Source organism: Streptomyces sp. Tu6071, assembly GCF_000213055.1.
Classification (GTDB): Bacteria; Actinomycetota; Actinomycetes; order Streptomycetales; family Streptomycetaceae; genus Streptomyces; species Streptomyces evansiae.
This window is the reverse complement of sequence record NZ_CM001166.1, coordinates 1-115,343: the sequence shown is the minus strand read 5'-3', so window position 1 is coordinate 115,343 and position 115,343 is coordinate 1. Positions and strand designations below refer to the sequence as shown.

Genomic DNA, 115,343 nt, shown 5'->3' with positions numbered 1-115,343 from the left:
TCTCCCCGAGCGGCTCCACGATCCACAACCGGACGGGCCAGGTGATGGGCCAGATACCGGTGTCCTCCAGCGCCTCGCCGACGCGCTTGACCATGCGGAAGTAGGAGAAGCCGCTCTCGTCGTACCACTTGTTGCGGCAGGGGTTGGGGTGGTCGATGGCCTTGCCGACGTTGACGGAAAGGTCCACCGGGGTTCCGGCCTCGCGGGACATCTCGATGGTGCCGTCGGTGGGGGTGGCGATGTACCAGGTGATGGGCTTGCGGGCCATGCGGGCCTCCGAGAAGGGGTGAGAGCGGCCGGGCCGCTCAGAACTGGATGTTGATCTGGCCGCGCGGGTCGTCCGCGCTGGTGTGGACGGTGCGGCGGTGCGCGGCGAGGCCGGCGCTTCCGCCTTGGATCGGGAGGTGGCAGTCCGGGCACCCGTGCGCCCGCTCACCCCGGCCGGGAGATCGGCCGGGGTGAGCGGGTGCGGGTGCGGACCGTCGGCGGCGCGGCTCACTCGCGGACCGCAGTCGCGAACTGCTCTTCTAGGTCGGCGCGGCCCTCGGGATCGTCCTCCTGGTCCTCGTCGGTGTTCGGGCCGTGGACGGTGCAGACGATGTCCTCGTCGTCGTCCAGGTCGCCGTTGAGCGCGCGGAACAGGCAGGTGACGCTGTAGGCGGGCACCCAGGCGTGGCCGGTGCATTCGTCGTCGTGCGGGCACGGCACCATCACGTCGAACCCGACGTCGCCCTCGCCGTCGACGTCGGTGCGCAGGGCGAGGGTGAGGTACTGCTGACCGAGGCGGATCTCCGCGACGCGGTCGCCGCCGGCGATGTTCGAGCCGGGCTTCCACTGCCACAGCGGCAGGATGTTCTCGCCGAACACCCGGGCCACGAGGTTCAGGTCACCGAGGCCGGCGCCACCGTCCAGCCCGAGGTCGGCCTGCCGCCTCTCGCTCAGGCGCTCCAGGTACGGCGCGAGTCGGCAGATGCTGTCGGAGTAGACGATCTCGGGGAAGCCCTCGGCCCGCAGGGTGCGGCGGGAGGCGAACATGTCGTCGTGCTGCTGGGCAACCACCTCTTCCGGCACCGTGCGGTTGGCCGGCCGCGGGCCCTGCCGCTCGATGCAGATGCTGCCGGGCGTGGTGAACACGACCGCGATCGGGAGCATGTCGTGGCGCTTGGCGGCGGCGATGAGCGGCTTCCTGGCGGCGGCCGTGACGTTGGTGGCGTCGACGACCGTGAACAACCGGCGGCGCATCCTCGCCTCCAGGAGCAGGTGCAGGGCGGCGACGGCGTCGCCGGTCGCGTCCTGGTCGCCCGCGTCGTCGGCCACGGCCTCCCGCAGTGCGTCCAGGGACAGGACCTGCGAGGCGGGCCAGGTGCGCGCGAGCGTCGACTTCCCGGCGCCGGACGCACCGATGAGGACCACGAGGCTGTGCTCGGGCATCGGCGGGTAGCAGATCAGCTCGGTCATGCGAGATCTCCTTGCGGGTCGAGGGAGCGGGCCGCCCAGTTCAGGCGGGGCCCGGCGTTGTCGGTGAGCAGGGCGGCGGCCTCGTGCAGGGGGCAGGAGGCGTCGCCGTCGCGGTCGGGCTCGATCTGCTCCGCCCGGCGTGCGGCGGCGGTGACCAGCTGCGCGAGGGCGGGGAAGAGGCCGCAGGGGACGTCGGCGTCCTCCTGGAGCTCGCGCAGGATCGCGGCGAGCTCCTGGCCGTCGACGTCGTCGGCGCTCATGTCGTCCTCGATCTGCTGGAGGGCGAGCTGGGCGATGCCGACGGAGGCGCGCACCCGGTTCAGGCGGGTGCGGGTGCGGCCGGTCACCGGGTGGTGGCCTTGGTGGTGGCGACCACGGCCGCGACCAGCACGGCGGTTCGGGCGCGGATGGTCAGGGCCGGGCGAAGGGGTGGACGAGCCACGGTGATTCTCCTTGATCAGGCGGCCAGCCGGTGGATGACCGGGGCCGTGGGGACGAAGTAGGTGTCGGGGCTGGGCTCGTAGCCCCATGCGCAGGGGTCGCAGCAGCCCTGGGTACGCAGCGGTGTTGGCGGAGTGCACTTGTTCCGTAGCTGCTGTATTCCGGCGCCAAGAGAGCCACACGCCATCGCCTGTCCTCGGGGGAACCAGCCGCGACTGAGCGTGGTAGTTGGCCGCGCAGAGCGGTGGCCGAGTAAGCCCCCTTCGGGTCTGGCCGGAGTCCGTCGCTAGGCTCCGGGCCCATGACCAGTGATTTGGGGTTCACCTGCGCATGCTGCGGGGACCACCACCCTGAGCTGCCGATGAACTACACGGCCGAGGCCCCCGCCGTGTGGGAGCCGGCCTTCGCCGACGCCGAGGACTGCTTGCTCTCCGCGGACCAGTGCGTGGTCCGCGGGCAGCACTACTTCGTGAAGGGCCTGATCGAGATACCGGTCATCGGCAGTGCCGAGGTGTTCTCCTGGGGCGTCTGGGTCTCGCTCAGCCGAGAGAGCTTCTCCCAAGCCTCGGATCTGTGGGACAGGCCCGGCCGCGAGGCTGAGAAGCCGTACTTCGGCTGGCTCACCACCGATCTTCCGGTATACCCGGCGACGACGCTCAACCTGAAGACGCGCGTCCATACCCGTCCGGTCGGTGAGCGCCCCTTCGTCGAGCTGGAGCCCACCGACCACCCCCTCGCCGTCGAGCAGCGCACAGGGATCAGCCCGGAGCGCGTGCGGGAGATTGCGTCGGCCGTGCTCCACGCCGGTGACGGCGAGCAGCGGTAATGGCTGACCAGCCCGTATCGTCCGTCCCGGTCGCGCCTGCCGGCCTGAGCCGTAGGGCCCAGCGGTTTGTCGAGACGGAGGGCATACGTGTTCGCCGGCCGGACATCCGGCGACACCGCGACGCGTGGATCGAGTACGGGGTCCCCGCTGCGGAGATCGAGCGGGCTGCTGCCTTCCAGGACCGCTGGGGCGGCCTCGCCTTGCCGCCGGCCCCGTTCTACGAGGGCGGTCCGCGCATCCTGGATGCCGACTGCCCCGAGGAGATGCCCGCAGAAGGCTGGTCGTTCCCGGCAGGGGGCTGCCGGGTTTCCATGGCCTACAGCTTCGCGATCGGCCCCGACGGTGCGTTCGGCATCGACGCCTACCAGTGGACGCCCCTGCATGCCAACACTGACGGATGGGTGGAATCCCTGGCGCTCGCCGCTCATGCCCGCCGCTGGGCCACGACCGTCACGAGGGTCAAGCGCAAGGCCGTCGACGCACTGGATCTCGGCGCATTCGAGCCGGTACCCGAAGTACAGGGTGTGACCGACTCGTGGTGGCGGGGCAAGGACTCCCTCATCGCCGTGTACCGGGGTGAGGCCGTGGGCCTTGACGCCCCGCAATGCCTCGAAGCGCACATCTACGGGGGCCTCGACGAGTGGGGCCTCTACGGCGGCTGACCTACGGGCCTTGGGTCTGAGCGCATACTTCAGCACAGGTGCCAACTGCCGTACTCATTCACATCGGGGCAAGGGAGGACTGGCTCTGTTCCGAGGCGGCAAGGCAAGATCGCCAGTGTGATACGCCATCCTCACGACGATGCTGAGTTGCTGGCATTGGTTCGTCGTTATGTCACGCCCGAGCGACGCTACCTGAAGTAGTACCGGCGCTTGCATTCCGGGCACGTGGACCTCGCGGCCATCGCTCTGTCCAGGGCCCATTCCTGGGCGAGCGTCGGCGTGCGCTTCGGTCGGGCGAGCGCCACGCTGTAGAGCCAGGCCCGGGTGGGGTGGTTGCACGCCTGGTCGGGCCGGTAGGCGCAGCCTTTGCAGCGCAGCACCGCGACCGGGCCGTGTCCGCCGGGGCTCAGTCCCAGGTCGCGTAACTGCCGTCGGGTGAGGAGGCCCTCGGGGCAGTCCCCGCGGTCGTACTCGGGCAGGTGCGCGTCGCTGCGCGGGACGCGGCGGGCCTCGCGACGGCGCTTCCGGCGGGCCCGGGGCATCACCTGCTCCATGGGCCGGGGAGCGGGCGGGGCGGCTTCGGGTAGCGGGGGCCGGGCCGCTGGGGGCGGGGGCGGCCGATCCGGCGGCGCGGGCGGGGGATCAGCACGAAGAAGACCTCCGAGGGGTATGCGAAGCGCCCGCTGACCAGGGGTCGGCGGGCGCAAGGAGCGGGGTCGGGGGAAGTGGTGGCGGGGATGTCGTACGGGTCACCGTGGGGCGGGGCGGTCGACGACGGGGCGGTGTAAGTCGCGGTCGACGACGGTGACGGTGTGGCCGCGGCGGCGCAGGCGTCGGCCGAGGACGTGGGCGGTGACACCGGCGCGGTGTCGGCCCCCCGAGCAGCCGACCGCGATGTGCAGGGTCCGCTCGCGGGCGGCGGGCGCGGCGGCATAGGCGCGGGCCTGCGCCACGGTCGCCGCGATCAGCTCGCGGATTCCGGGGGTCGTGAGGACCGTCTTGATGACGCGTCGGTCGCGGGCGGTCAGTTCGCGCAGGGCCGGGTCGAAGTGTGGGTCGCGGAACGGGCGCAGGTCCAGGGTGATGTCCGCGTCCTGGGGGCGGGGGCCGTGGAGGTGCCCGAAGGAGGTGATGTGTACGCGCACGAGACGCTCCTTGCTTGTTGACCGAACAGGGGAGGTGTGAGCGGGGTGCTTATCGGGGGTCTTCGTCGCTGGGGTCGGTGACCGCGCCGAACCAGTCGTCGAGGGCGCGGGTCGCAGCCACTCGGCGGCCGTGGGCGAGGACTTCGGCGTAGAGCACGCAGATGTCGCTCTGACTGCGCGGGGCGAGATCCTCGATTTCAGCGGCGAGCTCGTCTTCCGGCCAGGCGGCGATCGCAGTGATGTCGGCGGAGAGTTCGTCCTCGGGCCAGGCCGCGATCGCGGTGACCTCGGCGACGAGCTCGGGATGATCGGCGTGCAGCTGCTCGCGCTCAGCGCGGCGGCGCGCGCTGTCGTCGAGGAGGGTGGCGAGGTCGGTGAGCTCGGTGTCGGTCAGGCGGATCTCGTCGACTGTGCTGGTGCCGTCGTGGACGCGGAGCAGCGCTGTCCAGTCCCCGGTGAGGAGGGTGGGCGGGGCGGCGTCGTCGAGGGCGTCCCAGAGCAGGTCGGCGTCCGCGCTCTCCCCGGTGGTGTCGAGGCCGCAGTCCTCGGCGAGCTGGAGGATGTCGGGGGCGGCCAGGGGCAGGTAGGCGAGGTGGCTCCCGTCGGGCGCGAGGAGGACGACCCAGCCGCGTGGCGGGTTGGTGTCCGTGACAGTGCTGCGCTCGCGCAGCACTGTGATCAGGCGGTCGAGGGCGTTCATCAGAAGGTCGGGTCCTTCCTTGCGGTCTGCTCGGCGTGCAGGGTGACGACGTGGAGCCACTCGGCGCTCAGGCGCAGATCGCCGAGGACGAGTCGGGTGGCCTCGGTGAGCGCGAGCCGCTCGGCGGGGGTGAGCCGGTCCCACAGCGCGTGCGCGTGCTGGTGAGCCGCGACAACGGCGGTGTACTCGGGTTCCGTGGTCGCGGTGCGGCGGGCGCCGCACCGCCCGCACCGGAAGTCCGCCCGGTCCCAGCCCTGCCCGGTCCTGGCGTTCGGGGTGCCGCTCATCGGGGGCTCCAACGGGCTGCGGTGTCAAAGCCCTCGGCGAGGAGCTCGTCGAGGGACGGGAGCTGCGCGTGCTTCGCGCGGATCACGTGCTCCGGCACGCGGCGCTCGCGGGCCGCGTTGCGGGCGAGGCATTCCTCGAGCGGGGTGTCGAAGAGCACGGCGTGCACCAGACGCCCGTGGTGGCGGGCACGCTGCACGAGGAACGTGCGCGCGGTAGGGGCGGTGTTCGTGCTGTCGGCGACGGTGGTCAGCCCGCGTTCCAGGCGCGCGTCGAGGACGATCTCCTGCATCGCGACGACCTGCGCGTTGGCGCTCTGGTCGCCCTCGTCGCCGGTGAGCAGGCCGCGGTAGGTGTCGAGGCAGATCCTGGAGGCCTGCGGGAAATGGGCCGCGGCAGTCGATTTGCCTGCGGCGGGCGCCCCGACGAAGACGATGAGGCTGCCGGGCGGGAAGCCCGCGAGCAGGCCCGCGCGGACCTTCGATGCCTCGCGTGTGGCGCGCTCCTCGTCCTTGCGGGCGAACTCCTCGTCGATCCAGCCCTGTACGGGAAGGCCGAGGCCTTCGGCGGCCGCGTACGGGTCGGTCATCTCCGGCCACTCGCCCTCCTCTTCCAGGGCGGCGGCGAGGGCTGTGGCGCCGTCCGGGTCGGTCTGGGCCAGGGCGGCGAGGGTGCGGTGCAGGTTCCACGCGGCAGCGCTCCCGGAGGCGTACGCCCACATCGTCTGCGGGTCGGGGGCGGCCGGGATGCGCATGGACAGGCGGATGTGCGCGTGGAGCGCGAACTCGTGCAGCGCGCGGACGTGATCGGTGGGCAGCTGTGTGTCGGACACGTTTTCTCCTCGCGTGAGGCGGCTGAGGGACCACCGCACTGCCCCGGCCCTGGAGGAGGGCCGAGGCAACACGGAGGCCCCTCAGCTGTGCGGGCCGGGAAGGTCGGCGGCGGCGTGCTGGACACGCGGCGGCGTGGGGGTGGGGTCGGTGGTGCCGTGGGCGACGGCTGCGAGGGTCCGGCTGAGCCGGTGTCCCTGCGCGACGGCGGCCTCCATGAGCTCGGTGAGGCGCGGGTCCAGGTTGTGGTGGCGGGCGCCGACGAGAACGCCTTCGAGGCGGGCGAGGTCGAGGAGGAGTCGGTCTCGGACGTCGAGGACGGAGGGCTGGAGGGACAGCGCGGTCGGGTGCTTCGCGATGGCGAGCGCCGCGTGGTCGGCGAATTGTGCGTTCGCGGTCTCGGTCTGTTCGGCGAGCGCGCTGTCGATCGCGCGGGTGGTGGTGTGGGCGCGGTGCCGGCCGAACCGGGCGGCGAGCGTGTCGAGGCGATGACGAGTGAGGGGCATGAGGGCTCCGGTGTTCGGGGCGGGGTGGGGCTCCGGGACGGCCGGGCGCTGGGCCTGCGGCCGTCCCGCACCGGTCAGCGGCCCGCGCGGCGGCGGGCGTCGGCGAGGATGCTCTGCGCGTCGGGGTGGGCTTTGACGGCGTTGGACAGCGCGTCCCACCACCGGCGGGCGTAGCGGTCGGCGGCCTCGCGCTCGCGCTGCTTGTTCTCGAGGCGCAGGAGCCGGGCCTGGAGGGTGGGGCAGGTGCAGTCGGCGTCCGGGTCCTGGAGGCGGGCCATGCAGCCGGGCATCAGGCACAGGTCGCCGTCCGGGTCGGTCCACCAGTAGCAGCCGGACGGGACGGTGCCGGGCGTGGTCGCGGCGGGATGGTCGCGGTCACCGGGCGGCACCGTCAGGCCTCCGGGAGCTGGCGGGCGGAGTAGGCGACGGCGTCGCTGTACTGGCTGTGCGCGATCCAGAGGACGTCCGGCTGGTCCTCGGCCAGCTGATGAAGCACGGCCTCGATCCACTTGGTGGTGCGCTGGAGGGTGAGGCGCATCAGGTCCAGGTCACGGATCCAAATCTGGACGCCCTCGTCCTGGCGGCGGGCGCGGCGCACCCAGGAGTGCAGGCGTTCGCGGACGGTGTCGTCGTCGGGGCGGGCGGGGATGGTGCGGGGCAGTGCCCGGCAGCTGCTCGCGTGCGTGTTGGCGACCTTCGCGGCGGCGGTCAGGGTGTAGCGCGCGTACGTGGAGTCCTGGCGGGTGGCGTAGTGGCAGCCGAGGCAGGCGACCGCGTAGTAGGTGCCGGGGCTCGTCGAGGTGTCGGCGGTGTAGACGAGGACAACCGCGCCCGCGAGGTTGTAGTAGCGCTCGGCGACGGTGACGCCTTCGGGCGTCCAGGACTCACCGGTCTCGGGGCAGCGCGCGGGGTGGAGGACCTCCTCGGTGGGGGCGGGCTCGGGGCGGCGGGTGAAGAGGGTGAGGGCCATGGGGCTCCTTCGACGCTGGGGTGGGGTGGGCCGGGCGGCCTGTCCGGTCACCGCGGCCGGCGCTCGGGATGCGTGGGCGTCGGTGGCGGTGACCAGGCAGAGCGACCGGATCAGCGCAGGTGGCGGATGTTGTCGTTGTCAGCGGGGCCGGGCTGGACGGGGACGTGGATCTCGGGCTGGACGGTGATCTGCGGTGCGCCGATGTTGGTGAGCACGCGGGGGCGCAGGTTGAGGCCGCGCAGTGCGAAGGCGGAGGCGAGCGTCCAGGCCAGCAGGGCGACGGCGGTGGCGACGGTGCGGCTGGTGTCCGGGGTGGTCGTCCACACCATCGCGATGCCTGCCGCGCCCCAGGCCGTCCAGGTCAGACGGACGCCGTTGTTGCGGGTGAAGAACCCGGCGACCAGGCAGAACAGGCCGGTGAACCGCCACAGGGTGTAGACGGTGGCCCCGCTGATCGGCAGGTCCGCGCTGTGGGCGGCGATGTAGGAGCGGATCGGGTTGTCGATCGTGGCCCACACGCCGCTGGAGGTGTTGTCGCTGATCTGGACCGTGGGCACGGCGGTCAGGAGGTGGTCCACGGCGTCCATCAGGACGTCGACGGCGCCGGTGAAGAGGAACACGACGAACGAGAACGCGATCATGCCGAGGGCGGTCTTGATCCAGTTGGCCATGCCGTGCCATCCGGCGTCGGGTGCCTGGCGGACGTCGTCCCACAGCGAGTACAGGATGCCGCCTTCGTTCCACGCCTGGGTCCACCAGGCGCGGGCGGTCTTGAGGCGCGGGGGCGTCTTGGTCGTCGCGACCTTCGTGGTGAGGTCGTTCTCGGCGCGCGTGTTGGGGTCGTTGGTAGCCAAGGGGTGGCTGCTCCTTGTCGGGAGGCGGTGGTGCGGGCCGGGCGGCCTGTCCCGTCCCCGGCGCGGGGCGCGGGGGCGAGGCAGGCGGCCCGGCTCATCCCCGGAAGGTGTTGCGCCGGAAGACCGCTTTGCGGATGTTGAAGGTGTTGCCGCCGCGCCCGCCGCCGCCCCCGGTGCCGCGCAGGGCGAGCAGCAGGAGGACGACGACGACCAGGACGGTCCCGCTCATCAGGACCTGGCCGGTCGCGGTGAGGATGGCGGGGATCTGGGCGAGGGTCGGGGCGGCGGCTCCGATGCCGACGCCGGTGAGCGCGATGCAGCCGCCGGTGGACAGGGTGAGCGCGCTGTACTTCCACACGTACGCCGGCACCGCGCGCTGGGGCTCGGGGGCCGGGGCGGGCGGCAGGGCGGGAGCCGGGGTCTGGGCGACGATCTGGGGGTAGACCGGGGCCGGGGCGAGGGCGACGTGCGCGGCGGCCTGCTGGTACTGCGCGCGGATGTGGTTCAGTGCCTCTTCCCGGCGGACCAGGTCGTAGACCCGGGCCATGTACGCCTCGTCGGTGGGCAGGCCGACGGCGGTGTGCGGGGTGGGGGCGGGCAGGCCGCCGGCGCCGGGTCGGGCGTCGGGGAACAGCTCCCAGATCTTTTCCAGGCCCTCGTAGGGGAGTGCGACGGCGGGCGGGGCGGGGGTCTGGTCGGTGAGGGTGAGGTCGCGGGGTTCCACGGCGGGCTCCTTGCGGGGGACAGGTGGTGCGGGAACGCGAAGGACCCGCCCTGCCGGGTGGCGGGGCGGGTCCGTGGTGGCCCGGGCGGGCCGTGACGGTGCGGGGGTGCGTCAGCCGAGGCTGTAGAAGGCGAGGAAGGCAGCGAGCAGGACGCAGCCGGTCTTGGCCCACCAGGGGCCGACCTCCCAGGCGCCCCAGAGCAGGGCGAGGGAGGCGGCGCGCAGCCCCCAGCGGGCGAGGAACCCGAGCGGCTGGTGCTGCTGGAGTTCCTGGATCCGGTCGGTGCGCCGGTCCATCTCGGACTGGAGGTGCGCGCGCGTGACCGCGTCCGTGTCGGACGTGTTCTTGAAGGTCTCGCTGTAGGAGTGCCGTTCGGCCTCCAGGCGCTCGATCTCCTCGTCTGCGGTCTCAGCCATCTGGTCACTCCTTGGCATGCGAAGCGGCAGCCGCCGCGAGGCCCATCGCGCCCAAGTCGCGCGTGGTGTAGCCGAGTTCGTCGGCGATCCTCATCATGGTCGCGTCCAAGTCTGCCGTCGAGACCAGGATTTCGCGTGCCTTTGAGCCGTCGGACGGGCCGACGATGCCCAGCTGGTGGAGGAAGTCCATCAGGTTCTGGACGGGGGCGAAGCCGATGCGCAGCTTGCGTTGGAGCATCGACGCCGACCCGAACTGCGTGGAGACGACCAAGTCCACGGCCTGGAGGACCAGGGCCGCGTCCAGACCCTCGGGCAGGGGTGCCGTCTCCGACCCGGCCGGGGTGGCCGGGCCGGAGACGGCCGGGCCGACCGCGGCTTCGCGGGCGACGTAGCGGGTGTACTGCCCGGAGTCGTCCTTGATGGCCTTGCCGTCCTTCGCCCACGCCTGGAGCCAGCCGCCGACCGTGCGCTGTGCCGGGGCGTCGCCCACCTTCCGCCGGTCCATCTCCGCCGCGAGGGCTTCGTGCAGGAGCTTGGGCGTGTAGCCGGTCGCCCCGGCGGCGGCCAGGAGCTCCCAGCCCAGCTCGCGCGGATCGACCGGGCGGGCAGGGCGGGGGAGCGGGGCCGGTGCCGTCGGCGCGGCGGCCGGCGTGGGGGCCGGAGCCGTGGGGACGGCGAGGTGCGCGGCGTTCGGGTCCAGCTGTGCGGTGACGGCTGCGAACAGCTCCTCTGCACCGCCGAACCCCTCGAACCCGGCCGGCACCACCGGAGCGGGCGACGCCATGCTGCTGCCCTGCGGCACCGGGTCGGAGGCGAGCAGCGTCGCGGCGGCGATGATCTCACCGGCGTTGTCGACGGCGTACTGCGCGGACTCGGTGAGCTTCTGCCCCTTGTACAGGTCGGGCAGGGTGCGCGCCCACCGCTGCGGGTAGTGCTCGCCGCTGTCCACCGCGGCAGACAGCTCATCGAGCTTGGGCCGTCGCCCGGCCGTGGCCTGGCAGATGGTGTCCATCAGCTCGTCGACCAGGCGCCATACCTTCATCGCGGTCGGCTTCTTCGGTCCGAGGCGGGTGTGCATGTTCCACCCGGACCCTGCGACGGGCGCGTCCTTCGGGTCGATCTTGATGTAGCCGGGGAAGAGGTAGGCGAGCTCTTCGGCGTCGGAGACGGTCATGCCGACCCGCCACTTCGACATCAGCTTCATCATCGCGGTGATGGCGTCCTGCGTGGCGCGCAGGGCGGCCACGAGTGCGCGCACGCGCATCGCGCGGCCCTCCTGCTCGACCTTGTCGATCATCTCCTTGATGTCGTACGGCAGGGAGGCGGTCTCGTCGGTGATGATGACGATGCCGGGGATCTCCGCGCTGATCGGCAGCTTGTTGTCGGTCTTCCTCTCGCGCATCAGCTGCTGGTAGCCGGCCTTGCGCGCGGCGATGATCTCGGCGGCCATCTTGAGCATGAGGCGGGCTTCGTCCTCGGTGTGCGCGATCCAGTCGACGATCGGCGCGGACGCGATGCCCTCGGTGGCCCACGGAGTGATCCAGGGGAGGGCGACGCCGCCGCCGGTGGTGTCGATCGCCCAGATCAGCGCGTCGGGCATGCGGGCGAGCTGGGCGGTGACGACGCGCAGGGTGTTGGTCTTGCCCGCGTCGGTCTCGCCCACGAGGATCCCGCAGTCGTTGCAGAGGCTGCCGAGCGCGGGCTCGCCGTTGCGGTACACGCCGAACGGGAACCGCTCGGTGAGGCTGATCTCGGAGTAGTCCTCGGGGTAAGGGATGTCGGCGGTGATGACGTCCTTGAGGGTGACCTCGATCAGGATGGTGCCGCGGTTGGCACCGGGGAACAGCTCGACTCCGCAGCCGTCGGGCAGGCGCAGGTCGCTGGCGAACTTCGGGCCGTAGCCGTTGAGGTCGTCGACGTTGGTGCCGCCGGCGGGCAGGTCCATCTCCACGGTGTAGCCGACTTCGCCGGGCCAGTGCTGCACGTCCTTGCCGTGGCAGTCCTCGATGCGGGCGACGCGCTTCATGCGGTCTTCCCAGTCCAGGAGGATGCCGACCGACTTGCGGCGGAGCTTGAGGAGCTTCTTGCGCTCGGAGCGGGTGTTCTCGGTGCGGTTGGCGGAGGCGTTGGCGGCGAGGCCGACGGTGGCCAGGCCCAGGCCGCTCGCCCAGCCGGTGGTGGTCAGCGGCGCGGTCGCCAGCGCCCAGGACGCCCATGCGGACGCGGTCAGCCAGGAGACGGCACGGGTGGTGAGCGTGCCCAGGGTGGTGCTCACGCGCAGGTCGTGGACGGTGCCGGCGGCGGCCGCGCTGCCCAGGGTGAGGGCGGCAGCCTGCCAGGGCAGGCCGGTGAGCGGGGCGAGCGCGACGGTGGTCATGGCGGTCTCGGTGGCGTATCCGAGGAAGGTGGTGTGGCCGCTGGGCAGCGACCAGTCCCAGTGACGCATCGACATGGGGAGGTTCTCCGTCCTGGTCGGGAAGGCGGGGGTGGGGCGGCAGCAGGGGATAGGCAGCAGAGGAGCCGGTGGCCTGCCCCGCGTTGGCGGGGTCGGCCACCGGCTCCTGGTGGTGCGGGTCGTGCTCGGTCCGCTTGGGTCAGCGGGGGGTGTTCCACATGGACTCGGCAGCCGGGCCCTTGCGGGGGCTGGTGTTGTGGCTGATCTCGCGGCTGTGGTCCTCCACGAACAGCTTCGCGGCCATGTCCGCGTCGTCGGACGCGGCCCGGATCATCGAGACGAGCTTGCCGATCTCGTCGGTGACGCGGTCGTCGACCGGGTAGAGGGCAATGGTGCGCTCGTAGAGGGCCTGGACGCAGTCGGCCAGGGCGGTGAGCCCGTAGGCGATGCCCTGGAACTCGGAGCCGACCTGCATCATGTGGACCGGCTCGAAGGTGCGGTAGAGCACGGCCATCAGGACGCACCCGGACTCGATGCGGCCGGGCATGAACATCGCGCCCTCAGCGGCGTCGGAGCCGGTCGGGGTGACGTTCCACATCCACTCGTTCGTCCTCGGGGCGACGATCCGCTCGATGTCGAAGGCGTGGACCATGCGGAAGAAGGCGACCATGCCGTCCGCGCGAGCGGCGGCGGCGACCAGCTTGGCGCAGGCCTCGCTCAGCTTGGCGAGCGCCTTCTTGCTGCACGGGTACTTCTGGTCGGCGTTGACGGCCATCTGCTGGACCGCCAGGGCCGCGGCGCGGATGCCGTTGGGCAGGCCGGCGTACTCGGCAGCGACCTCCATCATGCTGCGCGGGCTGTAGCCGGTGTAGGAGGCGTGCGCGGCGCGCATGGCCATCGCGAACTTGGAGCTGTTGCCGTCCAGCACCGTGGTGCCAGCAGCGAGCGAGGGTCCGGTCACGGGATCGGTGTCCTTCCTGGGGTTGTTGACCTTGAGGTTGAGCGTGTCCGCCTTGGCGCTCTTGTCGTGGCGGGCCTTGGAGCGGCGGAAGAAGAACCGCCAGATCCGTCCGGCGACACGGACGGGCAGCGCGAACCCGTGGAGCGGGTCGCGGCGCTTGAACGGCAGCAGGGCCAGTCCCCACAGGAGTCCGAGGGGCAGCGTTGCCAGCCCTCCGAGTCCGGCGAGGAGTCCGGCGCCTGCGCAGCGCAGCCAGTGCCCGAGCTTGCGGGCGGCTAGGCGGCGCATCCGGTGGAAGCGGCCCGAGGTCGGGCCGCTTCCACCGGAGCTGGTGGAGCCGCTCTTCTTCTTGGAGCGGCGGAGCTTGCTCGCGAGGCCGCGCATCTTCTGCAGGGCGCGACCGAGGCGGGTCTTGGCGGGCGTGATGGTCTTCGTGCCGGAGCCGGAGGTGCCCGAGCTGGAGCCGCCGCCCGAACCGGAGGATCCGGAGCCGCCGGAGCTCGAGGTGCCGCCGTTGTTGCGGCGCATCTTGTTGCCCCAGCCCTTGAGGGTCTGCCAGGCCTTGCCGGTGCGAGACTGCTGGTGGGCGCCGGCCTTCCCGCCGGGACCGTTCTTGCCTCCCCCGTTGTTCTTGCCGTTCCCGGTGCCCTTCGGGGTGTTCGCGCCGGGCGAGTTGGGACCGCCGGGACCGCGCCGGTTCCTGCCACCTCCGAGCAGTCCGCCCAGGCCGCCGCCGCGGCCGTGCTTGCCGCCGCCCGTTCCTCCCGGGCCGCGCCCGCCGCCACCGGCGCCGTGCTTGCCGCCGCCGGGCCGGTTCTTCGTGCCGGTCCCACCGCCCCCTGACCCGGAGCCGTTCAGCCAGCCGCCGCCCTTGCCACCGCGCCCGGGCCCGCGGCCGCCGCCACCAGCAGCACCGCCGCCGCCCCGGCCGCGACCGCCGCCGCGTCCGAGCAGGCCGCCCTTGCCCGCGCCACCTCCGGAGCGGTGCGTCCCGCCGCCGGAGCGGTTGCTCGCGGCGTTCGTGCGGGCGGCGGAGACCTTCGAGCGCTTCTTGCGGCCCGCCAGCGCGGCGGCGCCGACCGCGGCTCCGGCCGCGCCGGCGGCGATGAGACCGGGCACTCCGGCGAGTCCGTAGGCGACGCCTGCGGCGATTCCGGTTGCGTTGCCGCCGTGGATCAGCAGCGGCATCGCCCTCGGCCGCGACCGGTTGGCTTTCGGCTTGTCCGAGGCCGTGTCGGTGGTGGTCTCGGGCTCGGTGACGACGGTGTATTCGGCGGTGTCCGTGGCCCCGTCGCCGGTGGTGTCGGCGGTGGTTTCAGGGGTCGCGGTCGCGGTGTCTGCCACGACGAATCTCCTCACAGTGCGTAGCGGAGAGGCGAGGCGAGGCGGCGCGAAGCGGGCGCGAACACCCCCGTGACCCCCCGATTGGAGGGCTCAGCGGGGGCGGGGAGGGGGGTGATCCCCTCGCCTCGCCTCGCTTCGCTTCGCCTCGCCGCTACTTTCCGTAAACGGCCAGGTCGGGGGTGCAAAAGGGAAATTTCCGGGCCCTTTTGAGGGTCGGATCATGCTTGGTGGAGCGGGTGACGCGGTCGGCCTGGCGGCCGCGGCCGGCCCCCGCAGCCGCCCCGTCCGGCGAAGGCCGGGCGGGACGGTGCGAGGGACGACCGTGGGGGCCAGGAGGACCCGGTGATCAGCTTCCGTTTCAGGCCGCAGCCCGCTCGAGATCGCCGGTGGACTCGCCCCTGAGCAGGGCGAGCGCCTTGGTCTTGCGGTCCTGCGCGGAGCCGGTGGAGATGCCCAGCTCGTCAGCGATGACGCGGACGGTGACCGCGCTATCGCCCCGGGCCTGGATCATCGCGGAGACCCGCTGCACATCCCAGTCGACCTGGGTCATGCGGGCGCGCGCCGCGGCTTCAACCGCCGCCGCCTCGTGTTCAGCCGCACGCGCCTTGCGGGCGGCGGCGTCCTCGATCGCGGCCTGCTCGCGGGCCTTCGACACGGCGATCGACTCGGCTCCGCGCTGCGCCTCCAAGATCGTGTTCACCGTCGCGGCGCGATGTTCAGCCTCCTTCCTCTCGCGTTCAGCGGCCTCTTCCAGGGCCGCCCTCTCCCCGGCGAGCGCCCGCGCGCGCCGCTCCGCCTGCTCCGCGATGCCGGCCTGCCGTGTGATCTCCTCGCGCTGGGCGCGGGCGGCGGCATCGGCCTGGATACGGCGCTCGCGCTCGGTGGCCTCGGTGGCCATCTGCTTCTGCTCCAGACCCCAACTGGCCTGCACCTTCTCCCGGTCGATCCGGGAGAGCGTGCGCCGCTTCTCGGTCTCGTCGGCGAGCTCCTGCGCTTCGGCCGCAGCCTGGTCCTCCGCGAGCTTGAGCGCGTGCTGACGCTGCGCCTCACGCAGTTGAGCATCGGCCTCGGCGGCCTGAATCTCCGCCTGAGCCTCGCGTTCCGCTTCAGCCCGGGCGATCTTCAGGCGACCCTCGCCACGGATCTTGTCGACCTCCGCCTGAATGCGGGCCTCGCCCAGTTGAACATCGGTGCGCACGCGCTGAATCTCAGCCTCAGCACGCTGAACAGCGGCCCGCGCCGCCCGCTGGAGGCGCTTGGTCTCTTCCTCCAGCGGGACCCCGAGAGCGCGCTCCACGCTGAACCCGAACGGGGCCAGCTTGAACGGCAGCAGCTCGTCCGGCGTCGCCGCCCGGCGCCAGCTCTGCTCGTGGTTCTCGTACTTCTGGCGCAGGCCCTCGCGGTAGATCCGCAACGCCTGGTGCTGGGCGGCGACCTCCTTGTAGGGGAGGTTGTACAACCGCATCCGACGGGCCAGGCGCGGCGTGGACAGCGGGGCGAGGATCCAGCGGGTCAGCGGGACCGACCCGAGCGGGGTCTCACCGGCGAGCAGGTCGGCCATCCGGCCGATGTAGTGGCGAGCGGCCTCCACGGCGATGATGAACAGCACCGGGATGACGCCGTGCATGGACGCAGCGAGCGGGTCCTCGGTCACCGGGCCGGCGGCGGCCGCGTTGAAAGCGACGGTCGCGACGGTCAGGCCGTGCGCGGTCCAGCGAAGGATCGGCCACGGCATCCGCTTGCGCATCATGTACAGATCGAGCGCGAGCAGCACGAGGATGCCGGCGTCGATACCGACGGGGAAGGCGTAGGAGAAAGTCCCGAAGCCCTTGCTCTCCGCGAGGTGGCGCAGCGTGTTGTAGGAGCCGGTGAAACCGATCCCGGCGAGGACCAGGCCGCCGACGCCAGCGACGACGGCGAGCAGCCGCATGGTGCGCGGGTCGTCGTCCCGGTCGTCCTGGTCGTGCTGCTGGGAGCCGGGCTGCTCCTGGTCGTGATCGGTGTGGTCGGCCGGGGCCGGGACGGGCCAGGAGTGCTGGTCGTCGTCGTCCGGGCGGACCGTTTCGGGCTTGCGGATATCGACGGCGGTCATGTACTGCTCTCCGGGTCATCAGCGGGGAAGAACGGGTCCAGGGCCAGGCCGACGCACAGCCGGACCGCGCCGAACACGGCGAGGCCGACGGCGAGATGCAGCAGGGTGGGCCACAGGCCGTTCACGAAGAGGTCGAACAGGGCGAGGACGGTGGAGATCACCGCGATGACCGTGGCCAGCAGAGCGGGCAGCGGGTTGCGCGGGACGAAGACGTCGTCCGTCATCTTGCTCGGGGTCGGGGTGGCCGTCGTGGTACTCATCGGGCACCCCCACTGGTAGCGTTGACCATGCGAAACGCTCCTTGTCAGCGGGTCGCGAGAACAAAGGAGAGGCCCCGGGCAACGGGGCCTCTTTCCTTTGCCGAGCCTGATTCGGCTCTCCGGCTCCGCCACGGCCTGCACGGCCCTGGCGGAGCGGGAGAACCGCCGGCCCCGGCGCGGAGGATGTCTCCGGCCGGGGCCGCGGCGTGCCGAGTGCGGGGCGCCCCGGATCACGTGTCGCGGTGCTCCTTGAGGTACTGGGCGACCTGGACCTTGGCTGTGGCGAGGTCGGTGAGGGCGCTCATCGCGGGCCACAGGCCGTGGTTCCGCTCCGCCTCCGCGATGTGCGTCCACGCCTCTTCCACGAGCTTGTCGGGGTCGGCGTTTATGCGGCGCAGCGGGCTGACGAGGCGCTGGAGAAAGGCCATGGGATTAACTCCCTTACTGAGTGGTCGTGGTTCGGGCTGTCCGACTCCCCTCACCCCGCCCGGCCCTCGCACGAGACGCGCGAGGTCGGGCGGGGAAAGGCAGCAGGCAGGCAGGCGGTCACGCGGCTTTCTCGGCCTCACACGGCAACAGCCGCGTGTCAGCGTCCCTGCGTGAGGTAGGCCTGGGCCGCTTCGAGCTGCTCGGTCGTGTAGGAGTTGGCGACCGTCTCGGTGAACGCCTGGTCCCCGCTGGTGGCGGCGTCGACGATGGCCTGGGCAACCTGCTCGGTGGTGGGCTGCGGCTGATCGGGCATGGCGGGTTCTCCTCGGGGGTTTCGTGGTCCGGGCTGTCCGGCTCCCCTCGCCCCGCCCGGCCACGGCTCGCACGAGACGAACCGGAGCCGCGCGGGGAAAGGCAGCGGACAGGCCGTCACGCGGCGGGGGTGTCCGTGGTCGCGGGCCATGCGCGGCGCCGGCGCATGCGGCGGCGTTCCTCGGCGGAGATGCCGCCCCACACGCCGTCCTGCTGGCGGGAGTCGAGCGCGAACTCCAGGCACAGGGCGCGGACGGGGCAGCCCGTGCAGATCTTCTTGGCCTCCTCGAGCTGCACGGCCCCCGGGCCGGTCTCGCCCACGGGGAAGAAAAGCTCGGGGTCCTCGTCACGGCACAGGGCCTGGTGACGCCAATCGGGGATGGTGGGCGTGGGCGCGGGCTGGCGCTTGAGGGCGGTGAGGGTGCGGGGACGGCCACCGGTGCGGGTGCGGGTCATCGGGTTCCCTTCGCGTGCGTCGTGAGGTCGGCGTGGGCGGCGTCCTGGCGGTGCAGCCAGCCCTCAATCTCCGAGGTGGTCCAGGTCGTCGGGTCGCCGTGCTCGCGCCGGTAGCGGCACAGCGTCGGCGCGGGCGCGGGGATCGGCTGGGAGGTGGGGGAGGTGGTCGGCATCGAGGCTCCCGGGAGAGATGCAGGGTGAACGTCCGTGACGTGGTGGCCCGCGTTGAAAGCGCGCGCCGCCGTCCGCCCGGCGAGGGCGAGCAAACGGCGCGCGCGGGGATGCGCGGGTCCGTGGGAGAGCGCCCGCGCCGCGAGGAGTTGCGCGGCGCGGGCGCGTCTTATGTGGGGCACGCCCACCGCTACTTCGCGGGAGCGGGCGGCGGCGGGGGCGGGGTCTGCCCGCACTCGCAGGGCGACATGGCGACGCTCTGGAACGGTTTGCCGTCCGCGCCGGTGTGGTTGTAGGTGATCATGCGGTCCGGGTGACCGCAGGGGGCGCTCACCGCGCACCCGTCCCACTGCACGTCAGGCACCGCGCCCAAGAGGTGCGCACGACATCGTCGGTGTGGGTGGTCGAGGTACGGCCGCCGTGGCCGTCGCAGTCCGAGCAGGCGATGCCCGCGGCGTGGTTCAGGCGGGCGCGCTGCTCGGCGGCGGTACGCGGCGCGCGACGACCGGCGGGGATACGGGTGTCGGCCTGGCGGGCCTCGGCGAGCATCCGGTCCTCGAACGTCGCGGCGGTGCGCTGAGGGTGGGGGCGGGCGGGCTCGGTCGGCGGCTGCGGCTGACGGCCCCCGGTCTCGTGCGGCTGCGGGCGGGTCGGGAGCGGGTCGCGCTGGACGCGCGGCGAGCGGGGCAGGGTAGCGTTCGGCATGCGAACTCCATCTCGTGACGGGTGATTCGCCGGGCTCCGGCCCACGTACGCCCCGGTGTCCAACCACCGGGGCGTTCGTCGTTGTGGGGGCCGGGCGTTGGCGTAGAGCGTGATCCGTCGCGCTCTCCGCTCGCTCACCGACCAGCCCCGTCTGGGCCGTGCGGTGAGCGACGGGGCGCGCGAGGATCAGGCCGCCAGCACCTCGGACTCCGCGAACGACACGACGACGGTGCGGTCGATCCGCAGCTGCCGCGCGGCGGGGATGAGGATGTCGACGAGGCGCTCGCGGACCCGCTCGGTGACGGTCGGATCGGCGGCGAGGATGTCCCGCGCCGCATCCCGCCGCGCCCCGGAGGCCGCAACAACCTCCTCGCGCGCCCGGGCCCGGCCTTTCTTCACCACGGAGACGGCGTCCCATCGGGCCAGCTCGTCTGCGGTCACCAGGTCGTACATCTCCAGCGGCGTGCCGAAGGCGACGTCCAGGTCCAGGTCGCCGAACGCGGGGAGCGGCACCTCGACCGCCTCCAGGAGCGCGAGCGTCTCCGTGTCGAACTCAGTCAGCGGGTCGGTAGCGGACATCGGTATCTCCATGGGGGTCTGGGGGGCTCCCGTGTGGGGGAGCGCGAGGGCCCCGGGCTGCGAGGTGCAGCTCCGGGGCCCGGAGGGTGTGGATGGTGGTGCGGGTCATGCGGCGGCGAGCGGGGACCTGCGGCAGCGGGTGATGTACGCGGCGACGGTCTCGCCCGGGACTGGCGCGGGCAGCGCGGCCCTGACCGCAGCGATGAGCGCGGTGTGTGCGGGCTGGTCGGCCGGGGTCAGGGGGCGGCGCCAGAGGGTGGCCAGGTGCAGGTACGCGGCGCGGGTGAGGTGCTCGGCGAGCCCGTCGCCCGCGAGCCGGTCCTGGCGGGCGTCGGCCAGAGCGCGCAGGGTGCCGGTGGCCAGGGCGCGGACGGAACGGCGGTCCCCGGCACTCTGGCGGCGCAGGGCCGGCGGGGCGCCGGCGGGGCCGTCGACGGCCCGGCCGCGAGTGGTGGGGAGCGCGTCGGCGGGGACCGCGCGGGCGGCGTCGGCCTGGCGGGCGGCGGGCACCGCGCGCTCCCACTGCGCGCGCCGGTCGGCAGGCCGCTGCTGGGGCCGGGCGACTTTGAGGGTCTGGACGGTGGCTCGGCGGTGGCGGGTGAGGTCGACGGCGAGACGCTCCTCGCGCGCCCACTCGTCGTACTGGCGGCGCCACATGGAGTCGGTGAGGTCCACGTCGACGAGGCGGTTGCTGGAGCGGCAGCGGATCGCGGCGTCGACGCCAGCACGACCGGTGTGGTGCGGGACGAGCTTGAGGAGGTAGGTACCCCGGTGCGGGGTCACGGCCACCCAGGTGCGGCAGTCCGGGCACACCAGCGAGATACGGCGGGCCTGCGTGGCCTCCACCCTGCGCATGTCGATGTGACCGGGCGACAGGGTCGAGACGACGATCGCGTCCAGGGGGCTGACGCGGGAGGTACGGGTGCGGCCCCGGCGCGTACGGGCCGTGGGCATGGCGAGCTCGGGCATGGCGACTCCTCGGCAGGAGAAGGGAGGGGGATTCGCGGGGCGGGTGCTCTCTCCGCCCACCAGGTCCACGAGCCAGCGGCCCACGTCCTGGCGGACAGACAGCGCATCAGCGCTGAGGTCATACAGCAGTCCTGCCAGCCAGGGGGTTTGGTGGTGCTACCGCCTCCGGCCACCTGCCCGACTCCGAAGAGACGAGCCGCAGAAACTGCGGTGGCGACACGACCGACGCTACGCACACTTTTCGTGCTAGTCAATACTTCAGTGCTAGGCAGTGTCTTCAAATGATCACCGCTGGTGGATCATGGTGTCGTGATACGTCGCCATGAACTGTCGGATGCCGAGTGGGAGTTCGTCCGGCCGCTGCTGCCCGAGTCGTTGCGGGGACGCAAGCGGTTGGACGATCGCAGGGTCCTGAACGGGATCGTGTGGAAGTTCCGGACCGGGACGGCCTGGCGGGACGTGCCCGAGCGCTATGGCCCGTGGGCCACGCTGCATACGCGTTTCCGCAGGTGGGCGGCGGACGGGACGTTCGACCGGATGCTCCGCGCCGCCCAGGCGAAAGCGGATGCGGCGGGCGACGTCGACTGGCTGGTGTCCGTCGACTCGACGATCGTCCGCGCTCACCAGCACGCGGCCGGGGCCCGAAAAGGGGGCTCCGCGACCCGGCCCTCGGCCGGTCAAGAGGCGGTCTGACCAGCAAAATCCACCTGGCCTGTGACGGGCGGGGCCGACCCCTGGCATTCGTGGTCACGGGTGGAAACACCAACGACTGCACCCGGTTCCCCGCCGTGATGGAAGCGATCCGCGTGCCCCGGATCGGACCCGGCCGTCCCCGGGTCCGGCCCGATCACGTCCTAGGCGACAAGGGCTACAGCTCGAAGGCGATCCGCGCCTGGCTCCGTCGCAAGGGCATCGCCCACACGATTCCCGAGCGGGCCGACCAGGCCCGCAACCGGGCCCGGCGGGGCAGCCGCGGAGGCCGCCCGCCGGCCTTCGACCGCGAGGTCTACAAGCACCGCAACGTCGTGGAGCGGTGCTTCAACCGTCTGAAGCAGTGGCGCGGGATCGCCACCCGGTACGACAAGACTGCCGAGTCCTACGAAGCAGCTGTCACGCTCGCGTCACTCCTGATGTGGGCGTGACATTTGACGACAGAACCTAGTCGTTGCATCCATAGCACTGAAGGTTTTAGTGTGAGACTGTATGCATGACCATCCCAGGAGGAGAAGTGAGCGGATACGCACTCGTCGTGCGGTTCACCACCCGTGACGCCGACTCAGCCAAGAAGTTCGACGCCCTCGTGAGTCGCACTTTGGAGGGCATCCGCTACGAACCCGGCACTCTCGCCTACGTCGTCCATGTCCCGGAGGGCGAACCACTGGTCCGCGTGTTCTATGAGCTCTACGCGAGCTACGACGCGTTTCAGATCCACGAGGCGCAGCCCCATACGCAGCGGATGCTCAGCGAGCGAGAGCAGTACCTCGACGGCAGCGAGGTCACGTTTCTCAACGAGCTGATGGGCAAGCGCCCGACGGAGACGACATGAACAAGCCCACGGGCAAGGAGGTAGACCCCCGCGACCGAGCTCTCGGCCAACGCGTCGCCAAGCTCCGCAAGGAGCGCGGCATGACGCAACAGGAGCTGGCAGCCCGGTTGAATGGACGGTCCGCTGGCTGGATGAGCCAGGTAGAACGCGGAATCCAGCCGGTACGTCGCGTCGATGTTCTCCAGGAGATTGCTGACGCGCTGGGTGTCTCCATCCAGATGCTCGACCCCAGCTCCCCGATTTTCACCCCTTCGGTTCCACCTGTCACCGAGGCCACCAACGACCTCGACGGTGCTCGAACCGTCATCTCAGGGCACCCCGCGATCGGCCTCATCACCGGGGTCGAGGAATCGGGAGCCATTGACCTTGGTGCGCTCGAAGAGTCCGTCGAGCAGATTTGGGAGTACACCCACCGCAATGCGTATCCGGAGATCAGCGAGACAATCGCCGCGCTGCTCCCTCAGCTGGAACGTGCCGTACGCACCGTCCCCGCCCCGGACCGGCCTGTCGCCTACCGGAACCTGGCGCGGGCGTACCAAGCACTCGCCGCCGCCTTCGCTCGGCAGGGCGATTCTCGCTCATCATGGGTGTCCGCTGACCGGGCAGTAGCCGCCGGCGAGAGATCCGGTGACATTTTCCTCGTGCACGCGGGGATCTTCCGCATGGTGCACGCCTTCGTCCGCCTGGGGCACAACCAGGAAGCCGAACACGCGGTCACCGAAGCGGTCGCAGCTCTCCAACGGCGCGCGGACCTCCCCCCGGAGGGCCTGTCCGTGCTCGGCTCGCTCCACCTCGCAAAAGCGCTGGTTCACGCCAGGTCTGGGCAACGCTCGGAGGCCCGCGCGGAACTGGAGAGCGCGAGACGGGTAGCGGAGCAGATCGGCGAGGACCGCAATGACTACAACCTCGAATTCGGCCCGACCAATGTCATGATCCAGACAGTCTCAACCGCCCTGGATCTCGGTGATGCCGGGGAGGCTCTCGACATAGGGCAATCCATCGATGCCGCCTCGTTGTCGCCCGAGCGCCAAGCTAGGTTGTTGATGGACTTGGGGCGAGCCCACGCGCAGCGGCGACACACGCCCGACGCAGTCGAATGCCTGCTGCGCGCGGAGGAAATGTCACCGGACCTAGTACGTCAGCACAGCGCGGCCCGGGCCGCGATCAGAGAGCTGTTGCTCGTGAGCGGGCCGAAGGCGTCCGCCGATCTGGTGGCTCTGGCCGCGCGGGCGTCCGCGGCGGAATGAGGTGATCGTGCCCAGTATCAATGTGCCATTCCAGTGTCCGCAGTCGACGATCATCGCGGATGTGCGCCGGAGTGAACGGTGCCCCTATGCGATTTGTGGTGCGGTGCCGTCTGTTCCTGTACGCGCAGTGGCGGATGGGGCACCGGAGCGCTATCGCCGGGGTAGGGTGATCCTCGCGCCAATGATCTCTATGGATCGTCGGGGCACGCAGAACTATAAGCGGCTCCGCTCCCCTGGGCTGGTAACCCAGGATCGACGCGGAGCCGGTGCCGGAGGCGGTATGCAACTACCCCTCGGGCTGGCCGCAACCTCCAAAGCCAGGACGCGACATGAAGCAGAGTACCCGGAGTTCACCCCGGTCAGACAGGTGGAGCCACGGTTCCGGCGTGAGGATCACACCGCCGACGGACGTTACCCCTGTCCCTCCTACCGCCGCACACGCGTGACCGCCCGGAGCGGGGCTGCCCCCGCTCTCGCCGTCATGCCCACACGCCTCATCCCCGAGCGCCGCGTTGTCGGCGTCTCGGGGCAGACCCCACCCGCTGCGGGGGGTCGGATGACGTAGAGATCTTGCACGCGGGAGGTTTTGGGCCCCTTGGCGGGGGCGCTCTTCCTCTACCGCCGGCCGCTGGTGTTGGCGCACCGTGCGGCCTACTTCCACGGACCGGAGTAACAGCTCCGATCTAAGGCCCGATCTTGAGGCACCGGTTTGGCGACCGGCACCCGTAGATCGAGCGAATTTCAGGTTCTAGGCGAACCGCACCCCATCGAGATGGGGCCCTTTCACGTGCGCGGCGCAAGCCGGGACGAGAACGGAGTTCATAGTGCCGTACGCGCCCATCCCCTGTCATCTCTCGCGCCCCCGTGTGGGCGATTCGCGTAAAAAGTCCTTTCATTGGACGGTCGGGGCATTTTCTCCCCTTCGTCCGCTCGTGCTGTCGGAGGCTGTCATGTGTCTCCGAGCGGGGTACCGGGTGAGTCTGTCAGCGGGGGCCGCTGCTGTGCTCGGGCGCCGTGTCCCGTCGGGCGGGAGACGGTTGCAGGTCCCAGCTCAGGAGTCGGGAAGGAGCAGGGGGTTCTCTGCTGCTCGGCCTCTGTCCACAGGCAGCTCGCGTGAGGCTGCCGGGATGATCTCTGGTTCGTGTGTGCGGGTGGGCCTGTGAGCGCCGTGACGGTACCGGCCGCGCTCCCGCGCCCCCGTACGTTCACCGGTAGGACTGCGCGCCGTCGGCTGCGGTCGGTCCCGGCCCCGGCCGGTCCGGTCGGTCAGCTGGAGGTGGGCAACCCGCTCCAGCTGACCGCGACGATGCGTACCCGGCTGCTCGCCGCGGTGCGCGCTCTGGTGTCCGATCCCGCCCTGGACGGGGCGGGCGACCCCGCGCGCCTGGCGGCGGTAGTGCTGATGGCGAAGGCCACGGTGGCAACCGACTACAGCACGCGGATCACCGCGACGGAGCTGGGTCGGTGGATCGGGCTGAAGAAGTCCCGGGTCGCGCACCACGTAGTACCGGAGCTGCGCGAGCGTGGCGTGCTGGGCTCGAACGGGACGACGAACGCTGCCGGGTGGATGACGGGCCTGGAGTGCTGGGTGATCCCGATGTACCGGGCGCAGCACGGCGGGGACCGTAGGCACGTCCTGGCGCTGTCGCGGGTGGAGCTGGTCGTGCTCCTAGCGCTGATCGAGGTGCTGTTCGCGCCGGGCTGGGAACACCGGGACGGCCGGGTAACCCCGGCCGGGATGCTCGCGGGGCGTACGGGGCGCGGGGCGGCGACGGACCGGCTCGGGCTGCTGCTGATGGTGCTGTCGTCGAACTCCAGAGGGTGGCTGCAGCTGTGCTCGGGCAGCGTGGACACCGGGCGGGGCCGTCCGGCGGCGACGGTGGCGCGGCTGATGGGCTGCACGGCGGCGGCCGGGGCGAAGAGCCTCAAGCGGCTCCAGGAGCAGGGCGTGCTGTCGGTGGACCGGCGGGAGACGGCGTCGGGTCTGCATGCGCGCAGTCGGGTCCGGCTGCTGCCGGTGGCCAGGGCGCACGGGATCGCTGTCCGGGAGGCCCGCGGGGCCGCCGGCGCGGTGTTTTCAGACCTCGCCGTTACTGCATCCGGCGATCTTGAGACGACGGTTGAGACTGTGTCCCCTGTGGTTACTGGGGTTCAGGGTACCGGGATGGGCCAGGAGCCTGATTCGGCAGACCGCGCCGATGCTGCACACCTTCACGCCTCTCACGCTTCTGGGGCTACTCCTGCTGATCAAGTTGAGGACTCCTCGGGTTTTTCCGGCGAAGGCCGTGGGGGGACCCCGCCGTCGCCGGACCGCGCGAGCGCGCGTGAGGAGGGCCCGCTGCGCGGGGAAAAGCGTGAGGAGTCCCCCTCGTCGAGCAGCAGTGAAAAGCGCGGGCCGGGCCCGGCGGTGACCCTGGTGCCGGAGCCTCAGGGCTGCGCTCAAGGCCGTCAGCAACCGAAGCAGGCTCCAGCGCCGCTGCCGCCGGAGGATCTGCGGGCGGTCCTGGAGCCGGTGGACTGGATGTGGGCGCAGCTGCCCAGGCCGGGGCTGCGCCGCGTCGTCGAGGCGGCCGCGCACGCCGAGCTCGCCGTCCTGCAGGGCCTCGTGGGCCGTACGGATGCGCCGCAGGTCCTCGGTGCCCGGCTGTTCCGGCGCCTGGGGGAGCAGATCCGTACGGGCGGCGTGATCCGGGATCCGGCGGGCTGGCTGCTCGCGCGGGGGTTGCCGCAGCGCCAGCAGTGCGGGGACGTGCGCTGCGACGACCGCATCCTGCTCGACTCCGGGCAGGCGTGCCCGCGGTGCGAGGACCGGCAGGTCGATCGCCGTGCGCAGCGTCGCCGGATCGCCGCCGAGGTCGAGGAGCGGCTCCCGTACGCGGGGGAGGAGGAGCGGCGCGCGGCGACTGTGCGGCAGCTGCACGAGGACGTAAGGGCCGCCGGGTGGGCGCGCGAGTGGGAGTGGGAGCGGGTCCGGGCGCGGCAGGCCGCGGCCCGCGCACGCGCCGATGCCGCCCGCCAGGACCAGCCGGAGCCCACCGCTCCCGCCCTGGGCGCGCTCCCGGCGCCGCGGGCTCGGGTGCTGGCGTCCCGTACGGCCGCCCCCGCTGTGGCGCCTGCCGGGCGACAGGTCCGCGAGGTCGTCGACGAGCTCGTGCTGGAGGAGCTGACTCGCGAGCAGATCCTCGACTGGCGCGCCCGCGCCACCTACGACCACCAGGTCGTTCTCGACCACATCGCCCGCTACGGCGAGCACTCCGCGCAGCGGCTGTTCACCCGCGCGCTCGTCGCCACCGTCCACCGCGTGACCGGCCGCGACCACCTCACCCTCACCACGAGCCCCTGGGGGATCGCATGAGCAGCACCGAGAACAAGACTTCCGGCGCGGACCTCGCCCGGGTCGCACTGCGGGCGGCGATGAAGGCCGCGCGGAAGAACGGCGGCGGCCGCCCCGCGAGCACGACGCCGCGCTCCACCCGCACCGGAGCCCGGCGGGCGCGAGCCGCTCGGGCTCGGCGCCGCCCTCCAAGCGCTGCTCGCCGAGCGCGCCTGGGAACTCCCCGCCGCCGGAGCCACGCTCCGCGACCGCTGGACGGCGATCGCACCCGACCTCGCCGGATCCGTCGCCGCCGTCGGCTACAACGCTGCCAGCGGGTGCCTGATCCTGCGGCCAAGCTCGGCTGTCTGGGCCACCGAGACCCGGTTGCGAAAGGCCCAGATCATTGAGGCCGCAAACACGGCGGCGGGGCGCACCGTGGTCCGGGCCGTACGGGTCCTCGCCCCCAGCACCGGCCCCGCGCCCACCCCGGCCCCGGCCACTGCCGACGGCGAAGGCACCGCCGCACCCACGCCCGTACGGACCCGGGAGAACGCCTCGCCCGGATACCGCCCTGCGCTCCGCGCCCACCAGCAGGCAGCCCCCGCCCAGCGCGTCGACCACGACGTCCTCAAGGCCGACCGCCGCGCCGGCGAGCGCCAGGCGGCCGCGATGCGCGCCCTGTCCCACCACGCCTTCCCCGACGAAGTGCCCCGTCTCTCGGCGCGCGAGGACGTCGACGCGGAGCGGCGCACCGGTGCCGAGATCGAGGCGGCCGCACGTCGCCGGGCCCGCGCGGACCGGGCCCCGCGTCGTGCGATCCCGTAAGGCGACACGGTGATGCGTGGAACAGGCCGAGTGACCGCTCCCCGAGCGCGGGGTCCACGTGTATACACGTGCCGTCACCCACCAGCAGCAGAGGATCCCCGCGCACGCGAGGCCGACCCCAAGTCCTGGTCGAAGAGGAGCGCGTAGCCCGGAGGATCCCCGCGCACGCGGGGACGACAGACGAGCCCGTACGGCTCGATGTTCGACAACCGGAGAATCCCCGCGTGCGCGGGGCCGACCTCGTTCGTCACGCCCGGCCCGTCGCCCCGGAGGGAGCATCCCCGCGCTCGCGGGGCCGACCCGTCGAACTCGCGGTCGGCGTAGCAGGTTCCCGGAGGATCCCCGCGCTCGCGGGGCCGACATCCGGTCTACGGGCCGGAAGTACCAGCCCGCCGGAGGATCCCCGCGCTCGCGGGGCCGACAAGGCCGATCGCACGCTGCATCCAGCGCACATCGGAGGATCCCCGCGCTCGCGGGGCCGACCGAGGCCGCGCACGCGAAGCTCGCCGACGAGCTGGAGGATCCCCGCGCTCGCGGGGCCGACACTTGCTGACCTGCAGTCATACCAGCGGGTCTGCCAGTTTTCCAGCAGTTGCTTTCCGGCCGGTCGCTAAGCCCAGATCAGAAACAACAGACCGCCCCCGCCAGCCCTCACTTTCCACGTCAACACCGTAACCCTCGACAGCCGCCCGGCGGCGCGACTGATCCCCACCAGCGCAGGACCGACAAGTTCGGCCGGCGCGCGCCGCCCCGAGCGGCCGGAAGATCCCCGCGCCCGCGGGCCAACTGCATGTGCTCCAGACCGGCCTGCACGCCCGTCGGAAGATCCCCGCGCACGCGGGGCAACGGGCCGCGCGAGGCCAGCGGGAAGTTAATCCGCGGAAAATCCCCGCAGGCGCGGGGGCAACGACCCGCTCCTGGTCCGCGTCGGCCTCTGGGCAGGAAGATCCCCGCACACGCGGGGACGAGGTGCTTTTCATGACGGATGCTGAGGCCAGGGAAGGAAGATACCCGCACACGCGGGGACGACACGCCGCGAGCTCGAAGAGCCTCAAGTTCGGCTGGAAGATCCCCGCGCATGCGGGGACGACCATCACGCACAGTCGGTCAGCTCCTAGTGCTGGGGAGGATCCCCGCGCATGCGGGGACGACGGCACGGGACTCCCGGCCCGCTCCCTGAAACCGGGAGGATCCCCGCGCATGCGGGGACGACGCCGTAGATCAGCCCGTCGGACTGGTCGGGCTCGGAGGATCCCCGCGCATGCGGGGACGACTTCCTCAGCGCATCCATGCGGTAGAAGTCGTACGGAGGATCCCCGCGCATGCGGGGACGACCTCAGGCTCGGGCGCGAGGGCCAGGGTCTCCCCGGAGGATCCCCGCGCATGCGGGGACGACACTTTCTGACCTGTGGTCATACCGGCTGGTCTGCCAGTTTTCCTTCGGTCGCTTTTCAAACGGCCGCGGAGCCCAGGACAGAAACGACCGCCCAACACCAGCCCCAGTAGCTCTCACCACCGCTCATACGAACACCGTAGCCCCGCCCAGCCACCCCCGTAACGCCACCGATCCCCCGAGCGCGGGGCTGTCCCTCCTCCCCGTCGCCGCATCCGTCTAAAGATCCCCGCGCGCGGGGCCGACGCGGAGGCGGGGCGCGCGGCGGACACGGGCCTCGGAGGATCCCCGCGAGCGCGGGGCCGATTCGGGGGTCTTGAGGATCTGGTCGGCGAGCCGCGGAGGATCCCCGCGCACGCGGGGCCAACCGCCTCACCCGGCCCGGCGGCGCCGCTCTCGTCGGAGGATCCCCGCGGGCGCGGGGCCAACCGTTCGTAGAGATTTGCGGTGATGTGCCGTCTGGGAGGATCCCCGCAGGCGCGGGGCCAGCACCCTCTCAGGTTTCGGTGTGCCGATCAATACCGGAGGATCCCCGCAGGCGCGGGGCCAACAACGCGGGCTCGCGCTCGGGGGTGGGGGTGGACGGAGGATCCCCGCAGGCGCGGGGCCAACCACCTGACGGCGCCCCGTGCGGACCATGAGGAGGGAGGATCCCCGCAGGCGCGGGGCCAACGATCGGGTCGATCTCGGACGCGTCCACGAAAGCGGAGGATCCCCGCAGGCGCGGGGCCAACCCAGCTCTCGGCGTGGGCGCGGGACGCGGGGGAGGAGGATCCCCGCAGGCGCGGGGCCAACTCAGCCTCTGCCCGCCAGCCGCTGCCGAGGACCGGAGGATCCCCGCAGGCGCGGGGCCAACTCCACGAAGCTGGACGAGTTCAGGCGCTGCCCCGGAGGATCCCCGCAGGCGCGGGGCCAACTGCTCCACCGACCACGCGAGCAGCCCCCCGGCCGGAGGATCCCCGCAGGCGCGGGGCCAACTGCTCCACCGACCACGCGAGCAGCCCCCCGGCCGGAGGATCCCCGCAGGCGCGGGGCCAACACTTGCTGACCTGCAGTCATACCAGCGGGTCTGCCAGTATCCCTTCGGTGGCTTTCCGGTCCGGCCGCTGAGCCCAGAACAGAAACAACCGCCCGAACCCACCAGCTCTCACCCCCACACGTACACCGTATCGCCGGCCAGCCACACCGAGAGCGCGGACGATCCCTGCGAGCGCGGGGTCGACGCTCGGTGTGCCTGCGGCCTCGCGCAAGAGTCCCGGAGGATCCCGCAAGCGCTGGGCCGATGGCCCTGAACACGTCGGCGAGGCAGCCGAGGGAGGAGGGCCCCTGCGAGCGCGGGGCCGGGACCCAGCGGGCCGAGGGCGGAGCACACGGGGCCGGAGGATCCCCCGCGAGCGCGAGTCGACCTCGCCAGGATGCGCGTGCTGCCGCTCTCCAGCGGAGGATCCCCGCGCACGCGGGGCCGACGGGGCGAAGCGGATTCCCGAAGTGCGCCGCACACCGGAGGACCCCCGCGAGCGCGGGGCCGACGCCTGGATCGCCTCGACCACCCAGTTCTCCGTCGGAGGATCCCCGCGCCTGCGGGGCCGACACCTCTGGCCAGGACCACCGCGCGGACAGGACCGCGGAGGATCCCCGCGCTCGCGGGGCCGACCGGCCTCCCGGGGTCGCCCTCACCGGCTCGGACGGAGGATCCCCGCGCTCGCGGGGCCGACTCCGGGCGGAGCAAGTTAGTGGCAAAGGTGACCGGAGGATCCCCGCGGCGCACGCGGGGACGACCGCCGTAACTGCACAGCACCACGCTCTCCACGCGAAGGATCCCCGCGCCCGCGGGGACGACGCGGCCTTGCGGCAGCGGTCCGAGCAGTACGTCGAAGGATCCCCGCGCCCGCGGGGACGACGCCTGGAAGCGAGCCCGCTTGGACGCCAGCACCGAAGGATCCCCGCGCCCGCGGGGACGACGATCCCTCCACCTCGGCGGCCAGACCGTAGCCCGAAGGATCCCCGCGCCCGCGGGGACGACGGGCGGTCAGCGTCTCGTACCCCCGCCCGGCCAGAAGGATCCCCGCGCCCGCGGGGACGACGACGTCCAGATCATCACGTTCAAGCGCATCTCCGAAGGATCCCCGCGCCCGCGGGGACGACTCGTCGCAGAAGCGGATGAGGAAGTCGAGGACCGAAGGATCCCCGCGCCCGCGGGGACGACCGCGCACGTGCCAGCGTCCCCGGCCGCGCAGGAGGAAGGATCCCCGCGCCCGCGGGGACGACCACCGTTCGGCGGAACGGCGAGGCGAGCGTGTCGAAGGATCCCCGCGCCCGCGGGGACGACTTCTGGGCGTCAGATGCCGAGGTCGAGGCCGAGGAAGGATCCCCGCGCCCGCGGGGACGACGACCCCGGACTGCCAGAACACGACGCCCCTCCCGAAGGATCCCCGCGCCCGCGGGGACGACCCGGGCGAGACGAGGGCTTCACCTTGATCAAGGTGAAGGATCCCCGCGCCCGCGGGGACGACTCGCGGGACTCGGCGGCATGAGTGCCGCTCAGAGAAGGATCCCCGCGCCCGCGGGGACGACGCTTGCCGACCTGCGGTCATACCGGCTGGTCTGCCAGTTTTCCTTCAGTTGCTTTCCGGCCGGTCGCTGAGCCCAGGACAGAAATGACCGCCCGACCCCAGCAGCTCTCACTCTCCACGTCAACACCGTAACTCCCGTAATCCGCTCGGCGGCGCGACTGATCCCCACGAGCGCGGTGCCGACAGGCTCAGCCAGCGCGCGCCGCCCCGAGCGGTCGGAAGATCCCCGCCAGCGCGAGGGCAACCCGGCGCCCGCCAGTTCGCCTGCAGCAGCCGGAGGATCCCCGCGCGCGCGGGGTCGACGGGGTACGAAACGTGATCGTCGGCCTGATCGTCGGAAGATCCCCGCGTGCGCGTGGTCGACCTGTTGGTCCGCCAGTAGCTCCGCTGACCGTGCGGAAGATCCCCGCGCCCGCAGGGCCAACAAGTTGACCGCCGTGGTGGTCGAGCTGGTGACCGGAGGATCCCCGCGCCCGCAGGGCCGACGCATGACCCCACCGACGAAGAGGGCCGCGATCTGGAGGATCCCTGCGCTCGCGGGGCCGACTTGCAAAGGTTCCCCGCGCTCGAGCGGGCCCACGGAGGATCCCCGCGGGCGCGGGGCCAACCCCAAGAGCCCTGACCGAGAGGGGAGCCCGCGAGGAGGATCCCCGCAGGCGCGGGGCCAACCACTCGGTGCGGACGCCGTCCGCCTGGTGCTCCGGAGGATCCCCGCAGGCGCGGGGCCAACTGGGTCGCCCGCGTCACCCTGACCGGCGAGACCGGAGGATCCCCGCAGGCGCGGGGCCAACCGCCTGACCGGCCTGGACCCCGCCGTACGAAACGGAGGATCCCCGCAGGCGCGGGGCCAACGCCAGCTCGCGCGAGGCGCCAGTGCTCACTGGCGGAGTATCCCCGCAGGCGCGGGGCCAACCCGCCCGTGCCTAACCCCATCACCGGCGAGGGAGGAGGATCCCCGCAGGCGCGGGGCCAACGTGGCCGGCGCTCACGGCGTCGTGCCGATCCTCGGAGGATCCCCGCAGGCGCGGGGCCAACCCGCAGGGCAACGCGTCCTCGATGCTGGGCTGGGGAGGATCCCCGCAGGCGCGGGGCCAACTGCGTGACCTGCTGCCGTGAGCCCCGGCCGGTCGGAGGATCCCCGCAGGCGCGGGGCCAACGCGCAGGGCGCGCTCGCGCAACAGCCGCTCCACGGAGGATCCCCGCAGGCGCGGGGCCAACGCGCCTGCCCGCGCGGAGTGCGCGGTGATTTTCGGAGGATCCCCGCAGGCGCGGGGCCAACCACTTGCTGACCTGCAGTCATACCAGCGGGTCTGCCAGTTTTCCTTCGGTGGCTTTCCGGCCGGCCGCTGAGCCCAGAACAGGAACAACAGCCTGCTCCCACCAGCTCTCATCCTCCACGTCACACCGTAACCCGCGAAAACCCCCGACAGCCGCTCAGCGGCGCGACTGATCCCCACGAGCGCGGTGCCGACAGGTTCGGCCAGCGCGCGCCGCCCCGAGCGGTCGGAAGTTCCCCGTGTATGCGGGGCCTACCATCTGCCTTGCCGAGGACGAGGGCTCCGCGGCGGAAGATTTCCGCGTGCGCGGGGTCGGCCTGGGGTCTGGGCGGGGTGGCGGTGGGTCCGGCAGTGGTTCAGGGCCCGGCGATGAGCCACAGGATTAAGACCGCGTCGAGGTTCTCGGCGTAGCGGTAGACGACGCTGATACCGCGGCCGCCGGTCTGCTCGGGGAGGAGCTCGTAGGCGTAGGTCGCGCTGCGCGTTCCTCGATCGGGCAGCGGACGGGCGCTGGGCTGGTCGGGCTGCTCCTCGAGACGGCGGCGTACCATTTCGACGGCTGCTTGCTCGGAGCGGGTGAGCTCTCGGAGGGTCTTTTCGGCGGCGTCGGAGTAGAACGCCAGGCTCACCGGTCGGCCTCGCTCATCTTGCGCCGCAGTTCCGCCTCGATGTCCTGGCTGGAGCGGGAGATGGCGGTGGCCGCGTCCGCGTCGCGGTGGAGGAGGACACGGTGCCGGTATGCCTGGGTGATCTCGCGGACGTGAGTGAGGTCGTCGAGGTCGGTGGCAGCGAGTTCCCTGTCGAACTGGTCGAGGTCGCTGGGGTAGCCGTGCCGGCGTAGTGCGGCGCGGAGGTCGGCGAAGGTCCGCATGGGCGGGGCGTCGTCGGTGGGCTGGTAGTGCTCGTGTGGGGCGGTCACGAGCTCCTCCTCAAGGGTTGGGTCTATGGCTGTTGAGTGTCCTACAAGAGCGGCCGTCAGGTGGCGCTGTTGCGCGGGGTGGGCGCCTTACCGGTTTCCTGCCGCCGTGTCGGCCGCCCCGGCCCAAGAGAGACCGGGGCGGAGAATCCCCGCGGACGCGGGGCCACTCCCCGCGACCTGCCTCGGCCCCGGCGCAGGCAGGCCATCCCCGCGGGCGCTGCGTCGACGGGGACATTGACGAGCCGCGCCGCGAGCACCGGGGAGGATTCCGCGCGCGCGGGTTCGACGCGCTTGCCGTGGCACGGGGAGAGGAACGCTGCTTTACGGTGCTTCAGGTTCGTTGCGGGCTCGCGCCTGTTCACGCTGCTTGATTTTGCTGAGCCTGTCGAATAGTTCCCGCCACGCCCGGTCGATCGCGGGACGGTCCGGTTTGGTGAGGCGCGGCCTTTTACCCTTTCTGCTTTTGCGGTCTCCGTGGTCGCCGCTCGTCAGCCGTACTCGTCTCGCGGACCCGTCGCGGCGTTGCCGGTCTCCTGTGGACATACCAGGACGGTAGGCCCTCCTCTTCGACCTGAAAAGCCTCGGACAGGGCCCCCGCACGCGGGGTCGACGCGGTCCATGGGCGCGTGGCAGCCCAAGCCCGGGGAGGGTCCCCGCGGGCGCAAGGTCGACGGCCTCATCGAGCAAATCACCACCATGTTCGGCGGAAGATCCCCGCGCATGCGGGGACGACCGGCCGGTGACGACCAGCGCCCTCGTGCCGGTCGGAGGATCCCCGCGCATGCGGGGACGACCCGGGGTGAGGGTGTCCGTCATGACGTGCTCTCGGAGGATCCCCGCGCATGCGGGGACGACGTCGCGCGGGCGCGCAGCCATTCCAGCGCCCGCGGAGGATCCCCGCGCATGCGGGGACGACGGCCAGCTGCGAGGCGCAGCTTCGCGCGCACAGGGAGGATCCCCGCGCATGCGGGGACGACAGCTCGACACGGGCGGTGATGGCGTTGACCAGCGGAGGATCCCCGCGCATGCGGGGACGACGTTCGTGCACGCCGAAGGCCCCGTACGCAGAACGGAGGATCCCCGCGCATGCGGGGACGACCGGATCAGGTTGACGTTCTTGATGCCGTTGGCCGGAGGATCCCCGCGCATGCGGGGACGACGTGACCTCCTCCAGGGCGGCCCGGGTCACGGCCGGAGGATCCCCGCGCATGCGGGGACGACCCACTCCGGCTCGCGCGGGTACCACCCCTCCTCGGAGGATCCCCGCGCATGCGGGGACGACCGCGTGTTGGTGCTCGCCTGCCGCATGTGCTCCGGAGGATCCCCGCGCATGCGGGGACGACCCGGACGTCGACAGCCCGTTGGCCGTCAGCGCCGGAGGATCCCCGCGCATGCGGGGACGACCACGCGTCCAGATACCGCTGGTACAACCGGTGCGGAGGATCCCCGCGCATGCGGGGACGACCCACGGCCCGGCTTCCACCCCGCACAAGACCGCGGAGGATCCCCGCGCATGCGGGGACGACCCCACCGTCCCGAGCGGCGGCAGGCTCATGGGCGGAGGATCCCCGCGCATGCGGGGACGACACTTTCTGACCTGCGGTCATACCGGCTGGTCCGCCAGTTTTCCTTCGGTCGCTTTTCAAACGGCCGCGGAGCCCAGGATAGAAACGACCGCCCGACCCCAGCCCCAGTAGCTCTCACCACCGCTCATACGAACACCGTAGCCCCGCCCAGCCACCCCCGTAACGCCACCGATCCCGGGAGCGCGGGGTCGTCCCTCCTCCCCGTCGCCCGCACCCCTCAGGAGATCCCCACACCCGTAGGGCCGACCCGAGGTCGTCGTCGTGGTCGCCGAGGACGACCGGAGGGTCCCCGCGCCCCCAGGGCCAACGCCAGGAACATCTCACGAGCCTGAAGGAAGTGCGGAGCATCCCCGCGCCCGCGAGGACAACTTGGATGAAGCCGGTAGAGCTCGGCGTCGTGGACGGAGGATCCCCGCGTGCGCGGGGCCGACCGTGGTCCGGCTGCCCGAGGAGCAGCGCGGGGAGGAGCATCCCCGCGTGCGCGGGGCCGACGGCCAGAGCAGCGCGTCGACAAGACCCCGCAGCGGAGCATCCCCGCGTGCGCGGGGCCGACCGTCGGGGCGGGACGATGTGGCCGCAGTCCGGCGGAGCATCCCCGCGTGCGCGGGGCCGACTGCGAGAGGCGGCTGGTGATGCGCTGGCCGAGCGGAGCATCCCCGCGTGCGCGGGGCCGACGGCCCATCGCGGGCCAACCCCAGTGGAACGGCCGGAGCATCCCCGCGTGCGCGGGGCCGACCTGCAGCGTCCGGTCATCGTGCGCGTAGGCCGCGGAGCATCCCCGCGTGCGCGGGGCCGACATCACGGAGGGTGCCCCAGTGCGCGTGGTCGGCCTGACGCTCCGCGTGCGAGAAATTGAGGGCCTGGCTGGCGAGGGCTTGGCTCCACCACCCGGAGCATCCCCGCGTGCGCGGGGCCGACGGGACGTAAGGGCTGCTCACGGAGCATCCCCGCGTGCGCGGGGCCGACGTGCGGGATGTGGATACTCATGCCGCCACCGCCGGAGCATCCCCGGGTGCGCGGGGCCGACGTATGCGGGAGCTGCGGGCGGACGGATGGCCCAGGAGCATCCCCGCGTGCGCGGGGCCGACCTCGCTCTCGTCCTCGACGACGGCGGGGAGACCGGAGCATCCCCGCGTGCGCGGGGCCGACCCCACGCCGGTCGAGAGCGGCGCTCCACCACCCGGAGCATCCCCGCGTGCGCGGGGCCGACGGGACGTAAGGGCTGCTCACGGAGCATCCCCGCGTGCGCGGGGCCGACGTGCGGGATGTGGATACTCATGCCGCCACCGCCGGAGCATCCCCGCGTGCGCGGGGCCGACCTCGCTCTCGTCCTCGACGACGGCGGGGAGACCGGAGCATCCCCGCGTGCGCGGGGCCGACCTCGGATCAGACTGGTCATCCGCTCCGGCATCAGGAGCATCCCCGCGCTCGCGGGGCCGACCGCGACGGCTGGGGACCCCTCGATGCCTGGTACGGAGCATCCCCGCGCTCGCGGGGCCGACGGCTCTCTCGGGGCCACGGCTCCAGCTCCTCTCGGAGCATCCCCGCGCTCGCGGGGCCGACGACCGCCACACCTATGCATCACGACCCGAAGGCGGAGCATCCCCGCGCTCGCGGGGCCGACGGCGCCGGGACCTCGCCGAACGACCCGGACGACGGAGCATCCCCGCGCTCGCGGGGCCGACCTCCTCTCCCTGGCCGAAGTCCTCTTCGCGGTCGGAGCATCCCCGCGCTCGCGGGGCCGACTGGTCGTTGCGCAGGATGGAGATGACCAGGCGCGGAGCATCCCCGCGCTCGCGGGGCCGACCGGGAAGGGCCGGAGGGCGCAATCCCCCGGCCCGGAGCATCCCCGCGCTCGCGGGGCCGACTGCGGACGCCTTGTAGTTGACGTGCGCGACGCCGGAGCATCCCCGCGCTCGCGGGGCCGACGCGCTTGGGCTCACGAGCAGCTTCGTCGTGGGCGGAGCATCCCCGCGCTCGCGGGGCCGACACTTGCTGACCTGCAGTCATACCAGCGAGTCTGCCGGTTTTCCTTCAGTTGCTTTCCGGCCGGTCGCTGAGCCCAGAACAAAAACAGCAGCCCGCCCCCGCCAGCCCTCACTTTCCACGTCAACACCGTAACCCCCGACAGCCGCACGGAGGCGCGACTGATCCCCACCAGCGCAGGGCCGACAGGATCGCTCGCCGCGCGCCGCACCGAGCGGCCGGAAGATCCCCGCGCCCGCCGGCCAACTGCATGTGCTCCAGACCGGCCTGCACGCCCGTCGGAAGGTCCCCGCGCACGCGGGGACGACATGTCGCGGTAGGAGACGGGCATCGGAGCCACCGGAGGATCCCCGCGTGCGCGGGGTCGACGGTCGGGCGTTGACCGGGCATGGAGGGAGGATCCCCGCAGGCGCGGGGGCAACAGGTCGAGGCATGCCTGGAACCACGGCGGGATCGGAAAATCCCCGCAGGCGCGGGGGCAACAGGTCGAGGCATGCCTGGAACCACGGCGGGATCGGAAAATCCCCGCAGGCGCGGGGGCAACCCGCTCTGAGCCAGCCAGCGCAGCGAAGCCGTCGCCCAGGCGCACGCCGACTTCGCCGATCTCCAGGACGCTGACGACATCCCCCGCCCCGCCGAGTTCGCATCCGGCAGCCGGACGACCCGCTCACCCCGACACCCAGCCGGACCATGATCAATCTCAACGGCACTTCCTGTACCGCAACTACTCACACCCGGGGAGCCCCATGGGTTCAGGGAAACTGAAGCCTGTTCGGCGGGAACTCGCGGTCGGTCCGTGAGCATCAGCTGGGCGTGTCCGTGGATTCGGCTGGAACGTGGGGGTGGGCTGCGAGGCGGCGCGCTTCGGCGGTGACCTCGACATCAACGTGGTCCACGGTTCCGTCGCCGTATTCGAGGACGTCGTACTCGTCATCGAGTTCGGCGAGCCGCTCAGTCAGTGGCAGCTCATGTCCGTAGCGCTGGTGAATGCGGACTGTGAACTCCCGAGGTGTCAGCTCACCCGCGAGCATGCGGCGTGCGAGCGCTCGGGCAGCGGCTTCTTGGCCGGCATCGCTGGCGATGGGATAAAAGGTGAGGCCGAGTTCGTTGAGTGCCTCAGGAAGCAACTCGTGGACGTCGTAGTCCGACTCGGCGCGTGTGCAGGCGGCGAGGACTCGAAGGCCGGGGGTGTCGAGTCCGGCGACGAGCGCCTCACAGGCGGCATTGACGACATCGCTCGCACGGATTTCCCCCATGCTCCAGAGGGCGGCATGGTCCTGTAGAGCGATTGCTGCTGCTTCGGTCGACGTCACTCGCCCATGATTCCCTCCACGGTGCGTCCTGGTCGAGCAGGTTTCATCGAAGTTGCTGTTCAGCGCCCTGTTTCAGCAGGGATCGTGCGGAGTCCGCGTAGCGCATCGCTGTCTTCTCGTCGAGACCGAACACCTCGGCGAGATGGAGTGGATCGGGCCCGTGGGTCAGGACCTCTTCGAGTTGCCGGTTCGACGCGGAGCCGCTCCAGTGTCGCGTCCTGCCCTCGCATTGAGGCGCTGATCCAGTGGTTACTGGCTCGGCTGGTCTTGGTGGCGGTCTCGTTGTTGATCAGCAGGTGGAGATTCGCGGTGTTCGGCCACCGACTTCGCCGGTGCTCCAGCCAGTCCGGTCGGGGGTCGGGCGTTGACCGGGCATGGAGGGAGAATCCCCGCAGCGCGGGGCCGACGGCCGGGCTCGGCGCGGCGGACCGGTTCATCTCGGGAGGATCCCCGCGGGCGCGGGGCCGACAGGACGTGCGCGGCGGTGTCCTCGTAGATGGACGGAGGATCCCCGCGAGCGCGGGGCCGACGAGCGAGAGCGCCTGGAGCGCGCCGTCGCCGCCGGAGGATCCCCGCGAGCGCGGGGCCGACTCCCGTCACGTCCTCACGACTTCCCGCCGACGAGGAGGATCCCCGCGAGCGCGGGGCCGACTGGATCGTCCCACCGCCCTCCACCATCAGCCGCGGAGGATCCCCGCGAGCGCGGGGTCGACGGCGCTCGGGGACGTGCAGGAGGCGTCTCGCAAGGAGGATCCCCGCGAGCGCGGGGTCGACCAGGTTGCCGGGCAGAAGAGCGGACAGGTGAACGGAGGATCCCCGCGAGCGCGGGGCCGACGTCCTCATCCTGGCCGCCGCCGAGGTCGTGGCCGGAGGATCCCCGCGAGCGCGGGGCCGACCCGAACGCGACGACCAACGACCTGACGTACCGCGGAGGATCCCCGCGGACGCGGGGCCGACTGCGCTACGGCCTCGGCGTCGGCGGTCTGCCGCGGAGGATCCCCGCGGACGCGGGGCCGGCCCCCTCCGGTCCGCAGACCAGAACGCCAACTCCGGAAGATCCCCGCGTGCGCGGGGGTCGGCGACGACGGCGTTGAGGAGTGACACCTCGCCACCCGGAGGATCCCGCGCAAGCGGGGCTGACGAACAGTCGCTCCACCTGTCTGACCGGGATGGAGCAGGATCCCCGCGTGCGCGGAGTCACGGAGTGCGTCCGAACATCAAGGGCCTGGGCAAACTCCGCTTACGTCGTTGAGTAGACCATCGCCCTGTTCCACCAGTTCAAACGCCTCGCCGTCCGCTGGGAACGCCGCACCGAACTCCACGACGCCTTCGTCTCCCTCGTCTGCAGCCTCATCTGCTACCGACGCCCTAACAAGACCCGCCCATGATCGTGTTGCGAGCCCCAAGGGATCACTTATGAAAGAACGCGTGTTGTATTGCGCCTCAAATATGAGCGCTTTTGATGAACGGCATCTTTCGCTGCACACGTACCTCTAGAGTCGACCTCGGCGTAGTCGTCTACAGACGAGTTGCTGTCCCACCCGGTCCGCGCGGCCGGATGGAATCGACCCCCGCCACGGCCGCACTGCGGAAAGCGGGGTCAAGGGAGCGGCGTTGATCTGCAATGACCGGCCTGACTACGAGCTATGGACCTTCATCGTCAGCCTGATGGAGTTGCAGCTCCAGCTGATGATCTGGGTCTGCTCGTAGTCGGCCAAACGCCACACACGAGGGGTCGTTGCCAACCAGGTAGCGGCCCCTCCCTCTTTTGCATGCACCACTGCGCTGGTGAGTGCTCACCACCACGGTGGTCCTCTGCTATACGTGACGTTAGCATCGCACGCCCGGTAACTGTTTGGGATTCATGAATTATGTCAGTGGAGAGCGGAATGTTGCGGGTCCGAGCGGCAGGTTCAGCCCGCTGAGAAGGCGGTAGAGAGCGGTAGATGGGCATCTGTGGGCCTTCCCGGGCTTGCTCTGCGCGGCAGCGTCGGCTGTGTCCGCGCCGAACACGACGGCAGCGGCACTACCAAGGCCATTGCCGAACGCCTATAGGCACTGCCCAAGGACTGGGCGGAAACCGAGCTGCTCCCGATGTCGATGCTCGGGCTGAACGCAGAGCTATGTATCTCCGCCATGGCGTGTATCTCCCGCAGGGACGCCGCCAAGCAGGCGCCCGCTACAAGGGGTACGACCCTCCGACGAAAAATCTCCGCGACCACGGGGGCTACGAAGTCTCAGCCGCCGGATACTGTCCGGCGGCTGAGAAAGGTTCCCTGCGCGGCGCAGGGGCAACGGCGAACCAGCTTCGCCCGGTAAGCGGAAGGGCGGAACATCCCCATCGACGCGATCTGGTCATAGGGGTCGATGCCTGCCATCACAGTCTAGCGATAGGTGGAGATCACCCGTTCTGGCATTTTTCCCCACTCACCCCTCTTGCGAATGTGAGGACCGATGCTCGCGGCGCGGCGATTACAGTGCGCATCAAACGTCCCGCAGAGGTTGTTCCCTACCAGCACTTTCAAAGACTCCCCTTGAAATTATTTTTCATCGAGACTCTGAATTTCTTTTTTCCCGGCAAGCGCAAGGGGTTGTGATGCCCTGGCCCCTTCCGGACGGTGAGGACCGGAGAATCCCCGCACGCGCGGGGGCACCCCTCAGATGCAGACCCATACTGTCCGACTCATGGGAGAATCCCCGCACGCGCGCGGGCACCAGCTCCTGGTCCCGACCGTGCCTATGCACGCCCGGAAAGCTCGCCTCGAGACAGGGACAACTGCAGGGCGCGGGTGCCGTCACGCACAGGACCGTAAGGCTCCCCGCCGACACGGGGCGACATGGACGTTGCAGGATCCCTGCGTGCGAGGCCGACCAGAGCGTCGAGGTCATAGACACCGTGGTGCCCAGAGCATCCCAGCGTGTGCGGGGTCGACTCCACCAGCGAGATGACCGCGAGGGGAGAGTCCCCGCGGGGACGGGGCCAACGAGGCGGTGCTCCTCGCCGTACGACGTACTCACGGAGGATCCCCGCACACGCGGGGCCAACTTCAACCGCGCCGACGAGCCCGGCCGGGGCGGCAGAGGATCCCCGCGCTCGCGGGGCCGACTTCGCACCACCATCCTGTCTCGTCTCGACGCCCGGAGGATCCCCGCGCTCGCGGGGCCGACTCGAGCACGGTCACGGTGTCGTGCTCGCTGAACGGAGGATCCCCGCGTGCGCGGGGCCGACCTGGCCGAGACCCTCGCGACCCTGTCCCTCAAGGGAGGATCCCCGCGAGCGCAGGGTCGACCCGCCCCTCGCCACCCGGCCTCGGGAAGACCGGGGAGGATCCCCGCGCACGCGGGGCCGACGCTCATCCGCGCGCCGGGCCAGACTCACGCGCGGGGAGGATCCCCGCGCTCGCGGGGCCGACCTAGGCGGCGGTGAGCGTGCGCTCGGTCAGGGCGGAGGATCCCCGCGCTCGCGGGGCCGACGCGAGCCGGAACTCGCCCGCCTCCGCACCGAGCGGAGGATCCCCGCGCTCGCGGGGCCGACAGGGCCCCCGCCAGAGTTCCTCGGAGAGCACCCGGAGGATCCCCGCGCTCGCGGGGCCGACCGCCTCGAAGTCCACGCCTCCCCGGACAGCGGCGGAGGATCCCCGCGCTCGCGGGGCCGACGTGGTCGAACACGATGTGCGCGGACAGGTCGAGGGAGGATCCCCGCGCTCGCGGGGCCGACGCGGGGCGGACCTGCATCCGGGTGCCGTCCGGAGGATCCCCGCGCTCGCGGGGCCGACCTCGTCGGTGACCGGGATGTGATCCCATCCCCAGGAGGATCCCCGCGCTCGCGGGGCCGACTGCATGGCCCGGTCGGCCGCGCGAAGGGAGAGCGGAGGATCCCCGCGCTCGCGGGGCCGACCGGCCGCCGTGGCGCCGCCATAGCCTCCTCCACGGAGGATCCCCGCGCTCGCGGGGCCGACGATACCCAGTCAGGAGACGTCATGGCTCTACACGGAGGATCCCCGCGCTCGCGGGGCCGACCGGGGTCCCGGTGGTGCTGTAGCCGCCAAGCTCGGAGGATCCCCGCGCTCGCGGGGCCGACGAGCTCTGGGAGGACAAGGACGCACTGGGCAAGGGAGGATCCCCGCGCTCGCGGGGCCGACGCCGTCGCGGCGTTCCTCACGGTGCAGGCGACCCGGAGGATCCCCGCGCTCGCGGGGCCGACGCATCGGGTCCCCTGTTCGGGGGCGACCACGGCGGAGGATCCCCGCGCTCGCGGGGCCGACTCCTGGGGAGATGAGGTGGTGCACGTCAAGGACGGAGGATCCCCGCGCTCGCGGGGCCGACGGGCGCTACCGCCTCGGGGAGACCTTGCAGAGCGGAGGATCCCCGCGCTCGCGGGGCCGACCACTCGCCCCTGGTGACCGGCGTCGGCTGGGGCGGAGGATCCCCGCGCTCGCGGGGCCGACCCGCGCTTCTTGCACGCCTCGGAGCAGTAGATCGGAGGATCCCCGCGCTCGCGAGGCCGACACGCGGCCTCCCGCCAACGCCCGCGTCTTCTGCGGAGGATCCCCGCGCTCGCGGGGCCGACGGGGCGGCGGCAGGATGCCGGGCATGGCTGCCCGGAGGATCCCCGCGCTCGCGGGGCCGACTACAGCTCCGTCCCCGAGATGTGGAGCTTGTACGGAGGATCCCCGCGCTCGCGGGGCCGACACTTGCTGACCTGCAGTCATACCAGCGGGTCTGCCGGTTTTCCTTCAGTTGCTTTCCGACCGGCCGCTGAGCCCAGAACAGAAACAACAGCCCGTCTCCACCAGCTCTCACCCTCCACATCAACACCGTAACCCCCGAAACCCACTCGGCGGCGCGACTGATCCCCACGAGCGCGGTGCCGACAGGTTCGGCCGGCGCGCCGCCCCGAGCGGTCGGAAGATCCCCGCGTGCGCGGGGCCGACCGGAAATGTCTGGCGATGACCTCAAGTCCGCACGGAGGATCCCTGCGCACGCGGGGACGACCAGGACCGGTCTGTCGTGAACGTCTACAACGGCGGAGGATCCCCGCGGGCGCGGGGCCGACTTCTGCGAGAAGGTCGCGCAGCGCTTCGCCCGCGGAGGATCCCCGCGCTCGCGGGGCCGACGCCGATGAGCGCGGTGGCGGTGGAGGCCGCCGTGGAGGATCCCCGCGTGTGCGGGGACCATCCCACGGTCGTCTTACCGACGGACCCAGCCCGGGGGCCATCCCCGCGCGTGCGGGGACCATAGGTGGGTGACGCACGGCTACGAGGACGAGTGGGGGCCATCCCCGCGCGTGCGGGGACCATTCGATGTGGCAGTGCTCGCTCTGCGGCACCTGGGGGCCATCCCCGCGCGTGCGGGGACCATCCGCATCCGTGAAACCCGAGAAGGCGACCTTCGGGGCCATCCCCGCGCGTGCGGGGACCATTTCGACTTCCGGCATGTCGCTGACCTGCTGTTTGGGCCATCCCCGCGCGTGCGGGGACCATACCGTCTGGAAGTCCTCGTCGGGGGTGTCCATGGGGCCATCCCCGCGCGTGCGGGGACCATCAGCACGGGCATCCCAGGCCACGACCGAGCGTGGGGCCATCCCCGCGCGTGCGGGGACCATACTTCGTGACCTGCAACGTTACTGACCCGGCAGCCGGTTTTCAGCAACTTCAGCGACCTTCCCCCGCCACGCGCGTGGAGGGCCGCCTCTACCGTTTCGGCTACCGCAACGCGTCGATCGCCCGCACGACCAGAGCGCGCGCGTCCGCGCCGTAGACGGCCATGCTCCGCAGCTCTTCGAACGCCCGCAAATACAGGGCGATCTCGGAGGGCTGGGTCAGCTTCACCTGCGCGGAGAGCAGTTCGACCGACACGAAGGCGTCGTCGTACATGTGGAACGTCTCGTGCGGCCACTGCCGACGCTGTGGGTGCGACGAGGGGACGATGCCCAGCGACACGGCGGGCAGGGCACCAGCCGTGAGGAGAAAGCCGAGTTGGGCGGCCATTGCCTCGTCGTCGCCGATCCGGTAGTAGAGGGCGGCCTCCTCGATCAGGAGGACGAAGCGGTGGCCGGGCTCGTAGATGACCCGAGACCGGGCCACCCGGGCGGCGCCCGCCTCCGCCCCGTCGTTCACCGGGATCTGGCGGAAGTCGGCGATGGCCGTGAGGAGGCCCGCGGCGTATCCCTCCGTCTGCAACAGCCCGGGGATGAGCGTGGAGGAGTAGACCCGGAACAGGCGCGTCTCCCGGTAGAAGTCCGTCAAGGACTCCTGGAGGCGCTTTATTCCGCCCCGCATCTGGTCGCGCCACTCGCTGTACATCGACTCGGCGTTGAGGGACTGCGCCACCAGGTCCCCGGTCAGCGCCTCAACTCCGCATGCACGGCACCAGGCGGTGATGTCCTTGGCCGAGGGCGCGGTACGGGCGTTCTCGATCCGGGACGTCTTTGCGTGGTGCCAGCCGCACGCCGCCCCCAGCTCTGTCACCGTGAGCCCTGCGGCTCGGCGGAGGTCGCGCAGCCGCTCGGCCACGGCCTGTCGGGCCGCTTGGGCGGACGACGACGGAGAGGTGGGCATGGGGGGCGGCACGCGGTCTTTCTGCTCAGCGGATCTTGTACTCGTCGTGCGGTGTAGCTCGTTCCCACACCTGCTCGAAGGCGTCACGGCACACAGCCGCCGCGCGGGGATCGTCGGTGATCTCCGCGCCGAGCGATGACCCGTCCCCGGCGAAGTGGTTCCAGTGCACCCACACGCCGTCGAAGAGCCAGAAGTCATTGCCCGGCAGGGGAATGTCGGATGCCTGGCGTCGGGGCAGCCAGCGGACCTGCTCCCCGGCGGCCACATTGGTGAAGGTGCCGTCGTAGAGGAAGCGGGTGTACTCGCTGACCGGCTCGGACACGATCCGCGCGCGCCGCACTTCCGCGCCGCGGTCGACCGTTTCGCTGATGAGGTCGAGCCACGGACGCCACCAGGTCTCGCGTTCCGCCGGGTTGAGCCGGTGTCCGGCGCGCCAGTCCGCGAAGGGACCCTTCTCGTAGTCCACGGCGTAGGCGTCGCGCATCTCCAGGTGGAGAGCGCTCCGGCACGTCGCGATCAGCTCATCGAACGTGGGCTTGCTCGATGGCATCGCACGCCTCCCTCACCATCTCCACCATCCGGGCCGGGATGCGGACGACCGCTTCCCCCTCGGGAATCCCCTTCGCGTGGCCCGGTACCTCCGTGGCCGTGCACTCCGCCTCCAGGGCCGGTGACGGCACCCAGCCCTGGAAGACCAGCTCGCTGTGCTCCTCGTCCACCCAGACGGTCGGGCTCTCCTTGTCTCCTGTGTTCGGGTCGATCCCGATGAACCGTAACGACATGGTGCCCTCCAGGTATGGGGGTGTGCAGCTGTGTGCGACACCGTCAGCGAACTGGCGGTCCCCGTCAAGGGCCCAGCTCGTTGACCACCCGTTCGAGGGGAGGCGGATGCACAGATCTGCACATGCCTGGCCGTGTCGCACGTCACATCCCTAGCGTCTGTGATCTGCGGCAGCCCCTATCGCAAGCCCGTGCACGCCGCGACCTACGGGGCCGGGCGCAGGAGGCGCAGCATGACCTCGACTCTCCTCCCGAGGGCCCACCCCGGGTGCGCATGGCTGACCGAAACCCTGCTCGACCCGTCCCCCGCCTACGCCGACTGGCAGCGGGAACGGCTCGCGCCGGTGCCCTCGACGGGAATCTGGCGGGTCGTCGAGGCCCCGCTCTACCCGTCGATCGACGCCTTGTGCGTGCTCCGGATGAGCGGCAACGCCGGTCCCGTCCAGGGGTCCTCCGACGCTCGCCGCGCCTGGTGGCTCGTGGCCGCCGGGACCGCGACCCTCCTCACCGACGTCCCGGGCACCCTCGCCCACCCCGCCGGGTGGGTGCTCGACTGCCCCGCACCCGGCATCGGCGCCGCCGGGCGCACTTGGCTGCACCCGCCCTACGGCACCGGTCTCCTCACTCCCGCACGCCTCCTCCGTGAAGCGCTCCTCGACGCGCGGGAGATGGAGGTGATGGAGCGGTGAGTACCCAACTGGACGCGGACCTCCTTCCCGCCGTCGAGACGCTCACGGCCGAGCAGCGGCGCGGCGCCGCCTGCGTGTGGTGCGAGACCACGCTCCAGCCCGGCATCGACGACATCGACCTCGGCGCCCGCCCCGCCACCCGCACCGGGCCAGCCTGGTTCCCCCGCGGCTGCCGCCGCTGCTGCTACGGCAGGGACGAACGATAAGCGGCGGCCTCGCCCGCACCATCGCCTGGTGCGCGTGGCACCGCGGCCTCGCCGAAGACGTCACCCTCATCGATGTCGTGGAACCCATGTCGGGCCCCGGCACGGCCGGCCGTCTCTTCGCCTGCCAGCCCTGGACGTGAGTCGTACCGCCTCACGTCCTACGCTGAGAAGGGGCCGTGCAGCCCAGAGTGACCTACGACTTCCGCCCCACTCGGGACGCAGAACACCTCATCCACCAAGAAGAGGAGAAGCCCATAGGCGATGACACCAACGAACACGGCGACAACCCGGCCCCGATCGAGCCGTGGCACTCCGCCCACCGAACCGGAGCATCTCCGCAGGTGCGGGGGCAACCACATGTCCGGGGCCGAGGCGGCGGGGGTGGACGGAAAATCCCCGCCGACGCGGGGGCGACCACGTTCCACACGTCGGTGGTCTGCGGCTGCTCGGAAAATCCCCGCAGGCGCGGGGGCAACGTTCCGGGCGGTGGGACGGTCGTAGCTGGTGAGGGAAAATCCCCGCAGGCGCGGGGGCAACCGGGCGAGGGCGGCGAACGACTCGAAGAGGTCCGGAAAATCCCCGCAGGCGCGGGGGCAACGATCGGTGGGAACACCGACGCACACGCCCAGTAGGAAAATCCCCGCAGGCGCGGGGGCAACATCCTCCCGAGCGCCTGTTCGCGCTCAGGCTCGGGAAAATCCCCGCAGGCGCGGGGGCAACACTTGCTGACCTGCGGTCATACCGGCAGGTCTGCCAGTTTCCCTTCGGTGGCTTTCCGGTCCGGCCGCTGAGCCCAGAACAGAAACAACCGCCCGAACCCACCAGCTCTCACCCCCACACGTACACCGTATCGCCGGCCAGCCACACCGAGAGCGCGGACGATCTCTACGAGCGTGGGGTCGACGCTCGGTGTGCCTGCGGCCTCGCGCAAGAGTCCCGGAGGATCCCCGCGAGCGCTGGGCCGATGGCCCTGAACACGTCGGCGAGCCAGCGGAGGAGGATCCCTGCGAGCGCGGGGTCGGGACCCAGCGGGCCGAGGGGGGAGCACAGGGCGCCGGAGGATCCCCCGCGAGCGCGAGTCGACCTTGCCAGGTGCGCGCGCCGCCGCTCTCCAGCGGAGGACCCCGCGTGCGCGGGGTCGACGCCCGCCGTGCCGAGCCGGAGGCACCCGGCCTGGGAAGATCCCCGCGGGCGCGGGGCCGACCACCTCCCTCGCTTCGGCCTCGCGGAGGCGATCGGAGGATCCCCGCGGGCGCGGGGCCGACCGGAGCCGACTCGGCGGACAGGTACGGCTTGTCCGGAGGATCCCCGCGCTCGCGGGGCCGACGCGCCGACGCGCCGCCGCGAGGCGTGCAGCCGCGGAGGATCCCCGCGTGCGCGGGGCCGACCGGTGGAGCCTGCGACGACTGCCCCTGATCCGCGGAAGATCCCCGCGTGCGCGGGGCCGACATGCCACTGGTCCTCATCCCGACCGACACCGTGGGAAGATCCCCGCGTGCGCGGGGCCGACAGTTCGAGCGCGGGCGAGCGGCCGTCCTGCGTCGGAAGATCCCCGCGTGCGCGGGGCCGACCCGTGCACCTGATCGGCGAACAGCTCACGACCAGGAAGATCCCCGCGTGCGCGGGGCCGACACCTTGCCCCTTGTTGTCACGCCGACGCTGGTTCGGAAGATCCCCGCGTGCGCGGGGCCGACGTGCCGTTCCAGATGCTCTACCGGCTGTGGGACGGAAGATCCCCGCGTGCGCGGGGCCGACGCCCGCTCGAGCGCGGCCTCGCTGAACGAGACCGGAAGATCCCCGCGTGCGCGGGGCCGACGCGCCGACGCGCCGCCAGGCGGCCCGCAGACGCGGAAGATCCCCGCGTGCGCGGGGCCGACCCGTTGAGGACGTCCGGCCCCCCGCCCGCGCCCGGAAGATCCCCGCGTGCGCGGGGCCGACCCTCGTTCTCCCGGCGACGCCCCCGGGTCAGCTGGAAGATCCCCGCGTGCGCGGGGCCGACGCTTGCTGACCTGCAGTCATACCAGCCGGTCTGCCGGTTTTCCTTCAGTTGCTTTCCGGCCGGCTACTGAGCCCAGAACAGAAACAACAGCTCGCCCCCACCAGCTCTCACCCTCCACGTCAACACCGTAACCCCCGAAAACCCCCGAAAGCCGCTCGGCGGCGCGACTGATCCCCACCAGCGCAGGGCCGACAGGATCGCTCGCCGCGCGCGCACCGAGCGGCCGGAAGATCCCCGCGAGCGTGGAGTCGACAGCGGACCGTCCGCTTCCAGGCGCGCGAGGATCGGAGGATCCCCCGCGAGCGCGAGGTCGACGCCGTCACGCTGATGTCGCCACCAGGACGGTCCGGGCGCCCCATCCCTACGAGCACGGGGCCGACCGAGGGCTTTCACGACCGGTGGATCGACGGGTAGGAGGGTACCCGCGACCTGAGCGAGTGGATGCCCGGCTGCGGCCTCAACGGAGGATCTCCGCGTGCGCGGGGTCGACGCCAGACGGGTCCTGCCATATGAGGTCCAGCTTGGAGGATCCCGCAGGCGCGGGGGCAACCGGGCGATGCTGCCTGTCTCCTCGAAGCGGCCCGGAACATCCCTGGCGGCGGGTGGCACGCGTGTCGCCGCGGCGGTGGGGGGGTGGGGGCCTGCGGGTGCGGGTCAGCCCATCTGGGTTCGGGCGGTGCCCTTGTATCACGGGGTCGGGGGTGGCGGGTGTCGTTTTGGTGATTCTCCTTATCGTTTGTGCAGTTCAGAGGGTGTTGTCGGTGGTGCCGTTTACGATCCGGTTCTCGAATTCGTGTGTGAGGTGGGGGTTTTCGGTGGATGTGAATGAGCTGGCGTTGAGGTACGGCGCGGCGGTGGTGCGGGGGCTGGAGACGTTGTGGGGGAAGTCGCGGGAGAGGGCTGCGGGGAGGACGAGTCTTCTGCTGGGGCATCTGCTGGATACGGCGGCGGTTGCGGAGCTGATGTGGGAGGAGTTCTTGGCGCCGGCGACGCGTTCGGCGCTGGATGAGGTGGCGGGTGGGGTGGGGTGTGGGCGTGGGTTGTTTGTGTGGTTGTGCGCGGTGCATGACTGCGGGAAGGCGACGCCTGCGCATCAGCGGTTGTGGGATGAGGGGGCTGAGGCGGTTCGTGCTGCTGGGTTGACGTGGCACGAGCCTTCGGCTGTAGCGGGGGCGAAGCAGCGTTGGCGGCACGACTGGGCCGGTGGGCTGATCGTTCGGGAGTTGCTGGGGGAGGTGGGGTGGAGTGGCGAGCAGGTGGACTGGGTGTGGCCGCTGGTCGCCGGTCACCACGGGGCTTTCCCGACGCTGAAGGACGTGCGTGAACCGGGGTCCGCGAAGCGGCAGTTGCGCGGGATCGGGGTGTGGCGGGAGGTTCAGCGCGCACTGCTCGATGTGGTCTCGCGCGAGGTGGGCTTTGCGGGGCCGGCGGAGGTGGAGCCTGTGGTTGTTCCGTCGAGGGCATTGCAGTTGCAGGTGAGTGGTCTGGTGGTGATGGCGGACTGGATCGCGAGCGACGAGCGGTACTTCGGTGGGGTCGATGACCTGCGAGAGGTGAGTGCGGAGGGTTCTCGTCGGCGGGCCGCGGGGGCGTGGAAGGCGCTGGGGCTGCGTGGTGGCTGGGGTGAGCGGGGTGTGCCGGGGCGGGAGGTTTTTGCGGGGCGGTTCGGGTGTGTGCCGCGGCCGGCGCAGCGGATGGTCGTCGACGCGATGGGGGATATGGGGGGTGCGGGGCTGGTGGTGGTGGAGGCTCCGACGGGGGAGGGGAAGACGGAGGCGGCGCTGTTCGCCGCGGAGGTTCTGGCGGCGCGGTTTGGTGCGGACGGTGTGTTCGTGGGGATGCCGACGCAGGCGACGAGTGACCCGATGTTCTCCCGGGTGCGTGGGTGGCTGGGGGCGGTTTCGGAGGAGTTCGCGTCGCGGGTGGTGCTGTTGCACGGCAAGCGGGCGTTCAACCGGGAGTGGAAGGGGCTGGTGGAGGAGGGGGCGGGGGCGAGGGAGGCCTTTGGTGGGGTGGATGAGTTCGGTTTGGCTGGTGATCCGTTCGGTGTGAGCGGGGAGGGGGGTGGGGAGCTGGAGTGTCAGGCTCTGGTGGAGTGGTTTTTGGGGTCGAAGCGGGGTCTGCTGGCTCCGTTCGTGGTGGGGACGGTTGATCAGCTGCTGTATGCGGCGACGCGGACGCGGCATGTGATGTTGCGGATGGCGGGGCTGGGCGGGAAGGTCGTGGTGCTGGACGAGGTGCACGCGTGCGACGTGTACATGAGTCAGTTCTTGCACGAGGCGTTGCGGTGGCTGGGGCAGGCGGGGGTCCCGGTGGTGGTGCTGTCGGCGACGCTGGCCCCGGCGCAGCGGCGGGGCTTGCTGGAGGCGTATCTGGCGGGTGCGGCGTCCGTGGAGGAGTTGCGGGTCGAGGTGCCGGCCGCTGAGGGGTATCCGAGTGTGACGACCGCGTGGTCGCCGGCTGGGGGCGAGCCGCAGATCCGGGTTCGGGCGACGGGTAGCTGGCGGGCGGATCTCGGGGTTGAGGTGCGGGTGGTTCCTGAGGCGGTTCCGGGGCGGGGGAGTTCGCGTGAGGAGCGGGAGCGGGCGCAGGCTTCTGCGGATGCGCGGGTGGGGGAGTTGCTGGCCGGTGAGCTTGCCGGGGGTGGTACGGCGCTGGTGATCCGTAATTCGGTGGCGCGGGCGCAGAGCCTTTTCGAGGAGTTGCGGGGGCGTTTTGGCGGGGATGAGGTGCGGTTGCTGCACGCGCGGTTCACGGTGGCGCGGCGTGCGGAGCTGACGGAGGAGTGTTTGCGGCTGCTGGGGCCGGGGGCGGGGCGTTCGCGTTCGGGGCGGTTGGTCGTGGTGGCGACGCAGCTTGCGGAGCAGTCTTTCGATGTGGATGCGGATGTGCTGGTCACGGATGTGGCGCCGGTGGATCTTTTGTTGCAGCGCGTGGGGCGCTTGCACCGGCACGAGGGCACGTGGAGGCCGGAGGGGCTGCGGGTTCCGCGTGTCTTCGTGACGGGTTTCAGTCCTCGTGAGGGGCGGGAGCCGGAGTTCGTGTCCGCGAGTGAGGGGATCTACGGGCGTCATCTGCTGTTGCGGACGGCGGCCGTACTGCCCGGTGCGGGTGTGGGGGCGAAGGCGGGTGCGGGCGGGGTGTGGCCGGTTCCGGGGCGGGTGCCCGCTCTGGTCGAGGAGGTGTACGGGGATGAGGAGTCGCTCTTGCCCGAGGGGTGGCGTACGGCGGGTGAGGCGGCCCGGAGCGAGCAGGAGACGCAGGACCGGGAGCGGGCGCAGAACGCGCGGCAGTTTTTGCTGACGGGGCCGGGTGAGCACGAGCGGCGGACGCTGGCCGGGTTGCATTACGGCGGGGGGACGGCGGGCGGCGGTGAGGACGCGTTGCGGGCGGCGGTACGGGACGGGGACGAGTCCGTGGAGGTCGTGCTCGTGCGCCGCGACGGGGACGACGGAGCGTTCCGGACGCTTGCGGGGCGGGCGCTGAGTGTCAACGGGGACGTGGCTCCAGAGGTGCTGGAGGAGGTACTCGGTTCCGTGGTGCGGCTGCCCGCGAAGTTCACCAAGGCGGCCGCAGGGCTGGCGCCGCTGCCGGGCTGGCACGGGCATCCGTGGCTCGGCCGCAGCCGTGCTCTGGTGCTGGACGCCTCGGGTAGGGCCCGGCTGGGCGATTTCGCGGTGGCGTACGACGGCGTGCTGGGGTTGCGGCAGGTATGAGGGCCGGGGTGCCGGGCGGTGGCCGGGCACCCCGGCTGGTCTCCCCGCGTGATGCGGGGTCGACGGCTTTCCCGATCCGCTGCGGAAACAGAGAAGGGGATCATCCCCGCGGACAGCGCCAGGGGTGGGGTCGGTTGTCGGTCAACGGATTCTCGCATCGGATTGCGGGAAACCTGCCCGCGCGCGTGGTGGGTGTGCGTAGGTTAAACAGAGAAGGTTTCAAGGGGGATTGATGGGGTTTGGGTTTTCCCTGCTCGAGGAGCGGTGGCTGCGTGTGCCGCCGGCGGTCGGCGGTCTGGCGCGGGAGCGTTCGCTGAGTACGGTGCTGCTGGACGCGCACGAGTTCGGGGACCTGGCGGTGGAGAGTGCCACCCAGCGGCCGGCGGTACTGCGGCAGCTGCTTCTTCCGGTGGTCGTCGATGCGCTGGGCCGTCCCGCTGACGAGCGGGAATGGACGCAATGGTTCGCCGCCGGGCGCTGGACGCCCGAGCAGCGCGCGCGGCTCACCGCGTATCTGGACGCGTACCGTGAGGCGTTCGGTCTCTTCGATCCGGTGCGGCCATTTGCGCAGGTGGCCGGGCTGCACACCCCGAGGGGGGAGACGAAGAATGCCGCCCTGATCGTGCCGCACGCGGCGACCGGGAACAACGTCCCGCTGTTCGCCTCGCGTACGGAAGGGGACGTGTTCGCTCTGACGCCGGCGCAGGCCGTGCTCTGGCTGCTGCACACCCACTGCTGGGATACGGCGGCGATCAAGACCGGGGCGGTCGGCGACCCGCAGGCGAAGGCGGGCAAGACCACAGGGAACCCGACGGGCCCGCTTGGCCAGATGGGCGTCACGCTCCTGGCGGGCAGGACCCTGTTCGAGACGCTGCTGCTGAACCTCCCCGTGGGCGCCGCTCCCGTGTCGGCGGATCTGCCGCAATGGCGGCGACGGGATGCCGAGCATCCGCTGTCGGCCGGGACGCCGCGCTGGCAGGAGCGTCTCCCGCAGGGGCTGCTGGATTTGTGGACCTGGCAGTCCCGCCGGGCCCTGCTCGTTCCCGAGGCCACCGAGGAGGGCGTGCGTGTGACGCGAGTCCTGGTCGCGGCCGGGGACCGGATGCCGTACACGCCGGAGATCGAGCCGCACACCATGTGGCGCACGGAACCCACGGGTGGCCGCAAGCCCGCCAAGAACAAGGGACGCATTGTGCCGCCGCGCCGGCCGTTGCGTCTTCAGCCGGGGAAGGCCGTGTGGCGGGGCCTGGACGCGCTCCTCGCCACGGAACGTGCGACGCGGGAGGCGGGGGAGGGGACGAGCGGGTTCGTGACGAGCAAGGTACTGGATCAGGCCGGAGGTCTCGTCGCCGAGCTTGGTGAGGGCTACCCGCTGCGGGTGGAGCTCACGGGTGTCGCCTACGGCAATCAGTCGGCGGTCGTCGACGACGTCATGCACGACGCGCTCCCCCTCCCGCTGGCCGCGCTCGAGGTGGACAGCTTCGTCCGCTCCGCTCTGCTGGAAGTGTGCGAGCAGGCGGAGCAACTGGCCGCCGCCGTCAACCATCTCTCCGCCGACCTGCGTCGCGCGCTTGGCACCGAGCCCATTCCGTGGGACCGGGGCCAGCGTCCCGGCGAACTCGTCCTGCACGCCCTCGATCCGCTGGTGCGGCGGCTGCTGGCCGGGATACGGCATGTGGACGACCTCGAACGTATCGATGCCGGGCAGCTGGCGTGGGAGCAGCTCGCCTGGAGCCGGGCCTGGGCGGTCGCGGACCGGCTGCTCCAGGCCGTACCGGTCAGCGCGTTCGCGGGCCGGAGCACTTCTCAGGGGGAAGGGAAGCCTGAGCGGACCCACCGTGTCTCGCTCGCCGAGTCGTTCTTCCTCAAACGCCGCGCGGAAATTTTGCACCGGGCCGCCGCTGCCCGGCGCGAGAGCACCGCGGGCGTCGCAGAACCGGCCGGCCTGCCCACCGCATCCTGAGCGCCGCCGCCCGAGCACACGGGACTGCCGGTCCCGTTCCCGCAGGCCCCCCGTGGCCTTCGCTGTCACTTCACTGCTCACGTCTGGACACGGCTATGACCGAACAGCGCTCTGCCGCGCAGAGGATCTGGCACCGCCACATCGCCGCGGACGGCACCTGGCGCACCACGAAAGGCACCGCGGCCGCGAAGCGGCCGCCGGGCGAGGACCTCGCCGTGCTGCGCCGGGGCCTGACCCGTCCCGCCGGCACCGTGCTGGAGATGTTCCCCTTCTACACCTGCCCCATCGACGACTTCGCCGCCCGCAAGGGGCAGATGTCCGCCGAGCAGGAAGCCGAGCACATCGCGCTCGCCCTGTACGGCCTGCACCAGCAAAGCCAGGACCGTCCCATGCACCAGCCCGGCGTCGGGCTGGGCCGGGCGATGCTCGTGTTGCGCGGCCACGACAAGACCAGTGCGGACGCGGTCGACCGGCGTTTCCAGCAGACCTTCTCCACCACGTCCCTGACGGCGCTGCAGAGCCGGCTGCGCGGGCTGGTCACCCAGCTCAAAGACATCAAGTGCCCGCTCGACTACGACCGCCTGATCCTCGACGTCCAGGACTGGAGTCGCCCCGCAACGCGCTCACGAGTGCGGCGGCGCTGGGGCCTGGACTACTACGGCTGGACCCAGCGCTCCAAGGAATCGTGAGCGCGGGCCCGCGGTGCCGCCCGACGGCCGCACCGCGACAGCGGCCCCCTCTTTTCCAGCGGACGCACGTCCCCTCACCTTGCACACAAGCACTTACCTCTCACCCTGGAGCGACCTCATGCCACAGCGCCTTTTCATCGACGTGCACATCGTCCAGACGGTCCCGCCCGCCAACGTGAACCGTGACGACCAGGGGAACCCGAAAGAGGCCGTCTACGGTGGCGCACGGCGCTCGCGCGTCTCCTCCCAGGCGTGGAAGCGGGCGACGCGCAAGCACTTCGACACCACGGTGCCCGAGCCGGACCGCGCGACCCGCACCAGGCGCCTGACCAGCGAACTCGCCAAGCGGATCGTGCGTGACACGAAGCTGGAGCGTGACAAGGCCGACCGGCTCGCCGGCGCGTTGTTGACCCGGCTCAACCTGAGCCAGGGGAAGAAGGCCAGCGACACCGCCTACCTGCTTTTCTACGGCAACGCCCAGCTCGACACGGTCGCCGCTCTCGTCAGCGGGCAGGCCCACGACCTGGCCGCGCTGGATGACGAGAAACTCGCCGCAGAGCTCAAGGACTTGCCCGTCGCCGACGCCTTCAGCACCGGACACCCGGTCGGTGTGGCGCTGTTCGGCCGCATGGTCGCCGACATCCCCAAGCTCAATGTCGACGCCGCCGTGCAGGTGGCGCACGCGCTGTCGACGCACGAGACACAGCTGGAGTTCGACTACTTCACCGCCGTCGACGACAAGACCGAGAAGGAGGAGACCGGCGCCGGGATGATCGGCACCATCGCCTTCAACTCCGCGACGCTGTACCGGTATGCCACGGTGGGTTTCGCCCAGCTCGCCGACAATTTGGGCGGTGACACCGAAGCGGCCCTCGATGCCCTGGACCGCTTCGTCGACAGCTTCGCCCGCTCCGTGCCCACCGGCTACCAGAACTCCTTCGCCCACCGCACCCGGCCCAGCCTCGTCGCCGTCGTGGTCCGCGAGGACCAGCCCGTCAACCTCGTCACCGCCTTCGAGGAACCCGTCGTGTCGGAAGCCGGCATCCAAGCCGCGTCGGTACGCAGCCTGGCCCACGAGTACGCGGCGGCCCGCAGCGCGTGGGGCGACGTCCCAGTGCACGCGGCGGCGACCCACACCTTCGCCTCCGGCAAGCCGGGCGCGACGGAGACCGTGGAGGCGCTCACCGAAGCCTTCGGCACCTCGGTCCCCTTCGACGAGCTGCGCTCGGGCCTGCGCGCGTGCGTCAGCGCCGTCCTGGAGGCCCAGGGATGACCGCGACCGGTCCCACCACGGTTCTCCTGCTCCGGCTTGCCGGGCCCCTCCAGGCGTGGGGCGACCGCAGCGCCTTCAACCGGCGGGAGACCCGTCCCGAACCCACCAAGTCCGGGATCGTCGGGCTGCTGGCCGCGGCCGCCGGGCGCCCGCGGCACGCCGCCATCGACGACCTGGCCGGACTCGGCCTGGGTATCCGGGTCGACCAGGCCGGCAGCCTGTTGCGGGACTACCACACCGTCAGCGACTACCGCGGCCGCCCGCTCCTGGCCGCCGCGGTGAACGCCAAGGGCACCCAGAGACTCACCGGCCCCGCCAAGTACACCCACATCACCCAGCGCTTCTACCTCCAGGACGCTGTCTTCCTCGCCGCGATCGAGGGCCCGGCGCACTTCATCACCACCCTCGAAAACGCGGTACGCCACCCGGCCTTCCCGCTCGCTCTCGGCCGCCGCTCGTGCGTCCCCGCGCAGCCGCTCGTCCTGGGGCAGCGCACCGGACCGCTGGAGGAGGTACTGCGCGCGGAACCCTGGCACGTCACCGATGCCGTCCGGAAGCGGTGGGGACGCCGCAACGGCAACGCCGCCCACGTCGACCTGCCCCTCACCCTCGACGACCCGGCCGGCGACGACACGCGCGAGGACCTGCCCCTGTCCTTCGCGCCTACCAGCAGGGCCTACACCAGCCGCCGCGTCCGGCACACCTACGCCGCCGCCCCCACCGGCCTCACACCCCACCCCGACCAGCCGCCATCCACCGGCGGCCACGACCCCTTCGCCCTCCTGGGCTGGTGATCCGACATGCCCTACCTCTCCCGCATCCGCATCAACCCTCTGCGCACCGCGAGCCGCACCCTCCTCGCCAGCCCCCGCGCCCTGCACGCCCAGGTCCAAGGCGGCGTCCCGACCCTCCCGAACGAGTCCCGCACCCTGTGGCGCCTGGACGCGGACAACCCCCACCGCCCCGAGCTGTTCGTTCTCACCGCCGGAAAACCCGACTGGACCCACCTCGTCGAACAGGCCGGGTGGCCCGGCGCGGACGGCGAGCACTACGCGGTACGGGACTACGCGCCCCTGCTCGGACAGCTGGCGCAGGGCCGGGAGTTCGCCTTCCGCCTGACCGCCAACCCCGTCCAGAACACCAACCGCCCCGACAAGCCCACCGAGCGCCAGCAAGAACGCCTCGACGGCGGCACACGACGCAGCTTCCGCCTCGGCCACCGCACCGCCGCCTCGCAGCTCGGCTGGTTCCTGACCCGCACAGCCCGCTGGGGCTTCGACGTCCCCGCCGCCTCCCACCTGGACGGCACCCGCGACGACCAAGACGAACCACCACGCGACGTGCGTATCAGCACCCGCCGACGCCACTCCTTCGGCAAGCCGACCCGCGCCTCCAAGGAAGACCGGGTAATCATGCACATGGTGACCTTCGAGGGAAAACTCCGCGTCACCGACCCCAGCCTCCTCACCCAGCGGCTGCTGGCCGGGATCGGCCCTTCCAAGGCGTACGGCTGCGGGCTCCTCACCCTCGCCCCTGTGCCCGCGAAGGCGTGACGCCCGTGGCCGACATCTGGTGGAAAGCCGACCCCCACGACCTGCACCGTCTCACCGACCGCGTCTCCAGCGTCTACGTCGAACGCAGTCATCTCGACCGCGACGAGAACGCCGTCGTCATCATCAATAAGCGACAAACCGTCCGTGTCCCCGCCGCCATGGTGGCCGTCATGCTCCTCGGCCCCGGCACCCGCACCACCCACGCGGCCATCCGGCTGCTCGCCGACTCCGGCACCACGGTCTGCTGGGTCGGTGAACAAGGTGTCCGTATGTACGCTGCCGGCCTCGGCCCCAGCCGGGGCGCCGGCCTCCTGCACCGCCAGGCATGGCTCGTCACCCGGCCCAAAGAGCGCCTGGCCGTAGCGCGAGCCATGTACAGCATGCGCTTCCCCGGCGAAGATGTATCGGCCCTGACCATGCAACAACTCCGCGGGCGCGAAGGCACACGCGTCCGCAAGCAGTACCACCACCACGCGGAACGCACCGGAGTGCCCTGGAACGGTCGCGTCTACGTCGCCGGCGACGCCCACGCCGCCGGCGATGACCTCAACCGGCTCCTGTCCGCCGCCAACGCAGCCCTCTACGGCATCTGTCACGCCGTCATCACCGGCCTCGGCGCCAGCCCAGGACTCGGCTTCGTCCACACCGGCAAAGCCACCTCCTTCGTCCTGGACATCGCCGACCTCTACAAAGCCGAATACACCATCCCCCTCGCCTTCGACCTCACCGCCCAAGGACTCACCGAAGAACGCGACGCACGACTCGGCCTCCGCGACCTCATTACCCGTGACAAACTCCTCACGCGCATCGTCACCGACGTGAAAAACCTCCTCACGCCCGAAGGAGCCGAGTTCGAGGACTCCGAAGCCAACCTCCTGTGGGACGAACAGGTCGGCGCAGTTTCCGGGGGAACCAACTACGCCGACTCAGCAGATTTGTCCGTCTACGGAATAGGAGACAACCACATCGCGGTCATCGGTCCCGATCTCGACGAAACCGGCCCCACCTCATGACCATCATCATCCTCGTCGCCGCCTCAGACGGACTACGAGGCCACCTAACCCGCTGGATGATCGAAGCCAGCGCAGGCGTCTTCGTCGGCAATCCCAGCCGCCGCATCCGAGACCGCCTCTGGGAACTCCTCGCCGCCCGCATCGGCGACGGCCAAGCAATCCTGGTCGAACCAGCCCGCAACGAACAGGGTTGGGCAGTCCGCACCGCAGGCCGCAACCGCTGGCAACCGGTCGACTTCGACGGCCTTGTTCTCTCCGCCCGTCCCAAAAACAACTGAATAAAAAAGGCCACTTCTGCCAGTAGAACTGCAGGTCAACAAGTGTCGAGCCCGCGCGCGCGGGGATGCTCCGGATTCGCCGGTGGCGACGTTGGTCACGGTGATGGTCGAGCCCGCGCGCGCGGGGATGCTCCGTCTAGCCGCCGTAGTGCTTAACACACGTTATGGTCGAGCCCGCGCGCGCGGGGATGCTCCGTGAGCGACGACGCGGGCGGCGATCTGGCCCGTGTCGAGCCCGCGCGCGCGGGGATGCTCCACCACCACGACGAACACGGCGTGGACGCTCCGGGTCGAGCCCGCGCGCGCGGGGATGCTCCCGAGAGGGACTCGTCCGCCCGGTGAAGCGGCGGGTCGAGCCCGCGCGCGCGGGGATGCTCCGGCGTTCGGGGTGAGATCGAAACTCCACGCACCGTCGAGCCCGCGCGCGCGGGGATGCTCCGCAGATGGGCTGACGCGTAGAGTCACCCAAGAAGTCGAGCCCACGCGCGGGGATGCTCCGGGCCGGTCGTCCAGCTTCACCTTGATCTTCGCGTCGAGCCCGCGCGCGGGGATGCTCCGAGGTAGGCCCCGACTTCGGGGTCGGCGGCGATCCGGCCGAGCAGTGCCTCCTCGGAGAGGGCGGCCGGGTTCCAGAGGAAGACATCCGCCCCTGGCCGGCGCCTTTGCGGTCAGAGCGCTAGCTTGGGGCAGGCAGGTTCCGGCGAGCGTGTTCGATGAAGGCGGTGACGCGCTTGTCGCGCTGTCGGGTCGCCAGCATGGTCGTGAGGCTGTGGACGTACCCGTGGGCGCGAGCGGAACGGACTTTTGACAGGAGCTGCACTGAGTGGTCGGCCACGGCCAGGCCCTGTTCCAGGTCGTTGTTGTGCAGGTGCGCGGATGCTTCCACCGCGAGCCGGATGCCGACCGCGCGGGTGTAGCGCTGGGCTGGCATGGTGTCGGCCTGCTGGCTCCAGGTGAGCGCGTCGTGTGTGCGGCCCAGGTCGCGGTAGATCTCGGTGGCGTCGGTGGCCAGGCGCTCGCGGGTGTAGTAGGCCATCCACGCCGGAGCCGTCTCCGTGCGAGTCCGGTCGAGGAGGTTTTCTGACAGGGCGAGTGCGGTGGTCGCCTCGCGTGTTTGCCCGGCGCGGGCGTGCGCTCGAGCCTGTGCGAGTTTCGCGAACGAGAGGACCTTCTCGGCGTTCGGGAGGTTTTTCGCGCGCTCGTAGGCTCCCTCGGCCATGTCGACGGCTTCGGTCGGGTGGCCGCGCAGGAAGGCGGCCAGGGACATGGTCGTGAGGATGTAGGCGCCGGCCTGGACGTCCGCGGCGGCGCGCGCCAGGCGCAGGGCCTGGATGAAGTGCCGCTGGGCGGCGCCCTGGTGCCCGGCGTCGAAGGCGGACCAGCCGATCTGCCGGGTCAGTTCGGCGGTGACCCCGAAGAGGGCTTTGCCGGTCTCCTCGGTGTAGGTGCCCTTCAGCAGGGGGGTGGCGTACTCGCGCAGGCATGCGGCTGTGGAGGACGCCTTCCAGTTCCCTCCGCCGAACTGGGAGTCCGCCACGCGGGCCTCCTCGACGGCGGTCCACAAGTGGGCGATATCCTCGCGCCCCACGCGCTGGCCTCCAGCATCGTGGTGACTGCTCGCGGCGTCGGCGGGGACGGCGAGCCACCGGGTGACCGGGACGGCGAAGGCGCCGATGGCGAAACTGCGGTTCAGGAATGCTCTGCGGTCCACGTGTCTCCAGAAGGCGAGGACGCCGTGTACGGCGTCGGCGGTCTCACGCGGGAAATCCAACCCTATGTCGGGAATCGTGCCGCGCGGTTCGCTCATGCCGATGTCGGTGACGTGGACCGGTCGGCCCAGGTGTTCGCCCAGCGCAGCGGCGATGCAGTCGGGTGTCGGAGGGCGGGGGAGCATGCCGCGTTTCACCCAGTTGGAAACACTCGTATTGGTGTACTGCGTGCGAATTCCGGCATGCCAGGTGAGTTCGTTGACGCGCAGCGCGAGCGCGTCGTGACTCATCCCGGATGAGTCCAGTATCCGCCCCAGATCGGCGTTCGGATACCAGTCGCGGTCACTCCATCGCGCCACAGTGCCCCCTCGCTACGGGATGCCCGGCTGTGAGCGTACGCCGCGAAGACATGCTCTGGCCGCTCACAGAGCTGCCTCTGCCTGTGATGTGTGAGCCCCCTCGCGTGAGGGGCAGTTCGTTTCATCCCGCGTGTTCCCTGGCATCCCGGGACCACCCTCCGGCCCCGGGGCCCGTTCCCTTCCGGGAGGCACCCATGGAACATGTGCTCGTCACAGGCGGCGCCGGCTTCATCGGCTCGCACTTCGTGAAGAGGCTCATCACGGCTGAAGACGTGGCCCGCGTCACCGTGCTCGACGCCCTCACCTATGCCGGTCATGTCGAGAACCTCGGCACGGCCTTCTTCTCCGACAAGCTGCGCTTCGTCCACGGCAATGTGCAGGACGCCGACCTCGTGAACGACGTCATGGCGTCCGGCCCCACCGCCGTCGTGCACTTCGCCGCGGAATCCCACGTCGGCCGCTCCTACGGAGCGGCGAGAGAGTTCCTGTCCACGAACGCCCTCGGGACGCAAGTGCTCGTAGACGCCGCTCACCGCCACACCATCGGCAAGTTCGTCCACGTCTCGACCGACGAGGTCTACGGCCCGCTCGTCCAGGGGAGCGCCACCGAGCAGGCGGCGCTCCGCCCCTCCGTCCCCTACGCCGTCTCCAAGGCTGCCGGTGACCTGGTAGCGCTCGGCGCCTACCAGACCCTCGGACTCCCTGTGTGTGTGACGCGCAGCAGCAACAACTACGGGCCGTACCAGTACCCCGAGAAGATCATTCCCCTGTTCCTCACCCGGCTCCTGCGGGGGATGCCGGTGACCTTGCACGACCGGGGCCAGCATGTGCGCAACTGGCTGCACGTCGAGGACAACTGCGCCGGGATCGAGGCCGTCCTGCGCGACGGTAAGCCCGGCGAGGTCTACAACCTCGGTGGCGGAGCCGACCTGTCGAGCAAGGACCTGACCGGATACCTGCTCGCCGTGTGCGGCGCGACGTGGGACGCCGTCACCTACATCCCCGACCGCCCGGCCAACGACATCCGCTACTCGATCGACTGGGCCAAGGCCCGCGACCAGCTCGGCTACCGGCCCAAGCGCCGCCTAGAGGACGGGCTCGCCGAGACTGCGGAGTGGTACCGCCGAAACCCCGACCGGTGGGCGCCCATCGCACGCGGCAAGATCCCCGCCGTCCCCCTCGCCCGCACCATCCCTTCCGGAAAGGGAAGCCCGCATGCCTGAGAACTGGCCACACGACGCACTGCTCGTTCTGGGTGCCTCGGAGGAGACGATCCCGCTCTACCAGGAGGCCCGGCGCAGAGGAGTCCCGACCATCGCGGTCGACATGCTGAGCGAGGCTCCCGCTCTCCCCTTCGCCGACGCCACGATGATCATCTCGACGCGGGACGCCGACGCCATCGCCGACGCGCTAGGCGACGTCCGTCCCGCCGGGATCGTGGGAGGCGCGAGCGACGCCGCCCTGGCCACCTGGCACACCCTGAGCCAGCGCTACTGCGCCCCCTACGTGTACCCGGAGGGCGCGCTCGCCGCCGGTGACAAGGGAGCCTTCCACGCGATCACCGCGTCCTGCGGGGTGAGCGGATACGGGTGGATCGCGTCGGAGGACGAGGAAGAAGTCGTCGCGAAGGCAGCAGGGTTGCGCTTCCCGCTCATGATCAAGCCCACGGACGGGTCGGGCAGCAAGGGCGTGACCCAGATCGACGCGCCAGAGGAGCTTTCCGGTGCTGTCGCGTACGCCCGCTCGTACTCCGCCTCCCGCACCGTGATCGCCGAGGAGTTCGTCCCGGGACGCCCCGTGACCGTCGATGTGTTCATGCGCGACGGCAGGGCCGTGATGACCTCCATCAAGGATGAGGACTTCATCGACGGGGGCTTCGTCCTCCGGCGAATGCGCACCGCGCAGCTCGCGCCACCCGCCCAACGCCACCTCGAAGCCACCGCCGAGCGACTGTGCCGTGCGCTCGGCATCGACAACGGGCCGGCGAACTTCGACATGGTCCTCGGCCCGGACGGCCAAGAGCACGTCATCGAGGCCAACGCACGCCTCGGAGGAGACGGCATCCCGCGACTGCTCGCTGCCGCGTACGGCATCGACGTCGTACGGGCGCTCATCTCCCTCGCCCTCGGACAAGCCTTCCACGACCACCTGACACCCACGCGCGCCGCGCACGCGGCCCTGGAGCTGATCGGCTCGCCGCACGCCACGGAAGGCGAACTGATCACGTGGGAAGGCATCGCCGAAGCCCGCGGTGTCCCCGGCATCACCGATATCGAGATATACGCCAAGCCGGGCGATCTCGTACGCCCCCACGACCAGTCCGGCCACAAGATCGGCATGATCGTCGCCGCAGGCGCCACGGAAGCCCAAGCGCTCGCGGCCCTGGAAAGCGCGAGCACCCTGCTCAGGCCGATCATCCGCCCCAAGGAGGGATCGTGAGCTACTCGTCGAGCACCGACATCAGGCGCAATGCCAGCCCCTTCCTCTACGGCGACGAGGCGTCCTCCGTCGCCCGCGTCCTGGAGAGCGGCCAGTACGGGCACACCGACGTCACCGAAGAGTTCGAGCGCAGGCTCGCGCACTACCTCCGCGTACCCGACGCCGTCGCCGTGACCTCCGGGACCGCCGCGCTCCACACGGCGCTCGTCGCGGCCGGCGTCCAGCCCGGCGCCGAGGTGATCGTGCCGTCCATGACGTTCTGCGCCACCGTGCAGACCATCCTCGCCGTCGGCGCGACCCCACGGTTCATCGACATCGACGCCACCACCCTGTGCGTCACCCCGGACCTGATCAAAGAAGCGATCACCGACGCCACAACCGCTGTGATGCCGGTGCTCTTCGGCGGCCGGGCCATCGACCTCACCCCGATCCGCGAGGACCTCGCCCACCGCGGCATCACGGTCATCGAGGACGCCGCGCACGCCTTCGGCTCCCGCAACCCCGACGGCACCGGATTCGTCGGCAGCGACAACTCAGTGCTGACCTGCTTCTCCTTCGGCGCCATCAAGAACCTGACCTGCGGCCAGGGCGGCGCCGTCATTCCCCGCACCCCCGACGAAGCGCACACCCTCCGCCGCCTGAGACTGCTGGGAATCGAACAGTCCCAGAGCGAACGCGCCGAGACCACCACCTACCAGGTAGGCGGCTTCGGACTGCGCTACCCGCTCTCGGCGCTCAACGCCGCGATCGGCCTCGCCCAGCTCGACCACTTCGACGAGACCGCCGTCACCCGGCGCCGCCTCTGGCGCGCCTACCGCACCGCCCTCTCCGGCCTTCGCGACGTGCCCCTCATCGACGTCGGCGCCGACCGCGCCGTCCCGCACCTGTGCCAGATCCGCGTACCGCGACGGGACGAAGTCTTCGCACACCTGCGCAAGGCGCACATCGGCGTCGGCGTGCACTACCCGCCCAACCATCTCCAGCCCGCCTTCGCACCCTGGAGCCGGTCGCTGCCCGCAACCGAACAGGCCGGCGAGGAGATCCTGAGCCTGCCCTTCCACCAGCACCTCACCGAGGCCGACATCGCCCTCGTCGTGCACGCCCTACGCGCCGCGCTCGAAGCGACAACCATCACTCCCCAGGCCTAGGCCGCGGCGGACACTCATTCCGATGCGGCGGTCAGCAGCACGTCCACCAGCCTGTCCGCCGCATCCGGGCGACCCTGAGCCCGTGCCGCCACAGCCATGGCCTCCCTGCGCAAAGGATCTTCCAGCAGGGGGGCCACCGCCGCGCGGAGCCGTTCCCCGCCGACCTCTCCCACGAGCGCGACGGCCGCGCCGGACTCCTCCAGGTGCCGGGCATTGTGGGCCTGCTCATTCCCGGCCGCCGACGCGAGTGGAATGAAGACCGCCGGCTTGCCCAGGGCAGTCAGCTCGGCGAGCGTCCCCGCGCCACTGCGCGAGATCACCACGGAGGCCAAGGCCAGCACATCGGGCAGCTCCGCGCCGACAAAGGGCGTCACGTGGTAGCGGACCGCCAGGTGAGCAGGAAGCGTCGCCGCACGCGCGGCCAGCGACTCGTAATGCGCAGGACCACACTGGTGCACCACGTTGGCCCGCTCCAAGAGCCACGGCAGCTCCCCGCCGACGACCTCGTTGATCTGCTGCGAGCCCTGCGCCCCGCCCGTGACGTAGACCGTGGGCAGGGCCAGATCGAAGCCCAGCCCCAGGGCCGCCACGGCCTTGCCCGGATGCCCGGTCAGCACCTCTGGACGCACCGGATTTCCCGTGACCACCGCGAGAGAGCGCACACTCTCCGGCAGAAGCGGCAGCGTCGACTCCGAGGAGACCGCGATCCGAGAGGCGCTCCCCGCGAGCCTCCGGTTGGCCAGCCCCAGCCGCACCGTCTGCTCATGCAGCACAAGCGGAACCCTGCACATCCGGGCAGCGAGCCCCGTCGGCACAGCCACGTACCCGCCCGTCGCGAGCACCACATGTGGCCGGAAACCCGCGACCGCCTTGCGCGCCTGCGCCACACCGAGCGGAACGCGCGCCATGTCCCGCACATTCGCAGGCGAGACCATCCTCAACGGATTCGACGAGCGCCTCACCTTCCCCGTGGCCACCGCCGTGAACGCGATCCCCTCTGCCTCGGCAACACGCGCCTCCAAACTGTCGGCGCTGCCGATCCACAGCACATCGAGAGAACGCCCCCGCGCCCTCAACAGCTCCCGCAACGTACGCACAGCGGTCAGGGCCGGGTAGGTATGCCCGCCCGTGCCTCCCCCCGTCACGACCAGACGGAGAACCAGAGGGGGGTGAGAGGTGATAGCCACACAGGAACTTTAACGGCCGACCTCGAGAACGACCGCCGCTTCCAGCTTGGTCGCCGGGTCAGCGGAGTCTGCCGCGCGCCCGGTCCAACTCCGCGTACGTCACCACGCCCGCTTCGGGCAGGCCCGCGTCCTGCCATGCCGCCTTCGCCGCCTCCTCGCCACCGCTCGCCTCCTCCAGCAGGAGGTTTTTCGCCGCGTTCACCGGGAGGGCCCCCTCGCCAAGATCCACGAGGTACACGACCATCCGGACGCTCCGGTTGCGATTCACCTGCTCGATGTACCGGTAGACGAGCACCAACACCTGTCCGTAGCGCGGGGGCCTACCCTCGCGCGCGCGGAGGTCAAACGGCGCCGCGCGAGGCGGCCCTTGCCCTCGTGGGGTCCGCTCCGCTCGCGCGGAGGTCACCCGCCGAGCTGACCGGGCCAGTCGGCTGCTGCGCCGTGGCCTACTCCGTTGAGCGACAGACGAATGCGCCGCATCGGCGGGTCGGCCACGGCGATCCGCGCGGTCATCGCATCACCCACACGAATTTCCCTGGCAGGCTCTGCTGCGAGCAGTTCGGAGCTGTGAATCAGCCCTGCAATCCCATTACCAAGATCCACGAAGGCGCCGAACGGCACGACCTTGGTGACCCGACCACTGACAATGCTGCCCACGCGCTCAGCCCAGACCAGCCATGGATTTTCCTGCAGGGCGGCCAAGGACAGCACAGCCTGCCCATGCAACTCGGTGTCCAGGGCCAGAACCTCAGCACTCACACGCTGCCCCAGCGATACCACTTCATGGGCAGAGGAGATCCATTGCCACGAAACCTCGGGCGGAGGAATGAACCCGACCGAAGTCTCCGGCGCTCCGTCGAGATCGACGAACACGCCAAAGGTCTCGACCCGGCTTACCATCCCAGCCACTACATCGCCTGGGCGGAGCAACTGGAGGAAGTCTTTCAAGACCTTTGAAGGGAGCGGGTGCGTCACGGTCCAGAGCCTATTGCGGAAGTTGACTCCAGGTGTTCCGTCCACCAGTGGACCGGCCGCCGACGGAGGGGATGTGCGTGGGAGAGGCAACGGCGGCAGAGGACGGCGGGAGCTGTACACACGGGACAGCGTCTGGAGAGCGCCCGTCAACTCGGCCGGTCTCACCCGACAGCGTGGTCCCCACCAGTTCACCGAGTCGCCCGCCTCCGAACAGTTCCCTGGGCAGGTGCGCGAGGGCAGACCGTCATGGCGTCGCCGTGGCGGTGCGTGGCATCTGGAAGGCGGCGCGCGGTGGGGCTGTCCTACTCGGTCGGTAGACGGAGCATCGGTTCGAAGGTGGTGTCTTCGTCGCCTTCGACCGAAGGGAGGTAGCCGTCCGGGACGGTGCGGGCGGCCGTGGTGAGGAGGCGGGTCAGGACCTCGGGCTCGGTGGCCGGGGGTAGGCGGAGGGCGGCGAGGAGGCGGTCGCGGACCTCGGGGTGGTCCGGGTTGTCCTCAAGGTAGTCGGTGTTGAGCGCGGGGGGACGAACGCCGGCCAGGGCGTCGTGCCAGGAGGGAAGGGCGATGGCCAGGGTCAGGGCCTCGGCGAGGGATTCCGCGATGAGGGAAGCCTGGCCCTCGGAGTCGGTGTAGAGGACGGGGCGGACGCGGTCGGAGCCAGCCGGGCCGCAGAGGTAGTGGGTGCCTCCCGCGCTGCAGCCGGCCACGGGCTCCACCGGGAGACCGCCGGGCAGGGTGATCGGCTCGATGGGGTCGGTCCGCGTGAGGTCGAACTCGCCGTCGCGGGCGAGGTAGGCCCCGACCTCGGGGTTGGCGGCGATCCGGCCGAGCAGTGCCTCGTCGGAGAGGGCGGCCGGGTTGAGGCCGCGGGCGGCTTCGGGGGCCAGGGGATGGCCCGCGAGGACGTGGCGGACGGTGTCGAGGGGGACGGGCCGCCCGTAGGCCTCCTCGAAGTGGGACTGGGCGGCCTCGGGGGAGCGGTCGGTGAGGAGGTGGAAGAGGTGTCCGGAGCCGTCCGGGTCCGGGTTGCCCGAGGGGAACTCGATGCCCGAGCCGGTGCGCCAGGCGTTGGCGCCGGTCTCCCACCACAGGCAGGCGGTGACCCGCGGGGCGCCGAGGCCCTCGTCGACGAAGGTCGGGTCGTCCAGGAGCGGGCGCAGCGCGGCGGGCACCTCGTCGATGACACCGGGCCAGACCTGTTCGTCGTCCGTGGCGTACGGGCTCATCTCCGACTCGTGGTCGAAGCCGCGGACGAGCACACCGACCGGGGTGAAGAGGACGGAGAAGTCGTCACCCGAGCCGTTGTCCATCAAGGCCGCCTCCGTCCCAGGCCCCCAGGTGGTGGAGAAGGAATAGCGGGGGAACCGCGGGTCGCGGCAGATCGCCTGGTCCAGCACTGCCAGCGCGCGCAGGTGCGCGCGGAGTTCGGCGGGGTCCGGGAGGAGGGCAGCGGTCGTGTGCACGGTGTCCATGGGATCATGTAAGCAGCCAGCACTGACATCCAGGGCGGCTGTTCGGTCACACCTGCTCGCTCACTCAGGGAGCGAAAAGCCCAGCTCACGCGGGTGGGGCAAGCACACTGCGAGGCATGCTCCACAGACGCAGCATCGGTTCACGCAACGACATCCCTACGTACCGGCGCTCCACTGGCGACGACCCGGATCGCGCGGAGCCGGGGCCTGGTGATGATCCGCCAGCCCTACCCGTGGTTGCTGCACCGCAGCCTCGCCCGGCCTGCTCGGACCTGCGGTGCGACGACGGGATCAGCCTGGACACCAACCAGCCCTGCGAGAGCTGCGGCAACGTGATCCACGTCCGCCGCGCGCACCGCTCCCGCCTCGGTGCCGAGCTCGACCAGGAGCAGCCGACCTCCCCACCGCCGAGCGCCAGCGCGTCCTCGAGGAGCGGCTGCGCGCGCACCGAGCACGAGGCCGCGGGCCGGCAGCGGCGCCATGCCGCCCAGCGCGCGCAGCGACCGCATGCGTGCCGCCGCACGGGAACGAGCCGCTCGCGAGCGGGAGGAGGCTGCCGCCCGCGAGCGTGTCCGACAAGCCCTGCCGTGCACGGACCGCGGGCGCGCTGATGCGGCTGGGCTGTGCCAGGGGTGCGGCCGCATCCGCGAGCTGAGCGCCCTGATCGTGGAGGCCGGGATGTGCCAGGTCTCCTGGACCGTGAACCCCGCCGCACGGACGAAGTCGCCGCCGTCATGGACGAGCTCCGCGGCGGCGGTACGGGCCCGCGCGGCGCGGCGGCGGTACGGGCCCGCGCGGCGCGGCGGCGGTACGGGCCCGCGCGGCGCGGCGGCGGTACGGGCCCGCGCGGCGCGGCGGCGGTACGTTGAGGGCTCAAGTAGATGATGTGACAGATGGACGCGATGGTGTGCGGGCGCGCGCTGCCCAACGCGACCCGCTGAGGCACACCCCCGCCCGCGCGGGTCAGAGGCCGTGTGCGTCGGCGGTGGCGGGCCGCAGGCGCACGCCGAGTTCGGTGGCGGTCAGCTCGACGAGCCGCTCCGGCTCGGTGCGGTAGTCGATGCCCGCACGGGGATCCCCGGGAACGCCGAGGAGGGCGCGGGCCAGGCCCCGGCAGGCCAGGTGCACGAGATAGGTATCCGGCTGCTCCCGAAACGCGCCGCGGACGGGGACGCGGACGGCGAGGGTGCCGTCCATGGCGCGAGTCAGGGCGCCGTTGAGGGGCAGCTCCTCAGCGGGCAGGAGAGCCAGGGGCCTGCCGATGTGCAGGGCGACGCGCACGGCCGCCTCCTCGAGGCCGGCCCCCTCGGGCAGGCGCAGTCCTTTCACCGCCGAGCGGGCGCTGCGGAAGAGCGCGCGCGAGCGGCGCCGCTGTTGCCGGGTGGTCCTCATGCGCGCCTCGCTTCGCTGCGGCCAGAGAGTAGATGTGGCCTGCAGCTTTTCATGCGGCGTGGTCGCAGGGCCAGGGAGCGGGCAGGTGAGCGCACTCACCCTCCGGCCTGCGCCGACGGCTCCTGCGGGCCGTGCGGGCGCGGTGACGTCCCGGCGCCGCCCTCCTCGGCCGAGCCCGATGCGGGCGTGGGCGAGGCCTGGGGCGCGGGCTCGGTGGGGCGGGGCAACTGCTCGCGGTCCTGCGGGCCGGGCTGGACGGGAACGCGCACCTCTCTCCCCGCTACCGGCCCGGGGGCGGGCCCGCGCGCGGAGCGGTGCGCGGCCTCGTCCGGGTCGCCGAGCGGCCGGGACAGCCCCTCCGCCTCCTCCCGCCGCTCTGCCGCGGTGGGGCGGCTGGTGCGCTCGCCCACCAGGTAGTCCGGATCCTCGGGCCCGCCCGGCTCCATCCCGCCGCTGTCGTCGTCCTCGCCCATGAAAGTGACGATCCGCCCGGGGGCCGGTGCGGGTGAGGGCGCTCGCGGGGTGCACGGGTGCAGCGGCCCGGCACCCTGCTCCCCGCGACCCGCGGGTACTCGCCCGCCCCTCCCGAAGCGGCCCACTTGGTGTTGTCGGGTCAGGCGCGCAGGCGGCTGACGGTGAGGGTGGCGTGTGTGTGGGGGGCATGAGCGCCTCCACCGTGACTGCGGCATCGGCGAGGGTCAGGGGCCTGGCGCCGGGCCAGGACGGGTGACGGTAGGCATTGATCTCGCGTTTCTTCTACCTCAGAGATCCATTACCATCACATCTTATTCACAGATGGAGTTACGGTCCGTGAGGGCCAGGGGTGGGGTAGCAGGTATGCGTGCAAGCAAGCGAGCTCGGTGGAGCGTTCTGTCGGGTGCGGCGGCACTCGCTTTTTCTGTCCTGACCGTGTCGCCGGCGGTGGCTGACGAGGCGCCGCCGGGGATGGTGGAAGTGACCCTCCCGGCCGACATCGAGATGGTCGAGGGCACGCCCGTAGCGCCGGGCGAGGAGCCTTCCACAGGGCTCTCGAAGGCGGCCGCGGTGGACCGTGTCTGTCTCGGATTGACGGTGACCATTGGTTCTCAGGGCTGCTTCCAGCCCTACGGTGACGTCGTCTTCTCCGGTGACACGCAGGCGGACGGCCGGTCCTCTGTCACCATCGTCTACACCGACTACGGTCGCGAGCCCTTCGGCTGTTACAACAGCACAGGGGCGAACACCTGGGTCAAGTGCAACAAGAATTACCGGGAGGACGGCAACGTCTACCTCAAGGTCCTCCGCTACGACAAGCCCACGGGCAAGTACTACCAGCCTGAGGCGAAGTCCAGCTGGATCCCGGTCGACGGCCAGTGACTGACTGACCAGCAATTCACGCTGTGGTCCGGCCGGGAGTGCGGCCGGACCACGACCATCGGCGAGTCAGGCGTGCCGTTGCGTCCGTTGGACCGGCGGGCGGGTGGTCGCCGCCACGGCGGCGGGTCTGTGTCACCGATCTCGCGGGCGCGCAGCCAGGACTCTTCCTGCGCCGTCTCAGCGCGTCTGGGGCGGCCCGTCAGCGAGCTTGCCTTCTTCCATCTCGATGGACCCGATGTCGACCACGCACTCCGGCTTGTCGGCGGCAGCGCAGTCCGACGGGTCCGCACTGGCCGGTGTGGTGGAAGTCTGACCTCCGCCCGCGGGGTCCGCGTTCCCGGAGCCCTTGTCGGAGGCAGGCTTCGCCGAAGCGGCTGGATTGGCGGGTCCCCCAGTGCTGGCCGCTTCCGACGAGGAGCAGGCCGCCATCCCCATCACGGCTGCGACAGTGAGTACGGCAGATGCCGCAGCGGTACGGATACGCATGAAACCCCCACACAAGACGATGCGATCGTAGTATTACCAGCTGGCCTACTCTGCCATACGGACCAGCTGAACCTGGGGGAGGAAACGTGAAGAAGAACCCCACGCCCCAGGGGCGTTGGCCGGTCCCGACCCTTACTCCTTGAGGCGAGCGCGACCTCTCCTCACGACGCGACGCTCCGGCCCGGCGGCCGGCGCCGGTGAGGGCACGCCGACGCAGCAACCCGGCACCCCGCTTCCCGCGTCCCGCGGGTACTCGCCCGCCTCTGCCGAAGACGTACGGACCCGGCTGCTGTGGGTCAGGTGCGCAGGCGGGTGACGGTGGCGGTGGCGTGCCGGGTGGAGCCCGCGAGGACCTCCACCTCGAGTGCGGCGTCGGTGAGGTGGAGGGGGCCGGTGTCGGGGTCGTGGGTGGTGCCGGTGTCGTGCCCGGGCAGGTGGTGGCCGAGTTCGGCGGCGAGCGCGGCGGGGAGGTGCTGCGAGCGTACGGTCCGCCCGTCGGCCAGGAGGACGAAGAGGTGCGAGGGCCGTGAGGGCAGGCCCTGGTAGCCGGTGACGACGCCGTCGACGGTGTCGGCGTGACGCACCTTCACCCACTCGCGGCGGCCCACCGGGTACGGGCTTGTGCCGCGTTTGGCGACGATCCCCTCGATGCCCTGGGGGCGCAGGCTCGTCATCCACACGGTCGCGACGTCGTGGTCGTCGGTGGCGGGGGTGGCCTGGAGCGGGGGCCCGAGCGGCTCGAGGACGGTCAGGAGCAGGGCGCGTCGCGCCTCGTACGGCAGGGCCCGCACGTCCTGGCCCTGGTGCATGAGGACGTCGAAGGCGGCGTAGTGGGCGGGGTGGCGGGTGACGAGGTCCTGCAGGCGCCGCCCGCGGCTGGAGGACCGGGCCCGTACGGCGCCGAAGTCGAGCATGCCGTCGCGGTAGATGACGATTTCGCCGTCGAGGACGGTTCCGCGCGGCAGGTCCGTGGCGGGGGTGGTGAGGTCGGGCCAGGCGGCGGTGATGTCCCTGCTCGTACGGGACTGGAGGCGGACAGTGTCGAGCCGCCACAGGACGCACCGGTCGCCGTCGTACTTCGGCTCGTACCACCACCCGTCGCCGGCCGGGAGCGCGGCGGCCGCGCGGGCAAGCCCGACCCGCACCGGATACTCCATCCCCCCACCCTCACCCCACCCACGCCGCCACGCACGACACCCACCCCCAGCCGAGATCACACTCCACGGCACCTCCTCCCCGTCGCGGCACTCGCGTTGTCCCTGTACCCGGCGGGTGCTCAGCCCCAGCCCACGTCACCGCTCCTCACGCGCCCACCCCCTTTCCCTCGCCCCGCACTGCCAGGCTCTCGGTCCTGTTCGACCGGTGGGTCAGCCCCACCCGATGTCAGCGCGCACCGTCCGCTCCCCTCCTGCTGGCTCAGGCACCTGCCGGAGCTGGCATCCTGCGACGCCACACGCCGAAAAGCCACCCCTTGCGCGCGCCGTCTCCCCGCCCGCCGAGCGGCCGGTCCCCGCGACCCGCGTCCGGGACGAGTACGGCACCTGACGGCCCCTCGCCCACACCGGCAACCGAAAAGGGCAAGCCGACCGTTCCGAGCGCCTTGCAGGCGCGCGAGCTCGCCGCCGAGTCCTGCCCCAGGGTCTGACCCAGCGGGGACGGTCAGGCGGTTGCGCAGAAGGTTGCTCTGCCCGGTCGGCCGGTTGCTCAAGACGATGCCCAGCACGTTGCTCAACCGGTTGCTCGGGTGGTTGCTCATGAGGTGGCGCAAGGAGTTGCCCGGCTCGTCCGGACTGCGGCGCGGTATCGCAGGTCAGGAGCTCGCGGGTCAGGGCCCGGCCCGGTGACACCTCCCTCTGGGAGGAGGGAGGTGTGCTCTTCCTCTGCTCGCGCGTGACCCGGAAGGGAGGCGCAGTCCTGCCGAGGGCCTGCGCCGCTGCTCTCCGGGCCGGCTCCGCTCGCGCAGAGGTCACCCGGTGTTCTTGGGCTGCGACCATGCTGAAGCCGGTCCGTCTCCATTCCCATCGCGTATTTGACGTCCCGCGCTGGTACGACTTACCGCTCTCCAGGGTGACGGGGGCGCTCCTACGCCCATGAGGCGCTGTGTTCTCCCGGTAGGAAGATCACGACCTGTCGTGATCTTCGGAGGACGTCTTGCGCCTGTCCCGCACCATCCCCGCCGCCCTCACCGCGCTCGCTCTCAGCACCGCGCTCGCCCCCACCGCGGCCGCCGCCGACCTTCCAGCCGCTCCCGGCGACACCGTGACCCTCCCGCTCCGCAAGGCCATCGCCGCCCTCGACACCCGGGCCGAGAAGCGCACCGGCTACGAGCGGACAAAGTTCAAGCACTGGATCGACGAAGACCGCGACGGGTGCACCACGCGCAACGAGGTCCTGCTCGCAGAGGCCGTCACCGCGCCCGAGGAAGGCGCCCGGTGCAAGCTGAGCGGCGGCACATGGCACTCCGCCTACGACGACACCACCATCACCGGGCCCGGCGGTCTCGACATCGACCACTTCGTCCCCCTCGCCGAAGCCTGGGACAGCGGCGCCTCCGAGTGGAGCGCGAAGGACCGCGAGCGGTACGCGAACGACCTTGGCGACGACCGCAGCTTGATCGCGGTCTCAGCGAAGACGAACCGCAGCAAGGCCGACCAGGACCCGGCCACCTGGATGCCACCGGCCGCCTCCTACCGCTGCACCTACGTCACGACCTGGACCACTGTGAAGACCAGGTGGGGCCTGTCGGCCGATACCTCCGAGAAGGCGACCCTGGAGCGCGTGGCGGGGGACTGCCCGAACGTGCCGATCAAGGTCGAACTGGCCCGCTGAGCAAGGACGGTGGCCTGACCGCGGTGACGAGGGGGCCGTTACCGCCCGAGCCAGCAGCCGTCGAGCCGCCGCGCCGGCGAAGCCGCGCGGCGGCGGTGCGGGCTCGCGCGCGGCGGCGGTGCGGGCTCGCGCGCGGCGGCGGTGCGGGCTCGCGCGCGGCGGCGGTGCGGGCTCGCGCGCGGCGGCGGTGCGGGCTCGCGCGCGGCGGCGGTGCGGGCTCGCGCGCGGCGGCGGTGCGGGCTCGCGCGCGGCGAGCGCGCCGGGGAGCTCCCTGCTGCCGGTGCCACGCTCCACGAGCGCTGGGCGGTGATCGCGCCCGACCGGCCTAGAACGTCGCCGCCCTCGGCTACGACGCGACCACCGGATGCCTGACGCTGAGCCCGCGCACACCCCTCTGGAACACCGAGACCCGCCTGCGCAAGCCCAGATCATCGAGGCCGCGAACGCCTCGGCTCTGCGGCGAGGTAGCGCGCCATCTGCAGGCGCGGGGAGTGTGCCAGGCGTGCAGCCTGGTCGGCGTCTACGTGACGGCGCTTGACAGGCGCGGCTTCCCGGTGAGCCTCCTGCTTGCCGAGGAGGAAAGCCTGTGCCGTTGGAAGGCTCCGGTGCGGGCGGCGGCACTGCTGCCCGCACCGGCCGGTGCCCGTGTACGGGCCAGGCGTGAGCGCGGCGCGCTGCGGGACGGTTCAGAGGGTGGCGAGGTGCCACTGTGCGGTGACGGTCTTTCCCGTCGGGCCGGAGTGGACGGAGAAGTGATCGCTGAGACCGCGGATGATGCGCAGACCGAATTGCCCGGTGCCGTCGAACGCCACTTTGCCAGGTAGAGGGAGAAGACGGCCCAGGTCGTGGACGGCGATGCTCAGCAGGCGAGTGCTGTGGCTGACCACGAGCCGCCAGCTCCCAGCGGTGTGACGTTCGGCGTTCGCGAGCAGCTCGGCCACGACCAGGGCCACCGCGGCACGGTCCACGCGCGGGCAGTGGGCGGCCGCGTACGTCTGTGCCAGGAGTCGCGCGTCAACGGCGGTGAGTTCAGCGGACTCCAGGGAAAGCACCCTTGCTCCTCTTTTCGGATAGCTCGCGCCTACCCTCTGTCCGCGAACGGATACCCCTGAGCGTGTGCGTTGCCCGGAGGGACACCCGGGGGCGGCATTGTCAGAGGGGCCCTGGATAGTTGCCGCATGACAAATGTTGGAAGGAGAGCGGGTCACCCGGTCCTGCGCAGCACGCTGTGGCAGGGCGTGTGGCTCATCGCTCTGGGCGGGGACATCGACATGGACAGCGCCGAGGACGTGGAGGAAGCAGTGGACGATGCCCTGAGCCGCTTCGGAGGACCTGTCGTCTTCGACCTGAGCGAGGTCACCTTCGCCGACTCCCAGACCCTCAATCTCCTCCTCCAAACCCGTGCACGCCGCCCCGTCGCCCTGGCCGGCGCTGGTGGCGCAGTACTGCGCCTGCTCGAGGTCACCGGCCTCAGCGACGCCCTGCGCAGCCGGTCCGGCCCCGAAGAGGCACGGGAGGCGCTCGCCGGGGAGATGTAGGCATGCGGGCTCACATGCCGCATGGCTTGCGCGGAGCGTGATGACGGGACGGCATGGCATCCGCCAGATGCTCAGCATGCGCTTGCGACCCGTCACCACCGACGCACACGACCTCTGCCCCCCGGGCGGGCGTGTGCCCTCAGCGGGACGCCGAGTCACGAGACATACTGCGGGCAAGCTCGGCTCGAGAACCGTCGCCAAAGCGACCATGGACCCGACCGGCGCTCCCGTCGTCTCGTTCTCTGGTCCGATCACCGTACTGCCCGCCGCCGTGGTACCCCGGCGCCCTGCGAACAACCCCGAGCACGGCTCCGCGAGCTTCGACACGTTCCCGCAGGGAGGGGCCCAACAGGAGAGCGCGGAAACAGCGGTGACAAGGGGCGGCTCGATGCAAGCCAGTAGCCCCCGCGTAGGCGCAGCCGCGGGGCGGCGGTGTGGGAGTGCAGCCGGGTCAGGCGGCGGTGGCGGGTGGGTCGTTCAGGGTGTCGTCACGCTCGGGTTGGAGGGTGTGGGGATGGGTGGCGGGGCTGGTTCGGGGGTGTTGGTGGTGGCGGATGGCGGTGGCGAGCAGCAGTCCCACGACGCAGGCGGTGAGGCCCCAGAGGCCGAAAGCGAGGGCGAGGGTGTGAAGGCTGGGCATGGAGCGGGCTCCGTGATCTGTGCGCTCGACGACACCGAGTGCGGCGAAATTGTGTTTTCTGAGTGAAGAACGGTGGAGATGGTGTGAGTGAAAACCCTCGTATTGCCCGGCCACTCAGACATATGCCTATGGCACATGTCACGACTGTGGCTGAACCTTGCGATGCATGGAGCGGTGGCCATGCATCTCGGAAACAAAGGCTAGAAGTCGATCAAACCTTTGTTTGGTGGTGTTCCTGGATGAAAATTCCGTTACATCACGCTCTGGAGTGACGCTTACTGTCCGTGGTTGTCTGAGGTTTTGTGTTCCTTTCGTGAAGCCTGGTGGCTGACGATGCGTGAGCGCACTAGCGCGGTGCGCCTTGTTCATGTGGGGGACACATGTCTTCATCCAGCGTCCGCAGACGCTCGGTTCAGGTGGGGATCGCGACGGCTGTTGTGTCGGCCGTGGCGGTGTGGGGAATGCCGGCCGCGTACGCGGCGGCTCCTGACGCTCCGTCGCAGCTGGTGGCGCTGACGGAGAGCACGGCGCCGTACGTGACGGCGAAGGTGGTGGCGCCGTCGGGGAGCGGGAAGGTGACGGCGAAGTTCTACGCCGGCACATATGCGGCCAACGGTGACAACGACCTCGCGGACGGCAAGGAGGTGACGGTCGATTCGGGTGAGGTAGCACGGCTGAAGCTGCCCGACATGCGGATCGGGACGCAGTTCACCTGGCAGGTCAAGGCCTGCGTCGACGACGACTGCTCCGACCTCTCCCCCCTCCAGACCACCCGGGTCAGCCCGATGACGGGCGCGGGCGAGAGGCCCGGGGCCACGCGCCTGCAGTTCTCGACGGGCGACTCGACGGCCGCGCAGGTCGATGTCGGCTCGGGCAATCTTCTGGTCAACGCCTCCGGGCTGACCTTGCCGGGGGTCAGTGGTGACGTGGGCCTGGGGGCGGCGTACAACAGTGCGGCGATCGGCACGGATGCGACCTCGGCGAAGTCGCCACTGGGGTACGGGTGGCGGCTGACCCCCTACGAGGTCGAACTGAAGGAACGCGGGGACGGCTCGGTCACCTACTACGGCCAGGGCGGGATCACCGGCCTGTTCGTGAAGTCGGGCAGCGGGTTCACGACGCCGGGCGGGTTCAAGGCCGACCTGAAGAAGAACAACGACGGCACCTACACCCTCACCGACCACGGCTCCCAGTCGAAGCAGACCTTCACCAGCGCGGGCAAGCTGACGAAGATCACCGACCGCAACGACAACGCCACCACGCTCTCGTGGAACGGCGACCTGCCCGACACCATCGTCACCACCCGCGGCACCAAGACGCAGCGCACGGCCGTGTACGCCTCGGCGAACGGGCGGGTCACGACGCTGACGCAGACCGCCTCGGACGGCAAGAAGCGCTCCGTCACCTACACCGTCGATGCTGCCGGAGACCTGGTGTCGATCAAGGACACCCTGGGCCGCACCACCAGCTTCACCTACACCGGGCACAAGATGACCTCGGTGACCAATCCCGGGGGTGGGGTGACGCGTTTCGAGATCGGCGCGATCGGCGCCACGAAGATCACCCAGGAGAACAAGGCCGCCGGCTCGCCCGGAGACTCCGTCACCCGCCTGTCCTACGCGGACCCGGACAAGACGGTGATGGCGTCCCCCAACACCGACCAGACGAAGACCGTGACCGCCGTTCCGCACACCACCTACGAGCTGACCGACAACAACTCGGCGCGGGTGGCGAAGGCGACGGACGCGGAGGGCCGGGAGCGCTCGAAGACGTACACGGCGAACTTCGACACCGCCTCCTCGACGGACGGCTCGGGCGCGAGCGCGGGCACGACCACGAACACCTTCGGCGCCAACGACGGCGAATCGCTGACCAAGTCGCAGGGTGCGGACGGCTCGACGTTCTCCGCCGCGTACGGCAACACGGCGGCGGGCTCGAAGTTCTCGCCCTCGGAATCGACGGACGGGCAGTCGAACAAGTCCGCCTACTCCTACAACGGCGCGGGGAACCTGGCCTCCTCGAGCAACGCGGAGGCGGCCGAGGCGAAGGTCGACTACAACGACGACGGCACCGTCAAGACCAGCACCGACCCCGGCAACAGCACGGACACGTCGTACACGTACGACGGCGACAAGCAGCTCACCAAGGTCGACCCGGCCGGCGGCTCGCTCAAGTCCCAGTCGTACACGTACGACGCCTGGGGCCGCCTGGCCGTTGCCACGGACGGCCGGGGCCTCACGACCACAACGACGTACGACGACGCCGACCGCGTGACGAAGGTCGACTACTCGGACAGCACCCCTGATGTCTCCTACACCTACGACGCTTTCGGCCGTACGAAGACCCGCACCGACGGGACGGGGACGGTCACCTATGGGTACGACGATCTCGGCGCGATGACGTCGCGGACCGCGACGTCGGGCGGGGGCACGCTGGCGTACTCGTATGACAAGAACGGCAACCGCCTCAGCACCACTGACGCGCGCGGCACCACGCAGTACAAGTACGACCAGGCCGACAAGCTCACCCAGGCGATCACCGATGCCCCGTCGACCAAGACGAAGATCGGGTTCAGCTACGACGATCGCGGCCGGCGCACGGACACGTACTACGGCACCAACGACGCGAAGACGATCTTCAAGGCGCGCGTGCACCAGGACTACGACAAGTCCGGCCGCATCAGCCGCGTCTGGGCCGACCAGGGCCCGGCGACCGACACGACCCGCCAGTTCGACGCCACGTACTGCCGCAGCCTCGGCTCCACCTCGTCCTGCTCGACCGAGAAGGCCGACAACACCGACCTGATCCAGTGGAGTAAGGACAACCTGAGCGGCAAGACCACCAAGTACACGTACGACAAGGCCAACCGGCTGACGAAGGTCGCAACCGACGGGGGTGGCAAGACGTACACCTACACGTACGACGCCCGCGGCAACCGCAAGTCCTCGTCCGACGGCAGCGCGGATCAGTCCCTGGCTTTCGACGCCGCCAACCAGATCACCAGCGACGGCTACACGTACGACGCCCAGGGCAACCAGACCAAGACCGCCAAGCTGTCCACGCTCACCTACGACGGCGCCAACCGCATGACCGGCGCCAAGACGGCCAAGGGCACCAGCAACTACACCTACGCCGGCGAGGACGCCACCGAGCTCGTCTCCCAGACCAGCGACGAGGGCGAGAAGACCGACTACGTCTACGGCGCCCCCGACCAGTACGGCATGCCCGTCATCGAACAGGTCACGCTGAAGGAGGGCACGGCGTACATCGACCACGACCCCACCACCGGCCAGCCCCTCTCGCTCCGGACAACGAACGAGTACGAGGCGTACTACATCGTCGACGGCATCGGAAACCCGGTCCAGTTCATCAACCAGTCCACGGTCCAGTCCACGATCTACGACTACGACCCCTACGGCACCGTCCAGACGACGAAGGAAACCGGCACCGCCGGCACCCAGAACCCCTACCGCTTCGTCGGCGGCACCTACGACAAAACCACCGGCTACGTAAAATTCGGCCAGCGCTGGTACGACCCCACCACCGGCCGCTTCACCACACAAGACAAACTCAGTTTCTTCGCGAATCCCGCACGCGGAAACCGCTACGCGTACGCAGGAAGTGATCCTGCCAACGCGGCAGACCCAACCGGCCAGGATTACTACGACTGCGCCTTCGCGGGACTCGTGTTTGTCGGGGCAGCGGGAACGGCAGTTCTCAGCAGCGGAGGCACAGCCCTTTTCGGTGGCGCCGCTGCGGTAGGAGCCGGTGGTCAGTCGTACAGGGCTTGCCCCAAGGAAGCCAAAGAGGGTCCCGGGCGGAAGAACTCGCTGAAGGCAGCAATAACCCCGATATGGAAAATTCTGTAATGCGAGACAAAGAGATCGCTCTGTACGTGGCGGGGGTTTGCCTTACTCTGGGGCTCGCCTTCTCTCTATATAGAGAAAATTACACCCTCGCAATCCTGGCGGCATTTGCGCTGATCGTCAACGGATTCGCAATCTCTCAGGAGAGGAGAAAGAAAGGCGACTAAAAGATGCGGTGTTCGTCCCAGGCCGCAGCCACAGGTGCGATCGGAAGCTGCGTAGCGTTTGCTAAGGAGAGATGCCGGTGACTTCTATCCGCGCGCTCCTCATGGCACTCGCACTCTTCTATCTCACGTATCCGTTTGCGCCTCAATAGGGTGGGATTCGATTGGGGGCGCCTACCCTTCTGCTGGTTCTGGGCGATGGCGTGTGGCGTTTTGGCTCTTGGAATAAATTATTCCGCAGAGCGCTGGATGGAAAAACGCAGGCGCTAACTCCTGCAAGCACTCGAGTTGCGAGAGAAGGGCACCCTGCTCCGTGAAGGAGAGGGTGCCCTTCCCTTTCGGGATGATCCCTGAGCGCTGCTATTCCGGCGGTGGCGTACGGGCCGCGCAGGGCGACGGTTATGACTGCGACTCCTACGGCACTGTCCAGACGACGAAGGAAACCGGCACCGCCGGCACCCAGAACCCCTACCGCTTCGTCGGCGGCACCTACGACCGCACCACCGGCTACGTTAAGTTCGGCCAGCGCTGGTACGACCCCACCACCGGCCGCTTCACCACCCAGGACAAGTACAGCTTCCTTGCCAACCCCGGACGGGGCAACCGCTACGCCTATGCCGGCGGCGATCCAATCAACAACACCGACCCGCTCGGGCTCTTTTCGTTCGCTGATACGGTCGGGATCGTCGCTGGTGGCCTGGCAGGAGCTGCCGGGGTGGCTGTGGTGGCGGGTACGTGCGCGCTGACAGCTGGAGCAGGATGCGTGGCGGGGGCTCTCATCACCGGTGCCATGTGGGGTGCAGGTGGAGGGGCGCTCGGATCTACTCTCGCTGGCGGAGACTCTGCCGAAAAAAGCAATGGGACACTTGGCGGTCTCGTCGGGGGAGCCACGGGCGGACTCGCGTCTCTGCTTTTCGGATAGGAATCTAGGATGAAGCCTACTTGGCGAGGCACCTACCAAGTTCTCGGAGCGACAGCGCTCTCCGCCGGAGTGGGTGGAGTGGTAGCGCTGATCGGGATCATAAAGGGGAATCCGGTACAGGCTATGGCTATTTTTGCCGTAGCAGGTTTTGCAGGAGCCCTCGTCCTGCGAAAATTTCGCCCGAAGTAGCGAGAAGCGAGTGCCCCGGGCCAGTGAGCGTTTTCAGCGTGCCCACTGATCGGGTGACGGTGGGGTCTGAGGGTCGGGGTGCGCAACGGACAGGGCTCCCGTGCCGTTGAGGGAGGTGTTCGACGTCTCAACTCAGCAGCACAGGAGCCCTGTTGGTTCCGTATCCTGCCGCACTCGACCTCCCGCACGCCCTGGTCGAACGGCATCGGGAACCCGGTCCAGTTCATCAACCGCGCGGGTGCGGGCTCGGAGCGGGCGGCGCGATCTCGGCGAGGAGCTGTCGGGTTTCGGGCGCACGTCGGGGGTCCTGGTCGCGCTGGGCCCCCGAGCGTGGCGCGAGTCCTACTCCCTCCGCTCCTCCGGAACGCCGTCGTCCAGGACGATGCGGATGGCGCCGGCTATTTCGTGGTCGCCGCCGGTGGCCTCGGAGAGCTCGTTCGCCATCCTGGTGTAGGTCGTCACCGCCATCGCCCAGTCCCCGTCCGGGGACTCGGCGTCGGCTCGCGTGTCCCACAACGTGATCAGCAGCGCGATGAGTGAACGCCCGGACACCACGACCCGTACCCGCCCCTCTCCGGAGTCCTCGACCGCGAACGGGGCGCGGAAGTGGGCGTGCTCGGAGGCGAGAGAAGCCAGCCACTCCCAGGTGTCCCGGTGCGCGACCACCTCGGCCGAGGCCACCCCCGCGGCGCGTAGGAGCAGGACGCCGTGGGCAACCCGGAGGCCCTTCTCCGGAGAGCCAGAGGTCGATGCCGGGCCGGCGGGGGCGCTGGTGCCCCGGTAGGCGGCTTCGACCGACGGCCGCAGATCACGGTCTTGGTCCCGCTCCGCACGGACGGCCCGGTCATAGTTGCGCATGCTGTCTCCCGAGAGGTCATTCGTGGGCAGGGCGTGCTCCGGCTCATCCGTGGTGGGGCGTTTGCCGTCCTGGGATCCCACAACGGTGAGGGCCGGGCCGGGCGCGTCGGTCTCCTGACTCGGTTTCTCCTCGGCCAGCTCCGGTACGTGTGAGACCGGGCTCTCCAACAGATCCGCACGGGTCGGGGCCGGACGGCTCAGCTCCGCCCTCGCCTCGCTCAGATCGCTGATCATGCGTTCTTGCCGACGTCGCAGCTCGCGATTCTCCTCGCGCAGCCCGGTCGTGCCTCCCTGCACGTTCTCCAGGATCTTCGTCCGGGCCTGCTCGACCTGTCCATGCAGGGCGACAAGCCCCGCCGTCGGATCGTCGAGGCGCCCCTCGAGACGCCCCAACTGTTCCCGTATTTCGCCCAGTTGTCCCATCGCGATCTGAAACTCATCTTTCCACCCCACGTAGCCTCCCGACTACAGCGTGCGATTGATCGGTCATATCTCCCCATCAACAGCTCGCCTCAAGCGCCCCCGCGCGAACCCGCCCACGAGCACCAGCCGGCGTACCGAGAAGGGCCGGAAGCCGGGCCAGACCGTCCGGATGCGATGCATACGGCATGAAGGTCATCGAGCCGCCGCGTCGGCGAAGCCGCGCGGCGGCGGTACGGGCGCGGGCTCCGCGCGGCGGCGGTACGGGCGCGGGCTCCGCGCGGCGGCGGTACGGGCGCGGGCTCCGCGCGGCGGCGGTACGGGCGCCGGCGGTCGATTCGCCGGTGCCCTCATTCAGCACACCGCTACGGCCTCGATCTCGATCAGCATGTCTTCGTCGGACAAAGCGCTGACCTCTGCCAGCAGACTGGCAGGTCGGCAGTCCACCGCCGCGAGTGCATCCAAGAGGACGCCGTAGTGGGCCTTGCACGAGGTGAGATCGGTGGTGAAGACGCGGATCTGTACCACGTCCGCCATCTTCATTCCGCCCTCGGCCACGGTCTCGCCCAGCCGCCGCAGCGTCAGTTCCATCTGTCCGGCCATGTCGCCCCGGTGAGCGATGCCGCCGTCGTCGTCGCGAGCCTCGTGCCCCGAGACGAACAGCCAACTACGTGGCTGGTCGACCCTGACGGCCCGGTTGTACATCAGACGCTCCCCGGCCATGCGAGGGCCGATCTCGTTGATCATCATGAGATTCCGTTCCCGTTTCCCCGCTCAGTCAGTCCGGGCGAGAACTTTTATCCATGCCTGGTGCGCGACATCACTCGCCGCGCCGATGCCGCGCGAACCGGCAGCGTCCGGTCGGGCGGCGTGCGGGTGCCTCGATGCCGGCGACGAGGATCTGGGCGCGCGCGGCGTGAGGGTGCGGCGCGGGGGCCGTACAGGGTGAGGACCCGGCCGGTCCGCGAGCGCGCCTAGGAGGATCTGCCGGACGCGTCTGGGACACCGGTGCGTACGGCGGCGGCCGCCCGGCGAGATCGAATGCGGTGCCGCGGCTTGCCGGGGCCGTCGTCTCGGTCGTGGCAATGATGGTCGGCTACAGCGCGGCAGCGCACCCTTGGGCAATCGCCACACACATCCGCCGGTCGGTGCGGCGACGGCACATCGGCCAGAGCGCCCTCCTGGACCGCCTCCAGGAGTGGGCCGCTGCGCCGCTTCGCTCGTGCGCCACGGCTCCGGGATGGACTGCGCAGAGCGGGCCGGCATGTTCGTGACCGAGCGCGCTCAGGGCCAAGCTGAATCACGGGAGAGGCCGGGTGTGCGGGTCTGGGGTATCCCGTAGATGGCGCGGGTCTCCCGTGGGTGGGCCGTGCCTGATGTCGGGGCGACAGCTGCTGGACTGGCGTTCGGGACGGCGGGTGGTGTGCCCGGAGGGTGGCGGGTCCCCCGGAAGGGGGTGGGGATGTGTGGCGCGGTGACCGGCGTGGGGCGCGCGGGGGGTGCGTTTCGGGGGGCGCGCGGGCGAGGGATGGGCGTACCGTCAGGCGCGTCACGACGCGCAGTTTGTAGTACTTCATGCAGGTGTGCTGTCGCTTTGTGACCGTTAACTATCGGATGGCGATCGCGTGCACGTGCATCGTCCCGCGCGAGCGGACAAAAGGGATTCGAGGTGGAGAGGGTGCTCAACACCGCTTCCGCACAGTGAAGTTGTCGCCACGCCTCGCAGCCGAATACTGTGCTCGCCCCGTACCTGAGTCGGCCGTGAGCCGCTCGGTACGGGCGAGACCCCGGGGGTCTGGTTTGGACGCCCGCCCCCAGGGCCTCGTTCACGCAGTGCACCTTCGAATCACGAGAGAGACACCATGATCCTCAGCCGGTGCTGGTACCGGGTCCTCACGTTTCCGCGGGGTAACCGGGGCCGTGACGCTATCATCCCGCCCCTTTCCGCAGTTCAAACCCGGCGGGGGGCTGCCTTGGCGGTCACCGTGCGCGGAAACCTCCTCACCGGGGCGCTCACCATGCCCTGGCTCCTCATCACGGGCACCTCGTCGCCCTGGACCGCTCCCGTCCTGGCCGCGCTGAGCACGGCCGCGGTCGGCTCCAGCGTCGTCTACCGGCGCGTTTGGCAGCGCTGACACACAACTGCCCCACGCCGGTGCCGTGGCGGGCGGCCTTCTTCACGAGGCCCCTGCCACGGCCGCCCGGCCGCGTGATGCGTCGTCAGGGTGGGGAAAAACCCCCACCCCGACGCAGTAAGAACCCCCGGATTGAGGACCCGACACATGAGTGTTCGCCCGCCCGCGCCCCGCTCCTGCCAGGACTGCGGCACACCGCTGGAACCCGAGCCCGCCCGCTCCGGCCGGCCCGCCGCCCGCTGCGCGCACTGCCGTACCCGCACCCCGGCCCAGCGGCAGAAAGAAGAAGAGGACCGGCAGACGCGCGCCTTCTGCGAAGACGTGCTGCACGCCGCCACCGACACCGTCGCCCGCCACGCCGCGGCGCTGCTGCACCAGGCTTACGGCACCACGGCCCCCACCGGCGACCTCCTCACCACCGTCGCGTGCCTGCAGCGCGCGCTGACCGTCGTGGAGGCCGCCACCGTCGCCCGGGCCCGCGCTCTGCACGAAACCCACGCCACCGTCGCCGCCCACCTCTCCGTCTCGGCGGACCACGTCCGCAAGAAGTACGACAAGAAGCACCTCGACCGCGTCCTCGCCCCCTACATGGACCCGTGGAACCCGACCCCCGTCTTCGCCGCGACGGACTCCGAAGGCCCGCCGGGCCAGGAGCCCTCCCTGCCCCGCGCCCAGGAGTGCTCCGAACGCCGGGCCGCCGACCGCCTGCGCGCCGCGCTCTCCCACACGATGCGCCGCTCCGCGGCCTCGCAGCGCGCCGTCGCCGAGGCGATCAGAAGGCACCCCTCCTACGTCTCCCGGCTCCTGTCGGGGGAAAAGCCCCTGCACTGGCCCCACGTGCGGGACTTCGCCCGCGTCCTCGGCATCGCCGAGCGCCTCCTCCTGCCCCTCTACAACGTCGCCGCCGGCATCGAACCGCCCCCGGAGACCGATCCCGTCGCCTACCTGCGCGACTACCTCGCCGGCCTCCTCCTCTCCTGCGGCCACACCCCCCACACCCTCGGCGACGCCCTCGCCTCCACCGTGCACCCCACCGCTGTCCGCGAAGCCCTGCACGGCCCGGGCGTCCCCGACTGGGCCGTGCACAAGCAACTCGCCGCCGCCCTGTTCAGCCTGCCCAGCGACATGCGCCCCCTCTGGCAGGCCGCCCACCACCACGCCGTCGCCCAGGCACGCACCTCGACGCCCTCGCCGTTGCGCGCCGAGCACTTCGGCTGAGACGGCGATGACCTCCCGCACCCTGGCCGCGACCGCCGCCGCCTTCCACGCCTTCTACGACCTCAACCACTTCGCCTACCGCGACTACGCCGGCGCCCTCCTCCCCACCGATGAAGCCCACATCCTCGTCACCCACGTCTTCACCCTCCTTGCCACCGACTGGCCCCGCGTCATCGGCCGCCCCAACCCCGCCGCCTTCGCCTGGGCCCTCTTCACCCACCACATCGCCCTGCGCACCGGCACCCCACGCACCCCCGCACAGGACGCCGCACTCCTCTACGACACCCTCCACCACAGCATCAACACCATTGCCACCCTCACCGGAACCGAACCCACCCTCGTCGGCACCCTCATCACCGCCACCCGCCGCTAAAAACCCGCGTCACCCAGCACCGAGGCCACCCGATCAGAGACAAGAGCACACCACCGGCAGCGCCGGCTCACCATGTTCTTGAGCCGCCGCGTCGGCGAAGCCGCGCGCGGGCGGTGCGGGCTCGGGGCGGCCGCCGCCGTCTGCGGAGAGGCACCGGCCTCGGGCCCAGCCCCATGGCCTCTGCCCCGGCCGGCGAGCGCAGCCGAGAACCGCTCAGGAGCACGTGAGTCCTCAAGGAGCCGAGGAGGAGACAAAGGGGAGGGGCAGGTGGAGCCGGGCCCGCCCGGGCCCCGCCTCCCCGTGACGGGGCACAGCCTTCCGGGCAGGTGATCGTACGGTCACACCTGGTCAGCCGCTGGTGCTTTCATGGACCGGTGCGCGTCCTCGGAGCGTGCGCTGTCGAGGAGGGGGATTCGGCGTGGTCAAGGTGAGGGAGTACTGGCGCGGCGGCACGAAGGTACGGGCGCATACCCGCCTGCCTCCCGGCGCGCGCAAGCAGCTGACCATCGCTCTCGTCGCCGTGGCGGCCGTCTTCGTCTTCAGCCACACCGGCCCCGCCACCGAGGCGTCAGAGCCGCGCCGGCCATCGACGAACCGCTCCACACCGCCACCTGCGCCCGCAAGGGAGAAGGAGGAGCCGAGGCCGGGGCCGAGCTGGACCGTCACCTACCCCATCCCCTGGGACCGCGACGGCTCCTGAACTGAGGGATTCCCACTGGCCACCGGCGGCACATCACGTGCTGAGCACGACAACCCTCCCTATCCAGACGGCTATTGGTGACTTTCAGCCCCGCCGTCGGCCTCAAGGGTCTATGGCGAGCGAACGTTCTACGTTAGTCGAACACGCATCCGGCAATCGGATGCCGAACGGGGAAGATCCAATGCTTTCATCACCTATGCGACGCGCGGCCATCGCTACCGGAGCCAGCATCGCCAGCACCATCGGGCTCCTCATCGCCGGCACAGTCCCTGCACATGCGGCGGGTGAGAACTGGGCCGTCTACTCCACCCACTTCTCGCCCAAGGGACACGACATCCCGCTGCGGTACGGGCGGCACGACAACACGGCCGGGCACACGACGGGCTTCGGGAAATACCACATCGAGGACCGCGGACACCTGCTCGGTGTCTCCTGGAGCACGTTCAAGAAGGACATCGACGAGACTCTCGACAGTCCGACCATCAAGTGCAGCAAAAAGAACACCACATGGACGTGCGACTCCAACAAGATCAACGGGGTGAACTCGACGTGGGGCAACATGAAGGTGTCGTACACCCACAGCACCTCGGGCACCCCCGACGGCCGCGCCCGTGGGATCATCACGGCCTACTACCTCAACGACTGCGGTTGCTTCGCCGCTGAGGAGAAGACCTCAAAGTGACCTTGCGAGACCAGTACGCCGACCACCTCAGCGCCTTCGGCGCCGCGGCAACTGAAGGAATCCAAGGTGTCCTGGACGAGAGCAACTACGGGCAGCTGAGCTCCCTCGACTTCGACGAGACCGAGCAGGGCATCTTCGTCTCTTTCACGATCGACCTGAGCGGCGAGGTCGCGGAGCGCTGGGGATCCGACGTCTACACCCGCCGCTACCTGATCATCAGGACGCAGGACGGACCTGTTGACCCGGTGGAATTCGGTGCCTCTCTCCTGCACACGAGTGTGATGGAAGACCTGGACACCGCTGGCAGACGCTCCGCGCGGTAGCCACCCCCGCCCAAGGCGCAGTCGCCTCCGGCCCGGGCCGGTGTCTCACAGACGAGGCAGCGGCCCGGGCACTGAGGCCGCGCTTGCCCACGAGTTCTCCCAGCGGATCCTGATCGCCATCTCCAACGGCACCAACGCCGTCGCGGCGAAACAGTCATCCGCCGACGCGGTCGTCGCCTCTGGTGCGCTCGCCTGTTCCCTCGAGAGCGGCGTGCGGGCTCGGAGCGGGCGGCGACTTTCTGGTTTTTGGGGCGGCGGCGGCTGGGAGGGGGCATTGTCGGAGCACCGTATCTGTAGCGCGGGTGGCGAGCGGCGGGTGGAGGAAGTTGTGGTGGAGCGGGAGACGTGGACGGACCCGGAGTTCGGCTCCGAGCACGAGGGATGGGTCGGTGTTCTGCTTGAGGACGGCACGGTCCCACCACCTGTTTTCTTCGGCTCGGAGAGCAGCGCTCATCACAGCGAGGTGGCTCAGTGGAGCGTGTACATCGGCAGGTACCCCTACGGGCCGCGCGCCGCTGCGCTGCGGGGAGCCTGTGCGTGCGGCTGGACCGGGCCCGCGCACGTGCTGGACTGGGGAAGATCGGCGACCGGGAACTGCAACTCGCCGGAGCCAACGCAGCGGACAACTGTGTAGTGGATTGGGACGCTCACACCGAAGAGGTGCGCCTCGCGACCATCGCGCTGCCCACGGTGGTCTCCGATCTCCTCGGGCGCCTCACGGACGAGATCGAGAAGCTGACCAGGTCGTCACCACTCGCTGCGGCACGCGCCGCGCACCTCATGCAGGTCGCTGCGAAGCAGGCCGGCCGGTGGCCCGCGCAGAAGGCCCTGAACGACACCGACCGACACGATGCGGCCGTTGCGCTGGTCGTCAGCGAGAACGGCGCGCGCTCGTTGCTGGCGCATCTCGGTGATGTCAGCCTGTACGGCTGACCGCCCAGGAAAACTGGCCCGCTCCTGTTCCGCGGGCTAACAGCCTCAAGCCGCCGCGCCGGCGAAGCCGCGCGGCGGCGGTGCGGGCTCGCGCGGGGCGGCGGCGGTGCGGGGCCGGGGACCTTGCGGGTGCCGGTGCTGTGCGCCTGTGGCTGCGCCGCTTCTGCTCCCGTGCGGGGCAGGTTTTCTCTGTGGTGCTGCAGGTGGGGGTTGCGTTTTGGTGGTAGGCAGCGCCTGACGCTGTGTTGAGGGGCGGGCGAATGCGTGGGCGATTTGCTTGGCGGAGGGTTATTCGCTGCGCTTAGCAAGAACGTTTCTTCTCTGGGGTGGGTTTCTGCTGGAGCTCGGGCCTGAAGTCGGCTCCTCTTGTGGCGTGGGGAATGTGCGTCGAATATCGGCATCCGGTGCCTGATCCGTTGCGTTTTTCCCGGGAGTCTCATGTCGGCGTCCGCGATGAATTCCCCTGCCTTTCCTTGTCCTGTGGCCCCGCCGGGCCGGCCTCAGGCACGGGCGTCGTTGATGCAGGCGTTCGCCACGCCCGTGGCGCGGTGCCCGTACCCGGAGGCCGCAGCCGTGCGGGATGTCCTCACCGAGGCGGTCCTCTCCCGCCTGGGGGAGGGGAAGGTGTTCGGCTACAAGCAGGAGACCTCCCGGGACCTGACCACATGGGGTGTGGCGGAGCTGGACGCGCTGACGGGCTGGGTCGGCCGGATGACGCGTCAGCTGGTGGAGAAGCTGGCCGGCGTCCCGCTGGGGGAGGCGTTCGCGCGCTCGGCGGGCCGGGAGGGCGAGGGTGCGGGGGTGCGGGCGGCGGGGATCGTGGCGTCGCGGAGCTGGGCGAGCGTGTACCGGGCGGGTGACCGGCATGCGGCGCACTTCCACCCGAACACGGCCTGGTCGGCGATCTACTACCTGACCGCTCCCGGTGTGTGTGAGCTGGACCTGCTCGATCCCCGCCCCGTGGGCTACTTCGATGCGGGGATCGTCTTCGCGGGGGAGGACCAGCGGATGCGGCTCTCCTGCTCACCCGGCGACCTCGTGATCATTCCGGGGTGGCTGCGTCACGAGGTGCCCGAATTCCAGGACGACGAGGTGCGTATTTCCCTTTCCTGGAACCTGAACTACTCGCTCCATCGCGGCTGAGATACAGCGGCGCAGTCCCTTCCACGGGAAAATCGGAAACAGGGAGTACGGCATGGCACGTAACGTCGAGTTCTTCTCGACCGACACCGACGACGGCACGATCTCGGTCGTGGCGAAGGCCGGGCCTGGCGAGCACCGGCGGATCGACCAGATCCGGGTCGGCAACGCGCCGCGCGGCGGCGTGAAGTTCACGAGGTCCGGGCGCGGGTTCGTGTGCAACACCTCGCAGAACACGATCAGCGAGATCGACCCGGTCGCCCACACCGAGGTGCGGCGGATCGAGGTCGGGCACGGCCCGCGCGGCCAGGGGCTGCTGCCCGGCGACACGTACCTGCTCGTCTCCAACTCCGGCTCCGACACCGTCAGCATCGTCGACCTCGAGCTGAACGTCGAGATCCACCAGGTGCCGGTGGGCCGCGACCCGCGGCACATGGGGATCAGCGCGGACGGCCGGAGTGCGTGGGTGTGCGTGTGGGGCGCCGGCTACGTGAGCAAGCTCGACCTCACGGCGCTGGTGGAACGGCAGGACGCCGCCGGGGTCACCGAGGTCGCGCGGATTCCCGTCGACGCGAAGGCCCACCCCTACAGCCTCGGCATCGACCCCTCCGGTCGCAGGGTGTTCGTCGCGAACACGCAGGCCACCTACGTGACGGTGATCGACACCGCCACCCACGAGACCCACCGTGTCGACGTCGGCTTCATCGGCGGCCGTGGGGTGGCCTTCTCCCCGGACGGGCGCCACGCGCTGATCACGGTCGAGTCCATCAGCCGGGTCTACGTCATCGACGTCGACACCCTCGCCGTTACCCGGCACATCCCCGTCGGCGGCGGCCCCCGCGGCCTCGTCGTCGACCCCGCCGACTCCACCGCGTACGTCACGAACTTCTCCCGCACGAACCTGCGCGCGGTGGCCCCGGAGCTCGACTACGACCCCAACACCCTCACCGTCATCGACCTCGGCAGCGCGCCTCTCGACCGCGAGGAGGGCGTCTTCGACACCGAGCCCCTCTACGTCGGCTTCGGCCCCTGCTCGGTGACGATGTTCGACCTCGACACCCTGCCCGAGCAGGAACGCCAGCGCCGCACCGAGCGCCTCACCACCTGACCCGCCCCCGTCCCCGCGCCCGCTCCTGGCGCGACGCGCCGCCGATCGCGCCGCGCCCGGGGCGGGCGCCCCCATGTCCCCCGCTGGTCCTGACTCGTTGTCCATTCGCCGCGCGCACTTCGAGGAGCCCTCATGGTTGATGTCGCGTTCACCGCGCTCTACCCGTGGAGCCTGCCGCCCGACAAGCCGCGTACCGACCGGGCGGCCGCCCGGTCGGAGCGCGACCTGTACGCGGCGCATTTCCGGCACGCGCGGATCGCCCGGCTGCCCGCGGACTGCCCGCCGTGGGCGCTCGGCCAGGATCTCGGCTGGGTGGTGCGCTCCCCGGTCACCGCGACCCTGACGCCGCTGTCGGACACGGACGTCGCCGTGCCCGAGGACGAGGACGTCAGAGCGGTGAGCCGCCGCGCGGGCGGCGGGCAGATGTGGCGCCGCGGCCCCGACTGGATCGCCGTTCCCGACCAGGGCGGAAGCTGGCTGCGCCGCTACGACTTCCGCAACTCCAGCGGGCAGTGGGAGGCGATGTTCCTGCCCAACGGACAGGGCACCGTGGAGTGGCATCTCGGCGTCGCGGTCCGCCTCCCGCAGCCGTACTTCCTCATGGTCCTGCCCCTGGACCCGCCCCTGCCCGGCCTCCACGTCCCCGTCGGGATCATCGGCGCGAAGACCGTGAACACCATGACGGACATCAGCATCGCCATCCACCCCACCCACCCCGTCGCCGTCCGCCGCGAGCAGCCCGTCGCGCGCCTCGTGCTGCTGCACCCCGACACCCTCCGCGCCACCAGCACCACCACCCCCCTCACCGCCGCGCCCCCCGCACCCGCGTCGAGCCCACCCGACCCCGCCGGGCCGGCCGCACCGGTCGCTGCGCCCAACACCACGATCCTGGACGCCTCATGACCCCCACTCCCGCCGCCGCGACCCCCACCCCGCAGGCCCCGAGCGGCTGGCCGGTCCTCGCCCGCCGCCCCGTCGCGCCGCTCCTCGCGCTCGCGTTCGCGGCCCGGACGACCGCGGCCGTACTTCCCATCGCGCTGCTCCTGGCGCTCGCCGACCGCTACGGGTACGCGCGCGCCGGACTCGTCGGCGGCACCACCACCCTCGTCCTGGCCCTCCTGGTCCCCCTGCGTGGCCGCGCCCTCGACCGCTTCGGCCACCGCCACGCCCTCCTGATCATGGGCACCGCCACGATGACCCTGACCGCGACCGCCGCCGGGAGCGTCGCCGCCCGCTGGCCCTGGTGGACGACCCTCCTCCTCGTCCTCGCCGCCAACCTCACCAACCCGCCCCTCAACGCCGCCCTGCGTTCCTCCTGGCGGCGCCTGGTCACCACACCCACCCAGCTCAAGACGGTCCACTCGGCCGACAGCATCCTCGAAGAAGCCGGCTTCGTCGTCGCCCCCCTGACCGCCGGAGTCCTCATCACCTGGCTCGGCCCCGTGGCCGCCTACGAAAGCGCCACCGCCCTCTACCTCACCGTCATCGCCCTCTACCTCACCGCCGCCCGCCTCTGGGGCCTCACCCCCACCAAACCCCCCGCCGCGCAGGCCGGGCGGAGCGAGCGCGCGCGGCGCGCGCACCGCTGGCTCGGGCCACTCGCCCAGCCCCGCATCATCGGGATCATGATCCCCATGCTCGTCATGGGCACCCTGTTCGGCGGGACCAGCATCTACGTCCCCGCCTACAGCCAGCACGAGCACGCCACCACCCTCATCGGCCCCCTCCTCGCCGCCACCAGCGCCGGCGGCGTCCTCGGCGGCCTCCTCTACGCCCTCCTGCCCACCCAGCGCCTGGCCCCCTGGACCCTCTACCGGCTCCTGACCGCAGGGTTCGCGCTGCCCGCCTGCTTCCTCCTGGCCGCCCGCCCCCCCTGGGCCCTCGCCCTCCTCCTCCTGCTCAGCGGCTTGTTCGTCACCCCGCTGTTCATCACCGCGTTCCTCCTCATCGACACCCACGCCACCGACGACGTCCGCACCGAGGCCAACACGTGGGTAGGCGCGAGCACGGACGTGGCCAACGGCGTCGTCGCCGCCGTCATCGGCGCCCTCACCGCCCACAACAGCTTCACCACCGCCCTGACCGTCCTCACCGCCTGCGCCGCCCTCGGCCTCCTGACCGCACTCCTCCTCCCCGCCCCCGAGAAGAGCACCGTGCCCGAAACCTCCCCACACGTGCCCGCCAACGACGCACCGGCCACGACCGCGTGACCGCCACCAGCGGCACCGAAGCCGTCACCGGCCTCTCCCTCCCCGAGGCCCGCCGCGTCGCCGTCGCCGCCGCCGGCCTCAACCCCCCACTGGCCGAGGCCACCCCCGCCGCCGTCCTGGACCGGCTCCGCATCGTCCAGCTCGACTCCATCAACGTCCTCGCCCGCGCCCACCAGCTCACCCTGGCCGCCCGCCTGCCCCACGCCACGTTCGCCGGCATCGACGCCGCCCTCGACCAGGCCTCGCCACCGCTCGCCTTCGAATACCCCGCCCACGCCCACGCCCTGGTCCCGCTCGGCGACTGGCCCCTGTGGGCCTTCCGCCGCCGCGCCTCCCGCGCCCGCCCCGAATACCCCCCGCCCGCCGAACGCGAACGCATCCTCCACCTCGTCCGCTCCCGCGGCCCGCTCACCCACCGCGACCTGCGCCCCGAGGGCGAACAACCCTCCACCGGCTGGAGCTGGGGGCCCGTCAAACGCGCGGTGGAGTTCATGCTCTGGGCCGGAGACCTGATCTGCGTACGCCGCACCCCCACCTGGCAACGCCTCCTCGACCTCCCCGAGCGCCACCTGGCCACCGCACTGCACACCAACCGCCTCACCGACGAGGAATGCCTCACCGCCCTCCTCACCCACGCCGCCCGCGCCCTCGGCATCGCCACCACCGCCGACCTCGCCGACTACCTCCGCATCTCCACCCGCACCACCGCCGCTCTCCTCCCGCACACCCCACTGCTGCCCGCCACCGTCGAAGGATGGACCGAACCGGCCTGGGCCCACCCCGACGCCCTCACCCCACCCGCCCCGGCAGACGACCCACCCGTCTTCCTCGGCCCCTTCGACAACCTCATCTTCAACCGCCCCCGCACCCAACGCCTCTTCGGCTTCACCCACACCCTGGAGGCCTACAAACCCGCCGCGAAGCGCGAGCACGGCTACTACGTCTGCCCCCTCCTCCACCACGACCAGCTCATCGCCCGCGCAGACCTCACCCGCACCACACACGCCGTCACGATCACCCAGACAAGCACCGAAACCAACGCGCCCGGGAACGCCAGCGCTCTTATCCACGAAGCTCTGCAACACCTCACCCACGCCGCACAGTGATCCTCCAGCTCTCGAAGAACGCGCACGGACCAGACGAGGAGGGACCCGGCAGAGGCAGCGGAGGGGCTGATCGAACTGCCGCGTCGGCGAAGCCGCGCGGCGGCGGTGCGGGCGCGGTGTGGGTGGCGGTATGGGCGCGGGCTCGGGTCCCGCCACTGTCTTCTCGTGGCGGGACCGGCAGGTGCTGGCTGGGTGGTCAGGCGCGGAATTGCGCTGGACGCTCCGGGGTGGCGGCGGCCAGCGCGGCGACGACCTCGTCGGCGCCCGCGGCCAGCCCGTAGACCGGGGTGCCGGGCTGCTGGCGCCAGGATTCGTCGAGGCCGCCCGCGTCGACGGCGTCGAAGCCGAGTTCGTCGAGCAGGGACGTCACGGTCTTCTTCGCCTCCTCGTCGTCACCGGTGAGGGGCAGGGCGATGCGGTCGGCGGCGCCTGCGGGGCGCGGCTTGTCCAGGAGGTCCTGGGCGTAGGTGGCGTTGAAGACCTTCACCACCGGGTGCCCGAGCTGACGCTCGGTCCATCGGCTCTCGGTGAGGCCCTCGTCCTCGATCCCGGCGATCCGGCCGTCGCGCTGCGGGTAGTAGTTGCCGGTGTCGATGAGGACGAACCCCTCCGTCGCGCCGTCGAGGAGCCCGGCGGGCAGGTCGGGGATGTTCTTCACCGGGATCGTGACCACGAAGATGTCCGCGCCCTGCCCCGCCTCGGCGACGGGAACCGCGGTGGCCCCGGTCTCCTCGGCGAGCTCGGACAGCGTCTGTGGGCCACGCGAATTGGCCACGCTCACGTCATGCCCGAGCGCCGTCAGACGGCGGGTGAGGTTCCCGCCGATGTGTCCCGCGCCGACAATGCCGATCTTCATGAGTCCTCCGGAAAACGTGGACACGTGCACGGCCCGATGCCGCACCGGCTACAACCCCTCAGGCGTGCGCATATTCCGGTGGCGCGCGGGCCTCGCCGTGCACGAGAGCGTCGTCGCGCCCCGCGGCCTCGACAGCCTCGCGGGCTTCGTCGCCTCCCCGGTCACCACCCGCCGTCACCTCACGGCCCCTCTGCGCCCCCTCACCGGCAGCCCCCGCCAGCTCGCCGCCGCCCGGGAGGCCGGGCTCACGATTTCGGACCGCACCCTCAACCTGCGCCGGTGCCGGGTGGGTCGACGAGGTCGTGGTCGACCTGGGTTCGCAGTGGGGCCAGTACGAGTACGTCACCAACATCGGCTTCATCGCTTGACCCGGCCACCGGCAGGCAGTGTTTCTGATCTTTCCATATGCACGTGGCGTGCATGAGTCCCGTTTCTCTGCGCGGGACTCATGCACGCCACGTGCATATGGGAGTGGCTCGTCGTCCAAGAGCTTCGCCAGCAGGCGGGTCGCCCGTGCCGCACTGGGGGCCGAATTCGCCGACCGGGTTTGTTCTGGATATTCGGGGATGCTGCCCCGTCGTGAACACCGTCTTCGGTCTGGCTCGTGTGGAGTGCTGGGGCGTTGCGCGAGGGGCGGAGGTCGTGCTTCGCGCTCTTCGCGCAGAAGGACCGGCGCATCCTCGGCCCCGGGGGGCCTGCGGTGCGACGGTGGGCCCGCCGGGATGCTGGACGGGCGGCGAACCGCGCGCGGGGCTTAACGGGCTCCTTGGTTCGGTCAGTGGGTGGTGCGGGTGGCATACGTGCGGGCGCGAGGGGAGCTGCGGGCGCGTCCTGGCGTGCTTTCCGTGGCTGGGGCCGAAGGGGGTGAGGAGGTGTGCGTCGTCAGGATGTGGGGGCGGGGCGTCGCGACGCGCCTTGGTGTTCCCGCGCGCAGGCGAAGCGCGGTAGATGCGTTGGCGTCGCTGCGAGGGGTGAAGGCCGCCGTGCCGGTGTTCCGGGAGGTATTAGAGGGCGGCGCCAGGAAATCCCCTCCGACCTGCTGAAACGTTGTCGGACACCACGATCCTGGGATCTGCCTGCCAGTTCCCAGGATCTGCCTGCCAGTTCCCAGGAACCGGGTAAATGCACGTGGAGTACATGAGGGAGGGGGGGGTGGCTTCCCGGAATCGGGCATGAGGTCCTCGTGGGCTTCTGACGCTCTTGCATTCCTCGACCGGCGTCCGGGACCCGTCCGGCCCCGCGTTGAAGGGGTGGGGTGCGTCCATGTTGATGAGCCCGTCCCTCAGGCGTCCCACATGCACCTGGCGTTCATGTACGGTGTGCACACAAATTCGTACGCTGAGAGAGGATCCCTGTGGGAGCCGTGCGCAGGCTGGTCGACGAGGCCACCGGCGAAGTCGTGCCCTATGCCCCGTACGCCTTCTCCGGCGGCGGACACGTCCAGGTCGACAAGGCGCGCGTCGCGGCCATCACCGAGAGCCGCACGTTCACGCCGAGCCAGAAGTACTTGATCCTGTGGTGGATCGGCACGTCACCGCCCGGCATGGAACCGCTGCGCCTCACCGGCGCGGACATCGCGAAACGGGTCGGCATGACCCCCGACGCGGTCGGCAAGATCAACCGGGCCCTGCGCCGGCGGCGCATCCTGATCGAACGCGGCCGGGTGGGCAGCTACCGCTTCTACCGGATCAGCCCCTACATCGCTTTCCACGGCAGCGGAGTCGAGCAGCGCGAAGCGATCACGCTGTGCAACCCGCCCGACATCCCAGGCTTCGACAAGGACGCCCGCACGGCAGCGCAGGAGGCGCAGTGAGCGACCACGACCAGACCGCATTCCACGTGCTGACGCGCTCGGCAGGCCTGACGGCCAACCAGCGCCTCGTCCTCATGCTCTACGCGACGCACAAAACCGACCGCTCCGGCGCCGTCCCGGTGACCGCCGCCGAGCTTGCCGCGCACCTCGGGCTCGCGCCCACCGTGTTCTCCCGCACCCGTCGCCAGCTCGTCGCGGGTGGATGGCTGGAGGAATCGGAACGGTTCGGTCACATCCGCTTCTACCGCCTCGCCCCGAAGAGCACCGGAGAGCAGGTCGTGGTCCCCCTGCGCCGGACCGGCACCCGCTGACCCCCTGTATGCACATGGCGTTCATGAGTCCCGTCCCTTCGCGCGGGACTCATGAACCACATGTGCATGAACGCAGATCGGCCTGAAACTCCGCCGCCACGGAGGCCCCCCGCCACCTCCGGCGCCCTGCTCAGGGTCTGCGTCCCCGGCCTCAGGAAGCGCCGTCCTCTACTCCCGCGGGCCCCGGCCGTCGCAACGGCGCCCGTGAAGGGAGCCCACTGGGCAACCGCCCCCGTAGGACCAACGACATGCGCTCCTTCGAACGGACCGCTCCGCTGCCGCCCCGTCAAGCCGTTTTGCTGATTACCGCGATCCGGGAGTGACCGTGTGGCCACGTCGCTACGGTCGGGGGATGAGCGCTGATCATCCTGTTCTCCTCCCGTCCGGTGCCGAATGGGGCGCGGAGGCCCGCTTGGTCCCCGCCCTGTGTGAACAGGACGGGGACCGCTGGACGACGTGGCGTTTCCTGCGGGGCGCTCAGCGCCACTTGGCGGGAATACAGGCCAGTTGCTCTTCCAGGCTCCAGTTCGTGGGACGGAACTCGGGCTCTTGCCATTCCGCGCCGGACTCAAGCCATCGCGCCCGGTTCCACGTGACCATTTCGTAGGACGCGTCACCGAGCCCGGACTCCACACCGCAGCAAGGGCAGGTGAGGTACTGCGGCGCCCCGTACTCGTCCCACAGGGCCCCCTCGGCATAGAGGCCGCACACCCGGCAGACCTCTTCGACCGGGACCTTCGTCCACTCTTCCTCTTCAGCCACCGGATCAGCGTATCTCTGTGCCGCGGCCGGGCTCGGCGAGCCAGTCCTCGATGGTGGTCGCGTACCCGTTGGGATTGCTCTGGCTGCGTGGCTCGGGCTTGTACATGGTCTGCGGGATCCCGTCCTTCGTGAAGGCGGCCCAAGCGCCGTTGCTCTCGTCGAAGATCGCCACCGCACCGCCGTTCTGCGAGAAGACGCGATAGCCCTTCACCGGCTTTTGCGCCAGTGCCATGTCCCCGTACTGCCGCGCTTTCTTGACGTAGTCCAGCGCGTTGTTCAGCTCGGGGAACTGGGCGCCGTGGTCTTTCCAGTGGCTGTAGGCGTTCTGAACGTTGTTGCGGCCCTTGCGAGGATTGGCCGACCATATGTGCGGGACCTTCCCCTCCGCACGCATGGCCTTGTTGAACGCCTCGATCGCGTCAACACCGCGCTTGCCCCACTTCCCGCCGGTCGCGCCCCAGCCGACGAAGGGGATCATCGCCGCGCAGGAGAGGCCCGCGTTCAGGCTGTCGCCCTCGGCTCCGTACCAGCCGCAGTTGATACCGTCGGCGATCTCCCCGAAACCGGGCACCAGCCCGGCCGTGTCCAGGACCGTGTGCCCCAGGGTGGCGAGGTCCCACCAGTCGGTGTCGCCGCTCTCCTGCTGCTTGGCCAGGTCGGCGAAGTACTCCTCCAGCTCCTGGAGGGACGCCTGGTCGGCCCGGTCCTGCTCGTCCTCCAGCGCCTTGCGGATTTCCGCCCACTGCTTCTCGGCGGCGACGTTCAGCGCCTCGGTCATCGCCTCGGCCGCGGCGTCGGCGTCCTTGCCCGCCGCCTCGGCGGAGGCGCGTGCCGCACCGGCGGCGGCCCAGGCGGAGTTGGCGGAGCCGTGCGCGGAGGCGGCGGACGCCTCGGCGCGGGCGACGGAGTGGTCCGCGTCCCGGGCGGCGGCGTGGGCGTCGGCCTCGGCGGCGCGGGCCGTCTTCGCCGACTTCGCCGCCTGGTCGGCCGACTTCTGCGCCGCGTCGGCGGAGGCGTCGGCGTCCTTGCTGTAGGACGCGGCCTGCTCGGCCGACGCCTTCGCCTGGTCCGCGTACTTCTTCGCCTCGGCGGCGGCCTTGCGCGCCTTCGCCGCCGTCTCACCGGCGAGCGCCGCGTTCTGCTGGGCGACGGCCGCCACCTTGGCGGCGCTGGCTATCAGGCCCTGGACTCGCGCCGTGTGGGTCGCGGTGAGCAGGTCCTGCCGCTTGGCCTTGAAACGGCCGGTCTCGGTGAAGGCGTGCAGGACCTGCGGCGGTCCCTCCAGGGCGATGCGCGCGGCGGCCTTCTCCTCCGGTGTCCCGGAACCGACGAGCTGCGTCGCCTGGACGCGTTCGTCGTTGGCCCGCTGCACGTAGTAGCCGCTGTCGACGAAGTCCCGCAGTTTCGCGGGGGAACCGTCGTTGAGCGCGGCCTGGCCCGCCTCCTTGACGCCGGGGCCCGCACCGTTCATCAACTGGGTGATGCGCACGCGGAGGTCATTGGAGACCGCCTGGAACTGTCCCGTCCTCAGGAACTCCTGGATCGGGGCGTCGCCTTCCTCCACGACAGCGGCGGCGGCTGTCCGCACGTCCGCCGACGTCGAGTCGGTGGCGAGCGTCTCGGCACGCGCGCGCCGATCGAGAGCGGCGGCCTCCTCGCGGCCCTCGGCCACGTACCGCACGACGTCGTCGGCGGAGCCCGCGAGGGCGACCTCGGCGGCGCTGACGCTCCACGGGCCTCGTGTCTTGACGGTGTTGAGCGCGACCTTGCGTGCCTTGGGCGCGAGGGCGTCGGTGTTCTCGCCGGACGCGGAGATCTCCTCGGCCAGCTCCGTTGCCTCGGAGTCGAGCGCGGCGGCGGCGTCGGCCTGCTTCTTGCCCTCGGCGATGCGCTCGTCGTCCTGGTCCCGCAGCGAACGCGCTTGCTCGACGGCTCCGGCCGTGCGGGAGGCCAGCTCCTCGGCCTCGACCTCGCGGGCGAGCGTGAACGTGTCCTTGGCCTGCTGGACCGCGGCGCTCGCCGCGTCCGCGGCGGTCTTCGCGGCAGCGGCGTGCTTGGTGGACTCGGCCGCGGCGGTGGCTGCCTCGCCCGCGTGCTCCGCGGCCTCCTTGGCGGCGGCAGCCGCCTTCTCGGCGTGCTCGGCAGAGGCGTTGGCGGCGTCCCTCGCCTCACGCGCCGCCTTGGCCGACTTCGCCGCGAGCGAGTCGGCCCGGTTGGCGGCGGCCGTCGCCTCGGCGGCGTGCCGGTGCGCCTCGGCGGCGGCGGCCCTGGCCCGTGCGGCCTGCGCGTCGGAGACGCCGGCCTGGCCGCTCGCCTCGGACGCGGCCGACGCCGCGGCGTCGGCGTTCTGCCCGGCACTGGCGGCTGCCTGGGCGGCGCCGGCCGCCTCGACGACGGCGGTGGCGGCGAAGTCGGCGGCCTGGGCGGCCTTCTTCGCGCCCTTGGCGGCGTCCAGGGCGTCCTCGGCCGCGGAGCGGGCGGCGGACGCCTTCCCCGCGTCGGTGGCCGCTGCCGCGGCGGCGTTCCGGGCCCGAGCGGCGGCGTTGGCCGCGGCGGCTGCCGCGGAGGCTGCCTGGGCGGCGGCGTTGGCCGCGACGCGGGCGGCCCGGTTGGCGGCGCTGGCGGCGTCGATGGCCACCTGCGCGGCCCGTGCGGCACCGCGCGCGGCGTCGGCGGCACGACCTGCCGCGTTCGACGCCCTGACGGCGTCGTCCTTCGCGGCCTCGGTCTCCTTGGCCGCCTTCTGCGCCGCCTCCTTGGCGAGCTTCGTCGCCTTGATCGCGCGATCCGACGCTTCCTTGGCGCGGTCGGTCTCCACCCGCGCCTGCCGCCCGGCCTCGGTGGCCTGCGTGGCGAGATCGGCCACCGTGGCCTGCTCCTGGTCGCGGGCACGGGCAGTGTGCTGCCCGACCTCCAGGAACTCGCGGATGTCGTTGATGTCGCCGTTGAGCGCGACGCGGGCGGCCTCCTTGGTGGCCTGCCCGCCGGTGCTCATGATCTGGACGACCTGCACCCTGGCATCGTTGTCAGCGGCGGTGTACTGCCCCTCGGAGAGGAACTTCCGTACCTCCTCCATACCCCCGTTGAGCGCTTTGCGCCCGTCGGCCGCCACCTGCGGTCCGGCCGCGGAGGAGATGATCTGGGTGACCTGGACGCGCTGGTCCTGTTCCAGAGGCTCCTTCCAGCCGTCCTTCAGGAAGTCGGCGAGGCCTTCCTCGGGGCCCGCGAGGGCCTCCTCGGCCGCCTCGCGGACGGCGCGCCCGCCGAGCGAGAGGATCTGGACCGTGGCGACGCGGTCGTCCGCCGTCCGCGCGAGCGCCTCCTCCCCGTCCAGGAACTTCCGTACGTCGGCGTCCGAGCCGAGCAGGGCTGCCTCGGCGGCTGCCTTGACGCCCGGCCCGCCCTCCTCCCACGCCGTGAGCACCTTTCCCCGGTCGGTCGCCGGCAGGTACGCGACCGGCGTGTAGTCGTCCTCGTCCGGGTCGGGGTCGAGCGCGGAGGCCGGCGCCGGACCGAGCATCCCGGCCGTCAGGGCGAGCAGCACGGCGACACCCACCGAGGCGGCTCTCGTCCTGCCGCGCGCCGCCGCGGTCGGGCCTCGCCCGGGTCTCGCCCTTTCACTCCCGGTACGTTTGCGAACGATCCTCACCACTGCTCCTCTTCTCGGGCAAAGCGCTTGCGTTTGCGTCCTCTTGACGTAGCTTCACCTTAGGTTTGAAGTTCTTGTGAGAAAAGAAAGTAAGTCCTTTGCACATGTGATACTTTCCGATCACTTCAGGCACACCAGGAGCATCGGCACCCACACGCGCCACGCAGTTGACGGTTCATCCGCAGACGGGGCGCGCACCTGCGTGTGAGAACCACGTGGGCACGGCGGGGGGCCGGGCGCTGTGTCCGTGACGACTACGGATGCACAGATGACACTGAATTCGCGCTCACGCGCCCTTCTCGCGGTCGCCGCCGCGACGCTCTCGCTGGCCGGCGTCTCCACACTGGCCTCCGCCGACGGGAAGGACTCCCCGTCCGTCCAAGCGGCAGCGGCGGAGCAGCCCGGGTACGCGGTCGAGACCTTCGACTATCCCGGCGCCGACCGCATCGCCGCCGAGCAGGGCATCACGCTGCGCCGGGGTGACGGCCACATCGTCCTCGCGGAGTGCGACGACTCCAGCCCCATGATCAAGGTGTGGACCCGTAAGAGCGCGGCCGGGAGGTTCTGCTTCCGCAGCACCGCCTCCACCGGGTCCCTCACCCTGGAGGTCCCCGACGTCTACGCCATCGAGACCGTCCAGCGGGCCGTGCACGCGGAGTTGGAGGCCGAGGGCAAGTCAGTGGAAGTGGACGTGAAGAAGGACGAGTTCAAGGGAGTGGGCGAGGGAGTCGGCGACGCCCCCACGGTTCTCCTCGAACTCCGCGTCACCGGCTGACCCGCCCCCACACCTCAGCCTGGAGATCCCTGCCGTCTACCGCATCAAGGGCGCCACCGAGCAGAGTGCCGACGCGACCATGACCGCAGACGACACAACCACGCAGCACGACGTCACGAAGAACACCGTCACGCCAGTGGGGAAAGCGTCGATCCCGACAACGACTACGCACTTGTCGAGATATCCACCACCAAGTGACGTTGAGGAGGAAGTAGTACATGAACAAGGGCTTCAAGAAAAAGCGGGTAGTCGCTATAGCGGCCGCGTCCGTCATGATGCCGCTCGTGGCCGCCGTTCCGGCGAGTGCCACCACCGGCGCGGAGGTCCGGGACGGTGCACGGTCCTTCACCGTCCGCCTCGACATCGGGAAGGGCACCCGGGGCTGTTCCGGGGTTCTGGTCGACGCCCAATGGGTCCTTACCGCGCGAAGCTGCTTCGCCGACAACCCGGCCACGAGCATCGACATCCCCGCAGGAGCGCCCGCGCTCCGCACGACCGCCACTGTCGGCCGTACCGACCTCACCACAGGGACCGGCGAGGTCCGCGAGGTCGTCCAGCTCGTTCCGCGCACCGACCGCGACGTGACGCTCGCCCGGCTCGACAAGCCCGTCGCCGGGGTGGCTCCCGTCACCGTCGGTACTCAGCAGCCGAGCGCCGGCGAGGCCCTGACCGCCGCCGGATTCGGCCGTACGAAGACCGAGTGGGCCCCGCTGCGCCTGCACACCGCCACCCTCGGCATCGACGCCGTCCAGAGCCAGGACATCAGCTTCCACGGGCAGGACGGACAGGCCCTGTGTGCGGGGGACACCGGCGGCCCGCTGCTGCGCGAGAGTGGCGGCAACGCCGAACTCGTCGGCATCAACTCCCGTTCCTACCAGGGAGGGTGCTTCGGTATCGAGGCGACGGAGACCCGCTCCGACGGAATCTCCTCGCGCGTCGACGATCTCGGCGACTGGATCGCGAAGAACAGGCTCGCCGCTCGCGCCCCGGAGCAGATCAAGCACCTCACCACCGGCGACTTCAACCGCGACGGGCACCCCGACATCGCGGCGATCCTCGACGACAACAACTTGTACGCCTTCTACGGCACGAGTGACGGCAAGCTCACCTATGGCCGCGAGCTGTGGGCGCACGACGGCACCTGGGGTTCCAAGGCCCGCATCCTGGGCGGCGACTTCAACGGCGACGGCAACGCCGACATCGCGGCTCTCAAGGACGACGGCGCCTTCCACAACTACGCCGGAACCAGCGGCGACCTGCTCAGCCCGGCGGCAAGCATGTGGAAGGACAAGACCTTCGCGAGCTACCTGCCGACGACGTACCGTGCCAAGGGCTGGACGCGCGACGGCCTCGTTGCCATCGCGCCCACCGGCCGCCTCTACGCGTACGCGACCGGGGCCAACGGCATCCTCACCGACAGTCGCACCGAGGTGTGGCACGACGCCACCTGGGACAAGAAGTTCCTCACCAGCGCCGACTTCAACGGGGACGGCCTCAACGACATCGCCGCGATCTCCCAGAAGGGCGAACTGGCCCTCTACCCGGGGAAGACGGACGGTACATTCGCCAACGCCAAACTGATGTGGGACGACGCGAGCTGGGGCGGCTTCCACGCCCTGCTGAGCGGCGATTTCAACGGTGACGGCAACGCCGACATCGTTGTTCTCAACAGCGTCGACCACCTCTACCTCTACCCCGGAGACGGTAAGGGCGGGCTCGGCACCCGCCGCAGCATGTGGCCCGCCATAGGCTGACGGCGCCACCCCTGACTCCGCGCCCCGCTCCCACTCGGGGGCAGCCGTCTCGCCCCCCCCGGGGGCGCCGCCGCCTGCCCGGGATCGGGTGATGGGTCGTATAGCGCAACGAGCGAGGCCCCCGGGCGGGTGATCGAGATGTCTGACGCTCCATCACGTTGCTCGGGGGCCACGTTGGTCACACATCCTGCCGCACTTGCCCCACGCTCTCGTGGAGCCAGCCCATACAGCCACGGCACCCTCAACCCCGACACGATCACCCTCGTACGTTTCACACTTCCCCCATTAGCTCGGCAGTCGAGTACCGCATCCTGAACGTCCGCACGTGGGAGGCCGGGGACGACGCGGGCCTGGATGCCGCGTGGGTCGATGAGGTCGTGGTGGACCTCGGTTCGCAGTGGGGCCAGTACGAGTACGTCACCAACATCGGCTTCGCCGCCTGAGAAGGGCTACGCGCCCAGGAGGTGACGTGCCTCGCGGGTGGCGCCGTCGAAGACCTCGCACCTGGCCCGGCTCGCGGGCCCCATCACTTTGACCAGCGCGGTCCATCCCGCCTCGGTGATCCGCGAGGCCGCCTCGGCCCCGTGGGCGGGGCAGGCGTAGAGCACGCCGTCGACCCGCTCGCGCGGCTCCTCACAGACCGCCTCCAGGCAGACGTCGGCCGGTGCCATGCAGTCCATCCACGTAGCGATCACGTAGCTACGATGCCCTGCCGAAGCGCACGAGTACCGCGAGCCCATGCCTGTGACCTCATCAGGGAGAAGCGCCCGTGTCCTCGTCGTGAGGGTCGAAGCCCCGGAGGAGCGGGTCGAGTTCGGCGGCGGCGCCGCACAGGGCGCAGGCCCGGGTGGCGGGGTGCTCGGCGGCGTTGAGCGCCTGTTCCACCCGCAGGACCGGGAGGCCGGGCGGCGCCTCGGCGCAGTCGACGGTGTGCAGCACCGCACGGGAGGGCCCACGGCGCCCGCCGCCGCTCTTCGCGAGCACCCACCCGGCGGGCCTGCGCGGGCCGAGCGCCACGTCCACGAGCGAGGGCGCCGGGAGCGCCGTGGTCGGCATGCCCGTGTAGTCGACATCCTCGACGGGCCGTACGTGCTCGGGCGCGCGTACCCACACCTCGTACTGCGCCGCCTCGACCTCCAGGCCCTCCCCGCCCACGGTGCGGTAGAGCGGGAGCGCGACGTGGTACCGCCACCCGTCCGCCAGCTGGCGCCGCGCGGGGAGCCGCCCCCGACCTCCTGCCCGTCCACGAGCACCACCCACACCCCCGGCGCCCCGCTAGGCCGGTCGTCAGGCCCGGGCCGGGGGAAGCATCGGTGATCGCGGTGCCATTCGGGAAGATCCCGATCACATCAGTGCGGCAGCGCGACGCGGACGACTCTCGCTGGATCAACTATGGGCCGCACGGGGAATCCTGGGGGCGCGCCGCAGGAGCATTCCATTCCTGTCTGAGAGGATTCCATTCCGATCTGAGATCGGAGTGGACTTGGTGGTCCAAAGCCTTGGCCACCGTTACATCCAGGAGGAAGTTATGGCGGATCCGCGGGCGGTCAGCCTTCCTTGTGGGGTTGCGGTCACGGCGCTCGGTCAAGGTACCTGGGGGATGGGGGAGAATCCCGGGCGCCGCGCGGCCGAGGTGTCGGCCTTGCGTGCCGGGCTGGACCTGGGGATGACTCTTGTCGACACCGCCGAGATGTACGGGGACGGCGCGGCGGAGGAGGTGGTCGCCGAGGCGGTGGCCGGACGGCGGGACGAGGTCTTCTTGGTCAGCAAGGTGCTTCCCTCCCATGCGGACGCCCGCGGAGTGGCCGAGGCCTGCCGGGGGAGCCTGCGCCGTCTGCGCACGGACCGGATCGATCTGTATCTGCTGCACTGGCGTGGAGCCGTGCAGCTGGAGGAGACGGTTGAGGCGTTCGAGGCCTTGGTGCGGGAGGGTGCCATCCGCTCCTGGGGTGTGAGCAACCTGGACGTGGATGATCTCGCGGACCTGCCGCCTGGAGCCGGGCCGCAGACCGATCAGGTGCTGTACAACCTCAGCCGTCGAGGGCCTGAGTACGGTCTGCTGCCCAGGTGTCGTGAACTATCGATCCCCGTGATGGCGTACTCGCCGGTCGAGCAGGGCCGACTGCTCCGCCACACGGCGCTGCGGGACGTGGCAGCCGCCCACGGTGCGACGCCCGCGCAGATCGCCCTGGCCTGGGTCCTGCGGCACGAGGACGTCATTGCCATCCCGAAGGCGTCCTCCCGCGCGCACGTCGAGGAGAACAGAACAGCTCTGGAGGTGGACCTGACCGCCGAGGACCTCGCGATGCTGGACCGGGCGTTCCCGCCCCCGAAGAGCAAACGCCCGCTGGAGATGCTGTGACGCCCCCTGGCGCGTGCCCGACCGGGCTCCACCCGGAGTCGGGTGGCCCGACCTCATCGGTGCCGGCAGACACCATCGTACTGTTCCGGCAAAAAGCGCTCATTCTCCACAACGCCCGGGATATCGCCGAGATCGTCCGCCAGCTGCTGGGGGAGCCCTGGCCGGTCGAGCCGGAGAACCTGTCGAGCCGGAGGACCTATCGAGCATCTCGCCCTATCTGACCGAGTCCATCGAACGGTTCGGGAGTACTGCACACATGCGCTCGGTATCCAGCCCGAGGCGGACGGCACGAGGCTGGGCGCGGACTCCGCCCCGCTGTGAGAACAGGATCCGGCTGCGGTCGGCTTCGGTCAGGCCGCTGTTAGGCCGGGCCTCGTCGTCGCCAAGACTGCCCGAGTCATCGTGATGACCCGGGACGAGCGCTCCCGATCTGGGCATCACCTCTAACCTGAACCCCACGGAACCTGATCAAGCCCTGTTCGGGGTCGGGGCGGTCTTGAGCGGATTATCCGAAGAGGCACCACTTGGTCCGCTAATCGGACGCCGGTCGCCGGCAGACTGCGTTTGCGCGTGATGCGACCCCGGGTGACGGTAGACAGGTCAAACGGTTCCACGGCGGCGATCAGTGCCTTCACGGCGCATTCTTCGACAGTCCGGTGAGGAATCTCCACGGCGTCCAGGTCACCAACAGGGGCTGGATGAGCATCTTCGTCAGCAGTATCTCCTACACCGCGACAGTCAAAGCGTCAAGCGGTAGGGGTGATCGGCGAGCAGTGGCAGATGGGTCGGCGCATCGGGCGTAGCGGCGTTCCGGTCATTGACAATGCGAACCGAGTAGAGGCAGAGGAGCCCCGACATGACAACGCAGGTCAGCAAAGCGGTTCTGGTGCGCCTCGAAGCGCTGCCCGGCAGGGAAGACGACGTCCGCGACTTCTTGAACCAGGCGCTGTCGGTCGTCATGGGGGAGCCCAAGACCGTCAGGTGGATCGGAATCCAGTTCGGACCATCGTCGTTCGGGATCTTCGATGCCTTTCCCGACGATGAGGGACGTCAGACGCATCTGTCGGGTGCGGTCGCCAAAGCGCTCGGCGAGAAGACGGGTGAGCTCTTCGAGGAGCCCACAATCGAGCAACTCGATGTCGTCGTGGAGAAGCAGCCCGCGTAGAGCAGGTTCTGCCCGAGGGACGGCGTGGATCAGCCCAGCGGCCATGAGGTCGGGCCCACAGACGATCGTCAACCCCACTCTCCCCCGGGACTTGGCCTCGACGGCGGTGCGCCGGCCCAGAGGGGGAGGCCCGCACGGCCGCGTACCCGCCGAACTCGCGCCAGGACGACGACGTCGAAGTGCGTACCCGCGGGCATCGCGCCTTGCGATGTGCGACGAGGAGCCGACGACCAAGTGACGGTAGCGGTTTGGCGTAGGCCGATCATGCCTCAGCGCCTCCGGGTTTCCGCCGCGCCACCAGCCAAGCACAAAGATTCAACCCTTCTGATATGTCTTGCGGAGGTGGGGCAGCAGGAGAAGATCTCTTCGTGCGGTACTCCGTCCCCCGGGGACGCGCCCGCACGACTGCGGGGACCGGCCCGGCCAACGTCAAGGCGTACAACCGGCAGCTGTGGGCCCTGATCGCGCAGGGTAAAGCCAAGCTGGCCTGGATCGTTTTCCAGGAGCTGTCGCTGGACCGAGCACCGAGCCTCCCAGCACCTTCGGCCACCGAGAGGGCAGTCGGGCCAAGGTCCTCCTCCCTCATCGACGGCAGCTGAGCGGCGCAGAACGTACCGAACCGGTCCCACTGATCATCGGAAGGAACTACGCACCATGACCAACGACTTGCACGGCAGGAAGATCGCAATCCTGGCCACGGACGGCGTTGAGCGCGTCGAGCTCGAAGAACCTCTCGGCGCACTGCTGGGTGCTGGAGCGCAGGCTGAACTCCTGTCCCTCCACACCGGCGAAATCAACGCGCGCCAGATGGACATCGAGCCGGCCGGAACCTTCACCGTGGACAAGAAGGTCGCCGACGCCCGGATGGGTGACTACGACGCGCTCCTGCTGCCCGGCGGCACCATGAACCCCGACCAGCTGCGCGCCGACCCCGACGCCGTCGCCTTCGTGAGGGGGTTCGTGGAGACAGGGAAGCCCGTTGCCACCATCTGCCACGGACCCTGGACCCTGGCCGAGGCTGACGTGCTGCACGGTCGCCGCCTCACCTCTTGGCCCAGCATTCGGACTGACCTGCGCAACGCCGGCGCCGAGGTCGTCGACGAGGAGGTCGTAATTGACCGCCAGCTGATCTCCAGCCGCGGCCCGCAGGACCTCTCTGCCTTCTGCAAGGCGATCGTCGAACGCTTCGCCAACGCACCGCAACCCACCTGACCGGGAGATGTCACAAGCCAATCACAGGACATCCGGCACTCCCACGGCCGAGCCCGTTGGAACAGCAGAGGAGATCGTCATGGCAAGTAGCAACCGCGCCGTCACCTTCCAGAACCCGAAGGAGATGCGCGTCGAGTCTCTGGATTTCCCGAAGCTTCAGATGCCGAACGGGAAGAAAGCCCCGCACGGCGTCATCCTCAGGATCGTCGCCACCAACATCTGCGGGAGCGATCTGCACATCTACCGTGGGTCCTTCCCGGTGCCCCAGGGTATGGTGATGGGCCACGAAATGACCGGGGAGGTCATCGAGGTCGGCCCCGACGTCGAGTTCCTCAGCGAGGGCGACCTCGTCTCCGTCCCCTTCAACGTCGCCTGCGGCCGATGCCGCAACTGCCGGGCCCGCCGGACCGACGTCTGCGAGACCACGAACCCTGAGGTGTCCTGCGGAGCGTACGGCTTCAACCTGGGCGACTGGACCGGTGGACAGGCCGAGTACTTGTTCGTCCCTTATGCCGACTTCCAGCTCCTGCGCTTCCCGGACAGGGACCAGGCCATGGCGAAGATCCGTGACCTGGCGCTGCTCTCGGACATCCTGCCCACCGCGTTCCACGGCCTCATGGAGGCCGGCGCCAAACCGGGCTCCACCGTGTACATCGCCGGCGCCGGCCCGGTCGGCCGCTGCGGCGCAGCAGCGGCGCGGCTCCTCGGGGCGTCCTGCATCATCGTCGGCGACTACCACAAGGACCGCCTGGAGCTGATGAAGAAGAACGGCTGCGAGACGATCGACCTGAGCCAGGACGCAGCGCTCACCGACCAGATCGAGGCCATCCTGGGCGAACCCATGGTCGACTGCGCAGTCGACTACGTCGGCACCGAGGCACACGGCATCGGCCGCGAGGCAGAGGACATGGACCCGGCCCACGCCCTCAACCAGGTGCTCGACGCCACCCGCGCGGGCGGAGCCACCGGAGTCATCGGCGTCTACGGTCCCGACCCGCTCGCGAAGTCGAAGGCCGAGCAGCAGGGAACGTACCCGATCGACTTCGGCAAGGCCTGGATCAAGTCGCCGCGGCTCGCCGCCGGGCAGGCACCGATCATGCACTACAACCGTGAGCTGATGATGGCGATTCTGTGGGACCGCATGCCCTACTTGAGCGCGATGCTCAACACGAAGGTGATCAGCCTCGACGACGCCCCTGACGCCTACGCGACCTTCGACACCGGCGTGTCCGAGAAGTTCATCATCGATCCCCACGGCCTCATTGCCGCCTGAGGCCCGCCTTTTTCGACCCGCAGCCCCCGCTCAGAAAGGCTGCGGGTCGGACGCGCACCCGCAGGACCGGAAGGCCGGGCGGGGCTTCGGTGCAGTCGACGGTGTGCAGCACCGCGTGGGAGGGCCCGCGGCGCCCGCCGCCGCTCTTCGCGAGCACCCACCCGGCGGGCCTGCGCGGGCCGAGCGCCACGTCCACGAGCGAGGGCGCCGGGAGCGCCGTGGTCGGCACGCCCGTGTAGTCGACATCCTCGACGGGCCGTACGTGCTCGGGCGCGCGTACCCACACCTCGTACTGCGCCGCCTCGACCTCCAGGCCCTCCCCGCCGAGGTTGCGGTAGAGCGGGAGCGCGACCCGGTAGCGCCACCCGTCCGCCAGCTGGCGCCGCGCCAGGAGCCGCCCCCGCACCTCCTGGCCGTCCACGAGCACCACCCACACCCCCGGCGCCCCGCCCTCGCCCGCTTCGCTGCCCGGCACGCTCAGCCCCGCGCCCCCGCCGCCCCGGCTGCGGCCGGGGCCTCGTGGGCGTGCTTGAGTGCGTCGCGGGCCCGCATCCGCTCCCCGGCCGGCACGCTCGCCCACAGCTCGTGCGTCACGATCACCCCGGCCAGATCCCGCTCCCGCTCGCGGAGCGCGGCGACCTCCTCGCGCTCCTCCTCGCTCCACCCCGGGGAGGCCGGGTGCGTACGGGCGCCCGCCCAGTAGCCGTCGGGCCGCTCCCACGCGGGCATCGGCTCGGCCGAGGGCGGCAGCGCCGCGAGGCGGGCGGAAAGGGTGGCGCGTACGGCGGTGAGGTCGCGCTGAGCCGCGAGGAGATCGTCGGGGAAATCGGTCACACCAGCGAGAGTACGACCGGCCAGAGCGCGCGCACGGTGGTGATGTGGCGTTTTGTGAGGGTTCGGTTGCCCAGAAAATCGAACACGTGATCCAGTGTGGGGGTGACCGATGAACTGCTCCGCCTCGCCCAGGAGAGGCGTGCGACCTACCGCGACCTCACCCTCGGCGGCCCCGCCCGCCCCCCGACACCTCTGCGCCGGGCACTGATCCGGCAGTCCGCCCGCCTGCTCGACGGCCCGCCCACCACGGCCCGCCGGGCTCTGCTGTGCCGCCCGCCCACGCCCGCGTCCCCGCCCTCGCGGGGGACCAGGTGACGGCGGGGGACGGGCGCCACCGCGTGCTCGCCGCCGTACGGGACACGATCGCCGAGACCGGCCAGGGACCGTCCGTACGGCAGATCCAGCGCGTCACCGGGCTCGCGCTCGGCACCATCGCCCACCACCTGAAGGCGCTGGAGGAGAGCGGCCCCCTCGTCCGTACGGGCCTGCACTGGCGCACCTGCCGCCTGGGCTGACCGGCGGCAGCCGGGCCCGGTCCGGCTGCCGCCGCTCCCCGCCCCTCCTACGCTGGTCGCATCCGCCGCCTGCTCGTCATCCTGCCCAGGGCATTCCGAGTGCGGTGAGCTGCGCGCGTTCGTCCTCGCTCAGCCCGTCGTACCGGCTCTTGGTGTTCGAGATCCATACGCCGAGGCGTACGTCGACGTCCTCGCCGTCGACGCTGACGGTCTCGACGTGTTTGCGGGGTACGGGTTTCCCCGCGCCTTCCCGCTCGACCCACTGCGCGAGCGCCGCCACACCCCGCTGAAAAGCCGTTCGCGCCGTCGCCGTCCGCTTCATGCTCCCCGCCGCCCCCGTGCCCTCCACACCCCGCCCCGGGGCCGCTTCGGTGGGCCGCAGCCCGAGCGCTTCGAGCCGCGCCCGCTGCTCGGTGCTGAGCCGCGCCCACACCCGCGGCTCCTGCTGCCGCGCGACCCACACCCCGAGGTCATCCCCGTCCAGGCAGACCCCGGGCGCGATCTCCGGCAGGCGCCCGCCGGGCTCGTCCGCGGCCAGGAGCACGAGTTTCCGGCAGCAGCGCTGCCAGTCCAGCGGCCACGGGCAGTCCCAGTCCGCATCGACGGCCCTCAGCTGCGCGGCGCGCGCGGCGGCCCGCTTCGCGTCCTTCCCGAGTCCGTCCTTGCGGCGGAGGTTCGCCATCAGGTCCCCGACGCGTACGACGTCCTCACCCTCGTCTTCGCCCCAGGTTTCGCGCCTGTGGGGGGCGAGGTGCCCGTACGCCGTCCGGTAGGAGCGAAGCCCCGCGAGCGTGCGCTCCCATTCCTCCTCGCGCGGCTCCCACACCATGCCCTCCGCGTCGAGGAGCTCGACGCGGTGTGCGCTGAGGGTGCCCTCGCGGCGGGCGCGGCGTTGCGCGGCGGTCCACCGCCCGACCGGGTACCGCCGCGAGGCCCCCGCGGCGACCTCGGCGTCGTACGGGACCGCGCACACCCCGCTCACCCCTTGCTCGGCCCGCCAGGCGCGCAGGGCCTCGTACCCCTCCAGCCACACCAGCGACTCGGGCTGGTACACCCGCGTCCGCAGGAACGCCGCGACCGTCGACGCCGCGCGCGGCGAGGAGAACCGCAGCAGCACCGACTCCGCCTCGGCGCCGTCCTCGCCCTGCTCCTGGCCCTCGACGCCCTCGGAGGCCGCAGCCGCCGTCCCGGAGTCCGACAGGAGCCGCGAGGGCCCCGCACCGCCCTCCTCCGCGCTGCGCGCGCTCGCGCTCTCGGCCCGTACGCGCGCCCGCAGCATGAGTTTCTCGACCAGGTGCTCGTCGTGCGAGCGCAGGCCCTGGAGTACGGCGACGAGCGGCCGGTACGCCTCCGACGCCACCATGCCCTCCCCGTCCTCGTCCGGCCGCAGGAAGACCGGCACGATGATCCGCGCCGTCTTCGCCCGCCCATCCGGGTTCTGGCGCAACGCGCGCCCGATGTTCTGCACGATCTCCACCTGAGACCCGCGTGCGTCGGCAAAGCAGATCGCCTCGACCCCGCGCTCCCCGACGATGTCGACGCCCTCACCCAGGACCCGTACGGAAGCGAGGAACGCCCGGTGCACCCGCCGCCCCTCCGCGTCCATCCCGTTCGCGAACTCCCGCAGCACAGAACGCCGTTCGGCCACAGGATGCTCCCCATACAGCCACCGCGACCACACCCGCGACGGCGGCACATGACGCCCCGGCTCCAGCTCGTAGAACCCCCCACCCACCTCGGAGGCCGGGAGCTCCTCGGCCAGGGCAAAATCCTCCGCCGACACCTCATTCCGGTAAAGCTCCGCCGCCGTCTCCGGCATTTTCTCCGCGAAAGCCGCCGCCTCCTCAACCTGCTGATGAAGCGTCATCATGGTGCAAATATTATGCTCGGCCGCGTGCTCCAAAAGCCCGGTCTGAAGCAACGCAAGCCGCCGCCCACGCCGCGCCTCCCGATCCAATCCCTCCATCAATTCCGGCTCAGGATCAGTAATCTCCAAAACGTCAATCTCAAAAGGCGCGACGATTTTTCGCGCGATTGCCTCGGACAAACCGAGTTCGTGAATCCACGCCCCGTACTCGCCCGCCGGATCATTCGCCATCGTCACGAGTGCCGGCGCCTCCCCGCGTCCCTCCTCGCCCTCGTGCCTGGCGGGACGGGCCGGGGCCAGGACGCGCGGGGTCGCGGTGAGGTACAGCCGGTGCGCCGCCGGAAAACGGGCGTTGTCGTGGATCGCCGCCCACGCCTTCTCCGCGCTGCCCGCCGTGCGGTGCGCCTCGTCCACGACCGCAAGGTCGAAGCCATCCATCCGCTGCCCGTACAAGCCAGCCCCGGCGAGAGCGGCCTCCAAGGGTCCGCCCTGCCCGTCCTCGCCCACGAGCGAGGAGTACGTCGCCAGCACGACCACCGGCCCCGATCCGGCCCAAAGCGCGAGCCGGATCGGGTGGGTCGTCGTCCGCACCCGCAGCTCCTCCAGGAGCAGATCCCTGGGCAGCGAGCACACCCCGACCATCGGCGCCGTGTGCCCCACCGCCCGCCACGACTGCGCCGTCTGCACCAGCAGATCCAGCGTCGGCACCATCACGAGAACCCGCCCCGAAGGGAACAACTCCAACGCCGCAGCAGCCGCGCTGATCGTCTTTCCCGTACCCGTAGCGGACACCACCGTGGCCCGCGCCCCACGCTCCGTGCGGGCGCTTTCCCGGGCGGCTACCCGGACCCATTTCCTGAGGTCCGACATAAGCTCTACCTGATGTTTCCGCAGCGGAACCCGGGAAACAGACATTTGAATCTCCTCACGAGGCAGACGAGCCAAATCCCCAACTCAACATATGCATCAATTGGGCTGCGTTGAGGGCGAATCAGGGAAGAGCTACACGCGGCAGGGTGTCACCGAATTCCCCCAAGTCTACACAGTGCATCAGCACCTGATGCAGCGTATGATGAAACCCGCGCCGCCGCGCCCCTCGTACGGGGCCGCGCCCCTCGTACGGGGCC

Annotated in this window: 99 protein-coding genes, 2 pseudogenes and 12 CRISPR repeat arrays (1 of these 113 running past the window's edge); of the genes and pseudogenes, 49 read left to right on the top strand and 52 right to left on the bottom strand. The window is 70.8% G+C overall.

The features are described from left to right. The 3 genes from STTU_RS31935 to STTU_RS35120 all read right to left on the bottom strand — a co-directional run. On the bottom strand, positions 1–268 hold the 5' end (the start) of the coding sequence (locus STTU_RS31935) for a hypothetical protein (RefSeq protein ID WP_007830767.1). The gene continues 506 nt to the left of window position 1, outside the view; 268 of the gene's 774 nt are visible here — the first part of the coding sequence; the start codon lies at positions 266–268; its stop codon lies off the left edge, out of view. A gap of 227 nt (positions 269–495) precedes the next feature. Then, entirely contained in the window at positions 496–1,458 is a 963-nt protein-coding gene (locus tag STTU_RS31930) for an ATP-binding protein (protein WP_043257915.1), read from the bottom strand. Continuing rightward, a complete protein-coding gene (locus STTU_RS35120) occupies positions 1,455–1,805 on the bottom strand; it encodes a hypothetical protein (protein ID WP_007830762.1) in 351 nt (116 codons plus the stop codon). The genes STTU_RS31930 and STTU_RS35120 overlap by 4 nt, the downstream gene beginning before the upstream one ends. 455 nt (positions 1,806–2,260) lie before the next feature. On the opposite strand from STTU_RS35120, the gene STTU_RS31920 reads away from it, so the two are divergent. Further along, on the top strand, positions 2,261–2,725 hold the full coding sequence (locus STTU_RS31920) for a DUF2199 domain-containing protein (RefSeq protein WP_043257914.1): 465 nt from the start codon (positions 2,261–2,263) through the stop codon (positions 2,723–2,725). After that, on the top strand, positions 2,725–3,387 hold the full coding sequence (locus STTU_RS31915) for a hypothetical protein (protein WP_043257913.1): 663 nt from the start codon (positions 2,725–2,727) through the stop codon (positions 3,385–3,387). The genes STTU_RS31920 and STTU_RS31915 overlap by 1 nt, the downstream gene beginning before the upstream one ends. 188 nt (positions 3,388–3,575) lie before the next feature. On the opposite strand, the gene STTU_RS31910 is transcribed toward STTU_RS31915, so the two are convergent. The 22 genes from STTU_RS31910 to STTU_RS32320 form a co-directional block, all read right to left on the bottom strand. Then, positions 3,576–3,929 carry an RRQRL motif-containing zinc-binding protein gene (locus tag STTU_RS31910; protein ID WP_324607913.1) on the bottom strand — a complete coding sequence of 118 codons (354 nt, stop codon included), beginning with the start codon at positions 3,927–3,929 and terminating at the stop codon, positions 3,576–3,578. A gap of 207 nt (positions 3,930–4,136) precedes the next feature. After that, positions 4,137–4,532: a RapZ C-terminal domain-containing protein gene (locus tag STTU_RS31905; RefSeq protein ID WP_007830756.1), complete on the bottom strand. Its 396-nt coding sequence runs from the start codon at positions 4,530–4,532 to the stop codon at positions 4,137–4,139. 49 nt (positions 4,533–4,581) lie between these two features. Next, positions 4,582–5,232, bottom strand: coding sequence for a hypothetical protein (locus STTU_RS31900; protein WP_007830755.1), 651 nt, complete (start codon positions 5,230–5,232; stop codon positions 4,582–4,584). Next, positions 5,232–5,519, bottom strand: coding sequence for a hypothetical protein (locus tag STTU_RS31895; protein ID WP_007830754.1), 288 nt, complete (start codon positions 5,517–5,519; stop codon positions 5,232–5,234). The genes STTU_RS31900 and STTU_RS31895 overlap by 1 nt, the downstream gene beginning before the upstream one ends. Further along, positions 5,516–6,349 (bottom strand): AAA family ATPase, encoded by an 834-nt coding sequence (locus STTU_RS32345; protein ID WP_052862575.1) that lies wholly within the window; start codon positions 6,347–6,349, stop codon positions 5,516–5,518. Before STTU_RS32345 ends, STTU_RS31895 begins: the two co-directional genes overlap by 4 nt. 81 nt (positions 6,350–6,430) lie before the next feature. Beyond that, complete coding sequence (locus STTU_RS31885) at positions 6,431–6,853, bottom strand: hypothetical protein (RefSeq protein ID WP_063894659.1); 423 nt, start codon at positions 6,851–6,853, stop codon at positions 6,431–6,433. Positions 6,854–6,927: 74 nt separating this feature from the next. Then, the gene (locus STTU_RS31880) at positions 6,928–7,242 is read right to left on the bottom strand and encodes a hypothetical protein (protein WP_199785101.1); all 315 of its coding nucleotides are present in this window, start codon (positions 7,240–7,242) and stop codon (positions 6,928–6,930) included. Between the two features lie 2 nt (positions 7,243–7,244). Further along, positions 7,245–7,823 (bottom strand): hypothetical protein, encoded by a 579-nt coding sequence (locus tag STTU_RS31875; RefSeq protein ID WP_007830752.1) that lies wholly within the window; start codon positions 7,821–7,823, stop codon positions 7,245–7,247. Positions 7,824–7,933: 110 nt separating this feature from the next. Then, positions 7,934–8,677 carry a hypothetical protein gene (locus STTU_RS32340; RefSeq protein WP_007830751.1) on the bottom strand — a complete coding sequence of 248 codons (744 nt, stop codon included), beginning with the start codon at positions 8,675–8,677 and terminating at the stop codon, positions 7,934–7,936. A gap of 94 nt (positions 8,678–8,771) precedes the next feature. Then, entirely contained in the window at positions 8,772–9,401 is a 630-nt protein-coding gene (locus STTU_RS32335) for a hypothetical protein (protein ID WP_007830750.1), read from the bottom strand. 111 nt (positions 9,402–9,512) lie between these two features. Continuing rightward, positions 9,513–9,818: a hypothetical protein gene (locus STTU_RS31860; RefSeq protein WP_007830749.1), complete on the bottom strand. Its 306-nt coding sequence runs from the start codon at positions 9,816–9,818 to the stop codon at positions 9,513–9,515. Positions 9,819–9,822: 4 nt separating this feature from the next. Then, on the bottom strand, positions 9,823–12,270 hold the full coding sequence (locus STTU_RS35805) for a DNA translocase FtsK (RefSeq protein ID WP_234019434.1): 2,448 nt from the start codon (positions 12,268–12,270) through the stop codon (positions 9,823–9,825). A 142-nt stretch (positions 12,271–12,412) separates the two neighbouring features. Further along, positions 12,413–14,518, bottom strand: a complete 2,106-nt coding sequence (locus STTU_RS35800; protein ID WP_007830747.1) for a hypothetical protein — start codon at positions 14,516–14,518, stop codon at positions 12,413–12,415. 358 nt (positions 14,519–14,876) lie between these two features. Next, the gene (locus STTU_RS32330) at positions 14,877–16,610 is read right to left on the bottom strand and encodes a DUF2637 domain-containing protein (protein WP_007830746.1); all 1,734 of its coding nucleotides are present in this window, start codon (positions 16,608–16,610) and stop codon (positions 14,877–14,879) included. Then, a complete protein-coding gene (locus STTU_RS34430) occupies positions 16,607–16,870 on the bottom strand; it encodes a hypothetical protein (RefSeq protein WP_043257912.1) in 264 nt (87 codons plus the stop codon). The genes STTU_RS32330 and STTU_RS34430 overlap by 4 nt, the downstream gene beginning before the upstream one ends. 230 nt (positions 16,871–17,100) lie before the next feature. Beyond that, complete coding sequence (locus STTU_RS31830) at positions 17,101–17,298, bottom strand: hypothetical protein (protein WP_043257911.1); 198 nt, start codon at positions 17,296–17,298, stop codon at positions 17,101–17,103. 158 nt (positions 17,299–17,456) lie between these two features. Continuing rightward, positions 17,457–17,612, bottom strand: a complete 156-nt coding sequence (locus tag STTU_RS34790; RefSeq protein ID WP_007830743.1) for a hypothetical protein — start codon at positions 17,610–17,612, stop codon at positions 17,457–17,459. 116 nt (positions 17,613–17,728) lie between these two features. Then, positions 17,729–17,992 carry a WhiB family transcriptional regulator gene (locus tag STTU_RS31825; protein ID WP_043257946.1) on the bottom strand — a complete coding sequence of 88 codons (264 nt, stop codon included), beginning with the start codon at positions 17,990–17,992 and terminating at the stop codon, positions 17,729–17,731. A gap of 71 nt (positions 17,993–18,063) precedes the next feature. Beyond that, positions 18,064–18,240, bottom strand: coding sequence for a hypothetical protein (locus tag STTU_RS35795; protein WP_007830739.1), 177 nt, complete (start codon positions 18,238–18,240; stop codon positions 18,064–18,066). 328 nt (positions 18,241–18,568) lie between these two features. Next, positions 18,569–18,943 (bottom strand): hypothetical protein, encoded by a 375-nt coding sequence (locus STTU_RS35790; protein WP_052862574.1) that lies wholly within the window; start codon positions 18,941–18,943, stop codon positions 18,569–18,571. A 186-nt stretch (positions 18,944–19,129) separates the two neighbouring features. Next, positions 19,130–19,522, bottom strand: a complete 393-nt coding sequence (locus STTU_RS31810) for a hypothetical protein (protein ID WP_007830733.1) — start codon at positions 19,520–19,522, stop codon at positions 19,130–19,132. 105 nt (positions 19,523–19,627) lie between these two features. Next, positions 19,628–20,491, bottom strand: coding sequence for a hypothetical protein (locus STTU_RS32320; RefSeq protein ID WP_052862573.1), 864 nt, complete (start codon positions 20,489–20,491; stop codon positions 19,628–19,630). A gap of 312 nt (positions 20,492–20,803) precedes the next feature. On the opposite strand from STTU_RS32320, the gene STTU_RS33740 reads away from it, so the two are divergent. From STTU_RS33740 to STTU_RS32520, 5 genes are all read left to right on the top strand, one after another. After that, a protein-coding gene (locus tag STTU_RS33740; protein ID WP_234019440.1) for an IS5 family transposase occupies positions 20,804–21,633 on the top strand; the annotation gives its coding sequence in 2 pieces (ribosomal slippage) (positions 20,804–21,145 and positions 21,148–21,633; 828 coding nt in all). A gap of 65 nt (positions 21,634–21,698) precedes the next feature. Then, positions 21,699–22,037, top strand: a complete 339-nt coding sequence (locus STTU_RS31790; RefSeq protein WP_007830728.1) for a putative quinol monooxygenase — start codon at positions 21,699–21,701, stop codon at positions 22,035–22,037. Then, the gene (locus STTU_RS31785; RefSeq protein WP_063894658.1) at positions 22,034–23,284 is read left to right on the top strand and encodes a helix-turn-helix domain-containing protein; all 1,251 of its coding nucleotides are present in this window, start codon (positions 22,034–22,036) and stop codon (positions 23,282–23,284) included. Before STTU_RS31790 ends, STTU_RS31785 begins: the two co-directional genes overlap by 4 nt. Positions 23,285–24,560: 1,276 nt before the next feature. Then, positions 24,561–26,639 carry a hypothetical protein gene (locus tag STTU_RS35115; protein ID WP_007830723.1) on the top strand — a complete coding sequence of 693 codons (2,079 nt, stop codon included), beginning with the start codon at positions 24,561–24,563 and terminating at the stop codon, positions 26,637–26,639. Positions 26,640–26,813: 174 nt separating this feature from the next. Next, a complete protein-coding gene (locus STTU_RS32520) occupies positions 26,814–27,425 on the top strand; it encodes a DUF721 domain-containing protein (RefSeq protein ID WP_078519125.1) in 612 nt (203 codons plus the stop codon). A 1,061-nt stretch (positions 27,426–28,486) separates the two neighbouring features. Next, positions 28,487–28,821: direct repeats of the CRISPR family, unit length 29 nt. A gap of 518 nt (positions 28,822–29,339) precedes the next feature. Then, a CRISPR array of direct repeats spans positions 29,340–29,857; the repeat unit is 29 nt. Positions 29,858–30,255: 398 nt separating this feature from the next. After that, positions 30,256–30,533: direct repeats of the CRISPR family, unit length 29 nt; unit sequence CGGAGGATCCCCGCGCTCGCGGGGCCGAC. Between the two features lie 95 nt (positions 30,534–30,628). Then, a CRISPR array of direct repeats spans positions 30,629–31,392; the repeat unit is 29 nt. A 1,632-nt stretch (positions 31,393–33,024) separates the two neighbouring features. Here the strand turns inward: STTU_RS32520 and STTU_RS31770 are convergent. The 7 genes from STTU_RS31770 to STTU_RS31745 all read right to left on the bottom strand — a co-directional run bounded on the left by STTU_RS31770 (position 33,025) and on the right by STTU_RS31745 (position 45,814). Beyond that, positions 33,025–33,297 carry a hypothetical protein gene (locus STTU_RS31770; protein WP_043257910.1) on the bottom strand — a complete coding sequence of 91 codons (273 nt, stop codon included), beginning with the start codon at positions 33,295–33,297 and terminating at the stop codon, positions 33,025–33,027. After that, positions 33,294–33,587, bottom strand: a complete 294-nt coding sequence (locus STTU_RS31765; protein ID WP_007830700.1) for a hypothetical protein — start codon at positions 33,585–33,587, stop codon at positions 33,294–33,296. The genes STTU_RS31770 and STTU_RS31765 overlap by 4 nt, the downstream gene beginning before the upstream one ends. Positions 33,588–34,291: 704 nt before the next feature. Next, positions 34,292–35,174: a CRISPR direct-repeat array (repeat unit 29 nt). A gap of 338 nt (positions 35,175–35,512) precedes the next feature. Beyond that, positions 35,513–35,970: a CRISPR direct-repeat array (repeat unit 29 nt). A gap of 91 nt (positions 35,971–36,061) precedes the next feature. After that, positions 36,062–37,163: direct repeats of the CRISPR family, unit length 29 nt; unit sequence CGGAGCATCCCCGCGCTCGCGGGGCCGAC. 799 nt (positions 37,164–37,962) lie between these two features. Continuing rightward, complete coding sequence (locus STTU_RS33720; protein ID WP_007830694.1) at positions 37,963–38,472, bottom strand: hypothetical protein; 510 nt, start codon at positions 38,470–38,472, stop codon at positions 37,963–37,965. A 441-nt stretch (positions 38,473–38,913) separates the two neighbouring features. Further along, positions 38,914–39,546: a CRISPR direct-repeat array (repeat unit 23 nt; unit sequence GGAGGATCCCCGCGAGCGCGGGG). A gap of 1,163 nt (positions 39,547–40,709) precedes the next feature. Further along, positions 40,710–40,850 carry a hypothetical protein gene (locus STTU_RS34785; RefSeq protein WP_158678825.1) on the bottom strand — a complete coding sequence of 47 codons (141 nt, stop codon included), beginning with the start codon at positions 40,848–40,850 and terminating at the stop codon, positions 40,710–40,712. Positions 40,851–41,489: 639 nt separating this feature from the next. After that, positions 41,490–43,164: a CRISPR direct-repeat array (repeat unit 29 nt; unit sequence CGGAGGATCCCCGCGCTCGCGGGGCCGAC). 1,013 nt (positions 43,165–44,177) lie between these two features. Further along, the gene (locus STTU_RS31755; RefSeq protein WP_043257702.1) at positions 44,178–45,032 is read right to left on the bottom strand and encodes a helix-turn-helix domain-containing protein; all 855 of its coding nucleotides are present in this window, start codon (positions 45,030–45,032) and stop codon (positions 44,178–44,180) included. Positions 45,033–45,057: 25 nt separating this feature from the next. Further along, positions 45,058–45,582, bottom strand: a complete 525-nt coding sequence (locus tag STTU_RS31750; RefSeq protein WP_043256162.1) for a DUF6879 family protein — start codon at positions 45,580–45,582, stop codon at positions 45,058–45,060. After that, complete coding sequence (locus STTU_RS31745; RefSeq protein ID WP_007827644.1) at positions 45,554–45,814, bottom strand: hypothetical protein; 261 nt, start codon at positions 45,812–45,814, stop codon at positions 45,554–45,556. Before STTU_RS31745 ends, STTU_RS31750 begins: the two co-directional genes overlap by 29 nt. Before the next feature lie 231 nt (positions 45,815–46,045). Here STTU_RS31745 and STTU_RS31740 point away from each other — a divergent pair, with 231 nt between their 5' ends. From STTU_RS31740 to cas2e, 10 genes are all read left to right on the top strand, one after another. After that, positions 46,046–46,501, top strand: coding sequence for a hypothetical protein (locus STTU_RS31740; RefSeq protein ID WP_043257908.1), 456 nt, complete (start codon positions 46,046–46,048; stop codon positions 46,499–46,501). Then, complete coding sequence (locus tag STTU_RS31735) at positions 46,498–46,707, top strand: hypothetical protein (protein WP_043257907.1); 210 nt, start codon at positions 46,498–46,500, stop codon at positions 46,705–46,707. The genes STTU_RS31740 and STTU_RS31735 overlap by 4 nt, the downstream gene beginning before the upstream one ends. 387 nt (positions 46,708–47,094) lie before the next feature. After that, a CRISPR array of direct repeats spans positions 47,095–47,427; the repeat unit is 28 nt. A 394-nt stretch (positions 47,428–47,821) separates the two neighbouring features. After that, positions 47,822–48,706: a CRISPR direct-repeat array (repeat unit 28 nt; unit sequence GGAAGATCCCCGCGTGCGCGGGGCCGAC). A gap of 815 nt (positions 48,707–49,521) precedes the next feature. Next, positions 49,522–52,422 carry a CRISPR-associated helicase/endonuclease Cas3 gene (locus tag STTU_RS31730; protein ID WP_043257906.1) on the top strand — a complete coding sequence of 967 codons (2,901 nt, stop codon included), beginning with the start codon at positions 49,522–49,524 and terminating at the stop codon, positions 52,420–52,422. Between the two features lie 232 nt (positions 52,423–52,654). Beyond that, on the top strand, positions 52,655–54,385 hold the full coding sequence (gene casA / locus STTU_RS31725) for a type I-E CRISPR-associated protein Cse1/CasA (protein ID WP_007830655.1): 1,731 nt from the start codon (positions 52,655–52,657) through the stop codon (positions 54,383–54,385). Positions 54,386–54,480: 95 nt separating this feature from the next. After that, the gene (casB, locus tag STTU_RS31720) at positions 54,481–55,074 is read left to right on the top strand and encodes a type I-E CRISPR-associated protein Cse2/CasB (protein WP_007830654.1); all 594 of its coding nucleotides are present in this window, start codon (positions 54,481–54,483) and stop codon (positions 55,072–55,074) included. A gap of 118 nt (positions 55,075–55,192) precedes the next feature. After that, positions 55,193–56,347 carry a type I-E CRISPR-associated protein Cas7/Cse4/CasC gene (gene cas7e, locus STTU_RS31715; protein WP_007830653.1) on the top strand — a complete coding sequence of 385 codons (1,155 nt, stop codon included), beginning with the start codon at positions 55,193–55,195 and terminating at the stop codon, positions 56,345–56,347. Continuing rightward, positions 56,344–57,141 carry a type I-E CRISPR-associated protein Cas5/CasD gene (gene cas5e, locus STTU_RS31710; RefSeq protein WP_043257905.1) on the top strand — a complete coding sequence of 266 codons (798 nt, stop codon included), beginning with the start codon at positions 56,344–56,346 and terminating at the stop codon, positions 57,139–57,141. Before cas7e ends, cas5e begins: the two co-directional genes overlap by 4 nt. Before the next feature lie 6 nt (positions 57,142–57,147). Next, positions 57,148–57,900, top strand: coding sequence for a type I-E CRISPR-associated protein Cas6/Cse3/CasE (cas6e, locus tag STTU_RS31705; protein WP_007830651.1), 753 nt, complete (start codon positions 57,148–57,150; stop codon positions 57,898–57,900). Positions 57,901–57,905: 5 nt separating this feature from the next. After that, positions 57,906–58,913: a type I-E CRISPR-associated endonuclease Cas1e gene (gene cas1e, locus STTU_RS31700; RefSeq protein WP_007830650.1), complete on the top strand. Its 1,008-nt coding sequence runs from the start codon at positions 57,906–57,908 to the stop codon at positions 58,911–58,913. After that, entirely contained in the window at positions 58,910–59,191 is a 282-nt protein-coding gene (cas2e, locus tag STTU_RS33705; protein ID WP_078519124.1) for a type I-E CRISPR-associated endoribonuclease Cas2e, read from the top strand. The genes cas1e and cas2e overlap by 4 nt, the downstream gene beginning before the upstream one ends. Positions 59,192–59,235: 44 nt before the next feature. Then, a CRISPR array of direct repeats spans positions 59,236–59,630; the repeat unit is 28 nt; unit sequence GTCGAGCCCGCGCGCGCGGGGATGCTCC. A gap of 237 nt (positions 59,631–59,867) precedes the next feature. On the opposite strand, the gene STTU_RS31695 is transcribed toward cas2e, so the two are convergent. Continuing rightward, on the bottom strand, positions 59,868–61,190 hold the full coding sequence (locus tag STTU_RS31695) for a hypothetical protein (RefSeq protein WP_007830646.1): 1,323 nt from the start codon (positions 61,188–61,190) through the stop codon (positions 59,868–59,870). 263 nt (positions 61,191–61,453) lie between these two features. Here STTU_RS31695 and STTU_RS31690 point away from each other — a divergent pair, with 263 nt between their 5' ends. From STTU_RS31690 to STTU_RS31675, 3 genes are read left to right on the top strand one after another with little or no spacing between them, the layout of a single operon-like run. Continuing rightward, the gene (locus STTU_RS31690) at positions 61,454–62,482 is read left to right on the top strand and encodes a dTDP-glucose 4,6-dehydratase (RefSeq protein WP_007830644.1); all 1,029 of its coding nucleotides are present in this window, start codon (positions 61,454–61,456) and stop codon (positions 62,480–62,482) included. Next, positions 62,475–63,698 carry an ATP-grasp domain-containing protein gene (locus STTU_RS33700; RefSeq protein ID WP_106432248.1) on the top strand — a complete coding sequence of 408 codons (1,224 nt, stop codon included), beginning with the start codon at positions 62,475–62,477 and terminating at the stop codon, positions 63,696–63,698. Before STTU_RS31690 ends, STTU_RS33700 begins: the two co-directional genes overlap by 8 nt. Then, positions 63,695–64,846 carry a DegT/DnrJ/EryC1/StrS family aminotransferase gene (locus tag STTU_RS31675; RefSeq protein ID WP_043257903.1) on the top strand — a complete coding sequence of 384 codons (1,152 nt, stop codon included), beginning with the start codon at positions 63,695–63,697 and terminating at the stop codon, positions 64,844–64,846. Before STTU_RS33700 ends, STTU_RS31675 begins: the two co-directional genes overlap by 4 nt. A 14-nt stretch (positions 64,847–64,860) precedes the next feature. Here STTU_RS31675 and STTU_RS31670 read toward each other — a convergent pair whose 3' ends face one another. From STTU_RS31670 to STTU_RS31655, 4 genes are all read right to left on the bottom strand, one after another. Beyond that, complete coding sequence (locus STTU_RS31670; RefSeq protein ID WP_007830635.1) at positions 64,861–66,033, bottom strand: UDP-N-acetylglucosamine--N-acetylmuramyl-(pentapeptide) pyrophosphoryl-undecaprenol N-acetylglucosamine transferase; 1,173 nt, start codon at positions 66,031–66,033, stop codon at positions 64,861–64,863. A gap of 58 nt (positions 66,034–66,091) precedes the next feature. Beyond that, on the bottom strand, positions 66,092–66,301 hold the full coding sequence (locus STTU_RS31665; protein WP_158678824.1) for a hypothetical protein: 210 nt from the start codon (positions 66,299–66,301) through the stop codon (positions 66,092–66,094). A 134-nt stretch (positions 66,302–66,435) separates the two neighbouring features. Further along, positions 66,436–67,008, bottom strand: a complete 573-nt coding sequence (locus tag STTU_RS31660; RefSeq protein WP_158678823.1) for a S1 RNA-binding domain-containing protein — start codon at positions 67,006–67,008, stop codon at positions 66,436–66,438. A gap of 302 nt (positions 67,009–67,310) precedes the next feature. Continuing rightward, complete coding sequence (locus tag STTU_RS31655; protein WP_007830623.1) at positions 67,311–68,480, bottom strand: hypothetical protein; 1,170 nt, start codon at positions 68,478–68,480, stop codon at positions 67,311–67,313. A 680-nt stretch (positions 68,481–69,160) separates the two neighbouring features. Between STTU_RS31655 and STTU_RS31650 the strand changes: the two genes are divergently transcribed. Continuing rightward, complete coding sequence (locus STTU_RS31650; RefSeq protein WP_043257902.1) at positions 69,161–69,349, top strand: hypothetical protein; 189 nt, start codon at positions 69,161–69,163, stop codon at positions 69,347–69,349. Between the two features lie 94 nt (positions 69,350–69,443). Here the strand turns inward: STTU_RS31650 and STTU_RS31645 are convergent, their stop codons facing one another. Together STTU_RS31645 and STTU_RS31640 are read right to left on the bottom strand one after the other, a co-directional pair. Then, entirely contained in the window at positions 69,444–69,872 is a 429-nt protein-coding gene (locus tag STTU_RS31645; RefSeq protein ID WP_007830621.1) for a hypothetical protein, read from the bottom strand. Between the two features lie 95 nt (positions 69,873–69,967). Then, positions 69,968–70,345, bottom strand: a complete 378-nt coding sequence (locus STTU_RS31640; protein WP_007830620.1) for a hypothetical protein — start codon at positions 70,343–70,345, stop codon at positions 69,968–69,970. 598 nt (positions 70,346–70,943) lie between these two features. Here STTU_RS31640 and STTU_RS36130 point away from each other — a divergent pair. Further along, positions 70,944–71,228 (top strand): hypothetical protein, encoded by a 285-nt coding sequence (locus STTU_RS36130; protein ID WP_324607912.1) that lies wholly within the window; start codon positions 70,944–70,946, stop codon positions 71,226–71,228. A gap of 782 nt (positions 71,229–72,010) precedes the next feature. Here the strand turns inward: STTU_RS36130 and STTU_RS31630 are convergent. Further along, on the bottom strand, positions 72,011–72,871 hold the full coding sequence (locus tag STTU_RS31630; RefSeq protein WP_052862570.1) for an ATP-dependent DNA ligase: 861 nt from the start codon (positions 72,869–72,871) through the stop codon (positions 72,011–72,013). A 994-nt stretch (positions 72,872–73,865) separates the two neighbouring features. Between STTU_RS31630 and STTU_RS31625 the strand changes: the two genes are divergently transcribed. Then, positions 73,866–74,543, top strand: coding sequence for an HNH endonuclease family protein (locus tag STTU_RS31625; RefSeq protein WP_007830615.1), 678 nt, complete (start codon positions 73,866–73,868; stop codon positions 74,541–74,543). A 686-nt stretch (positions 74,544–75,229) separates the two neighbouring features. Here STTU_RS31625 and STTU_RS31620 read toward each other — a convergent pair. Then, positions 75,230–75,595 carry an ATP-binding protein gene (locus STTU_RS31620; RefSeq protein ID WP_043257900.1) on the bottom strand — a complete coding sequence of 122 codons (366 nt, stop codon included), beginning with the start codon at positions 75,593–75,595 and terminating at the stop codon, positions 75,230–75,232. A 126-nt stretch (positions 75,596–75,721) separates the two neighbouring features. Between STTU_RS31620 and STTU_RS31615 the strand changes: the two genes are divergently transcribed. Continuing rightward, on the top strand, positions 75,722–76,081 hold the full coding sequence (locus STTU_RS31615) for an STAS domain-containing protein (protein ID WP_078519123.1): 360 nt from the start codon (positions 75,722–75,724) through the stop codon (positions 76,079–76,081). 451 nt (positions 76,082–76,532) lie between these two features. Here the strand turns inward: STTU_RS31615 and STTU_RS34405 are convergent, their stop codons facing one another. Further along, positions 76,533–76,721 (bottom strand): hypothetical protein, encoded by a 189-nt coding sequence (locus tag STTU_RS34405; protein ID WP_043257899.1) that lies wholly within the window; start codon positions 76,719–76,721, stop codon positions 76,533–76,535. 461 nt (positions 76,722–77,182) lie between these two features. Here STTU_RS34405 and STTU_RS31605 point away from each other — a divergent pair, with 461 nt between their 5' ends. Both STTU_RS31605 and STTU_RS33680 read left to right on the top strand, forming a co-directional pair. Then, positions 77,183–80,590, top strand: coding sequence for an RHS repeat domain-containing protein (locus tag STTU_RS31605; RefSeq protein WP_052862568.1), 3,408 nt, complete (start codon positions 77,183–77,185; stop codon positions 80,588–80,590). 504 nt (positions 80,591–81,094) lie between these two features. Then, entirely contained in the window at positions 81,095–81,673 is a 579-nt protein-coding gene (locus STTU_RS33680; protein ID WP_106432254.1) for an RHS repeat-associated core domain-containing protein, read from the top strand. Between the two features lie 531 nt (positions 81,674–82,204). On the opposite strand, the gene STTU_RS31600 is transcribed toward STTU_RS33680, so the two are convergent. Then, positions 82,205–83,173: a hotdog fold domain-containing protein gene (locus STTU_RS31600; RefSeq protein ID WP_007830608.1), complete on the bottom strand. Its 969-nt coding sequence runs from the start codon at positions 83,171–83,173 to the stop codon at positions 82,205–82,207. A gap of 321 nt (positions 83,174–83,494) precedes the next feature. Then, complete coding sequence (locus STTU_RS31595; protein ID WP_007830604.1) at positions 83,495–83,890, bottom strand: Rid family hydrolase; 396 nt, start codon at positions 83,888–83,890, stop codon at positions 83,495–83,497. Positions 83,891–85,125: 1,235 nt separating this feature from the next. Here STTU_RS31595 and STTU_RS35110 point away from each other — a divergent pair. The 12 genes from STTU_RS35110 to STTU_RS31535 all read left to right on the top strand — a co-directional run bounded on the left by STTU_RS35110 (position 85,126) and on the right by STTU_RS31535 (position 95,068). Continuing rightward, positions 85,126–85,275, top strand: coding sequence for a hypothetical protein (locus tag STTU_RS35110; protein ID WP_199785102.1), 150 nt, complete (start codon positions 85,126–85,128; stop codon positions 85,273–85,275). Between the two features lie 147 nt (positions 85,276–85,422). Then, entirely contained in the window at positions 85,423–86,493 is a 1,071-nt protein-coding gene (locus STTU_RS31585) for a helix-turn-helix domain-containing protein (protein ID WP_007830594.1), read from the top strand. Between the two features lie 7 nt (positions 86,494–86,500). Then, entirely contained in the window at positions 86,501–86,866 is a 366-nt protein-coding gene (locus STTU_RS31580; protein ID WP_007830593.1) for a hypothetical protein, read from the top strand. A 418-nt stretch (positions 86,867–87,284) separates the two neighbouring features. Then, complete coding sequence (locus STTU_RS31575) at positions 87,285–87,566, top strand: hypothetical protein (protein ID WP_007830592.1); 282 nt, start codon at positions 87,285–87,287, stop codon at positions 87,564–87,566. Between the two features lie 196 nt (positions 87,567–87,762). Beyond that, a complete protein-coding gene (locus STTU_RS31570; protein ID WP_007830590.1) occupies positions 87,763–88,248 on the top strand; it encodes a hypothetical protein in 486 nt (161 codons plus the stop codon). Continuing rightward, positions 88,245–88,571 (top strand): hypothetical protein, encoded by a 327-nt coding sequence (locus STTU_RS31565; protein WP_043257897.1) that lies wholly within the window; start codon positions 88,245–88,247, stop codon positions 88,569–88,571. Before STTU_RS31570 ends, STTU_RS31565 begins: the two co-directional genes overlap by 4 nt. 537 nt (positions 88,572–89,108) lie before the next feature. Then, on the top strand, positions 89,109–89,504 hold the full coding sequence (locus STTU_RS35780; protein WP_234019433.1) for a hypothetical protein: 396 nt from the start codon (positions 89,109–89,111) through the stop codon (positions 89,502–89,504). A 573-nt stretch (positions 89,505–90,077) separates the two neighbouring features. Beyond that, positions 90,078–90,647: a putative 2OG-Fe(II) oxygenase gene (locus STTU_RS31555; RefSeq protein WP_158678822.1), complete on the top strand. Its 570-nt coding sequence runs from the start codon at positions 90,078–90,080 to the stop codon at positions 90,645–90,647. A 52-nt stretch (positions 90,648–90,699) separates the two neighbouring features. Continuing rightward, positions 90,700–91,752, top strand: coding sequence for a hypothetical protein (locus tag STTU_RS31550; protein WP_007830572.1), 1,053 nt, complete (start codon positions 90,700–90,702; stop codon positions 91,750–91,752). A gap of 132 nt (positions 91,753–91,884) precedes the next feature. Further along, positions 91,885–92,655: a hypothetical protein gene (locus STTU_RS31545; protein ID WP_007830571.1), complete on the top strand. Its 771-nt coding sequence runs from the start codon at positions 91,885–91,887 to the stop codon at positions 92,653–92,655. After that, positions 92,652–93,962 carry an MFS transporter gene (locus STTU_RS31540; RefSeq protein ID WP_043257895.1) on the top strand — a complete coding sequence of 437 codons (1,311 nt, stop codon included), beginning with the start codon at positions 92,652–92,654 and terminating at the stop codon, positions 93,960–93,962. Before STTU_RS31545 ends, STTU_RS31540 begins: the two co-directional genes overlap by 4 nt. After that, positions 93,959–95,068: a DNA glycosylase AlkZ-like family protein gene (locus tag STTU_RS31535; RefSeq protein WP_052862567.1), complete on the top strand. Its 1,110-nt coding sequence runs from the start codon at positions 93,959–93,961 to the stop codon at positions 95,066–95,068. The genes STTU_RS31540 and STTU_RS31535 overlap by 4 nt, the downstream gene beginning before the upstream one ends. Positions 95,069–95,264: 196 nt before the next feature. Here STTU_RS31535 and STTU_RS31530 read toward each other — a convergent pair whose 3' ends face one another. After that, the gene (locus STTU_RS31530) at positions 95,265–95,924 is read right to left on the bottom strand and encodes an NADPH-dependent F420 reductase (protein ID WP_043257894.1); all 660 of its coding nucleotides are present in this window, start codon (positions 95,922–95,924) and stop codon (positions 95,265–95,267) included. Positions 95,925–95,988: 64 nt separating this feature from the next. Here STTU_RS31530 and STTU_RS35775 point away from each other — a divergent pair. The 3 genes and pseudogenes from STTU_RS35775 to STTU_RS31515 all read left to right on the top strand — a co-directional run bounded on the left by STTU_RS35775 (position 95,989) and on the right by STTU_RS31515 (position 98,048). Then, positions 95,989–96,292, top strand: a pseudogene (locus tag STTU_RS35775) (hypothetical protein). Between the two features lie 986 nt (positions 96,293–97,278). Beyond that, positions 97,279–97,737 carry a hypothetical protein gene (locus STTU_RS31520; protein ID WP_007830554.1) on the top strand — a complete coding sequence of 153 codons (459 nt, stop codon included), beginning with the start codon at positions 97,279–97,281 and terminating at the stop codon, positions 97,735–97,737. After that, the gene (locus tag STTU_RS31515; RefSeq protein WP_008749657.1) at positions 97,734–98,048 is read left to right on the top strand and encodes a helix-turn-helix domain-containing protein; all 315 of its coding nucleotides are present in this window, start codon (positions 97,734–97,736) and stop codon (positions 98,046–98,048) included. Before STTU_RS31520 ends, STTU_RS31515 begins: the two co-directional genes overlap by 4 nt. 477 nt (positions 98,049–98,525) lie before the next feature. Here the strand turns inward: STTU_RS31515 and STTU_RS31510 are convergent, their stop codons facing one another. After that, positions 98,526–98,810, bottom strand: a complete 285-nt coding sequence (locus STTU_RS31510; protein ID WP_007830547.1) for a hypothetical protein — start codon at positions 98,808–98,810, stop codon at positions 98,526–98,528. A gap of 4 nt (positions 98,811–98,814) precedes the next feature. Beyond that, positions 98,815–102,366 carry a hypothetical protein gene (locus tag STTU_RS31505; RefSeq protein ID WP_007830546.1) on the bottom strand — a complete coding sequence of 1,184 codons (3,552 nt, stop codon included), beginning with the start codon at positions 102,364–102,366 and terminating at the stop codon, positions 98,815–98,817. 361 nt (positions 102,367–102,727) lie between these two features. Between STTU_RS31505 and STTU_RS31500 the strand changes: the two genes are divergently transcribed. Both STTU_RS31500 and STTU_RS31495 read left to right on the top strand, forming a co-directional pair. Continuing rightward, on the top strand, positions 102,728–103,234 hold the full coding sequence (locus tag STTU_RS31500; protein WP_043257892.1) for a hypothetical protein: 507 nt from the start codon (positions 102,728–102,730) through the stop codon (positions 103,232–103,234). Positions 103,235–103,452: 218 nt separating this feature from the next. Next, on the top strand, positions 103,453–104,988 hold the full coding sequence (locus STTU_RS31495) for a trypsin-like serine protease (protein WP_007830544.1): 1,536 nt from the start codon (positions 103,453–103,455) through the stop codon (positions 104,986–104,988). 449 nt (positions 104,989–105,437) lie between these two features. On the opposite strand, the gene STTU_RS31490 is transcribed toward STTU_RS31495, so the two are convergent. After that, the gene (locus STTU_RS31490) at positions 105,438–105,683 is read right to left on the bottom strand and encodes a hypothetical protein (RefSeq protein WP_234019432.1); all 246 of its coding nucleotides are present in this window, start codon (positions 105,681–105,683) and stop codon (positions 105,438–105,440) included. A gap of 58 nt (positions 105,684–105,741) precedes the next feature. Next, positions 105,742–106,250: pseudogene (locus tag STTU_RS31485) on the bottom strand (DUF6233 domain-containing protein). 266 nt (positions 106,251–106,516) lie between these two features. On the opposite strand from STTU_RS31485, the gene STTU_RS31480 reads away from it, so the two are divergent. The 4 genes from STTU_RS31480 to STTU_RS31460 all read left to right on the top strand — a co-directional run bounded on the left by STTU_RS31480 (position 106,517) and on the right by STTU_RS31460 (position 111,000). Beyond that, positions 106,517–107,350: an aldo/keto reductase gene (locus STTU_RS31480; protein WP_043257929.1), complete on the top strand. Its 834-nt coding sequence runs from the start codon at positions 106,517–106,519 to the stop codon at positions 107,348–107,350. Between the two features lie 856 nt (positions 107,351–108,206). Then, the gene (locus STTU_RS31475; RefSeq protein ID WP_007830530.1) at positions 108,207–108,515 is read left to right on the top strand and encodes a putative quinol monooxygenase; all 309 of its coding nucleotides are present in this window, start codon (positions 108,207–108,209) and stop codon (positions 108,513–108,515) included. 654 nt (positions 108,516–109,169) lie between these two features. Then, on the top strand, positions 109,170–109,727 hold the full coding sequence (locus tag STTU_RS31465; RefSeq protein WP_007830527.1) for a type 1 glutamine amidotransferase domain-containing protein: 558 nt from the start codon (positions 109,170–109,172) through the stop codon (positions 109,725–109,727). Between the two features lie 79 nt (positions 109,728–109,806). After that, complete coding sequence (locus STTU_RS31460) at positions 109,807–111,000, top strand: alcohol dehydrogenase catalytic domain-containing protein (protein WP_043257889.1); 1,194 nt, start codon at positions 109,807–109,809, stop codon at positions 110,998–111,000. On the opposite strand, the gene STTU_RS31455 is transcribed toward STTU_RS31460, so the two are convergent. Together STTU_RS31455 and STTU_RS31450 are read right to left on the bottom strand one after the other, a co-directional pair. Further along, positions 110,987–111,475, bottom strand: a complete 489-nt coding sequence (locus STTU_RS31455; RefSeq protein ID WP_234019431.1) for a hypothetical protein — start codon at positions 111,473–111,475, stop codon at positions 110,987–110,989. The genes STTU_RS31460 and STTU_RS31455 overlap by 14 nt on opposite strands. Positions 111,476–111,477: 2 nt before the next feature. Beyond that, on the bottom strand, positions 111,478–111,834 hold the full coding sequence (locus STTU_RS31450) for a hypothetical protein (RefSeq protein WP_007830523.1): 357 nt from the start codon (positions 111,832–111,834) through the stop codon (positions 111,478–111,480). A 102-nt stretch (positions 111,835–111,936) separates the two neighbouring features. Here STTU_RS31450 and STTU_RS33655 point away from each other — a divergent pair, with 102 nt between their 5' ends. Together STTU_RS33655 and STTU_RS31445 are read left to right on the top strand one after the other, a co-directional pair. After that, complete coding sequence (locus tag STTU_RS33655; RefSeq protein WP_007830521.1) at positions 111,937–112,149, top strand: hypothetical protein; 213 nt, start codon at positions 111,937–111,939, stop codon at positions 112,147–112,149. Continuing rightward, positions 112,101–112,349 carry a LexA family protein gene (locus STTU_RS31445; RefSeq protein ID WP_199785100.1) on the top strand — a complete coding sequence of 83 codons (249 nt, stop codon included), beginning with the start codon at positions 112,101–112,103 and terminating at the stop codon, positions 112,347–112,349. The genes STTU_RS33655 and STTU_RS31445 overlap by 49 nt, the downstream gene beginning before the upstream one ends. Before the next feature lie 76 nt (positions 112,350–112,425). Here STTU_RS31445 and STTU_RS31440 read toward each other — a convergent pair whose 3' ends face one another. Next, positions 112,426–115,131: a DEAD/DEAH box helicase gene (locus STTU_RS31440; protein ID WP_106432247.1), complete on the bottom strand. Its 2,706-nt coding sequence runs from the start codon at positions 115,129–115,131 to the stop codon at positions 112,426–112,428. Between the last annotated feature and the right edge of the window lie 212 nt (positions 115,132–115,343).

Excerpts from the sequence above, each read along its gene's own strand:
- STTU_RS31930 (WP_043257915.1), bottom strand. The coding sequence starts at position 1,458 with ATGACCGAGCTGATCTGCTACCCGCCGATGCCCGAGCACAGCCTCGTG.
- STTU_RS31920 (WP_043257914.1), top strand. The coding sequence starts at position 2,261 with ATGAACTACACGGCCGAGGCCCCCGCCGTGTGGGAGCCGGCCTTCGCC.
- STTU_RS31915 (WP_043257913.1), top strand. The coding sequence starts at position 2,725 with ATGGCTGACCAGCCCGTATCGTCCGTCCCGGTCGCGCCTGCCGGCCTG.
- STTU_RS31910 (WP_324607913.1), bottom strand. The coding sequence starts at position 3,929 with ATGCCCCGGGCCCGCCGGAAGCGCCGTCGCGAGGCCCGCCGCGTCCCG.
- STTU_RS31900 (WP_007830755.1), bottom strand. The coding sequence starts at position 5,232 with ATGAACGCCCTCGACCGCCTGATCACAGTGCTGCGCGAGCGCAGCACT.
- STTU_RS31895 (WP_007830754.1), bottom strand. The coding sequence starts at position 5,519 with ATGAGCGGCACCCCGAACGCCAGGACCGGGCAGGGCTGGGACCGGGCG.
- STTU_RS31885 (WP_063894659.1), bottom strand. The coding sequence starts at position 6,853 with ATGCCCCTCACTCGTCATCGCCTCGACACGCTCGCCGCCCGGTTCGGC.
- STTU_RS31875 (WP_007830752.1), bottom strand. The coding sequence starts at position 7,823 with ATGGCCCTCACCCTCTTCACCCGCCGCCCCGAGCCCGCCCCCACCGAG.
- STTU_RS31860 (WP_007830749.1), bottom strand. The coding sequence starts at position 9,818 with ATGGCTGAGACCGCAGACGAGGAGATCGAGCGCCTGGAGGCCGAACGG.
- STTU_RS35805 (WP_234019434.1), bottom strand. The coding sequence starts at position 12,270 with ATGTCGATGCGTCACTGGGACTGGTCGCTGCCCAGCGGCCACACCACC.
- STTU_RS32330 (WP_007830746.1), bottom strand. The coding sequence starts at position 16,610 with ATGACCGCCGTCGATATCCGCAAGCCCGAAACGGTCCGCCCGGACGAC.
- STTU_RS34430 (WP_043257912.1), bottom strand. The coding sequence starts at position 16,870 with ATGAGTACCACGACGGCCACCCCGACCCCGAGCAAGATGACGGACGAC.
- STTU_RS31830 (WP_043257911.1), bottom strand. The coding sequence starts at position 17,298 with ATGGCCTTTCTCCAGCGCCTCGTCAGCCCGCTGCGCCGCATAAACGCC.
- STTU_RS34790 (WP_007830743.1), bottom strand. The coding sequence starts at position 17,612 with ATGCCCGATCAGCCGCAGCCCACCACCGAGCAGGTTGCCCAGGCCATC.
- STTU_RS35795 (WP_007830739.1), bottom strand. The coding sequence starts at position 18,240 with ATGCCGACCACCTCCCCCACCTCCCAGCCGATCCCCGCGCCCGCGCCG.
- STTU_RS35790 (WP_052862574.1), bottom strand. The coding sequence starts at position 18,943 with ATGCCGAACGCTACCCTGCCCCGCTCGCCGCGCGTCCAGCGCGACCCG.
- STTU_RS31810 (WP_007830733.1), bottom strand. The coding sequence starts at position 19,522 with ATGTCCGCTACCGACCCGCTGACTGAGTTCGACACGGAGACGCTCGCG.
- STTU_RS32320 (WP_052862573.1), bottom strand. The coding sequence starts at position 20,491 with ATGCCCGAGCTCGCCATGCCCACGGCCCGTACGCGCCGGGGCCGCACC.
- STTU_RS31790 (WP_007830728.1), top strand. The coding sequence starts at position 21,699 with ATGACCATCCCAGGAGGAGAAGTGAGCGGATACGCACTCGTCGTGCGG.
- STTU_RS31785 (WP_063894658.1), top strand. The coding sequence starts at position 22,034 with ATGAACAAGCCCACGGGCAAGGAGGTAGACCCCCGCGACCGAGCTCTC.
- STTU_RS34785 (WP_158678825.1), bottom strand. The coding sequence starts at position 40,850 with ATGGCAGGCATCGACCCCTATGACCAGATCGCGTCGATGGGGATGTTC.
- STTU_RS31755 (WP_043257702.1), bottom strand. The coding sequence starts at position 45,032 with ATGCCCACCTCTCCGTCGTCGTCCGCCCAAGCGGCCCGACAGGCCGTG.
- STTU_RS31750 (WP_043256162.1), bottom strand. The coding sequence starts at position 45,582 with ATGCCATCGAGCAAGCCCACGTTCGATGAGCTGATCGCGACGTGCCGG.
- STTU_RS31745 (WP_007827644.1), bottom strand. The coding sequence starts at position 45,814 with ATGTCGTTACGGTTCATCGGGATCGACCCGAACACAGGAGACAAGGAG.
- STTU_RS31740 (WP_043257908.1), top strand. The coding sequence starts at position 46,046 with ATGACCTCGACTCTCCTCCCGAGGGCCCACCCCGGGTGCGCATGGCTG.
- casA (WP_007830655.1), top strand. The coding sequence starts at position 52,655 with ATGGGGTTTGGGTTTTCCCTGCTCGAGGAGCGGTGGCTGCGTGTGCCG.
- casB (WP_007830654.1), top strand. The coding sequence starts at position 54,481 with ATGACCGAACAGCGCTCTGCCGCGCAGAGGATCTGGCACCGCCACATC.
- cas7e (WP_007830653.1), top strand. The coding sequence starts at position 55,193 with ATGCCACAGCGCCTTTTCATCGACGTGCACATCGTCCAGACGGTCCCG.
- cas5e (WP_043257905.1), top strand. The coding sequence starts at position 56,344 with ATGACCGCGACCGGTCCCACCACGGTTCTCCTGCTCCGGCTTGCCGGG.
- cas6e (WP_007830651.1), top strand. The coding sequence starts at position 57,148 with ATGCCCTACCTCTCCCGCATCCGCATCAACCCTCTGCGCACCGCGAGC.
- cas2e (WP_078519124.1), top strand. The coding sequence starts at position 58,910 with ATGACCATCATCATCCTCGTCGCCGCCTCAGACGGACTACGAGGCCAC.
- STTU_RS31695 (WP_007830646.1), bottom strand. The coding sequence starts at position 61,190 with ATGAGTCACGACGCGCTCGCGCTGCGCGTCAACGAACTCACCTGGCAT.
- STTU_RS31690 (WP_007830644.1), top strand. The coding sequence starts at position 61,454 with ATGGAACATGTGCTCGTCACAGGCGGCGCCGGCTTCATCGGCTCGCAC.
- STTU_RS33700 (WP_106432248.1), top strand. The coding sequence starts at position 62,475 with ATGCCTGAGAACTGGCCACACGACGCACTGCTCGTTCTGGGTGCCTCG.
- STTU_RS31655 (WP_007830623.1), bottom strand. The coding sequence starts at position 68,480 with ATGGACACCGTGCACACGACCGCTGCCCTCCTCCCGGACCCCGCCGAA.
- STTU_RS31645 (WP_007830621.1), bottom strand. The coding sequence starts at position 69,872 with ATGAGGACCACCCGGCAACAGCGGCGCCGCTCGCGCGCGCTCTTCCGC.
- STTU_RS31640 (WP_007830620.1), bottom strand. The coding sequence starts at position 70,345 with ATGGGCGAGGACGACGACAGCGGCGGGATGGAGCCGGGCGGGCCCGAG.
- STTU_RS31630 (WP_052862570.1), bottom strand. The coding sequence starts at position 72,871 with ATGGAGTATCCGGTGCGGGTCGGGCTTGCCCGCGCGGCCGCCGCGCTC.
- STTU_RS31615 (WP_078519123.1), top strand. The coding sequence starts at position 75,722 with ATGACAAATGTTGGAAGGAGAGCGGGTCACCCGGTCCTGCGCAGCACG.
- STTU_RS34405 (WP_043257899.1), bottom strand. The coding sequence starts at position 76,721 with ATGCCCAGCCTTCACACCCTCGCCCTCGCTTTCGGCCTCTGGGGCCTC.
- STTU_RS31605 (WP_052862568.1), top strand. The coding sequence starts at position 77,183 with ATGCCGGCCGCGTACGCGGCGGCTCCTGACGCTCCGTCGCAGCTGGTG.
- STTU_RS33680 (WP_106432254.1), top strand. The coding sequence starts at position 81,095 with ATGATCCCTGAGCGCTGCTATTCCGGCGGTGGCGTACGGGCCGCGCAG.
- STTU_RS31595 (WP_007830604.1), bottom strand. The coding sequence starts at position 83,890 with ATGATGATCAACGAGATCGGCCCTCGCATGGCCGGGGAGCGTCTGATG.
- STTU_RS31585 (WP_007830594.1), top strand. The coding sequence starts at position 85,423 with ATGAGTGTTCGCCCGCCCGCGCCCCGCTCCTGCCAGGACTGCGGCACA.
- STTU_RS31580 (WP_007830593.1), top strand. The coding sequence starts at position 86,501 with ATGACCTCCCGCACCCTGGCCGCGACCGCCGCCGCCTTCCACGCCTTC.
- STTU_RS31570 (WP_007830590.1), top strand. The coding sequence starts at position 87,763 with ATGCGACGCGCGGCCATCGCTACCGGAGCCAGCATCGCCAGCACCATC.
- STTU_RS31550 (WP_007830572.1), top strand. The coding sequence starts at position 90,700 with ATGGCACGTAACGTCGAGTTCTTCTCGACCGACACCGACGACGGCACG.
- STTU_RS31545 (WP_007830571.1), top strand. The coding sequence starts at position 91,885 with ATGGTTGATGTCGCGTTCACCGCGCTCTACCCGTGGAGCCTGCCGCCC.
- STTU_RS31540 (WP_043257895.1), top strand. The coding sequence starts at position 92,652 with ATGACCCCCACTCCCGCCGCCGCGACCCCCACCCCGCAGGCCCCGAGC.
- STTU_RS31530 (WP_043257894.1), bottom strand. The coding sequence starts at position 95,924 with ATGAAGATCGGCATTGTCGGCGCGGGACACATCGGCGGGAACCTCACC.
- STTU_RS31500 (WP_043257892.1), top strand. The coding sequence starts at position 102,728 with ATGACACTGAATTCGCGCTCACGCGCCCTTCTCGCGGTCGCCGCCGCG.
- STTU_RS31495 (WP_007830544.1), top strand. The coding sequence starts at position 103,453 with ATGAACAAGGGCTTCAAGAAAAAGCGGGTAGTCGCTATAGCGGCCGCG.
- STTU_RS31480 (WP_043257929.1), top strand. The coding sequence starts at position 106,517 with ATGGCGGATCCGCGGGCGGTCAGCCTTCCTTGTGGGGTTGCGGTCACG.
- STTU_RS31475 (WP_007830530.1), top strand. The coding sequence starts at position 108,207 with ATGACAACGCAGGTCAGCAAAGCGGTTCTGGTGCGCCTCGAAGCGCTG.
- STTU_RS31465 (WP_007830527.1), top strand. The coding sequence starts at position 109,170 with ATGACCAACGACTTGCACGGCAGGAAGATCGCAATCCTGGCCACGGAC.
- STTU_RS31460 (WP_043257889.1), top strand. The coding sequence starts at position 109,807 with ATGGCAAGTAGCAACCGCGCCGTCACCTTCCAGAACCCGAAGGAGATG.
- STTU_RS31440 (WP_106432247.1), bottom strand. The coding sequence starts at position 115,131 with ATGTCTGTTTCCCGGGTTCCGCTGCGGAAACATCAGGTAGAGCTTATG.